This window comes from Enterobacter sp. SST3 (assembly GCF_000286655.1).
In the GTDB taxonomy this organism is placed as follows: Bacteria; Pseudomonadota; Gammaproteobacteria; order Enterobacterales; family Enterobacteriaceae; genus Enterobacter; species Enterobacter roggenkampii.
In genome coordinates this window covers 1-113,442 of the sequence record NZ_ALNS01000012.1, presented here as the reverse complement: position 1 = coordinate 113,442, position 113,442 = coordinate 1, and the positions used below count along the sequence as shown (strand labels likewise).

Sequence of the window (113,442 nt, the reverse complement as noted above, 5' to 3'; positions counted from 1 at the left end):
TACCGGGGGCTGGAGGCGCTCGACCGCTTCGACTTCCAGGATTTAATGGAAGAGAAAATCAAGCTGCTGAAAATGCCGGAAGATTTGCTCACCCGCTCGGTGAACGTCGGTTTTTCCGGCGGCGAGAAAAAGCGTAACGACATTTTGCAGATGGCGGTGCTGGAGCCCGAGCTGTGCATTCTGGATGAGACCGACTCCGGTCTGGATATCGACGCCCTGAAGATTGTCGCCGACGGGGTGAACGCCCTGCGCGACGGCAAGCGCTCGTTTATTATCGTCACCCACTACCAGCGCATTCTGGACTACATCAAGCCGGATTACGTCCACGTGCTTTACCAGGGGCGCATTGTGAAATCCGGTGATTTTACGCTGGTTAAACAACTGGAGGAGCAGGGTTATGGCTGGCTTACCGAACAGCAGTAATGCGCTCCAGCAGTGGCACCGGCTGTTTGAGGCGCAGGGTAATACGCGCTCCGAGCAGGCGCAGCAGCATCTGCAGCAGATGCTGCGTCTTGGCCTGCCGACGCGCAAGCATGAGAACTGGAAATACACCCCGCTCGATGGCTTGCTGAACGCTGAGTTTGTTACCCGTCTGGCGGATCTCACGCCTGCGCAGCGCGACGCGCTGGCAGTGGGCGTGGATGCCGTGCGCCTGGTGTTTGTCGACGGTCAGTTCCGCCCTGAGCTGAGCGACACGCTCCAGGAGAGCGGATTTGAGATTGAGATAAACGACGATCGCCAGCGCCTGAACGCCCCGGTTCAGCCTGAGGTCTTTCTGCACCTGACCGAAAGCCTGGCCCGCAGCGTGACGCATATCGGCGTGAAGCGTAACCAGCGTCCGGCCAAACCGCTGCTGCTGATGCACATCACTCAGGGTCTGGACGGCGCCGAAATCAATACCGCGCACTATCGCCACCATCTTGAGCTGGCGGAGGGCGCGGAGGCCACGGTCATCGAACACTACGTCAGCCTCAATGAGACACGTCACTTTACCGGGTCGCGACTGACGATGAATGTGGCGGCGAATGCCCAGCTACACCACATCAAGCTGGCGTTTGAGAATGCGCAGAGCCACCACTTTGCCCATAACGACATTGTCCTGGGACAGGATGCCGCCGCGTACAGCCACAGCTTCCTGCTCGGCGGGGCGGTGCTGCGCCACAACACCAGCACGCAGCTTAACGGTGAAAACACCACGCTGCGCATCAACAGCCTGGCGATGCCGGTTAAATCAGAAGTGTGTGACACGCGCACGTGGCTGGAGCACAACAAAGGCTACTGCAACAGCCGCCAGCTGCATAAAACCATCGTCAGTGATAAAGGGCGTGCGGTGTTTAACGGCCTGATTAACGTGGCGCAGCACGCCATTAAAACCGACGGGCAGATGACCAACAACAATCTGCTGTTAGGTCGCCTGGCGGAGGTGGACACCAAGCCGCAGCTGGAGATCTACGCCGACGACGTGAAATGCAGCCACGGTGCGACGGTCGGGCGAATCGACGACGAGCAGATGTTCTACCTGCGCTCGCGCGGCATCGACCAGCAGGCGGCGCAGAAAATGATTATCTACGCGTTTGCCGCCGAACTGACGGAAGCGCTGCACGATGGTCAGTTAAAACTGCAGGTGCTGGATCGGATCGGTCAGCGCCTGCCTGGAGGCGAAGCATGAGTTTTCCCGTCGAAAAAGTACGGGCAGATTTCCCGGTTCTGACCCGTGAAGTAAACGGTCTGCCGCTGGCCTACCTGGACAGCGCGGCCAGCGCGCAGAAGCCGAATCAGGTGGTGGATGCCGAAGCCGAGTTTTATCGCCACGGCTATGCCGCCGTGCATCGCGGTATCCATACCCTGAGCGCCGAGGCGACCCAGCGGATGGAAAACGTGCGTACGCAGCTTGCTGCCTTCCTTAACGCCCGCTCGCCGGAAGAACTGGTTTTTGTTCGCGGGACCACCGAAGGGATCAACCTTGTTGCTAACAGCTGGGGCAACGCGCAGGTCCACGCGGGGGATAACATCATCATCACCCAGATGGAGCACCACGCCAATATCGTGCCGTGGCAGATGCTCTGCGAGCGCGTGGGCGCCCAGCTGCGAGTGATCTCGCTAAACGCTGACGGGACGCTTCAGCTTGAGCAGCTTGACCTCTTGCTGGACGACCGCACGCGGCTGGTGGCGGTTACCCAGGTCTCCAACGTGCTGGGGACCGAAAACCCGGTGGCAGAGATCGTCGAGAAGGCCCATCAGGCGGGCGCAAAGGTCCTGATTGACGGCGCGCAGGCGGTGATGCACCACGCGGTTGACGTCCAGGCGCTGGAGTGTGATTTCTACGTCTTTTCAGGCCACAAGCTCTACGGGCCGACCGGGATTGGCGTGCTGTATGTGAAAGAAGAGATCCTGCAGGCGATGCCGCCGTGGGAAGGGGGCGGGTCGATGATCGCCACCGTCAGCCTGACGGAAGGCACAACCTACGCGCGCGCCCCGTGGCGTTTTGAGGCGGGCACGCCCAACACCGGGGGCATTATCGGGCTGGGGGCGGCGGTCTCTTACGTCTCTGCCATCGGTCTTGATGCCATTCAGGAGTATGAACAGCTGCTGATGCACTACGCGCTTGCAGAGCTTGCCAGCGTGCCGGATTTGGCCCTCTACGGGCCTGCCGATCGGCAAGGGGTAATCGCGTTTAATCTTGGGAAACACCATGCCTATGACGTGGGCAGTTTCCTCGATAACTACGGCGTGGCGGTCCGCACCGGGCACCACTGCGCCATGCCGCTGATGGCGTTTTACCAGGTACCGGCAATGTGCCGCGCATCGCTGGTGATGTACAACACGACGGAAGAGGTCGACAGGCTGGTGGCGGGGCTCAAGCGCATTCACCAGCTGCTGGGCTAACGGAGAGGCAAAAGATGGCAGAGCTGCCGGACAAAGATAAATTACTGCGCAACTTCTCGCGTTGCGCAAACTGGGAAGAGAAGTATCTCTATATCATCGAGCTGGGACAGCGTTTGCCGCCGCTCGGTGAAGAGGCGCACAGCCCGGAGAACAGTATTCAGGGCTGCCAGAGCCAGGTGTGGATTGTGATGGCGCAGTCGGATGACGGCACGATCGAATTGCGCGGCGACAGCGATGCCGCCATTGTAAAAGGGCTTATTGCGGTCGTCTTTAGCCTTTACCAGCAGATGTCGGCGCAGGATATCGTCGCGTTCGATGTTCGTCCGTGGTTTGAAAAAATGGCCTTAACCCAACACCTCACCCCGTCCCGTTCACAGGGACTGGAAGCGATGATTCGCGCCATTCGCGCCAAAGCTGCAATCCTTAGCTAGACTTACAGAACAGCATTCATTCTGTTTCGCGAGGTGGTTCCCGCCTCGCTGGTTTTTCAGCTTTCTGGCGTTCTGTCAGTGAATAAGGAATCTCAGCATGAAGCGCGCGTCTCTCATTACTCTATTACTCCTCAGTTCGCTCGGCGCCCTTCATTCGGCCCGCGCGATGGACTATCCGTTGCCGCCCGCAGGCAGTCGTCTGATTGGGCAAAATCAAACCTACACGATACAGGAAGGGGATAATAAGCTGCAGACCATCGCCCGCCGGTTTAATACGGCGGCGCAGGTGCTCCTGGAAACCAACAATACCATTGCGCCGGTAAACCCTGCGCCGGGCACCGTGATAACCATTCCGTCGCAAATGCTGTTGCCGGATACGCCCCGCGAGGGGATTGTGGTGAATCTTGCTGAGCTTCGGCTCTACTACTTCCCGCCGGGGCAAAATATTGTTCAGGTTTATCCTCTGGGCATTGGTCAGCTGGGGCTGGAAACGCCGGTGACGACCACGCGGGTGAGCCAGAAGATCCCGAATCCCACCTGGACGCCCACGCCGGGCATACGAGCACGTTCTCTGGAGCAGGGCATTAAACTGCCTCCGGTGGTCCCTGCCGGGCCAAATAACCCGCTAGGACGCTTCGCGCTGCGTTTAGGCGTGGGGAATGGGGAATATCTCATTCATGGCACCAGCGCGCCGGACAGCGTTGGCCTGCGGGTCAGCTCTGGCTGTATGCGGATGAACGCCCCGGATATTAAGGCGCTGTTCGAACAGGTGCGGGTGGGCACCCGGGTGCAGATTATCAATGAACCCGTGAAGTTCTCCGTTGAGCCGGATGGTAAACGCTATATTGAAGTCCACCGTCCGCTGGCGCAGGTAGAAGGGGAAAATCCGCAGGTCTCGCCAATTACCCATTCCGCCGACTTTGCGACCTTCGTATCTCAGGCAGGAAGCGATAAGGCGCTGATTGATAAAGCCCTGTCCCGTCGTGCCGGGATACCGGTTATCGTGTCGTCCGGTAGCGGCCCGTCAGCCAGCAATAGCGTGCTGTCGGTGCAGAACAACCGGGTATCTGCTGCGGTAGCGGAAGATGAAGGGGAGAGGGTGACGCAATAGGCGTTTGACGCAGGCAAAAAAAATGGCGCACAATGTGCGCCATTTTATTAACAGGTACTATTACTTACGGTATTTAGTAGCCTGGTTGTCCAGACGCTGGTTAGCGCGAGCTGCGTCGTCTTTAGCAGCCTGAACGTCGGAACGCATTGCGTTCACGTCGTTGCTCAGCTGGTCAACTTTAGCGTTCAGAGTCTGAACGTCAGAAGACAGCTGATCGATTTTAGCGTTGCTGGAGCAACCAGCCAGCAGAGTAGAACCCAGGATTACCGCGCCCAGTACCAGTTTAGTACGATTCATTATTAATACCCTCTAGATTGAGTTAATCTCCATGTAGCGTTACAAGTATTACACAAAGTTTTTTGGGTTGAGAATATTTTTTTGATGGGAATACACCTATTTTTGATCGTTCGCTCAAAGAAGCACCGAATCAGCCCTTTTCGGGCAAAAATCTAAGGAAAAAAAGGCATTTATCATCGGATTCATCTTAGATAATTCGCAATTAAATAGAAAAACCCGATTTGCATTTTGAATGCGTTTGGCTAATGCCGGGAATAAAAAAAGCGCCCAATGGGCGCTTTTTATCCAAATTAATTCGTTCGGGAATTATTACAGCACGTGAACAGATGCGGTATTGGTGGTGCCGCTTGGTACCAGGGCGCCAGAAACCATTACCACAACGTCGCCTTTCTGTGCCAGACCGCTTTCCAGAGCCAGTGCTTTACCCTGAATGTAGAAATCGTCAGTAGAGGCGATCTCTTTAACCAGGTGCGCAACGACGCCTTTGCTCAGCACCAGCTGACGAGCGGTGGTTTCGTTGGTGGTCAGGGCCAGGATGGTCGCATCCGGGAAGTATTTACGCACGGCGCGCGCAGATTTACCGCCCTGAGTAGCAACCACAATCAGTGGTGCTTCCAGTTTCTCAGCAGTTTCTACCGCACCGCGGCATACTGCTTCGGTGATACGCAGCTTGCGGCTGTCGTTGTTGAAGTCCAGACGGCTGGTCATCACGCGGTCAGTACGTTCACAGATGGTCGCCATGATGCCGACCGCTTCCAGCGGGTATTTACCTTTCGCGGATTCACCGGACAGCATAACCGCATCAGTACCGTCGAGGATGGCGTTTGCCACGTCGCCTGCTTCAGCGCGGGTTGGGCGTGGGTTTTTGATCATGGAGTCCAGCATCTGCGTGGCGGTGATAACCACTTTACGCGCGCGCACACACTTCTCGATCATCATCTTCTGCGCGAAGATCACTTCTTCAACCGGGATTTCAACGCCCAGGTCGCCACGTGCAACCATGATGCCGTCAGACGCTTCGAGGATTTCGTCGAAGTTGTTCAGGCCTTCCTGGTTTTCGATTTTGGAGATGATCTGGATCTTCTCGCCGCCGTGTGCTTTCAGGTGCTCACGGATTTCAACCACGTCGGAACGCTTACGGATGAAGGAGGCCGCGACGAAGTCAACGCCTTGCTCGCAGCCGAAGATCAGGTCCTGTTTGTCTTTTTCAGCCAGGGCTGGCAGCGCGATGGAGACGCCCGGCAGGTTAACGCCTTTGTTTTCGCCCAGGTCGCCGTTGTTCAGCACTTTACAGATAACTTTGTTGCCTTCGATAGCGGTGACTTCCATACCGATCAGGCCATCGTCGACCAGCACGGTGTTACCAACGGACAGATCGCTGGTGAAGCCTTCGTAGGTCACTGCAACGATTTCGCTGTTGCCGATAACGGATTTGTCGGTGGTGAAGGTGAAGGTCTGGCCCGCTTTCAGAGAGACGTCGTTACCGCCTTCCAGCTTGATGGTACGGATTTCTGGACCTTTGGTATCCAGCAGGATGGCCGCTTTTTTACCGGTCTTGCTCATCACGTTGCGCAAGTTCTGGATGCGCTGGCCGTGTTCTGCGTAGTCGCCGTGGGAGAAGTTCAGACGCATCACGTTCATGCCGGCATCCAGCATTTTGCTCAGCATCTCTTCAGATTCGGTTTTCGGGCCGATAGTACAAACAATTTTCGTCTTTTTCATGACAGTCTTAGTCTTTAAGTTGGGAAGGATATGGAAATCTCGCTCCGGGGGCGCACCGCCGCGGAGTCAAACCTGTGTTGCAAAAGAGTATATGACACGCACTAAGGATAGGAGACATCAAATGAGCGTGCAGAAGAAAGTGTGCCTGAGTGACAGCCCAACGAAGGAGAGGAGAAGTTGTACGTTGTTTTTTGTATTCCAAGCGCTGAAACCATTCACCAGGGATTAGGCGCGCATTATACGCTGATTTTAAGATAAAAGGAAAATGGAAACGGTGTTTCAGAAATAATCTGTGCCGTTTCACATAATATTGTTATCAAGGCGTTAAGCCATGATGACAACTTATCGCGGCAGGTGAGGGACCTGCCGCACTTTGCTTATTTTTGCAGCGCCTGGCTGAGGTCGGCAATCAGGTCTTTAGGATCTTCAATCCCCACCGACAGGCGGATCAGCTGCGGCACAATGCCGTTTGCGAGGCGTTGCTCCAGCGGAATCGAGGCGTGGGTCATGCTGTAAGGCTGGCTCACCAGACTTTCCACGCCGCCCAGGCTTTCCGCAAGGGTGAACAACTTCAGGTTACGAATCACCTCGGTGGCGCGTTGCGCATCGCCTTTTACCACGACGGAAATCATGCCACCGGGCAGCGCCATCTGCGTGCGGGCAAGCTGATACTGCGGATGCGATTCCACTCCTGGATAGTACACGTTTTCGACCAGCGGATGCTGCTCCAGCCATTGCGCAATCGCCAGCGCGTTGGTGCTGTGCTTTTCGACCCTCAGCGCGAGCGTGCGAATACCGCGCAGCGTCAGGAAGCTGCTGAACGGATCCAGAACGCCGCCCACCGCGTTCTGCAGATAGCCGAGCTTGTCCGCCAGCGCCTTGTTATCGCCCACCACCGCCAGCCCGGCGACGACGTCAGAGTGGCCGTTAAGGTATTTAGTGGCCGAGTGAACTACGATATCGAACCCGGACTCCAGCGGACGGTGGATCACCGGCGACGCGAAGGTGTTATCCGCCACGCTGATGACGTTATGACGACGGGCGATCGCCGCAATCGCCGCCAGATCCGCCAGCTTCAGCAGCGGGTTGGTTGGCGTTTCGACCCAGACCATACGCGTTTCCGGGCGAATGGCGGCCTCGAGCCCGGCCAGGTCGTCCGGTTTGACCCAGCTGACCTGCAGCCCGGTGCTGCGCTTGCGCACGTTTTCAATCAGGCGGTACGTCCCGCCGTATACGTCATCAATGGCGACAATATGGCTGTCTTTATCCAGCAGTTCGAGCACCGTGGAGATGGCCGCCAGACCGGAAGCGAAGGCGTAGCCGCGCGTGCCGCCTTCCAGTTCGGCGATGGCGGTTTCCAGCGCATGGCGGGTGGGGTTGCCGCTGCGGGAGTACTCGTAGCCGGTATGCTCCCCGGGCGCGGGTTGCGCAAACGTCGAGGTGGCGTAAATTGGCGGCATAACGGCGCCGTGCTGGTCGTTAAATTCGCCGCTGTGAACGCTGAGGGTGGCCAGATTTTTCATCATTGATTCCTTTATTGCTGTAGACGGTTGCGCCAGGCGGTCAGAACGTCGCTGCGCGTAATCAGACCGAGAAAACGGTCGTTGTCATTAATGACGGCCACCAGGCCGCGGTCGAAGATGGCGTGCAGGGCGCTTTCCGGCGCGTGCTTGTCAAGGAACTCGACCTGACGCGTCATGGCTGCCGTCACCGGCAGCGCGAAGCGATCGCCGTCGCCGCCGATATGCCGCAGGAGATCCCACTCGTCGATAATGCCCACCACCTTGCCGTTCTCCAGCACCGGCAGCTGGGAGATGTCATACAGACGCATGCGCGCCAGGACGGTGGAAAGCGTGTCGTCCGGGGCGGCGGTGACGGTGGCACCTTCGTCGTGGCGCAGGGCGATGTAGTCAGAGAGATCGCCGGCCTGAGGACGTGTGATCAGCCCCTGCTGTCGCATCCAGTCGTCGTTAAACATCTTCGAGAGATATTTATTGCCGCTGTCGCAGGCGAAGGTCACCACGCGCTTCGGCGTGGCCTGCGCCTGGCAATACTTCAGCGCGGCGGCCAGCAGCGTGCCGCTGGAGGAGCCCGCCAGAATGCCTTCCGTTTTCAGCAGCTCGCGCGCGGTGGTGAACGCTTCGCGGTCGGTGATGCGCCAGGCGCGATTCACCCCTTCAATGTGGGCCAGCGGAGGAATAAAGTCTTCGCCAATTCCCTCAACCAGCCAGGAGCCCGCGTCGTGGTAGCGTCCGGTTTCCACCTGGTCGGCGAGAACGGATCCGGCCGGGTCAGCCAGGACAAATTCCGTGTGCGGAGAGTGCTCGGCGAACCACGCCTGCAGGCCGCCCAGCGTGCCGCCTGAGCCGACGCCCACGACGATGGCGTCGATCCTGCCGTCAAGCTGTTCATACAGTTCCGGCGCCGTGGTGGTGCGGTGCGCCAGCGGGTTGGCTTCGTTGTTGAACTGGTCGATGTAAAACGCGCCCGGCAGTTCGTTAGCCAGACGCTGGGCATAATCCTGGTAATAGGCAGGATGGCCTTTGTTAACGTCGGAGCGGGTCAGCACCACCTGGGCACCCAGCGCGCGCAGGTGGAAAATCTTCTCGCGGCTCATTTTGTCCGGCACTACCAGGATCAGCGAGTAGCCTTTCTGGGCGGCGATCAGGGCCAGGCCGAGACCGGTATTGCCCGCCGTGGCCTCAATTATCGTGCCGCCAGGCTGCAGCTGGCCGGTACGTTCCGCTTCGTTAATCATCGACAGCGCAACGCGATCCTTAATCGACCCGCCCGGATTCTGGTTTTCCAGCTTCAGAAAGAGCGAGCAGGGACCGGTATCAAGCTTATGCAGCTGGATCAGCGGGGTACGACCAATCAGTTCGGTGACGGAGTGATAAATCGTCATGATGTTTTCCTTTCTGGATGTCATGACGGGATGATAGGGCGGTGAAATTTTCTCAAGAAAGAACCATTCACTGCTTTTTAGAACAGAAAGGAATATAAATGATGTTTTTGGATGTCAGGACAGCAAGACGTAAAGTTGTCTGGATGTGAGGATGGCTATATCCGCATAAAATGCTGCAAAAATGAGCGTTTTTGCAGGGTGTCAGCCAGCAGATATGCATCCGGCAGATAATCATTGCTGAAATTGGTCTAAATGCTTCCCACCCGGTAAATCCGCTGTTTATTTCGGAAAGTTATAACACATTCTTTTTTGTTCATTTAAAAGCTGATAACGCCTGTTTACTATCGTTTGGACATCCATACTGCTAAACCGCCGCGGGCGGCACGGATAACGAATAAGAATGATAGTTCTCAGCAATATTTCGAAGGTTTTTGACAACGGAAAGGTGGCGCTCACGGCCGTTGATAATGTCAATTTGACGATAGCACAGGGACAGATATACGGGATCATCGGTTACAGCGGCGCAGGTAAAAGTACGCTTATTCGCCTGCTGAATGGTCTGGAAAAACCGAGCAGCGGCAGCGTAACCATCAACGGGCAGAACATTTCTGCCGCAAAAGGTGAAGCCCTGCGCCAGGCGCGTCTGAAGATCAGCATGGTGTTTCAGCACTTCAACCTGCTGTGGTCGCGCACGGTCAGCGAGAATATTGCGTTCTCGATGCAAATTGCCGGCGTACCGAAAGCCGACATTAAGGCCCGCGTGGCCGAGCTTATTGAACTCGTTGGCCTGAAAGGTCGCGAGCATGCTTATCCGTCACAGCTGAGCGGTGGGCAAAAGCAGCGCGTGGGCATTGCGCGTGCGCTGGCTAATCGCCCGGATGTGCTGCTCTGCGATGAAGCTACCTCCGCGCTTGACCCGCAGACCACCGATCAGATCCTCGATCTGCTGCTGGATATTAACCGTCGTTTCAGGCTGACCATCGTGCTGATCACGCACGAGATGCACGTGGTGCGCAAAATCTGCGACCGCGTGGCGGTGATGGAGAACGGTAAAGTGGTGGAAGAGGGAGACGTGCTGAGCGTCTTTACCCATCCGCAGCAGCCGATTACGCAGCAGTTTGTCCGTCAGGTGAGCCAGTACGCTGAAGAAGAAACCTTCAATCCCGAACTGGCAAACGAACTGGAAGGGACGGTCATCAGGCTGACCTTTACCGGGCACAGCACGCACAAACCGATTGTGGGCGAACTGACGCTGCGCTACGGCCTGCCGTTTAACATTCTGCACGGAAAAATGACCCAAACCGCTCACGGCGTGTTTGGTCAGCTCTGGGTGCACGTCGTGGCATCTGATGAACAACTGAACAATATCCTCGCCGACCTGCAGCACAGCGATATTGAAGGCGAGGTGATTAAACATGGCTGAGAATCTCTTTCCGCATCTTAAGTGGGATCAGCTCTGGGCGGCGACGCTGGAGACGCTGTACATGACTGCGCTGTCCGGCGTGGCGACCTTTGTATTAGGCATCGTGCTGGGTCTGGCGCTGTTTTTAACCGCGCGCGGCGGATTGTTCCACAACCGCACGGTGTATAGCGTCATTTCGATTGTGGTGAACGTGTTCCGCTCGATTCCGTTCATCATTTTGATTGTGCTGCTGATCCCGTTCACCAAGACCGTTGTCGGCACCATTCTTGGTGCCAACGCGGCGCTGCCGGCCCTGATTGTGGGTGCCGCACCGTTCTACGCACGCCTGGTGGAGATCGCCCTGCGTGAAGTGGATAAAGGCGTGATTGAAGCGACGCGCTCGATGGGCGCACGACTGAGCACGCTCGTGTTTCGGGTTTTATTGCCGGAATCATCACCTGCACTGGTATCGGGTATTACGGTAACGCTGATTGCGCTGGTGAGCTACAGCGCAATGGCGGGGGTGATTGGCGCCGGTGGTTTGGGAAATCTGGCTTATCTGGAAGGATTCCAGCGCAACCATGGTGACGTCACGCTGGTGGCAACGGTGACCATTCTGATCATCGTTTTCATTATCCAGTTCTGCGGCGATGTCATTACTTCACTGTTAGATAAACGCTAATACCCGTCATATTTCGAGCCTCAGGCGCGTTGGCTGCATTCGTTCACCCCAGTCACTTACTGTATGTAAGCTCCTGGGGATTCACTCACTTGCCGCCTTCCTGTGACTCGAACTATTTAGGGTAACAACAACACACAGGAACCACATCATGAAAAAGACACTGACACTGATCGCCGCTGCAACCCTGAGCGCCCTGAGCTTTGCCTCCTGGGCCGACACCCTGACCGTGGGCGCGTCCAACACGCCGCATGCGGAAATTCTGGAGCAGGCAAAGCCGATTCTGGCGAAGCAGGGGATCGACCTGGAGATTAAACCGTTCCAGGACTACATTCTGCCGAACACCGCGCTGGCGGGTCATGACATCGACGCGAACTATTTCCAGCACATTCCTTACCTGAACAGCGTGCTGAAAGATCATGCGGGCGATAAAGACTACGATTTTGTCAGTGCGGGCGCGATCCACATTGAGCCAATCGGCATCTACTCCAAAAAATACAAGTCGCTGAAAGACCTGCCGGAAGGTGGCAAGATCATCATGCGTGACGCGGTTTCTGAAGAGGGGCGTATTCTTTCCATCTTCGAGAAAGAGGGCGTGATCAAGCTGAAGCCGGGCATCGATAAAGTCACCGCGCGCATCAGCGATATCGTCGAGAACCCGAAAAAACTGAAGTTTACGCCTAACGTGGAAGCGTCTCTGCTGCCGCAGATGTACAACAATAACGAAGGCGACGCGGTGGTGATTAACGCCAACTACGCGATTGACGCGGGTCTGGATCCGGTTCACGACCCGATTGCGGTTGAGAGCGGTGAAAACAACCCGTACGCTAACATCATTACCGTGCATCGCGGTGACGAGAAGAAGAAAGACATCGTCGCGCTGGTGAACGTGCTGCACTCGAAAGAGATTCAGGACTGGATCCGCACCAAGTACAAAGGCGCGGTCATTCCAGTAAACAACTAATTGACTGATTTTACAGATGAAGCCCGGCGAGAGACTCGCCGGGCTTCTTTTTTGTATCCGGCAGGAGAATCATTTAAGCTCAACGTTTAACAGGCAATGGAGTGATGACGATGGGTAACGTGACCAAAGATGAAGCGCTGTACCAGGAGATGTGCCGGGTGGTCGGAAAAGTGGTGCTCGAGATGCGTGATTTAGGGCAGGAGCCAAAGCATATTGTCATTGCCGGTGTTCTGCGTACCGCGCTGGCGAACCAGCGCGTGAAACGCAGTGAATTGACAACCGAAGCGATGGAAACGGTGGTTAAAGCGCTGGCCGGGTAAGGCGCCAGCGCTTCGCAAGCTGCTCAAGCGAGCAGCAGAGCAGGTAATAGACCACGCCCGTAAAGATAAATATGGCCGCCGGGTAGATTTGCACCCGGTTGTTGACCTGTCCCGCCACCGTGGTCAGCTCCGGGACGTTCACGATAAACGCCAGCGACGTATCCTTCAGCAGGCTGATAAAAATCCCCACCAGCGACGGCAGAATATTCCTCAGCGCCTGCGGCAGCAGCACGCGCCACAGGGTTTGCTGCGTGCTGAATCCCTGTGACAGCGCGGCTTCGAACTGCCCGGTCGGCAGCGCGCTCAGCCCGGCCAGCACCGAGTGCATCACGGTGGCCGCCGTAAACCAGGCCAGCGCCAGCGTGACGGTCAGCGCTCCCGGCAGATCGCCCCCGGTGATGAGCGGCAGGAGATACCACATCCAGAAAATCACGAAGATGAGCGGGATCCCGCGAATCAGCTCTGCCCATAAAAAGAGGGCTTTGCGCACGAGCCCGGTAAAGCGCCAGGCCAGGCACGCGAGCGCAATCCCCGCGGGCAGGGCGATAACGGCTGCTCCAGTCGCCATCATCAGCGAGAGCAACACGCCCCCCGGTTCACCGGCTGCCGCGCGTCCCCACAGCAGATAATCGAGGTTATCGGTGATGACATTAAGTCCGGCAATCATGTTTTTCACTCCCTGCGGTAGCGACGATCGGACGTTTACGTTTCGCCTGCGGCCCAAGGCGAACCAGCACCATTCCCATGACCAGACCGGTCAGGAGATAGAGTGCGGTACCGAGGGTAAATGCCTCCAGCGCGTGCGCGTTATAGCTTTCGATCTGCCTGACCTGGTAGGTGAGTTCGGCGAAGCCAATCCCGCTGGCGAGCGAGGAGAGCTTCATCAGGTTGAGATACTGGCCCACAACGGGCTGCCAGGCGTTAGCCAGCCCCTGCGGCAGCAGGATGTAGCGAAACACGCGCCACGTAGAGAAACCCTGGGCGAGCGCCGCCTCCCGTTGCCCGGCTGGCACAGACCGCAAGCCTGATTCCACTTCTTCGATTAAAAACGCCGAGGTAAATACGCCCAGCCCCCAGGCAGAGCATAAAAATTCGGGCGTAAACCACCAGACGTCGCCGGGCAGAATGGACCAGCTGTGATCGGCGTTGACCGCGTCGCGAAACGCCTGCGGCAGGCCGTTCCAGGCGGCAAAATACCAGAACAGCAGCTGCACCAGCAGCGGGGTATTGCGAAACAGCGATACCCAGCCGCTGACGATCGCTTTCCCGACGCGCCCACCGGACAGGCGCAGGAGCATAAAGAGCAGTGCGAGCAGGCTGGCCAGCGCGATCCCCGCCAGCGTCACCCACAGGGTGGTGAGAAATCCGGAAAGTATCCACTGCAGAGGCTGTCCGGTCAGTACCCCCTGCCAGTCGAGCGCGGGCATTACAGATGCTCCTGATGCAGCGGATCCAGCACCTTTTGCAGGAAACGCTGCGCGCGCGGATGCGCTGGCTGGCTGAAAAACTGCGCTGGCGGCGCGGTTTCCAGAATGTGCCCGCCGTCGATAAAGACAATCCGGTCGGCGATTTCCCGGGCAAACTGCATCTCGTGGGTCACCACGATCATCGTGATCCCGCTGTGGGCGAGGGCTTTCATCACAAACAGCACTTCACCAATCATCTCGGGATCGAGTGCCGACGTCGGCTCGTCAAAGAGAATGATTTGCGGTGACGAGGCCAGGGCGCGGGCAATCGCCACCCGCTGCTGCTGTCCACCGGAAAGCTCAGCCGGGTAATGGTGGGCTTTTTCCAGCATCCCGACTTTCTCCAGCAGGGCCAGCGCGCGCGCCTGAGCGGGCAGCGGCTTCCAGCCGTGGACGTGCTCAAGCGCCAGGGTGATGTTCTGGCTGGCGGTGAGGTGGGCATAAAGATTGAACTGCTGAAACACAAACCCCACGCGGCTTCGCAGCTGGCGCAGTCCGCTACCGGTGAGGCTGCCGGTTGGCTTGTTGTCGACCAGGATCTCCCCGCCGCTCAGGGGTTCAAGCTGGTTGATAAGACGAATCAGGGTGGATTTACCGGAACCCGACGGGCCGAGGATGGCAACCACTTCACCGGGCGTGATAGTGAGGTTAATGTCGTTTAAAACCTGATGGTCACCGTAGCGTTTGTCCACGTGGCGAAACTCGACGCTGGCCTGTTCCAGATGTGAAAAATCCGCGGCACCGGCCGCGGAGTGGGAAAATAAACCTGAGAGCATCATTATCTGGCTTCTATTTTAAAGGCGCGGGGCTGTGGAGCAGGGGTGCCAGGACCAAACCAGACGTCGTAGATTTTAGCCGCCTGACCAGTCTTCTCGAGATTGACCAGCTCATCGTTGACGGCTTTCAGCAGCGCCGTTTCACCTTTTTTCACCCCGACGCCAATCTCTTCTTTGCTCAGCAGGTCGGGCAGGATTTTGAAGTTGGCTTTATCCGGCGCCTGCGCCAGCAGACCGGCCAGAATGGTGCTGTCCTGAGTGATGGCCTGTACGTTGCCGTTGCGCAGCGCGGTCAGCGCCAGCGGAATATCGTCATAAGAGAGGACGCGGGACTGCGGGAAGCGCTGGTGCAGCGCCTGCTCGCCCGTCGTGCCTTTGACCGCGCCAATACGCGCCCGGCTGTAGTCATCGAGCTTGTCCGGGGATTTCGCCGGAACCAGGAACTGCTGGCCAGTGACGAAGTAAGGCGTCGAGAAATCAATGACCTGTGCGCGTTCCGGCGTGATGGTGATATCCGCCACAATCAGGTCCGCCTTACCGGACTGCAGCAGCGGAATGCGGTTGGCCGGATTGGTGGCAACCAGCTCAAGCTTCACGCCGAGCGATGTTGCCAGCGCTTTGGCGAAGTCCACGTCGTAACCCACGATCTCATGCGTTTTGGCATCAATCGAGCCAAACGGCGGGTTGGCATCAAACGTGGCGACTTTCACCACCCCTGCTGCCTTGATATCCGCCAGCTGATCGGCCTGCGCCTGCGCTGAAAACAGGCCCCAGGCTGCCACTACGCCCAGAGCCAGCGTCCGTTTTTTAAACCCTTTCATTTTTGCTGCCATAGTCATACGCCATCCCGTTGTTTTTGTTTTACCCCGTTACGCTCCCATAAGGGAAAGCTATCGCCAAATAAGAAATCGTTCTTTGCTATGAGCAAAAAAGCATTAGTGAACAAGGTGTTAATGAAGCGTGAAAATGACGGGGCGCTATTTGCAGATCCTGCACATCGACAGTGGATTTTGGTATTTCCCCTGCACGGGAGTGGGGTGCTTAACTGAAGGCAGATACGGCGAGAGAGGGTAAGACGATGAAAAAATGGATCAGCACGTTACGGCGGTTTTTTGCGACCCGACCAGCGAATGCGGAGAACAGCGCGCAACGTGTTCTTGAGTCGATACTGCCTGTCGCCAGCCTGTATGGCGTAGACGTTGCCAACATTGACCCGGAGTGGTTCCATGATAAAACGCCACGCTGAACTGCGCCGCACGCGCGAAACGTACTGGAATGAGGTGTGCGTGACGTCTGTAAAGCCTCAAAAGACGGAAAAGTACGCTCTGAATCATTCGGTTAATTAGCCCGCTTTTGTTACCAATGTGTCCTTTCAGTCATGGAGAAAATGATGAAACGGACCACGTTAACACGCGCGCTTTCTGTCCCTGCGCTACTTTTCACAATTCATGCGGCACACGCCGCACCGCAGGCGCATGTTGTTTGCGGCTATTCCCATACCCTTGGCGATGACGCCATTATGATGTACGGCATGCCCAACGAGGCCATGCTGCACGACTTCTTCGGCAACGTGCAAACGGATGCTGACTCCAGCCGTGAATCCCTGCGCCGGGATGAAAAGACCACCTGCGATAACAAAGCCGACAGCTCTGCCTACTGGGCACCTTCGCTTCGCCTGCCTGACGGCACGGTCGTCAAACCGGCGTATCAAAAAACCTATTATCAGGCATCGAACGTGGACGCCTGGCCGCTACACCCTTTCCCGGCGGGGCTGTCGCTGCTGGCGGGCGACCATCACGGTAGTGCGCCGAATCCACATATCACCTTTTTATGTGCCAACGGCAAGGGTTACACCACCAAAACCGGTGAGGTCTGCGGCTTGCACAAGGCGAACGATGCCGTGCAGTTTAATATCGGCATTCAGTTTCCTAACTGCTGGGATGGAGTGAACCTGAAGCCTGCCCATGGTCTGATTAACGCCACCTACGACGTCAAGGGGCAGTGCCCGTCCACCTTCCCGGTGAAAATTCCCACCGTGAACATGAACATTGCTTACGTACTCCCGACGATTAGCTCGCTTGATACCAGCAAAGTGCAGCTCTCCATGGACCCCATCATGCACGGCGATGAGCGAGAAGAGCGGTGGGGTAGCCTGTATACGGCGCATGCAGATTTCATGAACGGCTGGACGGAAGACGCCGCGCGCTTTATGACGGACCTGTGCATGAACCGCGGGTTAGATTGTGGCACCACCGTCCCGTATGGTTATTCCAGAGCGAAGGCCAACGTCTGGCTCAGCAGCCTGGAGCCAGACCTCTCCCAGCCCGAACCGCAGGTTTTACTGGTGCAGGATAACTGGCAGAACGGGGGGCGCACGAAAAACAGCGAAACGCTGTCGCTGGTGAAGTTCCACATTCCCCCTCTGCCTGCCGGGCAGGATCCTTCGCAGTTTACATACCGCGTGCGGATTTATGGCGGAAAAGTGGAAACTAACGGTGCCGATCAGATCTTCTTCTATCCGGCCAGCAATGACTGGGATCCTGCTACTGTAAGATGGGCCTCGCGTCCGGCCTGTAACTATCGCTCCGACGCAGTGCTCTATCTGAACCATTCTCGTGAATACCGGATGGTGAACGTGGACAAAGCCGTGCGCAAGGCGCTGGCGGAAGGAAAAACCGAAATCTCGTGGTATATCGGCGGTGACCGCCAGGGGAATCATTACCAGTTCGAACCGGCGTCTTCATCAGAAAGCCTGGTTCTGATGCTAACGGGGTTTAAAAAGACGCCTGAGCTGTAATCTTCCCCGCAATGAAAAAAGCACCGGTTTTCCGGTGCTTTTTTATCAGATCTTGCAGGCGTCGCCGCAGTCGTCGTCGGCAATAATCGCCTGCGCTTTTTTATCCGCATCGTCCAGACGTTCTGCGTTACGCTCTTCCGCTTCATCCAGACCGTTAAAAACTAAGTTATCGAGATCAATTTCCATCTTGCACCTGCTCTGTTCGGTTTTTGATACTGGCACAGTATAGGGTAAAAAACGCCAGCAATGTACCTCGCAGCACATAAGGATAATCCCTGCCATACTCTGTGCTTTATCACTGAGGAGCGTTCATGATTACACTCTGTAGAACCTGCGGTACTTCTTATGAGGGAACGCCGGAGAGATGTGCCATTTGCGAGGATGAACGTCAGTATGTTCCGGCCAGCGGCCAGGCGTGGATCGATTACGCGACGGTAACGGCGACACACGCCAACAAATGGCAGCAGCTGGAGCCGCAGTTATTCAGTATCAAGACGGTACCCGCTTTTGCCATTAACCAGCGGGCACTGCTCCTGCGTACTCCCCACGGTAACATTCTCTGGGACTGCATCGCCAACCTTGATCCTGCAACCCAAACGCTCATCGCCGCACTCGGCGGCCTTCGCGCGATTGCGATTTCGCATCCGCACTATTACACCACGATGCAGGAGTGGGCCGCGGCTTTCGACGCGCCGGTCTATCTGCACGTAAGCGATAGCGAGTGGGTGATGCGCGACAGCCCGGCGATTCATTTCTGGGATGGCGATGCGCTGGAGATAGTACCGTCGGTTACGCTGCTGCGTCTCGGCGGGCATTTTGCGGGCGGAACGGTTCTGCACTGGCAGGAGGGCGAGGGCGTTTTACTGGCGGGAGACATTTTGCAGGTGACCCCAGGGAAAGAGGCCGTGTCGTTCATGTGGAGCTACCCGAATATGCTTCCGCTGCCTGCCCGTACGGTTGAGGACGTTACCCGGCGCCTGGCGGGAAAATCGTTCGCCCGTCTTTACGGCGCGTTCGAAGGGCAGAACATTCCGGCAAACGCCGATGACATCGTGCAGCGGTCGGGCCAGAAATATATTGCTTGTCTCAAGTGAAGCACGGTGGGTAAACTTTGCGAGTGTGATCTCGATCATGCCTAAACGAAAACAGATAAAAGAGAAATTGCTATGCAACATATCATTGAAGGTTTTCTCAGCTTTCAAAAAGAGATTTTCCCGCAACGTAAAGAGCTCTTTCGCAGTTTAGCGTCCAGCCAGAATCCCAAAGCGCTGTTTATCTCCTGCTCCGACAGCCGTCTGGTCCCTGAACTGGTCACCCAGCAAGAGCCGGGACAACTCTTTGTTATTCGTAATGCTGGCAACATTGTTCCACCGTTCGGGCCGGAGCCAGGCGGCGTATCTGCAACTATCGAGTACGCGGTAGTGGCGCTGGGCGTGACCGACATCGTGATCTGCGGTCACTCCAACTGCGGCGCGATGAAGGCGATTGCCGATAACGCGAACCTGGAGCCGATGCCTGCTGTATCCCACTGGCTGCGCTATTCCGACGCGGCAAAAGCCGTGGTAGAGAAGAAAAGCTGGGATAAGCCGATCGATAAAGTGAATGCGATGGTGCAGGAAAACGTCTTTGCGCAGCTCAGCAACATCAAGACCCACCCGTCCGTCGCGGTGGGCCTGCGTAATAACTCGCTTCGCCTGCACGGATGGGTATACGACATTGAAAGCGGCAAAATTCTCGCCCTGGATAAAGCGACGAAAAGCTTCGTCTCGCTGTCTGAAAACCCGGAAGTGTTCTTCGAATAATCTCGCGTTGCAGGGCATGGAAGCCCTGTCAGTTCTCCACGTACGGTAACCGACGCCGTATACCTGAGGCCGGTTTTTCAGCCGCCTTCGCCATCGCTTCTGCAATCTCCGCACACTCTGCCAGCCCCTGAACGAAGGGACGATCGTGCATCAGCCACGGTATTGCGCCGAAGGCGATGCGCCCACGAACCGTTTCTGGCGCTTGTAACGTGTAATCCTCGCCGATGTCGGGGATCTCATCGCCCGTCTCCTCAAGCTGTCTGCGCAGCGATGGGAAAGGCAGATCGTTTGTTTTAAGCGGCTTTTGCCCGCGCGCATCAATAAAGACGTCGAAACGATAAACGATCTCTTGTGTGGTGATGACTGTCCGATTGCTGCCGGCATCAAGCGTGTAATCATCGCCGAGCGCCGCCACGCTAATGATGCCGGCCTCGCGAAGCGCAAGCAGACTGCGGATAGACTGCGGCGGGATGGCAGCATAATTATCGATAAACACGCGAGCCAGGCCCTGCTTAAAGCGTTTTCTGTCCTGCTCGCTAAGATGGGGAACGATCTCCTGAACGACCTCATGCAGCCGAAGCACGGTGTAGCGCCATGCCACGGTACGGCGCTCGCGTTTATTGCGTTCAACCTCGTTGAGATTCTCTTCCGCCCAGGTAAAGGGCCCGTGGCGCTTACGATCCTCAAACCAGGCCTCACGAATGGTGTCCGTATTCAGCGTATACAGAGACATTTTCTCGCACCACGCCGGGTCGGCGAGTTCAAGCTCTTTCACCATCAGGGCAAAGACTCGGTCAAGCAGACCATCCGGTCCTTTGGCTATCTCGCTTTCCACTACGAATTCGGTCAATACCGACAGCGGTTCATAAGGGATGGGGCAGTAAAAATCGGCTTCCGGCAGAATGCCCGTCCGGGACATCAGCGTAATGTTTAACCCTTCGCTGCCGCTGTCGAGGATGAATTTACCGTCACGAAACTCGCCGTGCTGCATCACCACCGCCATAGCCGCGTCCAGGCCGCTCAACGAGGTGCCCATAATGCCCACGCGACAAGGGGGAATGCGGGCGTCCATCAGGCCGGACCACGGGCTTGGGAAGAACGTGCGCGTGGCTTCATCCTCCTCTGGCCAGACGTGGCCGGTGGCAATAACCGCCAGGTCGAATTGATCCGGTAAGGTACGGTCGTTGACCGAAATCGTCACGCCGGTTGTCGAAGGGATGATGTCGGTGACCTTCGCGGATTCATGGACCTCAACCTGGAACCCCAGCTTTTTCGCCTCTTTTACGATTGAACGAAAGCTGTCGCGAAAATACTCTCCCAACAGGATCCTGGGCAGGAACTGCCGATCGTGCAGGCTCGCTTTATCAACTTTAAAGTGCGCCAGATGGTCGTCGCTTTGCTCCTTAAGCCAGTCGAGGTAGGTCATAAAAATGGGCGGGATTTCAATGCTCGCAATGTTCGCCAGCATCAGCCGGGAATTATCGTCATCGTTATAGGGCATGCCCACGCCAGCTTCATCGGCCTGTTCAAAGACGGAAACGGAGAGTGGGGTATTGTTATTAAGCAGATGATAAAAGGTGTAAATTCCCGTGGGGCCGGAGCCGATAATCGCGATCTTCTTCATCAACACGTTTCCTGTGTTTCTTTCCATAGGAAAAGCGTAGCAGGAGAATAATGATGAAAATAAGGGATTAAGAAAATTCAGGATAACTGAGGAAAATTTGCACCATTTCAGGACTGAAATGGTGCGTCCGAGTGGACTCGAACCACCGACCCCCACCATGTCAAGGTGGTGCTCTAACCAACTGAGCTACGGACGCAGAATGGTGCGTTCAATTGGACTCGAACCAACGACCCCCACCATGTCAAGGTGGTGCTCTAACCAACTGAGCTATGAACGCAACGTGTTGTCGGTGACAACGGGGACGAATATTAGCGGCACAGCACCGAGGTGGCAAGAGGGAAAATGCAATTTTCTCTCTGAATTCACGCGATTGCTGTATTACCGCGCAAAGTGAAGAGAAAGTAGCCGCCGGGTGGCGGCTACTGCGTATTTAACGTGCAGCGCGTTGCAAAATGATCGTGGATGGCTGGCGCTGCAGGAAGCGCATGCGCATCATCATCATAATCGCCGCCGACGTCAGGCCGATGATAAAGCCCATCCAGAACCCCGCCGGTCCCATGCGGTCCACCACCAGGTCGGTCAGGGCCAGAATATACCCACACGGCAGACCCAGCACCCAGTAGGCGATGAAGGTGATAAAGAAAATGGAGCGCGTGTCTTTATAGCCGCGCAGCACGCCGCTGCCAATCACCTGAATGGAGTCCGAAATCTGGTAAATCGCGGCCAGCAGCATCAGGTGCGATGCCAGTGCGACGACTTCCGGATTGTCGTTATAGAGCAGGGCAATCTGCTCGCGCAGCGCCACGGTAAAAAGCGCCGTGCAAATGGCCATGCAAACGCCGACGCCCAGTCCGGTCCGCGCGGCGGTTTGCGCGTCGAGCGTCGAGCCTTGCCCCAGGCGGAAGCCCACGCGGATCGTCACTGCCGCCGCCAGCGACATCGGCAGGACAAACATCAGGGAGCTGAAGTTCAGCGCAATCTGGTGCCCGGCGACGTTCACTATGCCCAGCGGGGAGACCAGCAGGGCGACCACGGCAAACAGGGTCACCTCAAAGAACAGCGCAAGGGCAATCGGCAACCCTAGCTGCACCAGACGCGTCATGATGCTCCAGTCCGGCGTGCTGAATCTGTTCTCGTTACGAATATCGCGCATGGAGCGGGCGCGCTTCACGAAGGTAAGCATCGAGAAGAACATGACCCAGTAAACGGCAGCCGTTGCCACGCCGCAGCCGACGCCACCCAGCTCCGGCATCCCGAAATGACCGTAAATAAAGACATAGTTAACGGGAATGTTGACCAGCAACCCGATAAAGCCCATCACCATGCCGGGCTTGGTTTTCGCCAGACCTTCACACTGGTTACGCGCCACCTGGAAGAAGAGATATCCAGGCGCCCCCCAGAGCAGGGCGCGCAGATAGCCCACGGCTTTGTCCGCCAGGGCCGGGTCAATGTTATGCATAGCGCGAATGATATGGCCCGCGTTCCAGAGCACGACCATGATCAGCACAGAGACAAACCCGGCCAGCCAGAAACCCTGGCGGACCTGATGGGCAATGCGCTCGCGGCGCCCCGAGCCATTGAGCTGAGCGATAACAGGCGTGAGCGCGAGCAGCAGACCGTGACCGAACAGGATGGCCGGAAGCCAGATTGACGTGCCGATAGCAACGGCCGCCATGTCGGTGGCGCTGTAGCCACCTGCCATTACCGTATCCACAAATCCCATTGCGGTCTGGGCCACCTGCGCGACGATCACGGGTATAGCCAGTGCCAATAACTGGCGCGCTTCATTCATGTACTTCTGCACGTGAACACCTTTATTTTGTAATTATATGAGAGACTAAAAAAGCCGCCGAAACGGGCAGCAAGAAGAAAATGCAGGGGGGTGCCAGCTATTGTAGCGGGCTTTAGCTATTTATCTAGTGAAAAAATCGCCAGAAAATGCGCTCCGCTGGCAACCTGTTTTTCCAACTGTTATTGTGGAGGGATTAAACGGTGTCATCACCGTTCGGAAAAAACAGGAGTTGTAAGCATGTTTACTGGTATTGTGCAGGGCACTGCCAAAGTGGTGTCCATTGATGAAAAACCTAATTTCCGTACTCATGTTGTTGAGCTGCCGGAATATATGCTTGAGGGCATCGAAACCGGCGCCTCGATTGCCCATAACGGCTGCTGCCTGACCGTGACCGAAATTAACGGCAACCAGATTAGCTTTGATTTAATGAAAGAGACGCTGCGGATCACTAACCTGGGCGAGCTGGTGGTAGGCGATACCGTCAACGTTGAGCGCGCGGCGAAGTTCAGCGATGAGATTGGCGGCCATTTGATGTCCGGGCACATCATGACCACTGCCGAAGTGGCGAAAATCGTGACCTCGGAAAATAACCGTCAAATCTGGTTTAAAATGCAGGACCCGTCATTAATGAAATACATCCTCTATAAAGGATTTATTGGCATTGACGGGATTAGCCTGACGGTGGGAGAAGTGACGCCAACGCGTTTTTGCGTGCATTTAATTCCTGAAACGCTGCAGCGCACCACGCTGGGCGCGAAAAAATTGGGGCATCGCGTGAATATCGAAATCGATCCGCAAACCCAGGCGGTGGTGGATACGGTTGAACGCGTGCTGGCAGCTAAAGAAGCCGCAATAATAAAGACCGCAGAAGAAGAATAAAAAATAACCCCGGCTATCCGGGGTTATTTTTTTAGCGTGCGACACGCAGTCCGTGTTCAATCCCCCGGCTGAATACCACCTGCCAGAGCTGAATATCCCGTGCGCGAAACGCCCCCGCGCAGGCATTCAGATAATAGCTAAACATCCGTTTGAATCGTTCTGAATAGTTGTCCGCAATCTCGGGCCAGGCTTTCTGGAAACGTTCATGCCACGCCATTAAGGTGGTGTCGTAGTCCGCGCCAAAGTTATGCCAGTCTTCCATCACGAAATGGGATTCACTGGCGTTGGCGATCTGGCGAACGGAAGGTAAACAGCCATTCGGAAAGATGTATTTATTGATCCACGGGTCAACGTTATTGTCGGTCCGTTTAGAGCCGATGGTGTGCAGCAGGAAGAGCCCGTCCGGTTTCAGATTACGATCCACCACCTCAAAGTAGGTATCGTAGTTTTTTGGCCCCACGTGCTCGAACATGCCGACGGAAACGATCCGGTCGAACTGCTCGTTCAGGTCACGGTAGTCCTGCAGCCGGATATCCACATCGAGACCCTGACAGCGCTCTCGCGCCATTTTTTGCTGTTCCGCTGAGATCGTCACGCCGACCACGCTGACGCCATAGTGCTTCGCCATAAAATACGCCAGCCCGCCCCAGCCGCAGCCGATATCCAGCACGCGCATGCCGGGCTGTAGCTGCAGCTTTTCACTGATCAGACGCAGCTTGGCCTGCTGTGCTTCCTCAAGCGTCGACGCGTCTTTCCAGTAGGCGCAGGAGTATTGCATGAAAGGGTCCAGCATGCGGCTGAACAGGTCATTGCCGAGATCGTAATGCTCTTTGCCGACGATCCAGGCGCGTTTTTTACTTTGCAAGTTAAACAGTCGGGCAGAGGCGACACGCAGAGTGTCTTTCAGATTGCGGGGGAGTTGATTTTCCAGACCGGCACGCAACACGCTGGCAAAAAAGATATCCAGCCGTTCACATTCCCACCAGCCATCCATATAACTTTCTCCCAGGCCTAGCGACCCTTCCCGCAACACGCGTTTAAAAAAGTCGGGATGTTTAACCTGGGGATCGGATGGCGAAGATCCGTTGATAGTGATGCCTGCTCGACCTAACAGTTCACTGACGATCCGGGACCAGTTGTCGTCCGGAACGCTGACTTCTTCTATACACGATGAACTCATAGCTTCTCCATCACCCTGATGTGATCAGAACCTTCAAACAGCGTAGACGCTTTTTTTGGTTTGTGAGAAATCTCACGGTAAATACCGCGAGGCTAGTATCCGACGTAGAACAGAGGAAGGGAGATAACCCTTGCCGAAATGCCTTCCATGGTAAAACGGGAGCACTCCGGCTCCCGTTAACACTTAATATTTATCGTATTTAATCGAACCAAATTTAGTATAGGCCTCAAAATTTGGTGATTCAATAGAAAATTGTTAGCAACCTAATCACTGAAATGTAACATGATTTCTGGCGCAATCAGGCATGCGAAGTTTCCACCTGCGCGCCGTTATCCTGCTCGCGCTGCGCGGACGCCTGCATGCGAAAACCCAATACCGCCAGCGCTACGGTGAACAGCATCACGCTGGTGGTGGTCAACAGCGGCGTGGCAATCAGCGCCGAGACCACCAGACTTGCGAGGAAGCAGAGACCCAGCTGCAGGGTATTTTGCAGCGCGGCGGCGCGGCCTGTCGCCTGCGGGAACGGACGTAACGCCTGTGCCACCACGATCGGGTAGATCGCTCCGTTTGCCACGGCCATCACGCAGAAGGGGATCAAAATTTCTGCCAGGCCCGCGCCCGGAATAAACCCGACGGCCCAGGTGCCGATGACGCTCAGCGCATAGAGCACCAGCAGCCAAGGCAGCATCTGCTGACCTTCCCATTTTTGCAGCGCCGCGCGGCAGCCGTACCCGCCCACCAGGAACGCGATGGTCTGCGGAACATAGCTCAGACCGATGGCCGCCGGGCTGTAGCCCATATCGTGCAGAATAAACGGCGAGCCGGTGAGCCACGCGAAGAAGCTGGCCGAACAGGCGGCATAAATCAGGACATTCCCTCGATACGCTTTGGCGCTCAGCAGGGAGGTGAAGGTAATCGGCGTCGCGTCGGCATGCGCCTCTTTTTTATGCGCGGGCTTAAGGGCAAACGCCGGCAGCATCAGTACCAGCGTGATGGCAAACAGCGTGGCAAAAATGGCCTGCCAGTCAAAGTGCGCGAGGATCCAGCTGCCCAGCAGCGGAGCCAGGGCAGGGGAGAGGCCCACCAGCGGCATAATGGTGGCGAAAATACGGTTTGTGCGATTAGCCGGGTAGTAGTCGGTGACCAGCGCCTGCCAGGTCACCGCCGCGGCACAGACGCCCACGGCCTGAACGAAGCGCAGCACCAGCAGCCAGGTAGCATCGCGTACCCACAGCATCCCCAGGCAGCCCACGGCAAAAATGGCCAGACCAAGCAGCAGCACCGGTTTACGGCCGAAGCGATCCGAGAGCGGTCCCCAGAGCAGCTGGGCGAAAGCAAAACCGGCAAGGAACAGGCTCAGGCTGGCGCTGATGGCCGCGGCAGGGGTTTGCAGGTCTTCCTGCATCGCGGCAAACGCGGGCAGGTACATGTCGGTGGCCAAAAAGCCCAGCACGCTTAAGCCGCCGAGCCAGACTAAAAATCCTTTCCTGGGTTGCATTCTTTTATTCTCCTGAGGAGGCAGGTGTACGTTGGCGCAGAGTGTAGGGAGTGCAAAGCGGCTTGTGAAACGCTAATATTTGGCGGGTGCATTCAAATTTTTTGCAGGCAGAAAATGTGGTCAGATTATTCTCTTGAAGTGGTCGATGCTGTTGCGCGTAACGGCAGCTTTAGCGGTGCAGCGCAGGAGTTGCACCGCGTCCCTTCGGCCATCAGCTACACGGTGCGTCAGCTTGAGGAGTGGCTGGCGGTTCCGCTGTTTGAACGGCGGCATCGCGACGTGGAATTAACGCCCGCCGGAGCATGGTTTTTGAAAGAAGGGCGTTCTGTTATCAAAAAAATGCAGATCACCCGCGAACAGTGTCAGCAGATCGCCAACGGCTGGCGGGGGCATCTCGCCATCGCGGTAGATAACATCGTGAAGCCGGAACGCACCCGACAAATGATCGTGGATTTCTATCGTCATTTCTCTGACGTCGAGCTACGGGTCTCGCAGGAGGTGTTCAACGGCGTCTGGGATGCGCTGGCGGACGGCAGGGCGGAGATGGCGATTGGCGCGACGCAGGCGATCCCGGTCGGGGGACGTTACGCCTTTCGCGACATGGGTATGCTGAGCTGGAAATGCGTGGTGGCCAGCGATCATCCTCTGGCAGCGATGGAAGGTCCGCTGAGCGACGATACGCTGCGCAACTGGCCGTCGCTGGTGCTGGAGGATACGTCCCGTTCATTGCCCAAGCGTATCACCTGGCTTCTGGACAACCAGCGGCGGGTGGTGGCTCCTGACTGGGAATCATCGGCGACGTGCCTCAGCGCCGGGCTGTGCGTCGCGATGGTGCCCGCTCATTTTGCGCGTCCGCGCATCGATACCGGAGAATGGGTTGAACTGACGCTGGAGAATCCGTTCCCGGACGCGGCCTGCTGCCTGACCTGGCAACAAAATGATGTCTCGCCCGCCATGGCCTGGCTGCTGGATTATCTGGGGGACAGCGAAACCCTAAACCGGGAATGGTTACGGGAGCCAGCGTAGCTGGCCCCGTCAAGGGATTAACGACGGTAGTCGCGGAACGGACCGTCCGCAACGGAACGGCGTTCAATCAGGCGCGGGTGAACTTCAATGGACTGCGACTCTTCGCGCTTGTTGACGATCCTGTCCAGCAGCATATTGAAGGCCGTTTCGCCCAGCGAATCTTTTGGCTGGTGAATGGTTGTCAGCGCCGGGGTGAAGAAGCGCGCGTTACGCACGTTGTCATACCCGATCACGGAAATATCCTGCGGTACGCGCAGACCCAGCTCATCGGCGGCGCAGAGCGCGCCCATGGCCATGATGTCACCGCCGCAGAAAACGGCGGTCGGGCGGTGCGGCTGGGAAACGATCTGCTGCATCGCGCGGTAGCCTGATTCCGGCTCAAAGTCGCCCTGCACGATCCAGTTTTCCGGCACGGTGATGAGCGCTTCTTCCATCGCTTTCATAAAACCGGCCAGACGGCCCGCGCCGGTGTTACGCTCCAGCGGACCGGGGATCACGCCAATCTCGCGGTGACCGCGTTCGATCAGGTAACGACCCGCCATGTAACCGCCTTCGAAGGCGTTGTCGATGACGGAGTCGGTGAAGTCCGCGCGCGCTTCACCCCAGTCCATGACCACCATGGGGATATGGCGATACTCTTCCAGCATCGACAGCACGGATTCCGGGTACTCGGAACACATGACCAGCAGGCCATCGACGCGCTTTTGCGCCATCATCGACAGGTAGGCACGCTGTTTTTCTATGCTGTTCCACGCGTTGCCCAGAATCAGGGTATAGCCTTTCTGGAAGCAGTTCTTCTCTACCGCTTCTATGATCTCGGCAAAATAGGCCGCTTCACTGCTGGTTGCCAGCAATCCAATGGATTTGGTGTGATTAACCTTGAGGCTGCGCGCAACCGCACTTGGCGAATAGTGCAGCTCTTTGATTGCTGCCCAGACGGCGTTGCGCGTCTCTTCCGCCACAAAGCGGGTTTTGTTAATTACATGTGATACGGTTGTAGTGGAAACGTTTGCGCGTTTTGCTACGTCTTTAATTGTTGCCATTAAATGTCACTCCAGACCATATCCTAAACTCCTGAAAAACTTGAAGGTAAACGTTTGCCTTCTCTCACCCTTATCACGCAATCTTGAATTGCGGCACGCCGGGAAAACGACACGGGACGTCAGGAGGGGGTCAATGGCCGGTACGCTAATAAATTTAGCGTGGAATTTTGTCCTATCTTGATGAAAAGGGGAAGAGGTAAAGTGTTTATCAGCCTAAATCCAGGAAGATTTTTGACGTAAATTATGCAAAAATGAGCAGGCTCACTTTTCGTGGGGGGATTAAAAGGAGAAAAATTGATGAGTTCCGATCTGAAGTTTTCGCTGTTCACCACCGTGGTTGTGCTGGCTCTGATTGTCGCGGCGGGTCTGACGGCCGCGCTGCACTGATTTACGCGGAGGGAGAGCCTTCTCCCTCCCGCTCCCCCCGATTGTTACTCCTAAGGCAAAAATCTTTTGCCATTTTGTTAACTTCTCATTTTTTGTGATTGATGTCATGCTTTCCGCTTCTTTGTTCTGTGTCACCACATGACACGGCATCCGGAGTTGACGCATGAAAATCAATTTTCCCCTGCTGGCCCTGGCGATTGGCGCTTTTGGGATTGGCACCACTGAATTTTCCCCGATGGGGTTACTGCCCGTTATCGCCCGCGGCGTGGACGTCTCGATCCCTGCGGCCGGCATGTTAATCAGCGCCTACGCCATTGGTGTGATGGTGGGGGCGCCGCTGATGACGCTTCTTCTTTCACACCGCGCGCGCCGCAATGCGCTGATTTTCCTGATGGCGATTTTCACCCTCGGCAACGTGCTTTCGGCCATTTCGCCGGACTACACCACGTTGATGCTGTCGCGTATTCTGACCAGCCTTAACCATGGCGCGTTCTTTGGGCTGGGGTCGGTTGTGGCGGCAAGCGTGGTGCCGAAACACAAGCAGGCCAGCGCCGTAGCCACCATGTTTATGGGCCTGACCATCGCTAACATCGGCGGCGTTCCTGCGGCAACCTGGCTGGGCGAGGTCATTGGCTGGCGGATGTCCTTCCTGGCGACGGCCGGACTGGGCGTGGTCGCGATGGTGGCCTTGTTCTTCTCCCTGCCAAAGGGCAATGCCGGAGAACGTCCGGAAGTGCGTAAGGAGCTGGCGGTGCTGATGCGCCCGCAGGTGCTCTCTGCGCTGCTGACCACCGTGCTGGGGGCAGGGGCGATGTTTACCCTCTACACCTATATTTCACCTGTGCTGCATGACATCACCCACGCAACGCCTCTCTTTGTGACCGCGATGCTGGTGCTGATTGGCGTGGGCTTCTCGATTGGCAACTATCTCGGCGGGAAATTTGCCGACCGTTCCGTGAGCGGAACGCTGAAGGGCTTCTTAACCCTGCTGATTGTTATCATGATCGCCATTCCGTGGCTGGCGCGCAACGAGTTTGGTGCCGCGATCGCAATGGTCGTCTGGGGGGCTGCAACGTTCGCGGTGGTGCCACCGCTGCAGATGCGCGTGATGCGCGTCGCGCATGAAGCGCCGGGCCTCTCATCCTCGGTCAATATTGGTGCTTTCAACCTGGGCAATGCGCTCGGTGCGGCGGCCGGTGGGGCCGTGATTTCCGGTGGGCTGGGGTACAGTTTTGTGCCGGTGATGGGGGCGATTGTTGCCGCGCTCGGTCTGCTGCTGGTGATGATGTCGGGTCGTAAACAGCCAGAAGCAGCCTGCGCTGCGGAATAAACCAAAAACGCAGAAGGGCGAACCCTTCTGCGTGTCTCTTACGCGGTGAAGTTCTTCGCCACAAAGTCCCAGTTAACCAGTGCCCAGAAGTGCTCCAGGTAGTTAGGGCGCGCGTTACGGTAATCGATGTAGTAAGCGTGTTCCCATACGTCCACGGTCATCAGCGGCTTCGCGCTGGTGGTCAGCGGGGTGCCTGCGTTAGAGGTAGACACGATAGCCAGTTTGCCATCCGCCTCTTTGACCAGCCACGTCCAGCCTGAACCGAAGTTCTTGATGGCGGCATCGGTGAATTTCGCTTTGAATTCCGCGAAGCTGCCAAAGGCGGCGTTGATGGCGGTAGCCAGTTCACCGACAGGTTCGCCACCGGCGTTTGGCGCCAGGCAGTGCCAGTAGAAGGTGTGGTTCCATACCTGAGCGGCGTTGTTGAATACGCCCCCCTCAGCGCTGCGGACGATCTCTTCCAGCGTTTTGCCTTCAAAATCGGTGCCCTTGATCAGGTTGTTCAGGTTGGTGACGTACGTCTGGTGATGCTTGCCGTAGTGATATTCCAGGGTTTCCGCAGAAATGTGCGGGGCCAGGGCGTCTTTTGCATACGGTAGTGCAGGTAATTCGAACGACATTGCTTCTCTCCTTATTGTATTTTGTGTTGCCAATAACCACACAGACAACAAGGACAGGATAGCAAATTGAAAGGGTATGCAAAAGAGGAACTTACCCTGCCACGGGTGTGGCAGGGCCGGGGTTAGCGAATGGTTTTCGGCGTCATCACGCGGCGTGCGCCGACGTAATGGCGCACCCAGTAGTCTTCACTGAGCGAGGTGATCTGAATATCCTGGCCGCTACGCGGTGACTGGATGAATTTTCCGTTGCCGACATAGACGCCAACGTGGTCAGCCGTCCCGCGGCCCTGCGTGCGGAAGAAGACCAGATCGCCGTTCTCCAGCTCTCCACGGTTGACCGGGGAAGCATCGCGCAGGTGGTACATCTCGTTGGCGGTGCGCGGAATGCGGAACTTGACCAGATCTTTATAGGCGTAATAGACGAGGCCGCTGCAGTCAAAACCGGTACGTGGCGAAGTCCCGCCCCAGTGATACGGTTTGCCAATCTGCCCCATCAGCTTGTTCATTGCGGTTTTTTGCGCTTTCTGGACGCGCACTTTATGCACTTCCGCTATTTTGGTGACCTTGGTGCATTTCGCCTTATGGCCTTTACGTGCGATGCATTTTTCAGTCACGAGGTTAGCGGCGGTTTGCGAAGCTTTACTTTTGGCGGTGTGGACAGTGCGGGAAGAGGTGGTTTTCGTCTTGCTGGAAGCGGTTTTTTTAGTCTGTGTGGTTGTCTTTTTCTTGTCGTTCTTAGCGGTGGTTTTTTTCTTACGTTCTGTGGCTTTCACCAGATGGTTTTTTTGTACAGCAGAATGCCGCGCCTGCTGAGAGGCGTTTGCCACTGGCGTGAAGGTGAGTGAAGTAAACAGTAAAGCACAGAGCGTGATCGAGATTTTAGTTATCCGCGCCACTGGGCAGTCCCCTGATAAATGCAGGTCATCAATAATACCCGCGTGTGATTTACAAAGCCCGTCGATTCTAATCCATAAAAAGCCAGAAAGTTAATAGCATTTTTCAATCTACGATCCTGTTTCGTTAGCAAGTGCAAAAAAATTCATCGTTCTGTCGTACATTTGCCCATTCCCTAAGCAAAACCCTGACTGACGCAGGGGTAAACACCATTTGCAATGCAACTTTTCATCACTCGGAGTAGAATGTCTATACGTGACAAAAATGTTATTTTCCGATGCCAGTCTGAACCGCTACAATGTCAGACGAATGCCGTAACAGAAGTTAAAGGAAGCAAGACATGAGCACCACTATTGAAAAAATCCAGCGCCAGATCGCTGAAAACCCGATTCTGCTGTATATGAAAGGTTCTCCAAAGCTGCCAAGCTGCGGCTTCTCCGCGCAAGCGGTTCAGGCGCTGTCTGCCTGTGGTGAGCGTTTTGCTTACGTTGATATCCTGCAGAACCCGGACATCCGCGCTGAGCTGCCTAAGTACGCGAACTGGCCGACCTTCCCACAGCTGTGGGTAGACGGTGAACTGGTTGGCGGCTGCGATATCCTGATTGAAATGTATCAGCGCGGCGAACTGCAGCAGCTGATCAAAGAAACCGCGGCGAAGTACAAAACGGAAGAGCCGGACGCAGAGTAACTTTCTGCGGAAATAAAAAAGCGACCTGCTATGTGGTCGCTTTTTTTTTGTCGGGTGGCGCTGCGCTTACCCGACCTACGATTGGCGCTCGGCCTCATCATCCATCGGCAGTGGCCAGCCGCCCAGACGCTTCCAGCGGTTGACGATCTCACAGAACAGCTCTGCGGTACGCTCCGTGTCATACAGCGCGGAGTGCGCCTGCGTGCCGTCGAACGGAATGCCAGCCGTAATACAGGCCTTTGATAACACCGTTTGTCCCAGCGCCAGGCCGCTCAGCGCGGCGGTATCGAAGGTCACAAACGGGTGGAAGGGGTTGCGCTTGAGCGCGGCCCGCTCGGCGGCGGCCATGGTAAAGCTGTGATCGAAGGTGGCGTTATGAGCCACCATAATGGCGCGGCTGCAGTTGCTCTCCTTCATGCCTTTGCGCACCATTTTAAAAATGGCGTGCAGCGCATCATATTCACTGACGGCACCGCGCAACGGGTTATGCGGATCGATACCGTTAAACGCCAGCGCTTCCGGCTGTAAGTTTGCCCCTTCGAAAGGTTCAACGTGGAAATGCAGCGTGGTGTCCGGTGTAAGCCAGCCCTGTTCATCCATCTTCAGCGTGATGGCGGCAATTTCGAGCAGCGCATCGGTTTTAGCGTTAAATCCGGCTGTTTCTACATCAATGACAACGGGATAAAAACCACGAAAACGGTCGCACAGACCGCTAAATTGAGCGTTATCGGACATCAGGGTCTCTTACATGGGGAAAAAGCAGAGCGCATTATGGCAAATTTTGCGGGGTGATGCAGTAAAACTACGGGCGCACGTTGCGCCCTGAGGGATCAGTTGCCCAGACCGCGACCGGCGTCTTTGGCTTCAATCAGCTCGATTTTGTAACCGTCCGGATCTTCCACAAACGCAATCACGGTGGTGCCGCCTTTTACCGGGCCCGCTTCGCGCGTAACGTTACCGCCATTTTTGCGAATGCGTTCGCACGCGTCGGCCGCGTTGTCCACTTCCAGCGCGATATGGCCGTAGGCCGTGCCCAGCTCATAGCTGTCAACGCCCCAGTTGTAGGTCAGCTCGATCACCGCTTCATCCGTTTCCGGGCCGTAACCCACGAACGCCAGCGAGTATTTGTATTCCGGGTTTTCGCTGGTGCGCAGCAGCTTCATGCCCAGGACGTTAGTGTAGAAATCGATTGAACGTTGCAGGTCGCCAACGCGCAGCATGGTGTGAAGTAGGCGCATAATTTCCTCATTAACCAATGGAATAAAAAAGCTTTTTGAACAGAAACGATGTTTTAGTATAGCGGCGAAGTGTCGCCGCTATCAATGAACAATGGCGAGATTACAGAGAAGGGTAGTCGGTGTAGCCTTCCGCGCCGCCGCCGTAGAAGCTTTCCGGACGCTGCGGGTTCAGCGCCGCTTTTTTCTGCAGACGGGCAACCAGATCCGGGTTGGCGATGTAGTCGCGGCCAAACGCGACGGCATCAATCAGCCCTTTGCCGATCAGGTCTTCGGCTTTCTCTGGGGTATAGGCGCCTGCACCGATGATCACGCCGTGGAAGCGCTCGCGCACTTTCTGGCGGAAGGCTTCAGTGTAAGGCTTACCGCCAGCCCAGTCAGGCTCGGACATGTGCAGATAGGCAATACCGCGCTTGGCCAGCTCTTCAATCAGATAAAGCGCGTCCGCTTCCTCGTTCGGGCCGTTGTCGACGTTCTGGAAAGACCCAATTGGGGAGACGCGGATCCCGATACGGTCCGGGCTCCACTCCTTGCATACCGCATCCACCACTTCCAGCACCAGACGGGCGCGGTTTTCGACGCTGCCGCCGTACTGATCGGTGCGATGGTTTGACGACGGTGACAGGAACTGGTGCAGCAGGTAGCCATGCGCGGAGTGCAGCTCAATCAGGTCAAAGCCGGCTTCACGGGCGTTGGCCACGGCCTGACGGAAGTCGTTAACAATCCCCGGGATTTCGTCCAGCTCCAGCGCGCGCGGCATAGAGGTATCCACGCGGATCGCATTGCCGTTTTCATCGCGCAGGGACGTACGGGTATTGGCGCTCAGGGCCGACGCGGAGACCGGTGCCTGACCGCCAGGCTGGATGCTGCTGTGTGAGATACGACCGGTATGCCACAACTGGACCGCAATGCGGCCCTCTTCAGCGTGAACGCCCGCGGTGATTTTCTGCCATGCCGCGATCTGTTCCGGGCTATGGAGGCCCGGCGCACCGGCGTAACCCTTCGCTTGAGCAGAGATCTGCGTGGCTTCCGTAATGATCAGGCCAGAGCTTGCGCGTTGACGGTAGTATTCGCCCATCAGCGGGGTTGGGATGTCACCCGGCTCAATGCTGCGCAGACGGGTCAGCGGAGCCATGAACACGCGGTTTGGCGCCGTGACGGCACCCACTTTCAAGGGGGTAAACAGTTTTTCAGCTGACATAAAGACTCCTGAGTAGACCAGTCGACTAGTAATAAGATAAATAAAAAGCGCCCGTTATACGCCAGGCGCAGTAATGCTGTTTTTCACATGTGCCAGCGCGCTTTCCAGCGGCACGGCACTGCGCGAAATTTTTGCCTGCAGATTGGCCCCTAACCACAGGGAATAGAGCACCTGAGACTGCATTAAGGGGTCGCCGGTAAAGGCCAGCGTTTTTTCGTCGCGGCCTTTTTCCAGCGCCTGTGCCAGCAGGGCGATCACGCCGCGGGCACCCTTATCCATCGCCGAGCGCATATCTTCGGAAAGATCGCACACCTCGGCAGACAGCTTGACCGTCAGGCATCCGCTGATAATGCCCTGCTGACAGAACTGGTTCAGCGTTTCCTGATAGTAGTTCAGAACACGATCCCGATAGTTTCCTTCACCCGACGCAAAGTGGGTCGCCAGACGCTGGTGGTAGCCCGCGTAATGACGCTCCAGCATTGCCACGCCAAAGGCTTCTTTGGACCGGAAGTAGTGATAAAACGACCCCTTCGGTACCTCAGCGGTTTTTAATAACTCGCTCAACCCCATACCGGTAAACCCGCGATGCATGCAAAGACGCTCGCCGGTTGCCAGGAGATGTTCGCGGGTATCGTGTTCAGTATTTCTGCTCATGGCCGCACTCTAATAGACCGTTCGGTCTAATGCAAGCGAGTTTATTGCCGACATGTGCTCAGAATATCCAGCTGCTGTTGATAAACGTTTGATTTCACGTCCATCATACCCAGTACGGTCGAGAACAAATTGTCCTGGGAAACCGCATTTTTTGCAGCGTGGTCACGTAAACACTGTTCATTGATGCCAAAGTTTTTCGCGTAGTCCGGTGACAGCCAGAACATAAACGGAATGTGCGTTTGCTGCTCCGGCGCCAGCATGTACGGCGTACCGTGCAGATAAATGCCGCTTTCACCCAGTGACTCGCCGTGATCCGAGAGATAAATCAGGGCGGTGTTCATGCTTGCCTGGCGCGCTTTCAGCGCATCAATGGTTTTGCTGACCATGCTGTCGGTATACAGGATGGTGTTGTCATAGGTATTCATCAGCGCCTGATGGTAGCAATCCTGAATTTCATTGGTGTCACAGGTTGGGGTGAATTTACGGAAATTGTCCGGGTAACGGCGATAGTATGCCGGACCGTGGCTCCCCATCAGGTGGATAACCAGCACCGTGTCCTGCTTCAGACCATCCAGCACGTTGTCCAGACGGTAGAAATTCACATCATCAATACAGGATTTGTCTTTGCAGAACTGATCCAGATTCCACTGCGTCATATCGGTATGCGGCACGCGATCGCAGGCGCCTTTACAGCCGCCGTCGTTGTCGCGCCAGAGCAGGTTGATCCCCGCATGCTTCAGCACATCGAGCAGACCTTCCTGATGGTGAGCCAGGTCGGCATCGTATTTGCTGCGCGTCATGCCCGAGAACATGCACGGAACGGAAACGGCGGTTTCGGTGCCGCAAGAGGAGGCCTGCGGGAAGTTAATCACATCCTGCTTTTTCAGCTCCGGGTTCGTTTCACGATCGTAACCATTCAGGGAGTAGTTCGCCGCGCGAGAGGCTTCCCCAACGACCAGCACCAGAACGGTTTTCTTTTGCTGGCCGGTAATCAACGGTCCTTTATGGGCATCTTCGCCAATCCGCACCAGCGTTTGATCGCCTGCAAACCAGCGCATTTTGCTGTACTTCACCACGGCGCTGACATAGTTGGCCGGGGTCACCATTTTGACGATGCTTTTGTTGTTGCGAAACAGCGACGCGTAATCTTTATAAAACAGCGCCGCAATCAGGATAATCACCAGCAGGGCACCGAGCATCGCGGCGACGCGCGTCAGCAGGGCATACCACCATTTCCCGGTATGAATGCGGGTCAACGCCAGCACCACGGAGGGAACGAGGCCTGCGATAACAATCCACAGAATCATCTGCGGGGTCACCAGGGCTGTCGCTTCCTGAGAGTTGGTTTCGAACACGTTCACAATCATGTTCTGATCGATCACCGCGCCGTAGGTGTACATAAAGTAGGTGGCCGCGGCGCATCCGACCGTTAAGACGATCAGCAGCGGCTTACGGATATAGGGGATATTCAGCAGGCTAAAGACAATCACCCAGCCGCAAAACAGCACCAGCGGTACGGACGCGGCAAAGAGGATGTCGTGCAGGTGCGCAGGGGCAATAATGGCCCAGCTGCGCTGGATAAACAGCCCGTTGATTAGCGTAAAGAAGAGTGCACAGCCCAGAGTAAATTTAATGTCGTTACATTGTAACTTTTTGATTAACCACATCGATCGGTAAACCTGTCATTGTCATGATGGGCCGAGTATAAAGCGGGAAGATTAGTGAAACCTTAATGCCACAAATATGTGGTATAGGCCTTGCACGTGGCGCGTTTAGCGTCTTCACTGTAGGTGAGAGTGGTTATCCGGAGGTGAGTGTGGCAGAGCAGCTGGAGTTTTTCCCCATCCAGAGCCCGTGCCGGGGGATTTGTCAGGTGGATGAACGCGGATATTGCCGCGGGTGCATGCGTACCCGCGACGAGCGTTTTAACTGGCAAAACTTTAGCGACACGCAAAAGCAGGAGGTGTTACGCCTCTGCCGTCAGCGTCTTCTGCGCAAAATACGCGCAAACAAAGCCGGTGAGACCGAAGAACCCCAGCAACCTTCACTTTTTTAACACGGTAATTGCGTATACTCATGACATCACGTCCTTGAGGAAAATGTTATGGTTCAGCGAATTACCCTTGCCCCCCAGGGGCCAGAATTCTCCCGTTTTGTGATGGGCTACTGGCGTCTGATGGACTGGAATATGTCCCCCCTCCAGCTGGCGAGCTTTATTGAAGAGCATATCGATCTGGGCGTTACCACGGTCGACCATGCGGATATTTACGGTGGCTATCAGTGTGAAGCCGCATTCGGCGAGGCGCTCAAGCTGGTTCCGGCACTCCGCGACCGCATGGAGATCGTCACGAAGTGCGGGATTGCCACCACGGCAAAACCGGAACACGCCCTTGGGCATTACATCACCGACAGCGCGCATATCATCAGGAGCGCTGAGCAGTCTCTGGTCAACCTGGCGACCGACCGTATCGACCTGCTGTTAATCCATCGCCCGGACCCGCTCATGGATGCCGACGAGGTAGCTGAAGCCTTCCTGAACCTGCATCAGAGTGGCAAAGTGCGTCACTTTGGCGTTTCAAACTTTACCCCGGCGCAGTTTGCGCTGCTTCAGTCTCGTCTGCCGTTTACCCTCGCTACCAACCAGGTGGAGATCTCCCCGGTACATCAGCCGCTGCTGCTGGACGGGACTCTCGACCAGCTGCAGCAGCTGCGCATTCGCCCGATGGCCTGGTCATGCCTGGGAGGCGGACGCCTGTTCAATGATGATGAATTCCAGCCGCTGCGTAACGAGCTGGACACCATCGCCCGCGAGCTGAACGCGGAGAGCATCGAACAGGTGGTTTACGCCTGGATCCTGCGTCTGCCGTCAAAACCGCTGCCGATTATTGGTTCTGGCAAAATTGAACGCGTGCGTTCTGCACTGGCCGCTGAAGAGCTGCAGATGACCCGCCAGCAGTGGTTCCGCATCCGCAAGGCTGCGCTGGGTTACGACGTGCCATAAACCGCCAGAAGATGACTTTCCGGTGAAATCTTTGCCCCTGGTATACACTTAAGGGGCAAAAAATAACCAGCGGAGGTCATATGAAGCGTTTTGCTCTGGCAATGGTCGCGCTGGTTGTTTGCGCAGGGGCGCAGGCAGCCAGCGACGAAGTGGAAATGAATCTCGTCACCTCTCAGGGGGTAGGTCAGTCCATCGGAACAGTGAAAATCACGGAAACCGATAAAGGACTGGAGTTCGCTCCCAACCTCAAAGCACTCCCTCCCGGTGAGCATGGTTTTCATGTTCACGCTAAAGGAAGCTGTCAGCCCGCGTTAAAAGAGGGGAAACCGTCGGCTGCGGAAGCGGCAGGCGGTCACCTTGACCCGCAGCACTCCGGCAAGCATGAGGGCCCGGAAGGCATGGGACATCTGGGCGATCTGCCCGTGCTGGTGGTCAATAACGACGGTAAAGCCACCGATCCCGTTGTCGCGCCGCGGCTGAAAAAGCTGGATGAGGTGAAAGGCAAAGCGCTGATGATCCATGTCGGTGGCGACAATATGTCCGATCAGCCTAAACCGCTTGGCGGCGGCGGGGCGCGTTATGCCTGCGGCGTGATCTGATCTCCAATCGTACCCGGCGGTGGTGCCTGTTCCAGCTGCGACAGCGAGCAGTGCAGCCGCCAGATTATCGAGGCCAAATCGCGGGCGGCGGGGAGATGATGTCGTGCAAGCGTATCGCAGATCCGCTGCAGTTCATTCAGCGTGGCTTCCAGCGGCCGCTGCTGGACCCCGCGTTCGCTCATGACATCACGCAGCAGGGAGATGCAAACGTCACGCACCTGCGACAGCGGGTCGGAACGCGTTTCCCACCCGCGAAGCTGCCAGACCACGTGCGAGCAGTTCAGCAGCACCACGCCCCAGCGCAGCAGCCAGCGCCGGGAAAGCGCGTCCTGGCTGTTATTGAGCTGGCTGACGTGATGATAAACCAGCGATTCATACTCACTCTCACGAAGATGCGGCTTGCGGCTGAGCTGGTCGACAAACCCCCGGCGTAACTCCCGGATATGCCTGCGGCTTTTGCGGGCATCGGAGCCGGGACGCAGCACCGCGAAGACCAGCCACGCCAGCCCCACGCCGAGGATCTTTGCCAGGTTGTCATTGAGAAAATCGGCGTAATCGTACACCGGTGGATTCGTCACGGAGATAAACGAGCCCATAAAGACAATCAGCTGTCCCCACAGTCCCGCCAGCTTCGGCATCTGCAGCTTGAGTAGCTGCATGGTGGTCAACAGCGGAAAGAGGAACAGCAGGAACTGCCAGAGATCGCTTATCTGCACCATCAGGCCAAACTTCACCACGAAACTGAACAGCGACAGCAGCACCAGGGTGCGCAGCAGGAGCGTCAGCGAGTTAAACGGCGAGGCCGCGACGGAGTAAAGCACGCAGCTGATGGCGGCGAGCGTCAGGGCCGCCGTACCGGACTCCCACTGCGTGGTGATACTCCACGCGCCCACCAGCATCAGCGCGCAAAAGGTGCGAAAACCGCTCCACAGCGCCTCCAGGTAGTCAGTATGGCGGGCGAGAGCCGGGCTCCCGGGAACGTTGAACTCCGTAACCGGCGTGGCGTTCTCAACCGCGTTAATCCAGCGGCTGCTGCGCAGGTAGAGGCGGCAAAAGTAATTCAACCGCTGCCAGAAGGCGCGATGGCGATAATCATATTCATCCACGGGGGCGAGCGGGGCGATTATTCGCGCGACCGTGTAGATGTCTGCATCCGGGCGCGCAAGGGCCACGAGCAGCGTTTCTATCACCGCGCGCGTGTTTTCCGGCGGCGTCGGCCAGTTGAGCAGCATCCGGCGCAGGCTGGAGATGGCGCTGGTCATGCGCAGCTGCTGGTGCAGTAAATAATTAAGCAGGGTGTTCTGACGGCGAAAGCGGTAGTGGCTCCAGAACGCCTGAATACGCAGCAGATTCATCGTCAGGATCTGTCCTATCACCTTTTCATGCGCGAGGCGGATCTCATCGCTGGTATCCGGTTGCCAGAGCAGGCTCGCGTGCTCAAGCAGCCGGGTGTGCATGGTCTTGAGGGCGGTGATAAGCGCGGTGCCGTCGGAGGTGCTGGGGAGGATCATCATCATAAATCCGCCGCAGAGGATCCCGACAATCACTTCGCAGACGCGCGCCTGTGCAATATCCCACAGCTCGGTGGTATCGAGCACATTCACCACCGGGAAGGCAATAATGGCGGCGGTATAGCCCGCCAGCTGGAAAGCGTAGGCGACGTTGTTGGTGAAATGGGCGCAGGCCCAGGTACAGCATCCCAGCCATGCCGCCATGCTCAGCAGGAACAGCCATGGGTCGTTCAGAGTGTGGCCGGCGATAATTAACGCCGCCGTGGCACCCAGCAGGCTGCCGGCGATACGCCCAAGGCTTTTACTGATCACCCCACCAACGGTGGGAAAACTCACCACTGCGGCAGAGGTCATCGCCCAGTACGGCTCATCCAGGTTCAGGTAATAGGCGACGGTCAGCGCCAGACACATGGCAATGCCGTTACGCAGCGCGTAGCGCCACTGAGAACGCGTCGCTTTCATCCACGGCGAGTTTTGCCAGGAGAGCGCCTGCAGCTTCATTAAGGGGTTCCGATGGAGACAGTGCAGGTGGTGCCGGATACCAGCGTGATGCCCTGCGGTAAATGGTCAAACTCCACGCGAACAGGCACGCGTTGAGCGAGACGCACCCAGGGGACGTTCGGCTTGATATCCGGCACCAGGCCGGAATCTGTTTCAACGCTTTGATCGTAAATGGCGCGACCAATGCTGGAGACGTGACCCTGTAACCTTTGCGAACCGCTGTACAGCGTAATCGCTGCTGGCGATCCCTCGCGAATATGCCGAAGCTTGGTCTCTTCGAAGTAGCCCACTACGTAGAAGGAGTGGCTGTCGACCAGGGCGAAAACGGGCTGTCCCGTGGTGGCATAGTTACCCACGCGGGCGGAAAGGTTGGTCACCCATCCATCGACAGGGGCGGTAATCACGGTTTGGGTCAGCTCCCACTGCGCCTGCTTCAGCGTCGCCTCAGCCACGTTGACGCTCGCCTGCATCGCCTTAACGTTGAGGTTGGCGGTGTCTAAATCTTCCGCGGAGATGTAGTTTTGCGACAGGTGACGGCGGCGGTTGGCCTCGTTGTTGGCCTTTGCCAGATCAGACTGGGTTTTTGCCAGCTGCGCCTGGGCATTCAGAATCGCGATATGGTACGGGGTGTCGTCGATTCGAAATAAAACCTCTCCCTTTTTAACGTACTGGTTATCCTTAACCAGCAGCGACGTAATGCTTCCCGATACCTGCGGGGTAATGCTGACCTGCTCAGCGCGAATCTTGCCGTCACGCGTCCAGGGTGACTGCATGTAATAATTCCAGAGCCACCATCCGGCGACCAGCGCAAGGACCAGAACAAACAGGGTGGAAAAGTACTTCAGCGTTTTCAGGGGCATAGTCACCACACGATCAGAACAGCAAGGCCCAGGCATACACAGAGGGCAAACAGGGAAAGATCCATCAGCATGGGATGCCAGATTTCGCCGGAATACATCCAGTCGCGAAGCAGGCGATGCGCGATGAGCCAGAGAATAAAGCCCACCAGCACGGCCTTAAACAGAGGGGGAAAGTAGACTGACGCACCGAAGATCAGGTCCTGGAGGGGTAAACCCTCTGAGCGATGAAAAAAGGTCACGAGCAGAGATCCTTTGCAGTGAACAGAATGCCGTGTTGGCTTGTCTGAGTATGAAGAAGCATCACAATTCAGTGTAAGTCATACTTTTGAGTTAGATGAATGCAGTATTGCATTTGTTTTGCCATTACAAATGCTGCACACTATTCTAAAATCAGTATAATAACTTAGCAAGCTAATTATAAGGAGATGAAATTGGAATCGCCATTAGGTTCTGATCTGGCAAGGTTGGTACGCGTCTGGCGTGCTCTGATTGACCATCGCCTGAAACCTCTGGAATTGACGCAGACGCATTGGGTCACGCTGCACAACATTCATCAGCTGCCGCCCGACCAGTCGCAAATTCAACTGGCAAAAGCGATAGGCATTGAGCAACCGTCACTGGTGCGCACGCTTGACCAGCTGGAAGAGAAGGGGCTGATCTCCCGACAAACCTGCGCCAGCGATCGTCGCGCCAAGCGGATAAAACTCACTGAGAAAGCGGCGCCTATCATTACTGAAATGGAAGCTGTGATTACCAAAACGCGCGGTGAAATCCTTTCAGGCGTTTCACCGGCGGAGCTGGAAATGCTCATTAGCCTGATTGCTCGCCTTGAGCAAAACATCCATGAGCTACAGTCTCGCGACTGATCAACACTAAGGCCTTGCAACAGCAAGGCCTTTTTTTACTTAAAGACCACCACTCGATTACGGCCTGTCTCCTTCGCCTCATACATCGCCTTGTCGGCACTCTCCACGCACGCTTCTGCGGTCACGGACGATGACGTCGCCGTAAATACTCCCATGCTGATGGTAATCGGCTCAGGTAGCTGCCCTCCGCTGCTGGTTTTATCAAAGCTGCTTAGCTTCAACCGAATGCGTTCCGCCACCTGGTGGGCTGCATCTGAAGAGGTGTTGGCCAGCATCAGCACAAACTCCTCACCGCCGATTCGAGCCGCGATGTCCTGCGGGCGTACGGAATCCATCAGCAGATTGGCGACAAACTGTAAGACTTTGTCTCCCTGTAGGTGGCCATAGTTATCGTTGATACGCTTGAAGCGGTCGAGATCGCTGACGATAACCGAAACTGGGCGGCTGGGTTTCGCCATGTCCAGCGCCTGGTTTAACGATTCATAAAAATAGCTGCGGTTATACAGGCGCGTAAGCGGATCGCGAATCGAATTTTGATATGACTGCTGATATTTTAAATGGGAATCACGGTACAGCATGAAGACGTCGTAGAGCAGTACAAAAATAATCATCAGCGTAGCGACGGTTTCAAATAGCCGGGCGCGATACCACGATATATCTTCAGCATGTCCGCCTACTAACAGCATAGCGAGCGTGACGATATAGCAAATGCACAGGAAATTTCCGCCTACCCAGAATAAATTGCGCACGCGCGTGACAAACATCAGCGTTACTAATGAAACCACCCAGAAGACAATTAAAGAAATATTTATGCATTGGCTCCAGAGCACCATAAACTGACGGGTTTCGTTATCAACCAGGTCAATGGATAACAAGGGCGAGTGACTGGAATATATCCAGGCCAGTCCCACAACGCAGGCGGTAAAGAGAAACGCCCCGCTCACAATTGAGATATGCGCCAACCGTGAAAAGGGGTAATCGCGCGTAGGATAGAGTATTGCCGCAACGATGAACAACACCGCCATTAAAAAGTGGCGGAACATAAAGTAGATCATCGCATCGTTGTAGTTCACGACGTTGAACTGATAGAGGTTCAGCCACGCTGGAAAGCTGGACAGCGTTCCGACCATCAACAGTGCCGAACCGGCAAAGGCAAAGGCGATCGCAATCAGATAGAGCCGCCGCTTATCACACCAGTATTTCATTGCCATAAAGCAGGCAATAAACAGGTGAAACACGAGTAAAAAAATGGTGAGCGTAGGGAACAAAAGAGGCGAGAAGGAGGGAACCCATTCAACCACTTTTGAAAAGAGAGCTTGTAATATTCCGATGACGACAAGGCAACCGAAACAGAACGAGATATAACGACCTTTTAGACAACGACTATTCGCAAGCATATAAGTTTTTACAAAATGAGAAATAAATTATGAAGAGGTAATTGCGAAGAGTCTAAGCAAGTAATGCAATAAATACTTTGCGCGGAGACAATATACGATGAGATTAAATATTTGTGTGGTGAATATATTTTGTAAAAATATTCGTATAAGTGATGTATTTTGTAAATGGATGTGGCCCAATGGCCACATCCATTTTTAATTAACGTGGAGAAACGGTCACCTGGCTTCCGTTGCTTGCCAGCACAACGCGCTGACCTGCGGAGAAGCGGGTGCTGCCTTGTTTCTGAACAACCATAATGGTGCTGCCGTCGTCTTTACGAATTTCCAGCTCGACGCCCTGGGTTTTGTTCATCGCACCCTGAACACCCTGGCCTGCTACACCACCGGCCACTGCGCCTGCGGCTGTTGCCAGAGAACGGCCCGTACCGCCGCCGACGGTATTACCCAGGAAACCACCCAGAACGGCACCGCCGATGGCGCCCATCACGTTGTTTTCATCACCACCCTGAATCTGTACAGGGCGTGCGTTAACAACGGTACCGTAAGTCACGTTCTGAACCTGTTTCGCTTCAGAAGCGCTATACACGTCGCCAGAAAGTGAACTGTCATTCACACAGCCAGCCAGAGTTAAACCAATCAGCGAAACGCCCAGTACACGTAAAATCATTTGAATCTCCTGTTCACCAAAAACGCCCGATGGGGGGCATCCGTTATGGCTAAATTATATGGCATAAGGGGCCATCGTTCATATCTTTGCACTAACAATAGGAAAATTGTACTTGAATTTGACTTAACGAGACATAAACAGGATCCGCCCACGCTACCCGTCTGACATTGTTAAAAAATATTATTGCCGGATGGCAAAGCGACGCCGTTTATGGTTGAGTGGATATCCTTAGCCCACGCAACGTAAGGAAAGCGCATGAAATCGGGTCGCTACATTGGTGTGATGTCAGGCACCAGTCTGGATGGGGTAGATGTCGTTCTGGCTGCCATTGATGAGAACATGGTGGCGCAGCAGGCGAGCCTGACCTGGCCAATCCCCATTTCACTGAAAGAGGATATTCTCAGTATCTGTCAGGGGCAGCAGCTGACCCTTTCGCAGCTTGGACAGCTGGATGTCCGCCTGGGGGCGCTGTTTGCGGATGCGGTGCAGGCTTTGATGCAAAAAGAACATCTTCGTCCGCAGGATGTGGTGGCCATCGGGTGTCACGGACAAACGGTCTGGCATGAACCCATCGGCGATGCCCCGCACACCCTGCAAATCGGCGATAACAACCAGATTGTGGCGAAGACGGGCGTCACGGTGGTCGGCGATTTCCGTCGTCGCGATATTGCTCTTGGCGGACAGGGCGCACCGCTGGTGCCCGCGTTTCATCAGGCGCTGCTGGCGCACCCTTCAGAACGGCGTATGGTGCTCAACATTGGTGGGATCGCCAATCTGTCGATGCTTATTCCGGGGCAGCAGGTCCGCGGCTACGATACCGGCCCGGGCAATATGTTAATGGATGCCTGGATCTGGCGTCAGTGCGGTCAACCGTATGATAAAAACGCGGAGTGGGCGAGTGAGGGTAAGGTGATTCTCCCGCTGCTGCAGTCCATGCTGAGCGATCCTTATTTTGCCTTACCGGCACCGAAAAGCACGGGGCGTGAATACTTCAACTTTGGCTGGCTTGAGCGCCAGCTGGCGTCATTCCCGGCGCTCGCGCCGCAGGATGTTCAGGCGACGCTTGCCGAGCTTACGGCCGTGTCGATTTCTGAACAGGTGCTGCTTAGCGGCGGATGTGAACGCCTGCTGGTGTGCGGCGGGGGAAGCCGTAACCCGCTGGTGATGGCGCGTCTTGCCGGGCTGCTGCCGGGTACCGAAGTGTCGACGACCGATGAGGCCGGCATCAGCGGGGATGATATGGAGGCGCTGGCCTTTGCCTGGCTTGCCTGGCGCACTGTTGCCGGGCTGCCGGGCAATTTACCGTCGGTAACCGGCGCGCGCGAGGCGAGCGTTCTTGGGGCGATTTTCCCGGCAAATCCGCGTCATAATCAGAGTTAACTGAAATTCAGCGCGGCGCGTCGTCGTTAGAATGGAACGAAACAGGGGGGCAGCCATGCCCTCCAGGACCAGGATAGTCTTCGGAATATGCCCATGAAAAAACTTCTTCTTATTGCCGCCCCTTTGCTGCTGTCAGGATGCAGCGTCTACAACCAGCTCGTTGAGCGCATGCAGACCGATACCCTGGAGTATCGCTGCGACGAAAAACCGCTGACCGTGAAGCTGAACAATCCGCGCCAGGAAGCCAGTTTTGTTTACGACAATAAATTGCTGACGCTGAAGCAGGGCATTTCGGCCTCGGGCGCACGCTACACCGACGGTATCTATGTCTTCTGGTCGAAAGGCGACAGCGCCACGGTCTACAAACGCGACCGTATTGTGCTGAACAATTGCCAGCTCGAAAATCCGAAGCGTTGAGATTTTTACAGGGGCGGCGCACAATAGCGCCACCCACTCTCAATGTCAGCTAACGCCATGTCAGATAACGACGAACTGCAGCAAATTGCGCATCTGCGCCGTGAATACACCAAAGGCGGCCTGCGTCGCCAGGATCTTCCCGCTGAACCCCTCGTGCTTTTTGAACGCTGGCTGAAACAGGCCTGCGAAGCGAAACTTGCCGACCCAACGGCGATGGTTGTCGCAACGGTAGATGAAAACGGTCAACCGTATCAGCGTATCGTATTGCTCAAACATTATGACGAGAAAGGGCTGGTGTTCTATACCAACCTTGGCAGCCGCAAAGCGCACCATCTGGAAAACAATCCGCGTATCAGCCTGCTGTTCCCGTGGCACATGCTGGAACGTCAGGTCATGGTGACCGGCAAAGCGGAACGTCTCTCGACGCTGGAAGTGGTGAAGTATTTCCACAGTCGTCCGCGTGACAGCCAGATTGGCGCCTGGGTATCAAAACAGTCCAGCCGCATTTCCGCCCGCGGCGTGCTGGAAAGTAAATTCCTCGAGCTGAAGCAGAAGTTCCAGCAGGGTGAAATCCCGCTGCCGAGCTTCTGGGGTGGTTTCCGCATCCCGATTGAGCAAATCGAATTCTGGCAGGGGGGCGAACATCGCCTGCACGACCGCTTTTTATACCAGCGCGAGAATGGCGGCTGGAAAATCGACAGACTGGCGCCGTAATCCCCGAAATATGTTGATTTAAGCGCTAGCGCACACCGCGCTTGCGCTTTATTCTATGGTCCTTTCGCATCAGGCGAAAAGTCGTGTACCGGCAAAGGTGCAGTCGTTTATACATGGAGAATTTGATGGCAAGCAGTAACTTGATTAAACAATTGCAAGAGCGGGGCCTCGTGGCCCAGGTGACGGACGAGGAAGCGTTAGCAGAGCGACTGGCGCAAGGCCCGATCGCGCTCTATTGCGGCTTCGATCCCACCGCTGACAGCTTGCATTTGGGGCATCTTGTTCCATTGTTATGCCTGAAACGCTTCCAGATGGCGGGCCATAAGCCTGTTGCCCTGGTGGGCGGCGCGACCGGTCTGATTGGTGACCCAAGCTTCAAAGCCGCTGAGCGTAAACTGAACACCGAAGATACCGTGCAGGAGTGGGTCGATAAGATCCGCAAACAGGTTGCACCGTTCCTCGACTTCAACTGTGGCGATAACGCCGCGATTGCCGCGAACAACTACGACTGGTTTGGCAGCATGAACGTGCTGACCTTCCTGCGCGACATCGGCAAGCACTTCTCTGTTAACCAGATGATTAACAAAGAGGCCGTGAAGCAGCGTCTGAACCGTGACGACCAGGGTATCTCCTTTACCGAGTTCTCCTACAACCTGCTGCAGGGGTATGACTTTGCCTGCCTGAACAAGCTGCACGGTGTTTCCCTGCAGATTGGCGGTTCTGACCAGTGGGGTAATATCACCTCCGGTATCGACCTGACCCGTCGCCTGCACCAGAATCAGGTCTTTGGTCTGACCGTTCCGCTGATTACCAAAGCTGACGGTACCAAATTTGGTAAAACCGAAGGCGGCGCGGTATGGCTCGATCCGAAGAAAACCAGCCCGTACAAATTCTACCAGTTCTGGATCAACACGGCGGATGCCGATGTTTATCGCTTCCTGAAGTTCTTCACCTTTATGGATATTGAAGACATCAATGCGCTGGAAGAAGAAGACAAGAACAGCGGTAAAGCGCCACGCGCGCAGTACGTGCTGGCAGATGAAGTGACCAAACTGGTTCACGGTGAAGAAGGTCTGGCCGCGGCAAAACGCATTACTGCAAGCCTGTTCAACGGTACCCTGAGCGATCTGAGCGAAGCGGACTTCGAACAGCTGGCGCAGGACGGCGTGCCAATGGTTGAGATGGAGAAAGGGGCTGACCTGATGCAGGCGCTGGTGGATTCTGAGCTGCAGCCTTCCCGCGGTCAGGCGCGTAAAACCATCGCCTCAAACGCGATCACCATCAACGGTGAAAAGCAGGCTGACCCGGAATACACCTTTGTTGATGGCGACCGTCTGTATGGCCGCTACACCCTGCTGCGTCGCGGTAAGAAAAACTACTGCCTTGTCTGCTGGAAATAATTAACAGTCTCGAGGGGCGTGGGAAACCACGCCCCTTTTGTTTTTTCAGGGTTTGGTAAGCACGAAATGAAGAACATCCTCGCCATTCAGTCCCACGTTGTTTTTGGACATGCTGGCAACAGCGCTGCGGAATTCCCGATGCGCCGCCTCGGCGTCAACGTCTGGCCCCTCAATACCGTTCAGTTCTCTAACCACACGCAGTATGGAAAATGGACCGGCTGCGTGATGCCGCCTTCGCACCTCACCGAGGTGGTGCAGGGCATTGCCGATATCGGCCAGCTCAAGCGCTGTGACGCCGTATTGAGCGGTTATCTTGGTTCAGCGGAGCAGGGGGAACATATCCTCGGCATCGTGCGTCAGGTAAAGGCTGTCAACCCGTCGGCAAAATACTTCTGCGACCCCGTTATGGGCCATCCGGAGAAAGGCTGTATCGTGGCGCCAGGCGTGGCAGAATTCCACGTTCGCCATGCGCTGCCCGCCAGCGATATCATTGCGCCAAACCTGGTCGAACTGGAAATTCTCTGCGAGCATCCGGTTAACAGCGTAGAAGAGGCCGTAAGCGCGTCACGCGAGCTGATCGCGCAGGGGCCTGAGGTTGTGCTGGTAAAACACCTCGCGCGCGCAGGGCTAAGCCAGGATCGCTTTGAGATGCTGCTGGTGACGAAAGAGGATGCCTGGCATATCAGCCGTCCGCTGGTGGATTTTGGCCCGCGTCAGCCGGTGGGCGTGGGCGATGTGACCAGCGGGCTGCTGCTGGTGAAACTGCTTCAGGGTGCAACGGTGAGGGACGCGCTGGAGCACGTTACGGCAGCGGTGTACGAAATTATGATTGCGACGAAAGAGATGCAGGAATATGAACTGCAGGTGGTCGCGGCACAGGATCGTATCGCGAAGCCGGAGCACTATTTCAGCGCAACCCAGCTTTAAACGATGCCGGGTGGCGCTGCGCTGGCACGGGTCTACGGAATTCGTAGGCCGGGTAAGCGTCAGCGCCACCCGGGAACACAGTCTGCTCGGTTAATTCAACCCTTCCGCTTTCAGCGCCGCAGCCACCGCAGGACGTTCAGCCACGCGTTTCATATACGATGCAATGTGGTCTAACCCTTCCAGATTCAGCTTAACCGCACGTGCCCAGCGCAGCACGGTGAACAGATACGCATCAGCGATCGTGAAGCGTGAGCCGCCAATCCACTGTTCGTCTTTCAGCGATTCGTTAACGTACTGCAGCTTTTTCTCCAGCAGGGCGCGCAGGGTCGGCTTAAACTCTTCCGGCGTATCCGGGCGGAACAGCGGCGTAAAGCCTTTGTGCAGCTCGGTGGCAATGTAGTTCAGCCATTCCAGCGTTTTATAGCGAGAAATCGTACTGACCGGGGCCAGCAGCTGGCGATCGGGCACGCTATCGGCCAGGAACTGCATAATCGCCACGCCTTCGGTCAGCAGGGTACCGTCATCCAGCAGGAGCGCCGGAACCTGTCCTTTCGGGTTAATGGCAAGAAAGTCATCGCCGTTTTCCAGACGTTTTTTCATCAGATCAACGCCATCCAGCGTGAAATCTTTGCCGCTCTCGCGCAGGGTGATATGGGAAGCAAGAGAGCACGCGCCCGGTTTGTAGAACAGTTTCATCGGTAACTCCTTTTCGCTGAGGTTTCAGCTATGTTAGTGCGCAAACGGATAAAAAAAAAGCCGCTAATCAATTAGCGGCTTCTGGTCAGTCGTTTCTCACGGATTTCACGCAGTAGCGGTTTTGGTCGCCTTAGCGGTCTTGTCGTCGTCCTGAGTCATGCGATTCAGTTTCGGTGCGGTCAGCAGCATCAGAGCGGCAATAACGGCAGTCGCGATACCAATCTGCATGAACACGGTACCGTAGACGTTCAGGGAAACCAGTGGGTCAGTGACGTTTTCCGGCACGGCCATCAGGTTCGCAATCTTACCGGCGATAATTGCTGCACCGGCAGTGGTCAGGAACCAGCTACCCATAATGAAGCCCATCAGACGCTGCGGAACCAGCTGTGCAACCATTGCCAGACCCAGACCAGAGATCATCAGTTCGCCGATAGACTGCAGCGCGTAGCTCAGGATCAGCCAGTTAACGGATACGATACCCGCGTCGGTAGCAAATTTGGTACCCAGCGGCAGCACCAGGAACGCGCCGGAGCACAGCACCATACCGATAGCAAACTTGTGCGGCATAGGCAGACGGTCGCCCATCTTGTTATAGATCGCGGCCAGAATCGGGCTACCAATCATGATCCAGAACGGGTTCAGTGCCTGATACTGCTCCGGTTCGAACGCGATGCCCAGAATAGAGTGCTCGACGTTACGAATGGCGAAGAAGTTCAGAGAGGTTGGCATCTGGCTGTAAAGCACGAAGAAGATAATCGCTTCCAGCATTAGAATGAAGGCCACGATCATCTTACGACGGGCAGCACCCTGCATAGCGAATGCTTCTTTCGCGAAGATAACCACGATACCCAGCGCCACAACGCCCAGAACGGCACGTGCGATACCCTGGTTGTGCAGCAGCCAGGTAGCGATGGCCGCCAGCACCACAACGCCTACGATGGTCGCCAGCAGTTTGCCCATATGCACAGGCTCGAAGTCTGGTTTTGAACCGTAGTTTTTAACCCAGCTGCGGCAGAACAGGAAGTTCACCACGGTGATCAGCATACCGACGAAGCTCAGTGCAAACGCCACGCTCCAGCCGAATTTCGCTGCGAGCCATGGAGTTGCCAGCATCGAGAAGAACGAACCGATGTTGATGGACATGTAGTACATGGTAAATGCACCGTCCAGACGCGGGTCATCTTTGCTGTAGCAGGTAGAGAGCAGGGAAGACGGGTTCGCTTTGAACAGACCGTTACCCACGGCGATCGTGGCCATGCCCATATACACGACAGCGGCATCATGCCCTGACCATGCTACCAGTCCATAGCCAATCGCCAGAACAATGGCGCCCAGCATGATGACACGTTTAGTTCCGAGGACTTTATCGCCCAGCCAGCCGCCGATAGCGACCAGACCGTACACCAGAGCACTGAAGGAGGAGAACAGCGTGATGGAATCGGCTTCGGACATACCCAGCTGTTTCACCAGGTAAACCGCCATGATCCCTTGCAGGCCGTAGTAACCAAAACGCTCCCATAACTCAATAGAGAAGATGAGATAGAACGCTTTAGGTTGTTTAAAAGCGTTCAGACTCACGCTTTCATCTGTTGGTTTATTGTTTGCAGTCGACACATATACCTCTTTTTTTACATCCCATATTAACGGGGGTGTTCATAGCGTGATGGCCGTAGTCCATACGCCTTATAGTTATATTGGGAGGAGAAACGGCGGGTAATGTTCACTATCCTGCCCCATCTGGCAATACGTTTGTAATAATCTGTTACATATATCCTGAGTGGTATAATCGTCGGTTCATGCAAATGTTATTCAGCGTTAAATTTCATACGCTGAGTAAAGGTAGTTTTTTCGACTGGTAATCACCGGTCAGTACGGGCTGTTGGCGATATGTTCTGCTATTTGCCGCTTGTGGTAGTGATATAGCCCATATTCTGAAAAATAGCTGGTCTTATCGTCGGCAAAGAAAGAGGAGTGTCTTGTCAGATAAAGGGTTTAGGTCGATTTTAACAACAAAAATACAACATGAAGTTATCAGGGTGATCGCGATCACAGATGTATAGAAATTTTCGGCTATGAAAAAACTATTAACCTGTTTCAGCGTTAAAGAGCCGAATAAGTGACAGGTGAGGCGAAACGAAAGGCGGACAAATAACGGTCAAAAGAAGAGCGTTTGAAAGCCCTTCTTTAATCAGGGGATTGAGATGCCTCAGGGATATACTTTTTCTTTGTATTCGCAGAGATCTTCAATAATGCAGGAGCCGCAGCGAGGCTTACGGGCAATACACGTGTAACGACCATGCAGAATCAGCCAGTGATGGCAATCAACCTTAAATTCTGCCGGAACCACTTTCAGCAGCTTCTCTTCGACCTGCTCGACATTTTTCCCCGGCGCGAAGTTGGTCCGGTTAGAGACGCGAAATATATGCGTATCGACGGCGATAGTGGGCCAGCCAAACGCGGTATTGAGCACCACGTTCGCCGTTTTACGCCCCACGCCCGGTAAGGCTTCCAGCGCGGCACGGTCTTCCGGCACTTCGCCTCCGTGCTGCTCCAGCAGGATCCGGCAGGTCTTGATGACGTTCTCGGCTTTGCTGTTAAACAGGCCGATGGTTTTGATATAGGACTTCACGCCTTCCACGCCCAGCTCCAGCATGGCCTTCGGCGTATTGGCGACCGGATAGAGCAGGGCGGTGGCTTTATTGACGCTCACGTCGGTAGCCTGTGCAGAGAGCAACACGGCGATCAGCAGCTCAAACGGGGAGGTAAAATTCAGCTCCGTCGTCGGGTGCGGGTTCTCGTCCCGCAGACGGGTAAGGATCGCAATGCGCTTTTCTTTATTCATGAGGCCTTCTCGGGTGTCCCTTCCAGAACGCTGCGCTCAGCCGCGCGGCGCTTACGTTTCTCGTCAATCAGGTATTTTATCGCCAGCATCATGCCAAGACCAATAAACGCGCCAGGCGGCAGCATCGCCAGCAGGAATGGCGTATCGGTGTGGAACACTTCAATACGCAGCGCTTTGGCCCAGCCGCCCAGCAGCGCATCAGCGCCGTCGAACAGCGTACCGTTGCCGAGGATCTCGCGCAGCGAGCCCAGCACGAACATGGCGCAGGTGGCACCCATGCCAATAGAAAAACCGTCCAGCGCCGACATGGCCGGACTGTTTTTCACCGCAAAGGCTTCCGCACGCCCGACCACGATACAGTTGGTGACGATAAGGGGAATGAAGATCCCGAGCGACTGGTACAGACCGAACGCGTAGGCGTTAATCAGCATCTGAACAATACTGACCACCGACGCAATGATCATGACGTAAATAGGAATACGAATTTCCGACGGCGTCCAGCGGCGCAGGGCAGAGATGGAGAGGTTGGTCAGGGTCAATACCAGCGTGGTTGCCAGACCCAGACCGAGCGCGTTGGTGGCGGTGGATGTCACCGCCAGCAGTGGGCACATGCCCAGAAGCTGAACCAGCGCGGAGTTGTTTTTCCACAACCCCTGGACAATAACCTCTTTAACCTGGCTCATGATTACTCCTCACAGGCCGGAAGATTGTTGATTTGCGCGGGCAGCGTTTCAGCGTATAGCCCGGCTCGTTTTACGGCATTCACCACCGCACGTGGCGTGATGGTCGCCCCGGTGAACTGGTCGAACTCGCCGCCATCTTTCTTCACCGCAAACGCGGTGTCATCTTCACCATGGATCACTTTACCGGCAAAGTGCAAAATCCAGTCGCTCAGACGGGTTTCAATTTTATCGCCAAGACCCGGCGTTTCATGGTGTTCCGTCACGCGGGTGCCCAGTATGGTGCCGGAGAAATCGCTGCCCACAAGCAGCTGAATGGCACCGGAATAGCCGTCAGGCGCCGTCGCTTCCATCACCGCGCCGACCGGTTTATCCCCTTTGCGGGCAATGAAGAGGCGGTGCGGGCCTTTCCCAAGCTGCGGCGCGTCTACCACGAAGCAGCTTTTTTGCAGGTCGTTATCGTAGAATTCCGCCGGGATCACCTGATCGAACAGCGCCTTTTGCTGCTTCGAGGCCTGCTCTTCGATGGTCGTTTTGGTCAGCGCATTTACCAGAGCCGTCAGCCCTGTCAGGACCGCGGCGAAGACAGCCAGCGTGACGCCGTGTTTTTGCATCGTTTTGAACATGGCGAGACCCTTAGCGATGACCGTACACGCGCGGACGCGTGTAATAGTCGATGAGCGGAACGGTAATGTTGGCAAGCAGGACGGCAAAAGCCACGCCGTCCGGGTACCCGCCAAAGCTGCGGATGAGCCAGACCAGCAGGCCTGCCAGCGCGCCGAAAATCAGGCGCCCGCGGTTAGTCGTTGAGGCCGTCACCGGATCCGTCAGGATAAAGAAGGCACCCAGCATGGTCGCCCCGGAGAGCAGGTGCAGCTGCGGGCTGGCCAGTGATTCAGGAGAGAATACCCAGCCCAGCGTGGCGCAGACCGCCAGCGTCACGAGGAAGCTGACCGGAATATGCCAGCGGATGGCTTTCTGCTGCAGCAGGAACAGGCCGCCCAGCAGATACGCCAGGTTGACCCACTGCCAGCCGGCACCCGCCAGTACGCCGCTGTAGATGGCGGATTTCATGATCTGCTCAACGCTGTGCCCGGCATGCAGGGACGTTTTAAAAGTATCAAGCGGCGTCGCCTGGCTGATCCCGTCCACGCCCATGCGCAGCGCGTTCATATCGGCACCGAGTGCCGTATGGCCGGTAAAGATCACATGCAGAGCATCCATGAAGCCCGGAACCGTGGCCGCAATCTCGTGCGGTGGCAGCCAGCTGGTCATCTGTACCGGGAAGGAGATCAGCAGCACCACGTAGCCAATCATCGCCGGGTTAAACGGGTTATGGCCGAGTCCGCCATACAGCTGTTTGGCAATGATCACGGCAAACACGGTGCCAAGGACCACCATCCACCATGGAGCAAACGGCGGGATACTGATCGCCAGCAGCAGGCCGGTCAGCAGCGCGGAGTTATCGGCCAGAATGCGGGAGACCGCCGCCTTGCGCAGCTTAAGGACAAGGGCTTCCGCCGCTAAGGCGCTGGCACAGCCCAGGATTATCTGGAACAGGGTTCCCCAGCCGAAAAACCAGCACTGAACGGCAATGCCCGGCAGCGCCGCCAGGCAGACCAGCATCATAATGCGCGATGTCTGGCGCTGATTGTGGGTGTAAGGGGAGCTTGCGATTCTGAAAACCATTTAATCCTCGTTAACTGCTTGCTGTGCGGCTTTCTTTGCCTGAACGCGCGCAATGGCGGCGGCGACGGCGGCTTTGCGCGGGTCATCGTTGGCGGCCTGCGGTTGCTCATCCTGCTGCGCCGCTTTGCGGGCTTTAGCGCGGGCAATCGCCGCTTCGACGGCGGCTTTACGCGGATCGACCGGCGCGTCGGGTTCTGCGGTTGGCGTCTGCTGCGCCGCTTTGCGGGCTTTGGCACGGGCAATCGCTGCCTCTACGGCCGCTTTGCGAGGGTCGACCGCTTCCTGCTCAACCACCACGTTCTGCTCGCCGGCTTTGCGGGCTTTGGCGCGGGCTATTGCCGCTTCAACGGCCGCTTTACGCGGGTCGATCTCAGCATCCGTCTGGACCGCTTGCGCTTTTTCAGCCTGACGGGCGCGAGCCTGAGCTTTACGCGCTTCACGCGCCGCAATGGCTTCGCTGTTGTCCGGCTTCTCGCCAGCCGGGATCACCACAGGCTGCGCCGCGGTCGCTTTTTTCTCGCGAACGCGGGCCAGTGCGGCGTTAATCGCATCCTGATCTTTCTCGCCGGGCTGAACGGCGGCCTGCTTATGGCGCTCCTGACGGGCGATTTTCTCGCGTTCCAGTCGCGCCTGGCGCGCTTCAAAGCGCGCTTTGGCTTCCGCCGCGCGTTTTTCTTCCATGGAGATGGCATAAATTTCCGCCTTCTCCTGGCGGAAATACTGCACCAGAGGAATGTTGCTAGGGCAGACCCAGGCGCAGGCGCCGCATTCGATGCAGTCGGCCAGGTTATGGGCTGTCGCCTTGTCGTGCAGCTGGCCTTTGCTGTACCAGTACAGCTGCTGCGGAAGTAGATCCGCCGGGCAGGCGTCGGCACAGGCGCTGCAGCGAATACAGCCTTTTTCTTCCTGCTCTTCACCCATCTCGGTCGGGGAAGGGGCGAGCAGGCAGTTGGTGATTTTGACTACCGGCACATCGAGCCACGGCAGAGTAAAGCCCATCAGCGGGCCGCCCATGATCACCATCTGGTCGCTTGACGGGCAAAACTCAGCCTGCTCCAGCAGGTGACGCACCGGCGTACCCAGACGCGCCCAGACGTTGCCCGGACGAGAGACCGCGTCCCCGGTCAGCGTTACCACGCGCTCGGTCAGCGGCTCGCCGTCGATCACCGCGCGCTTCACGGCGTACGCGGTCCCGACGTTCTGCATCAGCACGCCGATATCTGAAGAGCGTCCGCCGTGCGGAACCTGCTTACCGGTGAGAATTTGCGTCAGCTGTTTAGCACCGCCAGAGGGGTATTTGGTCGGGATAACGCGCAGGCTAATATCGTGACTGCCCGCCAGCACGGCGCGCAGCATTGAGATAGCCTGCGGTTTATTGTCTTCGATACCAATCAGCACTTCTCGCGGCTGCAGAATGTGCGCGAGGATGCGGATGCCTTCCACCACCTGGGCGGCGCAGTCCTGCATCAGACGATCGTCGGCGGTGATGTACGGTTCGCATTCGGCGGCGTTGATAATCAGCGTCTGAATGTTATCGCCACCGCCGCGCAGCTTGACGCCGGTCGGGAAGCCTGCGCCACCCAGTCCAGCAACGCCGAACTGATGAATGCGCTCAATAAGCACCTCGCGGCTGCGGGAGCGGTAGTCGCTCCAGCCATCGCGGTCGATCCAGCGGTCTTCGCCGTCGGCTTCAATCATCACGCTCAGCTCTGAGAGCGCTGACGGATGCGCCACCGTATGAGGCGCGATGGCGACCACCTTACCGGAGGTGGGGGCGTGCACCGGCAGCATACGTCCGCGACCAAAGGTCAGCGGCTGACCGCGAAGAACCGTATCGCCTTCTTTCACGCACAGCTCACCCTCAGCGCCAATGTGCTGCTTGAGCGGCATGACGAAACGGGTCGCCAGCGGTATTTGACGCAGCGGCGTGCCGTTAGACTGGGTTTTCATCTCCGGTGGGTGAATACCGCCGTCAAAGTCCCAAATCTTCTCTTTTCTGAAAGCAGAAAATAACTTAAGCATGTTGTTCCACAGGAATATTGCGAACCGGAATGGTTTGAAGATCCCATTTCCAGCTTTCGGTAGTCGTTTCAACCGGGCGTAGCTCGATACATTGCGTCGGGCAGGGGGCTACGCAGAGGTTACAGCCGGTGCACAGGTCCGCCACCACGGTGTGCATGGCGCGCGTGGCGCCAACAATGGCGTCGACCGGGCAGGCCTGAATACATTTGGTACAGCCGATGCAGTTCGCTTCGTCGATCACGGCCAGCGCGCGGACCGGCTCCTGCACGTCCGCGTCGCCATCAACCGGCTGCGGATCAACGTTAAGCAGGGCGGCAATTTTCAGCATGACTGCTTCGCCGCCGGGGGCGCAGCGGTTAATTTTTTCGCCCTGGATGCCTACCGCTTCAGCGTAAGGGCGGCAGCCCGGGTAGCCACACTGCCCGCACTGGCTTTGCGGCAGAAGCTCATCAATTTTCTCAACAACGGGATCGTCCTCTACCGCGAAACGGCGGGAGGCGTAACCCAGGATAAGGCCAAACACCAACCCCAGGACGCTGATAGAGGCGATGGCAATCCAGATAGCATTCATTACAACTTCACCAGACCACTAAAGCCCATAAAGGCCAGAGACATTAAACCGGCGGTGACCAGCGCAATCGCGTTACCGCGGAAGGGCGCAGGAATATCCGCTGCTGCCAGGCGCTCGCGAATAGAGGCAAACAGCACCATGACCAGAGAGAAACCGACAGCCGCAGAAAAACCATACAGCGCCGATTGCATAAAGTTATGGCCCAGGTTGATGTTCAGTAGCGCCACGCCGAGAACGGCGCAGTTAGTGGTGATCAGCGGCAGGAAGATGCCCAGCAGGCGATAGAGCGCCGGGCTGGTTTTGCGCACCACCATTTCGGTAAACTGCACCACCACCGCGATAACCAGAATAAAGGCCAGCGTACGGAGATAGGTTAATCCCAGCGGAATGAGGATCCAGGTATCAATCCACCACGCGCAGATGGACGCCAGCGTCATGACGAAGGTCGTCGCCAGCCCCATGCCCATTGCCGTTTCCAGTTTTTTGGAAACGCCCATAAACGGACACAGGCCAAGGAACTTCACCAGAACGAAGTTGTTAACCAGCACGGTGCCGACAAAGAGCAGTAAGTAATCGGTCATTATTTAGCCTGAAATAAAAAAGCCGCCTATTATCGGACAAACACACGCAGGCGACAACAGGTTATCTGTAGGGTTATTACGGGTTCACGAAAGTGTTTTTCACCCGTGTCGAACGCTTGAAGTAGGGCACCAGCAGCGCCGCGGCCAGCAACGGGAAAAGCAGCTGACGAACGGCCAGCGCGTCTGAAACGGGCGAAAAAGCAAACGCCTTCACCGCCAGCAGGACCGAAACCAGCAGCCAGATAATGTAGTGCTTAGGCACATTCTTACGGCGCTTAAAGAAGGCGATGGTCAGCCACAGTGTGTAGTACCACATCCCGATCGCGAAAACGAACGACACAAACCACAAAGCAATATTAGGCACGCTTTGCGACAACAGGGTCTGAATGGCGTGAGGGGTAATCAGTGCGGTGGTATAAAGCAGTAGCGCAAGTGATGCGCTTAATAAGGCAACCAGCAGCCATGCCAGTGGGGCGATTAACCAGCCTCCAATGCGTTCTCCAGGCGTTGCGGTCATGAACTCTCCCATAATCTGCGCGAAATGTTGTACAGCCAGTTGGCAGGGCGGAGAGTATATAACATTTCGCGCGGATGGCTACTTTCTTATAAAACGTAACGCCACACGGACTTTGGCACTTCGCCGACGTTGAACAAACGGCCACCGGAGACCAGCTCCGCACGGCGATGGTCAGCGGCGCGATACATATTAATGATTTCCTGATTATCCGACAGGGTGTAGTTCAGATGGTCAAACAGTTTTTCCAGGCTCTCAAGCGAATTGATCTTGCGAAATTTTAATAAATAGTCCTGAACTGTCATGTTAATAAGTTTCCATATAAAAGTGAGTAATACCAGTTAAGGTAATTCGTTCGAATAATAAACGGATTAATAAAGACGTAAACAGCCCACTCAGGTAACGCGACGAAATTAGGAGTTTTCTTTGCTGAAATTCAGGCATCAGACGATGCCTGGAAGAGAAGGTTAACCGTGTTCACCAGGGCTGGCAATAAGTAACTGACATATTATGTCACTCTTTATTGCAGTAACCGGTTACTTAGGTTGAGCGACGGTGACAGGCTCCGGCGGCTGGTAGTTATCGATATGGCTGGCAACGCCCAGCAAAATGACCGACACTCCAAGGACAATCCATCCCGCTAATTCAATGATTCGATTAATAATTGACGTCATGATGTGTAATTGTACTTTATCCATAAAGACAGGGCGCAAATGTTACAGCGACGTTTCTCTGACGGCAAGGGCTTTGGGAACGGTTCCCTTAAACAAAATCAGTAGGTTAATACTATGTAACAAAAACAATCCGTATAACCTGCTATTTTACGTCATACGGCACATTATTAATCCGTGGTAATGCCAGACTAGCCAGTGTGAAATAAGAACGACTTAAAAGAGGATGACACTATGAGTGATAATATCCGCGTTGGGCTTATTGGTTACGGGTACGCGAGCAAAACGTTTCATGCGCCTCTGATAGCCGGGACGCCGGGGATGACGCTGGCGGCGGTATCCAGCAGCGACGCTGCTAAAGTCCATGCAGACTGGCCTTCTGTGCCGGTTGTCTCCGAGCCAAAACATCTTTTCAACGATCCAAACATTGATTTAATCGTCATTCCCACGCCGAACGATACCCACTTTCCGCTGGCAAAGGCCGCGCTGGAAGCCGGGAAGCATGTGGTTGTCGATAAGCCCTTTACCGTGACACTGTCACAGGCTCGCGAGCTGGATGCGCTGGCAAAGAGTCTGGGCAGGCTGCTGTCGGTGTTCCATAACCGACGCTGGGACAGCGATTTTCTGACGGTAAAACGGCTTCTCAGTGAAGGTACGTTAGGGGAGATCCTCTTTTTTGAGTCGCACTTTGACCGCTTTCGCCCGCAGGTACGAAACCGCTGGCGCGAGCAGGCCGGTCCTGGCAGCGGTATCTGGTATGATTTAGCCCCGCATCTGCTGGATCAGGCCGTCAATCTCTTTGGCCTGCCGGTGAGCATGACGGTCGATCTGGCCCAGCTCAGGCCCGGTGCGCAGACGACCGATTACTTTCACGCGGTGCTCAGTTACCCGCAGCGGCGAATTGTGCTGCACGGGACGATGGTCGCGGCGGCAGAATCTGCCCGCTATATTATTCACGGCACGCGCGGCAGCTACGTGAAGTTTGGTCTCGATCCGCAGGAAGACAGGCTGAAAAACGGTGAGCGTCTGCCGCAGGAAGACTGGGGCTATGATATGCGCGACGGCGTCGTCACGCGGGTGGAAGGCGAGGAGCTGGTCGAAGAGACCTTGCTGACGATACCGGGTAACTATCCGGCGTATTATGCCGCTATTCGCGATGCGCTGAACGGCACGGGAGAGAATCCGGTTCCGGCAAGCCAGGCGATACAGATTATGGAGCTGATTGAGCTGGGGATCGAATCTGCCAAACATCGCGCGACGCTCTGTCTGGCATAAGTTTTTGACGTTGCTGTAGGCCGGGTAAGGCGTAGCCGCCACCCGGCAAAGGGGGTTACGCGGTTGCCACCTTATCCCGCAGCGCCTGCTTCTCTGCAGGCGTCAGGAAGGCGATCTCCAGCCCGTTGATCTGCGCCTGACGGATCTGCTCGCGGCTCAGACCCGCCTGCGGTGCGGCGATGTTGTACTCGTGAATGATATCCACGCCCTGAACCGCCGGATCGTCCGTATTCAGCGAGGCCAGCACGCCGTGCTCGAGGAAGGTTTTCAGCGGGTGCTGCGACAGCGATGCTACGGTGCTGGTCTGAATGTTAGACGTCAGGCACGACTCAATCCCGATACGCTGCTCCGCCAGGAAATCCATCAGGGCGCGGTCTTCTACCGCCTTCACGCCGTGACCGATACGTTCGGCGCCCAGCTCGCGGATGGCCTGCCAGATGCTTTCCGGGCCAGCCGCTTCACCCGCGTGCACGGTAATGTGCCAGCCGGCATCGCGCGCGCGGTTGAAGTGGGAGAGGAACAGGCTGCCCGGGAAGCCCAGCTCGTCACCGGCGAGATCGACGGCGGTGATGGCATCACGATGGGCCAGCAGCGCTTCCAGCTCCCGCAGGCAGGCGGCTTCACCGAAGGTACGGCTCATGATGCCGATCAGGCGAGCCTGGACGTCGAAGGTTTTACACCCTTCTCGGACGCCTTCAATGACGGCTTCCACGACGCCTGCAACGGGCAGGTTGTGGGTCATCGCCATGTAGCCCGGCGAGAAGCGCAGCTCGACGTAGTGCAGGCCGTTGCGGGCGGCATCTTCGATGTTCTCAAACGCCACGCGGCGGCAGGCATCCAGCGACGCCAGCATTTTCACGCCCCAGTCGAGTTTGCTCAGGAAGCTGACCAGGTCCGGTTCATTAGAGGTCACCTGCACGTGAGGGATCAGGGACTCAAGGGTCTGAGCAGGAAGCGTTAAATTGAACTGGCGGCCAAGATCGAGGATGGTTTGGGCACGAATGTTACCGTCAAGGTGACGATGAATATCAGTTAAAGGCAGGCGTGTATCAATCATGGTCGCACTCTTTTCTGGTTAAAGTGCGCCATATTATAAAAACAAAACGGGGTAAAAAGCTATTTGCGCAAGGGAATATTCCGTTGCGCAAATTGATTACAGAAGCGTATTAATGCCGGCAATCAGGCGTTGAACCCCTTGCTCCAGCTTGCTGCGCGGGCAGCCCGCATTCAGGCGTACGAAGCCATTTCCCTCTTTTCCATAGGTATATCCCGGCATGATGGCGACCTTTTGCTGCTCAATCAGCACTTTTTGCAGCGCCCGATCGTCAATATTCAGCGGACGCAGATCGATCCAGGCGAGATAGGTCGCTTCCGGCGGCTGCCAGTTGAGTTTCGGAAAAGCGCGGTTTACTTCCTGAGCGATATACAACAGATTCTCTTCCAGATAACCCCGCAGGGCATCCAGCCACGGCCCCCCTTGCTGATAGGCGGCGATATGCGCCGTTAGCGCCAGCACGGAAGGGGAAGAGAGCCCGTCCCGACCTTTTAACGCGCTGAGATAGCCGTTACGGCTCTCTTCATCGCCGATCAGGCCATAAGCCCCCGTCAGCGCCGGAATGTTAAAGCTTTTCGAGCCGGAGGTCAGAAGCGCCCATTTGCTCCGCGCCACTGCGGTCCACGGCGTGTGACGATGTTCTCCCCACACCATGTCCATATGGATTTCATCGCTGATAACCGCCACGTCATAGCGCTCGCAGAGTTCCGCCATCTGCGTCAATTCATCCCGCGTCCAGACCTTGCCGGTCGGATTCTGCGGGCTGCACAGCAGCAAAATTTTGTTTTCCGGTTTCGCCAGCGCCGCTTCCAGGGCTGCCATATTGCCCTGCCAGCCAGCGGCCTGTTTTTCCATTTCAACCGCCACAACACGACGCCCGTTTCCCTCTATGGCTTTGTAAAAGGCATCGTATGCCGGGGTGTGAACCACCACGCCGTCGCCGGGTTTTGACCAGAGGCGAATCAGTTCCGAGACCATGTAGATGACGGAGGGGCCATAAACCACGCTTTCGGTATCAATTCGGGTGTTAAAGCGCTGCTGGAACCAGTGTGCGACGGCGGCGAGAAACTCGTCGTTTTTCCAGCGGCTATAGCCAAACACGCCGTGATGAATGCGCTGTTGCAGCGCGTCGGTTATGCAGGGGGCGGTGGCGAAATCCATATCCGAGATGGTGAAGGGCAGCAGATCCGCCGCGCCAAAGCGGTCGGCGACATAGTCCCACTGCGTACACCAGGTGCCGTGTCGATCCACGACGGTTGAGAAATCAAACATGCTTTAATCCTTAACGTAAAACCCCCTCATGGTGAGGGGGCTGAGGCATCAGGCTTCTACTGTTCGCATCAGGGTCGCCAGCTCATCTTTCACTGACTGTACCTGCGGGCCGATAACCACCTGCAAATTGTGCTGGTTTAACTGTACCACGCCGATGGCCCGGTTGGCCTTTAGGGCGTTGGTATCCACTTTTGACATATCCGCCACCGACAAACGCAGGCGGGTAATGCAGTTATCCAGCGAGGTGATGTTATCCGCACCGCCCAGCGCCGCCAGAATGGCAGGGGTGTTATAGCCGGATTTGCCCACGGAACCGGCAACCGCCTGTTCAACGCTGGTGGCCGTATCAATATCGCGTCCTGGCGTTTTCAGGTTAAAGCGGGTGATGGCGAAGCGGAAGATCCCGTAGTACACCGCAAACCAGATTGCCGCCACGACAGGGACCAGATACCACTTAGTCGACAGGCCGTGCAGGATCCCGAACACCACGAAGTCGATCACGTTGCCGTCAGTGTTGCCGATGGTGACGCCCAGCACCGCCATCACGGTGAAGCCCAGACCGGTCAGCACCGCGTGAATCAGATACAGCACCGGTGCGACGAACAGGAACAGGAACTCGATAGGCTCGGTGGTACCGCCCACGACGCAGGCGATCACGCCGGAAATCAGCAGACCTTTAATTTTATGGCGGTTTTCCGGGCGCGCGCAGTGGTACATTGCCAGCGCAGCACCCGGCAGGCCGCCGAGGAAGGCAGGCATTTTACCCTGAGACAGGAAGCGGGTTGCGCTTTCGGAGAAGCCGTGTGTCGTTGGACAGCTCAGCTGCGCCTGGAAGATAGTCAGCGCGCCGCTCACGTCGTGACCGCACACCTCCATGGTGCCGCCCGCTTCGGTGAAGCGAATCAGGGCCACCAGGATATGCTGCAGGCCAAACGGCAGCAGCAGACGCTCGCCGGTGCCGAAGATCATCGGACCAAAATCTCCCGCGCCGTTAATGATGCGGCCAATGCCGTTGATGCCCATAGCGAAAACTGGCCAAATCAGCGGAATAATCAGACCAAACAGACCCATAACGACCAGGGTCACGATCGGGACAAAGCGGGTGCCGCCGAAGAAAGCCAGGGCATCCGGCAGGCGGATATTGTGGAAGCGCTCGTGCAGCATCCAGATAATGACCCCGGCGATCACCGCCCCGAGGATCCCGGTGTCGATGGACTGAATACCAATCACGCTCTGAATGTTGTTGGCCTTCAGAACGGCGGCGTCGGTGGTCGGCAGTATGCCTTTCGCGGTCAGCCAGAAGTTAACCGCCAGGTTCATCACCGCGTAGCCCACAAAACCGGCAAACGCCGCGACGCCTTTGTTCTCGCGGGCCAGGCCCAGCGGGATTGCAATACAGAACATCACGGGCAGGAAACTGAAGGCAAAGGAGCCGACTTTACTCATCCAGATAAAGATCGCCTGCAGCACGGGCGCGCCGAGGAAGGGGATCAGCGTGATGACGTCTTTACTGCTGAGCGAACTGCCGATCCCGAGCATGATCCCGCAGAACGAGAGAAGCGCCACGGGCAGCATAAAGGTTTTACCCAGTTGCTGGAAAAATTCCCACAGCGATATTTTTTGTGCTGCTTTCGCCGTCATAAAACGACTCCTTTATTGTTAAAATCAGTTTGTCTGCTTCAATGCTGCGAGAAGATAAAACGTTTTATCAAAGTTTAGTGCGCGCTAAATCACATTCTCAGGCTTTTACTGGTAGTATAAAGATAACGTATTGATAAAACGTTTTACCGATCTCATTTTTCAGGGAGTCACGCCAACACATGGCTGTAGCAAAAAAAGTCACCATCAACGACGTCGCGCTGGCGGCGGGGGTTTCCGTCAGCACCGTTTCTCTGGTACTGAGCGGAAAAGGACGCATCTCTCCCGCGACCGGTCAGCGGGTGAACGAGGCGGTTGAGCAGTTGGGCTTTGTGCGAAACCGTCAGGCGTCGGCGCTGCGCGGCGGGCAAAGCGGGGTGATTGGCCTGATTGTCCGTGACCTGACGTCACCGTTCTATGCGGAGCTGACCGCCGGCTTAACCGAAGCGCTTGAAGCGCAGGGGCGGATGGTCTTTCTGCTTCACGGCGGTCGCAAGGCCGATCAGCTGCTTTCCCGGCTCGATATGCTGCTGAATCAGGGTGTGGACGGGGTGATCGTCGCCGGGGCGTCGGGCGTGGGCAGCGAGCTGTGCGAGCGTGCCGCTGAAAAAGGCGTGCCGCTGGTGTTTGCTTCACGCGCCAGCTACCTCGATGAAGCCGATACGCTGCGCCCGGATAACATGCAGGCTGCGCAAATGCTGACCGAGCATCTTATTCGTCGCGGCCATCAGCGCATTGCCTGGCTGGGCGGCAAAAGCTCGTCCCTGACCCGCGCCGAACGGGTCGGCGGCTACTGCGCGACGCTGATTAAATACGGCCTGCCGTTCCACAGCGAGTGGGTTGTTGAGTGTGAGTCCAGCCAGAAGATGGCGGCGGAAGCGATAGGCGCGCTGCTGCGCAGCAGTCCGACCATCAGCGCCGTCATTTGCTATAACGATGTGATCGCCATGGGCGCCTGGTTTGGCCTGATCCGCGCCGGGCGTCAGAGCGGTGAAGGGGGCGTTGAAACCTTCTTCGGCCACCAGGTGGCGCTGGGGGCGTTCGCCGACGTCGGTGAAAACGCGCTCGACGATCTGCCGATCGTCTGGGCCACGACCCCAGCGCGGGAGATGGGCTACACCCTGGCGGACAGGATTATGCAGCGCATCGACAATACGGACGTTCAGGCCGGGCACCAGATTGTGGCGGCGCGGCTGGTGACGGTGAAATAATCTCCGCTGCACATCGCCCGGCGGCGCTGCGCTTGCACGGGCCTGCAACGGCCCGGGATCGTAGGCCGGGTAAGCGTCAGCGCCACCCGGCAATAAAAAACCCCTCATGCGAGGGGTTTTGACGTTTACTGCTGCGGTGCCGCCGGTTCGGCTGGCGCTGCCGGTTCAGCCGGTTCCGGCATCCCCAGAGCAGGCATGCCAAACATGCCGACAAAATCCTCCAGGGGCATTTTGTCGCCGTTGAGCGTGACCTGGCCGTTGGCGTACTGCAGGCTGGTGGAAATCGTGTTGTTGTCCACCTTCGTGATGCGGAACATCTGGCCCATGGCCGCCAGACCTTTCACCTGCTGGTTCGCCAGCTTGCCGGCATCTTCATCGCCGTAGCCTTCCAGCTTCGCAATCTGGGTCATAAACTCGGTCGCCATATCCATCGGGATGGTCAGCTTGCTGTCGAGCGACTTCACGCTGCGATCCACTTCCTGCGCCAGCGTCTGCGGTTCACCCGTGGCGGTGGCCGGATCCTTCAGGAACAGCGACAGGTTAAAGCTGGTTTCGCCTTTGCTGTTTTTCCAGCTCAGCGGCGCAACGGTGATCACCGGCTCGCCTTTCAGCAGGATCGGCAGGTTGTTGAACAGCACTGCCATCGCCTGCTGCTGGTACACTTCCGGGTTCTGCTGCAGCGCGGCATCGGTCAGCAGCGCCTGGCTCTCTTTACTGTATTTCTGGCTAAATTCGTGCCACGCCTGGCCGTCAATATTGCCGATCTTCAGCGACAGTTTGCCGGTGCCCAGATCCTGATTCTGCACTTTCAGGCTCTTCAGCGTGTAATCCAGCTGGGTATTGATGCTCTTACCGTCTTTGGACACGTCGGATTTGCCGTTAACGTCCATGCCTTCCAGCACGGCCATCTCTTTGCCTTCAACCGCAATGGCGACTTTATCGAGAGACAGTTTCTGATCGCCGATACGCTCTTTAAAATCGGTCATGCGGCTGTTGCCGTCGGCCTTCAGGTTGTTGAAGGTGAGCTGAACTTTTTGATTGTATTCGTTCACGGCGTTGACCAGGCCACTTTCCGCTTCACCCGTCAGGGAGAACACGTTCCCGTCGCGGTCAGCGTCAAGTTTGAAGTGACCACCGCTAAAGGCGACTTTCTCATTCTCTTTCTCGTAGTTCAGCGCTTTCAGCGCGATATCGGAACTGGTGTCACCGGCATAGCTGATGCGGGTGTCGATTTCGAAAGGTGAGGTATTTTTTGCCAGGTCGAACAGCGGTTTGGTGACGTCGTTATTCACCAGGACCGTGTGAACGGACGCCATTGACGGGATCAGGTTAAACGACTTTAGCTGCGCCAGCGGGAATGGACCGTGGCTGACCACTTCATCCAGCACCACGCTCTGCCCCGGTTTCAGCCAGCCGTTTTCCGTACCGGCAACCGGCTTCACCACTACCTGCATACGGCTGGTAAACACGCCGCGCTCATAATTCTGGTAGCTCAGCTCAAGGCCCGCTTCCGGCGCGCTGCGCTTAATCTCTCCGTTAGCCTGCGCCACCATCTCAGCCAGGCGTCCTTCCAGCTGTTTCCCGGTAAACCAGGAGGCACCCGTCCAGACCACGCCTAACGCTACAATCACTCCTACCGCTACGACCGATTTTTTCATTGCGACTATCCCTAAAATGAAACCAGGCGGTAAAAACCGCCTGGAGATATTAAGCCTGCAACTAGCTTAGCAAGAGTTGTTAAAAAATTCAGTAAGTGCTTAAAGCTTATTGAAAACGCGCGCCAGTCGACCGGTGCCGCTTACGCTAACCGGAGACTCATTGGCTGCAACGAATGCTGATTCACCGGGCTTAAGCACCAGATGCTGTTCGCCTTTGTGCAGCGTCGCTTCGCCTTCCACGCAGAACAGGATCGCCGCACTTTCCTGTGCGATGGTCGTTTCTGTCTGGCTCAGGTCGTGCAGGGAGAAAGCAAAATCCTCAACCGGAATCGGGAAGTCCAGCTCTGCGCCGTTTTTCACCGGCTGAGTCAGCAGCTCCGCGGCAGGTTTCGCCACGAACTTGACGTTGGCAACCAGCTCGGGGATGTCGATGTATTTCGGCGTCAGGCCCGCGCGCAGCACATTGTCAGAGTTGGCCATCACCTCCAGCGCCACGCCCTGCAGATAGGCATGCGGGGTTTCCGCGAACAGGAACATTGCTTCACCCGGATTCAGCTTCACCACGTTCAGCAGCAGAGGGGAGAACAGGCCGCTGTCGTCCGGATAGAACTGCGCAATAAGACGGATGGTCTCCCACGGTTCACCTTGCTGGCTCTCCAGGGCGGCTTTCAGTACCGCCAGGGCGTGGGATTTCTCTTCACCCTGCATGTTCAGCAGGCTGGCAAACAGCTGGCTTAGCGCCTCGGCATTCGGGTTTTCAAGGAAATGCGCGATAGCGTTATGGGCACCCGCGACCGGCTGCAGCAGGGAGATAATCTCTGAAAATTCGCGGAACGCGTTCATCGCCAGGAACGGCGTCAGCGCGAACACCAGCTCCGGCTTGTGGTTAGGATCTTTGTAGTTACGCTCGGCGGCGTCTAACGGAATACCCGCCGCGTTCTCTTTCGCAAAGCCGATTTCAGACGCTTGCTTGTTCGGATGAACCTGGATGGAGAGCGGCTGGTCAGCGCACAGCACTTTAAACAGGAACGGCAGTTCGCCAAAGCGCTGAGCCACCTTGTCGCCCAGCAGCGCGGCTTTATCGGCGTCAATTACGTCACGCAGGCTGCGTGCCTGGCCGCTGGCGTCTTCAATTTTTGAGCTGCTCTTCGGGTGCGCCCCCATCCACAGTTCTGCCATCGGCAGGTTGTTTGGGTTCGCGATACCGTAGAGATCCGTTAACGCAGTTTTACTTCCCCAGGCGTAGTTTTGCACTGAGTTAATGAGTTTTTGCATTATCAAGCCCTGATTCAAATGTGGAATAAACTCCGGGTATTAAAGCAATAAACCACATGGAAGTAACCTGTGGATGTAAAAAGTCGTACTAGTCTCAGTTTTTGTTAAAAAATTGTGTAGGATAAGCTGACTCGCTTTTAAGCCGGGCAGCGGAACATCTGCCCTGAATAAACAGACCGAAGCAGTAAGTGAGAGACCAATGTCGAATAAACCCTTCCATTATCAGGATCCTTTCCCCCTCAGTAAGGATCAGACCGAGTATTACCTGTTAACCCGCGATCACGTCTCCGTCTCTGAGTTTGAAGGACAAGAGATCCTCAAGGTGGATCCGCAGGCGTTGACGCTGCTGGCGCAGCACGCTTTCCACGACGCCTCGTTTATGCTCCGCCCAGCGCACCAGCAGCAGGTTGCAGATATCCTGAGCGACCCTGAGGCCAGCGAAAACGACAAGTACGTAGCCCTGCAGTTCCTGCGTAACTCCGATATCGCGGCGAAAGGCATTCTGCCTACCTGCCAGGATACCGGCACGGCGATCATCGTCGGTAAAAAAGGCCAGCGCGTCTGGACCGGCGGCGGCGATGAAGCGGCGCTGGCGCACGGCGTTTATAACACCTACACCGAAGACAACCTGCGCTATTCGCAAAACGCGGCGCTGGACATGTACAAAGAGGTCAACACCGGTACCAACCTGCCTGCACAGATTGACATCTACAGCGTCGACGGGGATGAGTACAAATTCCTCTGCATCGCCAAAGGCGGCGGTTCGGCCAACAAAACCTATCTCTATCAGGAGACCAAAGCGCTGCTCACCCCGGGCAAGCTGAAGAACTACCTGGTTGAGAAGATGCGCACCCTCGGCACCGCGGCGTGCCCGCCGTACCATATCGCGTTTGTGATTGGCGGTACCTCGGCGGAAAGCACGCTGAAGACCGTGAAGCTGGCCTCAACCAAATACTACGACGGCCTGCCAACCGAAGGTAACGAGCACGGCCAGGCGTTCCGCGACGTGCAGCTTGAGCAGGAGCTGCTGGAAGAAGCGCGCAATCTGGGCCTCGGCGCGCAGTTTGGCGGTAAATACTTCGCCCACGACGTGCGCGTGATCCGTCTGCCGCGTCACGGTGCATCCTGTCCGGTCGGGATGGGCGTCTCCTGCTCTGCGGATCGCAACATCAAGGCGAAGATCAACCGCGACGGCATCTGGATCGAGAAGCTGGAGAACAACCCGGGCAAATACATCCCGGAAGAACTGCGTAAAGCGGGCGAGGGGGAAGCGGTTCGCGTGGATCTGAACCGTCCGATGAAAGAGATCCTGGCGCAGCTGTCTCAGTATCCGGTTTCGACCCGTCTCTCCCTCAACGGCACGATTATCGTGGGCCGCGACATCGCGCACGCGAAGCTGAAAGAGCGTCTGGACAACGGCGAAGGGCTGCCGCAGTACATTAAAGATCACCCGATCTACTACGCGGGCCCGGCGAAAACGCCTGAAGGCTATGCCTCTGGCTCATTAGGCCCAACCACGGCGGGCCGTATGGACTCGTACGTCGACCAGCTGCAGGCTAACGGCGGCAGCATGATCATGCTGGCGAAAGGCAACCGCAGCCAGCAGGTAACGGACGCCTGCCACAAGCACGGCGGCTTCTACCTCGGCAGCATCGGCGGCCCGGCTGCGGTGCTGGCGCAGGGCAGCATCAAGAGCCTGGAGTGCGTGGAATACCCGGAACTGGGCATGGAAGCGATCTGGAAAATTGAGGTGGAAGACTTCCCGGCGTTTATCCTCGTGGATGACAAAGGCAACGACTTCTTCAAACAGATCCAGTCTTCTCAGTGTTCGGCGTGTGTGAAGTAGTCTGAAGAAAATGCCGGGTGGCGCTGACGCTTACCCGGCCTACATTCTCGTAGGTCGGGTAAGGCGAAGCCGCCACCCGACACCAAAAAGAGCGCACAAAGCGCCATACCGTTTCTCAGAAGTCATCAATACTTATCCCTTAAGCATGTGAGCAATCCCGACAGTGTTATCAAGGAGAAAGTAATGACCACGGTACGCCATGAGAAAGACTCGATGGGCGCCATCGACGTCCCGGCCGACAAGCTATGGGGCGCGCAAACCCAGCGTTCGCTGGAGCATTTCCGTATCTCGACTGAAAAAATGCCCGCTTCGCTGATTCAGGCGCTGGCGCTCACCAAACGCGCAGCCGCGAAAGTGAACCAGGATTTAGGCCTGCTGGCGGCAGACAGGGCCACCGCCATCATAAATGCCGCCGACGAAGTGCTGGCGGGCAAGCATCCCGACGAATTTCCGCTCGCCATCTGGCAGACCGGTTCCGGCACCCAGAGCAACATGAACATGAACGAAGTGCTGGCGAACCGGGCCAGCGAACTGCTGGGCGGCGTGCGCGGCATGGAGCGCAAGGTCCACCCGAACGATGACGTCAACAAGAGCCAGAGTTCTAACGACGTCTTCCCCACGGCCATGCACGTGGCGGCGGTGATTGCTATCCGCGAGCAGCTTATCCCCCAGCTCAACGTCCTCAAATCCACGCTCAACGAGAAAGCGCAGGCCTTCCGCGACATCGTCAAAATTGGCCGTACGCACCTGCAGGACGCCACGCCGCTGACGCTCGGCCAGGAGATTTCCGGCTGGGTGGCGATGCTGGAACACAACCTGAAGCATATTGAAAACAGCCTGCCGCACCTGGCGGAGCTGGCGCTCGGCGGCACGGCGGTCGGCACCGGGTTAAACACTCATCCGGAGTATGCGGTGCGCGTGGCGGAGGAGCTTGCGGCCATAACCGGACAGCCGTTCATCACGGCGCCCAACAAGTTCGAAGCGCTGGCGACCTGCGATGCGCTGGTCCACACCCACGGCGCGCTGAAAGGGCTGGCGGCGTCGCTAATGAAAATCGCCAACGACGTGCGCTGGCTGGCCTCGGGCCCGCGCTGCGGCATCGGTGAAATCAGCATTCCGGAAAACGAGCCGGGCAGCTCCATCATGCCGGGTAAAGTCAACCCGACCCAGTGCGAAGCCATGACCATGCTCTGCTGTCAGGTACTGGGCAACGACGTGGCCGTCAACCTGGGCGGTGCATCCGGCAACTTCGAGCTGAACGTCTATCGCCCGATGGTGATCCACAACGTTCTGCAATCGATTCGTCTGCTGGCGGACGGCATGGAGAGCTTTAACGAACACTGCGCGGTGGGGATCGAGCCAAACCGCGAGCGCATCAGCCAGCTGTTAAATGAGTCGCTGATGTTGGTGACCGCGCTCAATACCCATATCGGCTACGATAAAGCCGCCGAGATCGCCAAAAAAGCGCATAAGGAGGGGCTGACGCTGAAAGCCTCCGCCCTGGCGCTGGGCTATCTGACGGAGGCGGAGTTTGATGCCTGGGTGCGCCCTGAGGCGATGGTTGGCAGTCTGAAATAATCAACTCGCCACGTACAGGTGCAGCCGCGAAATAATGAGCTGAAGCGGCTGCGCCTGAGGTCGGTAACGGTGCTGGACATTTTCAGCATCGTAATTCAGCAACTCACCAATATCCGGCACGATAGCCCCCTGATCGGCATCATAAAGCGCAATCAGCGGCGTTGGACAGGCATACTGCACCTGTTTTTGCTGGCCGGAATACCAGACGCGGGCGATAGGCTGCACCTTCACCGGGCGCTTAATTTTGAGGCGCGTATCCGCTGGCAGCGAGGCGATGCTGTGGTACTCCTGCTCCAGGCGCTCGATCCACTGCTCACGCGACCACGGCGCGACGGTGCGCGGCGTCTTCAGGCTCTTTTCCAGCTGCGCCAGAATTTCATCCCGGGTGAAGTTTTTAATGATGTGCTTATTCGCCCAGCCGAAGCGCAGCGTGGCGGGATGGCGCAGAACCGTCAGCGTGCGATAGGCATTCAGGGTAATTAACCCCGGAAGCTGACGGTGCACCCACTCAAACCGGGCGGCGGGGGCCAGGCCCGACTCTTCGGTAACGATCTTCTCAAATGCCGCTTTCAGACTGTTGATATGGGCAATCTGGCTTTCCAGCGCCTCGCGCGCTACTGCATCGGTTTGCAGACAGATCACGCCCGGCAGCCGTACGGCCGCCTTGCTGCTGCGCTGTTCAGACTGCTGCTGGATAAAAAGATGGCGATAGTGTTTCATCGCCAGCTCCAGTGCGGCCCTGCCGATGTGCTGCTTCACGTCGATGGTGTCCAGCGGATCGTGCTCGGCCCCTTTGGCCACCTCGGGCAGGGTAAAGACGCGCGCGGCCAGCAGCCGGCAGGTCTGCAAACGTTCTGTCAGGGTCAGCAGCTCGTGTTCTATTTCCCGAAACGTGCTGTTCAGCCGTTCGATAAGATCGTAGGTCGCCATAAGCACTCTCATTAGTTACAACATACTTATCATATAGCACAGCACGCCGGGTCAGGCCAGCGTGCGGTTGAAGTCAGGCAGGGACGGGAAGGGCGATGTTATGGTACACCGGCCAGCTAAAGCAGAAGCGCGCGCCGCCGAGCTCGCTCTCCTCGCAATGCACCGTGCCGCCCATCGCCTGCGCGATAGAGTGGACGATTGCCAGCCCCAGACCGCATCCGCCGGTGGCGCGATCGCGGCTGGGATCGAGGCGGACAAACGGTTCAAACACGGTTTCGCGTGCCTCCGGGGCAATCCCCGGTCCGTCATCCTCTACCGTCAGGCGGGCCTGATTGCCCTGCAGATCCAGCCCAATCTGCAGCGTACTTTCGCTGTAGCGCATGGCGTTGTTCATCAGGTTGTCCAGCACGCGCTCCATCAGGCGCATATCGAGCGCGCCGTAATCACCCGGCGTGACGCGCGTCAATAGCGTACGCTGCGGGTTCACGCTCTGAACGTCGTCAATGTGGGTTTGCAGCCAGGCGGGCAGATCCGGCGTGCTGAGGTTTAGCTCGTTTTGCGGGCGATCGAGGCGCGCGTAGGTCAGCAGCTCCTCAATCAGCGCTTCAAGCTGGCCAATGTCGCGGTTAAGCGCCTGAGACTCTGCTTCCGTCAGGTTCTCGCTCATTTCCAGACGATAGCGCAGGCGCACCAGCGGCGTGCGCAGCTCGTGCGCAATTCCGTCGATCAGCTGTTTCTTGCTGGCGATAAGGGCATTGATGTTATCGGCCATCTGGTTAAAGGCCACGCCCAGACGTTCAAAGCTGGAACCGCTGTCGAAGTGAATACGCTCTGTAAAATGCCCCTCGCCAAAACGCTGTGCGGCGGATTCGAGTTTCAGCATGTCCTGCCAGTGCGGGCGCATCCAGATAAAAACCGGAAACGCGAGTGAAATGGCGATAAAGGCCATCAGCGCCATGTCCAGCAGGCGCATCTGATGCAGATAATAGAGATAGGGCACCGGCCCGACGGCCAGCACGTAATGGCTGCGCGGAATTCGCTGGATAAAGGTGTATTTCTCATCCAGCGCGACGATATCCCCGTCGCGCAGACGCTGCATGGCGGGCGGGTCCAGATCGAAATCTTTCAACGGCTCGATGCGTAAATCGAATGACAGATTGAGATCCAGCTCTTTCAGGGTTTTCGCCCAGTCGTGTGGCGGGATCTCTCTCAGCTCGCTGCGCATCAGATAGAGCGAGCTTTTCATCAGGTCGTCCAGAGACTGCCTGCCCGCGCGTTCGGCGGTAAATTTATAGACCAGGCCGACCAGCATGGTCATCACCAGGAAGCAGACAAACAGTAAAAGATAAAACTGCACAAACAGCTTTTTCATTGGATCTCACCGCAAAAACGCTATGTGCAGAATATACATGAAAACCCTTCGAGTTTTTCACGTCTGTCGAGCGTGTTAGACGGCTTTCGCGCTGTTTTTTACCTTGGCGATGAATTTTTCCGTCACGGCCAGGCCTTCTGCAATGTGCGTATCAATCACATCCGTTCCGTATTCGCTGATGAGATCCAGCAGTATTTCGTAAGACTGGATGAGTTCCAGCAGGTCAAAGAGCGCTTTTTGATCGGTGCGTGAGGGGGAGGCGTGGTTCAGGGTTGCCTGATTAACAATCCACTCAAGATTGGTTTTTATCGCTTCTACCTGACCGTAGCTATACATAATTCATGAGCTTAAATCCTCATTTCAAGATTTATTGGAGAGATGTCGTGAAAGCTTCACGGCGAAAATGAGTAAAACAATCGCAAGAGCGGGGCGAGCTGAAGAAAGGAGAGTCGAGAAGGTAATTATGGAATAGTTTGCGTGCTTAGCAAGTTAATTGTTGCGCAAACGTAAAAATAAACGCGCGAAAGAAGGGCATTGTCGCGTAATGCCTTTATTTCGCGCAGGTTATCCTGTCCGGCGATCAGGTTTCCCACGCATGTGGGGCAAACAGATAGCCCTTATTACGCACGGTTTTAATACGGTAGGGCTCGGTGGCGTTATCCTGCAGTTTTTTGCGCAGACGCGAAATCGCCACGTCCACGCTGCGGTCCATTCCGTCATAGCTTACGCCACGCAGGTTTTTCAGCAGCGCGTCACGGTCCATGATCTGCCCGGCATGCGTTGCCAGCTCCCACAGCAGGTCAAAATCTGCGGTGGAAAGGGCGATAAGCTCGCCAGAGAGCAGCACCTGACGGTTAATCGGATCAATAGACAGCGTACCGAAGCGCATCGCTTTGTGCGGCGTCAGAGACGGCGCCGGTGCTTCGCGTTCGATGCTGGCGTGCTGGCGTAAATGGAGGCGCAGGCGAGCGAGCAGGACGGCAGGCGGTGTGGTTTTCAGAATGTAATCATTGGCACCCATCTCCAGCGACAAAATATGGTTCATATCGCTGTCCAGTGAGGTGAGCAGGACGATAGGGCCCTCCCACCGGGCGCGCAGGTCGCGGCAGAGCGTCATGCCGTCTTTGCCCGGCAACATGATATCCAGCAGCACCAGATCCGGGTTTTCACGGACGACCACCTCTTCGGCACGATCGCCACGAGGTTCAACAATGACGTCCATATCATGTTTACCCAGATAGGCGGCGATCAGCTGCCCGACTTCGGGTTCGTCTTCAACATAAACAATCTTATTCATACAGCGTCTGTTTTCGTGAAAAAAGCCAACATACACCGCGAAACCTTAACCTTCCATTAATCTTTCAAAATTAACGCCGGTTCCGTTATTCTGGCCCATAGGGTGAGTTGATTATTATAAGGAAAACGATGGCTCTGGTGATCAAAGCCGCGCTGGGTGCGCTGGTGGTGTTGCTGATTGGCATTCTGGCAAAAACGAAAAACTACTATATTGCCGGGCTGATCCCTCTCTTCCCGACTTTTGCACTCATTGCCCACTATATTGTGGCGTCTGAACGCGGCACGGAAGCGTTACGCACGACCATCGTGTTTGGCATGTGGTCAATCATCCCGTATTTTCTCTACCTGCTTTCGCTGTGGTATTTCACCGCTTTTCTGCGTCTTCCCCTGGCGCTGAGCGGGGCGGTGGTCTGCTGGGGGCTCAGCGCCTGGGTGTTAATTTTCTTCTGGAGCCGCTTTCACTAGCGCAGCGGTCGGCCGCCGTCCACGGCAAAGGTTCTGCCGGTGACGTAGCAACTGGTGAGCAGGTAATCCACGAGGTCGATGACCTCTTTCTCGCCCGGGGCAATTTTCATCAGCGATTTATTCAGCGCCTGCTGGCGATACTCCGCATCATCGTTTTCGTTGAATAAGATCATTGCCGGGGCGATGGCGTTCACCTTCACCTCGGGGGCGAGCTTGCGGGCAAACGAGCGGGTCATGTTATCCAGCGCGGCTTTACTGGCCGCATAGGCAATGTGCTTGTCGCTGCCGCGCTCCACCACATAATCCGTGAAGTGAATGATGTCGCCCGCAGCATGCCCGTGGCCGCGGAGTAGATCCTGCAGAGCGTGGTTAAGCAGATAAGGGGCATTGACGTGGATCTGCAGCATGGCGGAGAGCGTTTCGCTGAGTGACGTACCCGGCTTTTCGGCCTGCCATGCGCTGGCGTTATGGAGCACGGCGCGCAGACCCGTTGTGGTGGATTTCACCTTTTCCGCAAAGGCCAGAATGCCTTCATCGGTTGAAAAATCAGCCTGAATGCAAACCGCCCCGGCTTTGCGCAGCCCTTCAATCGACGGGTATTCCGTGCGGTAGCTGACAATGACCGGATGGCGAAGGTTGAGAAAATGATGGGCGAGGGCGAGGCCGATACGGCGGCCTCCGCCGGTGATCAGTATGGGGCGAAGCGGTGCATTTCCCATCGTATTCTCCTTTACAGTTCAACAATGGGAAAGGCGATGCTATCCCACTAACATCCAGGTTGCCGGCACGGCAGCAACCAGTAACAGTCCAATTAAGGCCATCTCACGGCGTTTCAGCGCGTTCTCCAGCTGATGCGTGCGGCGGGCGTAGATGAACACCAGCAGACCCGGTGCGTACAGCACCACCGACAGCAGCAGATGCATAGGTCCGGAAGCATACAACAACCACAGGCCGTAAATACAGGCTCCGACACCCACGACATAATGCGCCGGGCGTGTGGCAATTTTTAACAGATACGCACCCACTAAGAAATAGGGTACCAGAATCATCTCCGAGGCGATGGTCAGCAGCGTGTTATAGTCTGAACCTGTGAGCCAGATCAGCACCAGACAGATCTGAACGCTGATGTTGGTCAGCCAGAGTGAGGCAGACGGCGCGCTGTTTTGGTTTTGACGCGCAAACAGGCGTGGAAACGCCTTGTGCGTCGCGGCCAGGAAAGGCACTTCAGCCGCCATGATGGTCCAGCTCAGGTAGGCTCCGCAGACGGAGATGATAAGGCCAGCGGCAATCACCACGTCGCCCCAGGAGCCGAGCATTTTCACCATCAGGCCCGCCATTGACGGATTACGCATTTCAGCCAGTTCAGGACGCGCCACCACGCCCAGCGACAGCAGCGTCACCAGCAGATAGACCCCGAGCGCGGCCAGTACCGCCAGCAGCGTGGCGCGGCCCACATCGCGTTTATTTCGGGCCCGGGCAGAAACCACAACCGCGCCTTCAACACCGATGAACACCCACAGGGTAATCAGCATTGTGTTTTTCACCTGCTCCCAGACGGGGACGCCCAGCGCAACGCCGCTGAAATCGAGCGTGAACACGTCCATACGGAACGCAATGAAGGCCAGAACGATAAACAGGCCGAGCGGAACCAGTTTCGCGAGCGTCGCCACCAGGTTAATGCTGGCGGCCGTTTGTACGCCACGCAGCACCAGCCAGTGGACGAACCACAGTAACACCGAGGCGCCCACAATAGACTGCCAGGTATTCCCGTCGCCAAACAGGCGCAGCTCAGGCGTATCGGTAAAGAAACTGAGGGCCGAGAAAACGATCACCAGATAGGAGACGTTGGCGATCACCGCACACAGCCAGTATCCCCAGGCGGAGCAGAAGCCAATCAACTCGCCGAAGCCTTCACGGGCATAGGTGAAAATGCCGCCGTCCAGATCCGGGCGAATGCGCGTCAGCAGCAGCATGGCGAAGGCCAGCAGCAATATTCCGACACCCGTAATGCCCCAGCCAATGATGAGGGCAGACGGGCTGGCGACGGCCGCCATATTTTGCGGCAAACTGAATACGCCTGCACCCAGCATTGAGCTTAAAACGAGTGCAGTCAGAGCACTCAGGCCAAGTTTCTTTTCCATTGGCTTCCTGTTATGAAAGGTCAAAATCCAGAATAATTATTTCGCTCAGGCGCATAAAAATGGTGGATCACACTAAGGCGCGGGATTTTACGGAGTGTAACGAAAGCATGCAATGACGTGTGGCAGAAATTCAAAAAAAGTAACAAAAAAGGCGGCATTGCGCCGCCTTTCTTAAACGATTTTGTTACTTGTACAGATCGGCGCTGATGGTCACGTTGTTACCACGTTCCTGCCACTGGCGGGTGATGTGGTAGAACTTCGCCCCTTTCTTCGCCGCACGCTTCGCGACCTGGTAAGAGACTTCCGTCATGTTGCCGTAGTTGCCGGTAAATTTGATGCTGTCGAACGGCACCATCTGCGCGGCAGTGGCGTTGTTCAGCTCTTCAACTTTGGTACCGTCTGGCAGCGTAACCGAATAACGGCCACCTTTCGTGGACTGCGTTTCAAAGAAACGGCCCACTTCAGCGCTTGGCGTAGCCGTCGTTGCGACGCCTGGGATTTCCACTTTCTTCGCTTCTTCGCCGCCTTTCGCTATCGCCGCGCGACCGGCTTCTGAGTTTGCCGGAATCGCATCCGGGCTCTGCAGAACGCGTTTCTTCGCATCTTCTTTATAGATGAACGCGGTAATACGCTGGTTGCCGCCCTGGTTAGCATCGACCTGACGCACGATGTAGAAAGAGTAGGCCCCTTTCTCTTTCGCGGCTTTGGTGATGGCATCGTTCACTTCAGGCTGGCTGCGGTAAAAGCCCTGAACGGTGACGGTGTCGTACGGTTCCAGCGCAATTGCCTGATCTTTCGGCAGTTCAACAACACCGTTAATCACGCGGTTTTTCGGTGCGTCAGCTTTTGGCGCGTTGTCCTTATACAGCGCAATGGTCACGCGCTGGTTACCGCTGTTGCCGTTATCAGACTGGTCAACAACATAAAACGAGGCTGCCCCGTTTTTATCAGCGGCCTTTGATGCAGCGGCGACGGCGTCGCCAATAGAATTATAACGACCCACAATGACCTTATGGTCAAAAGGTTTTAACGCTGCCGCTTGCTCCGGCGTTAACTCTGTTGCGGCATTCGCAGACAGGGCGGTCGCGGAGAGAAGTGCGGACGCCAGGAGTGTGTTCTTAAGCTTCATAAAAATGATCCTTCGCCTTGCGCAAACCATGTACTGGTATTGTTGTTAATTTGAGACGGTCCCGATTATGGCATTTAAAACCCGTCGCTGTCTGCGCCATTTTTCACTGCCTGTGCTCACTGAATCACCTTATTCGATAACATTTAGTGATATGTTGAAAAAACACGCGTTTGACAAGTAAAACTGATAAAGCTTATGACTTTTACAAGTTAATTTAATGTTAATAAGTTGTTCTCTTATGGCGCTATATCATGTTTTTACCGCTTCGCTTGCGCGAATTATCGGTTCTGGCGATGAATTTAAGGTAAATATCACTGTCAGTGACGCCGATCGCTTATTTTTCACAGATAAAGTAAGAAATAGTGTTTTCTGGCGGTAGATCACGGCCGCTATTTTCAGTAGGTTATAGACAGTTTGTTACTGTTTTATTTTCCGGGGTGAATTGTGTCTCATTGCTTGCGTGATGGCGAAAAATGATACAAACCGCGGGCACTTATCGTTAAACCATCATCAAAAACCGATGGAAGGGAAAACTATGCGTATTGGGGTACCAAAAGAACGGTTAGCCAATGAAACCCGCGTAGCGGCAACACCGAAAACGGTGGAGCAACTGCTTAAGCTGGGTTTTACCGTCGCAGTTGAAAGCGGCGCGGGCAAACTGGCGAGTTTCGATGACGAGGCCTTTATTCAGGCTGGCGCGGAAGTGGTGGACGGTGCCGACGTGTGGCAGTCGCCGGTTATTCTGAAGGTCAACGCACCGGAAGAGAGTGAGATTGCGCTGCTGAATCCGGGCACCACGCTGGTGAGCTTTATCTGGCCTGCGCAAAATCCTGAGCTGATGGAAAAACTGGCCGCGCGCGGCGTCACCGTGATGGCGATGGACTCCGTGCCGCGTATTTCGCGCGCCCAGTCGCTGGACGCCTTAAGTTCGATGGCAAACATTGCGGGCTACCGCGCCATTGTTGAAGCGGCCCACGAATTTGGTCGCTTCTTTACCGGTCAGATCACCGCGGCGGGTAAAGTCCCTCCGGCGAAGGTGATGGTGATTGGCGCGGGCGTGGCGGGACTTGCTGCCATCGGTGCGGCAAACAGTCTGGGCGCTATCGTTCGCGCGTTTGATACCCGTCCTGAGGTGAAAGAACAGGTCCAGAGTATGGGGGCCGAATTCCTTGAGCTGGACTTCAAGGAAGAAGCGGGTAGCGGTGATGGTTATGCGAAGGTGATGTCCGAAGCCTTTATCAAAGCCGAAATGGAACTCTTCGCCGCGCAGGCGAAAGATGTCGACATCATTGTGACCACCGCGCTTATCCCGGGTAAACCGGCGCCGAAGCTGATTACCCGTGAGATGGTGGACTCCATGAAGCCGGGCAGCGTGATTGTCGACCTGGCCGCGCAAAACGGCGGCAACTGCGAATATACCGTAGCGAATCAGGTGACCACGACCGCAAACGGCGTGAAGGTGATCGGCTATACCGATCTGCCGGGTCGCCTGCCGACGCAATCGTCTCAGCTGTACGGCACCAACCTCGTCAACCTGCTGAAGCTGCTTTGCAAAGAGAAAGACGGCAACATCACCGTCGATTTTGACGACGTGGTGGTGCGCGGTGTGACCGTGGTGCGTGAAGGTGAAATTACCTGGCCTGCGCCACCGATTCAGGTTTCGGCCCAGCCTCAGGCAGCGCCTAAAGCGGCGCCTGAACCAAAAGAACCTGCCAAACCGGCTTCCCCGTGGCGCAAATACGCGATCATGGCGCTGGTGATTATTCTGTTCGGCTGGCTGGCTGACGTCGCGCCGAAAGAGTTCCTCGGCCACTTTACCGTCTTCGCGCTCTCCTGCGTCGTGGGCTACTACGTGGTGTGGAACGTCTCCCATGCGCTGCATACGCCGCTGATGTCGGTGACCAACGCCATCTCCGGGATCATCGTGGTGGGGGCGTTACTGCAGATTGGCCACGGCGGCTGGATCAGCTTCCTGAGCTTTATCGCGGTGCTGATCGCCAGTATCAATATTTTCGGTGGTTTCACCGTGACTCAGCGCATGCTGAAAATGTTTCGTAAAGGCTAAGGGGTAGCATATGTCTGGAGGATTAGTGACAGCCGCATACATTGTTGCTGCAATCCTGTTTATTTTCAGTCTGGCGGGGCTTTCCAAACACGAAACGTCTCAGCAGGGGAATAACTTTGGTATCGCCGGGATGGCGATTGCGCTGATTGCCACCATCTTCGGGCCGGACACCGGCAACGTGGCGTGGATCCTGGTGGCGATGATCATCGGCGGTGCGATTGGTATTCGCCTGGCGAAACGCGTTGAAATGACCGAGATGCCGGAGCTGGTGGCGATTCTGCACAGCTTTGTGGGTCTGGCCGCGGTGCTGGTGGGCTTCAACAGCTACCTGTACCACACGCCAGGTCTGGAACCGATTCTGGTGAATATTCACCTGACGGAAGTGTTCCTCGGTATCTTCATCGGTGCGGTCACCTTCACCGGTTCCATTGTCGCGTTCGGCAAGCTGCGCGGGAAGATCTCCTCTAAGCCGCTGATGCTGCCAAACCGCCATAAGCTGAACCTGGCGGCGCTGGTGGTGTCGTTTGTGCTGCTGGTGGTCTTCGTGCGTACCGAAAGCGTCGGTCTGCAGGTGCTGGCGTTGCTGGTGATGACTATCATCGCGCTGGCCTTCGGCTGGCATCTGGTGGCGTCCATCGGTGGTGCGGATATGCCAGTGGTGGTCTCCATGCTGAACTCCTACTCCGGTTGGGCGGCGGCGGCGGCGGGCTTTATGCTGAGCAACGACCTGCTGATCGTCACCGGTGCGCTGGTGGGTTCTTCCGGTGCGATCCTGTCTTACATCATGTGTAAGGCGATGAACCGCTCGTTCATCAGCGTCATCGCCGGTGGCTTTGGTTCTGACGGCTCGTCTACCGGCTCCGATGAGGAAGTGGGGGAGCACCGTGAGATCAGCGCGGAAGATACCGCCGAGATGCTGAAAAACTCGCACTCGGTCATTATCACCCCGGGCTACGGCATGGCGGTGGCACAGGCGCAGTATCCGGTGGCGGAAATCACCGAGAAGCTGCGCGCGCGCGGCATCAAGGTGCGCTTTGGTATTCACCCGGTGGCGGGGCGTCTGCCAGGCCACATGAACGTGCTGCTGGCGGAGGCGAAAGTGCCTTACGACATCGTGCTGGAGATGGACGAGATCAACGATGATTTCGCCGACACCGACACCGTGCTGGTCATTGGGGCTAACGACACCGTTAACCCGGCGGCGCAGGACGATCCGCGTAGCCCAATCGCCGGGATGCCGGTTCTGGAAGTGTGGAAGGCGCAGAACGTGATCGTGTTTAAACGTTCAATGAATACCGGCTATGCCGGGGTGCAGAACCCGCTGTTCTTCAAAGAGAACACCCACATGCTGTTTGGCGATGCCAAAGCCAGCGTGGATGCGATTCTGAAAGCGCTCTGACAGGGTAAAGCCCGGTGGCGCAAGCTTACCGGGCCTACCAAACCCGTAGGCCGGGTAAGGCGTAGCCGCCACCCGGCAAAAAAAACCGCCGGTTCGCCGACGGTTTTTTTTTATCTTGCGGGTCAATCGTCTTCCGGATCGTCAAGCTCAACCGGCGTCTGGTACTCATCCGGCTTGATAACCAGCAGGTCGCAGCGCAGATGGTCGATCACCTGCTCGGCGGTGTTGCCGAGGAAGGCGGCAGAAATACCGGTACGTCCAATGGTACCCAGCACGACAATCCCCGCCTGCAGGTGTTCAGCCAGGTCCGGGATCACCTCTTCAGGCAGCCCTTTTTCCACGTGGGTCATCTTCTCATCGATGCTGAATTTCTGGCGCAGCGCTTTCATGGCCAGCAGGTGCTGACCGCGGATGGCGTCGTTATACACGCTCGGGTCAAATTCCGGCAGCTCAATGGCGATGTTAATCGGGGTAACCGGATAGGCACCTACCAGATGCACTTCGGTGTGGTTGACCTGGTCGGCAAGCTGGAGGGTCTCCTTCACCAGCTTCTCGTTCAGCGAATTGTGGTAATCCTCTTCGCTGGCGAGGTTTACCGCCACAACGGCTTTCCCGCCTTCAGGCCACGGCTGGTCTTTCACCATCCAGACCGGACAAGGGCATTTACGCAGCAGGTGCCAGTCGGTCGGGGTGAAGATCACGGATTCCAGCTTGTCATGCTGGTGCGCCATCTTCAGCAGCAGATCGTGCCCACCGGCAACGACTTCCTGAATGATGGCTTCGAAAGGTCGGTTGTGCCAGACCACTTTGATATCAATGGGCACGCCCGCTTCCAGGTAATACTTCGCCTGTTCGCGGATCCATGCGGTACGCTGGCTGATGACGCCCTGACGCATAGCGGTGCGCTCGTCAGGCGACAGAAGGGTGGTCATCTCATACGAGAAGTCATAGATCGGCAAAAACGCTTTGATTTTGCCACCAATCCGTTGATGTAAATACACAGCACGTCGTAATGCCGGCTGATCGTCCTGATTCGGATCGATTGCTACCAGCATGTTTTGATACTTGGCCATACAGGTCTCCTTACTACTGTCACCACAGTCTGTAATTAAAAGAGTAACCTATATATCCTGAATGAAACAGAGGAGAGCTTTTGCCAGATCAATAATTCATGAAAATTTATCAGAGGAAAAGCACCGTGGTCGTTACCGCGATAAACGCAATAAACAGCAGCACCATCACCGCTATCGCAAAGGTCGTGGAATCCTGAACGTAGGTTTTTTCCTCCCCCTTCATTGGGCCGACAAGCATGATCCAGATGAAGATAAAGGTCACTGAGGCAATCACGACTGAAACGAAAAACAAACTTTCTCTCAATTCATAACCTCAACGAGACCCTTTTGGGTGCTGTGTGGGGACGTGCTGCGGTGAAAAGGGCAGATAAAAGACGGGGTGACAGGCCAGACCCATAAATCAGGAAAATTTATCGGTCTGGCAGTATACGTATGGCGTTTACGCCACGTTGCGGGCGTGCCCGGCAAGAACGGCCAGCGCTTCACCGTTTTCGATAGTGATGTATTTACCCTTAACGGCGAGCATCCCGCTTTTCTGGAAACGGCCCAGCAGACGGCTGATGGTTTCCACGGTCAGACCCAGGTAGTTACCGATATCGCCACGCGTCATGGTCAGACGGAATTCACGCGGCGAGAAGCCACGCTCGGCGAAGCGGCGGGAGAGGTTGTAGATAAACGCGGCCAGGCGCTCTTCTGCGTTCTTTTTAGAAAGCAGCAGAATCATGTCCTGATCGCCTTTGATCTCACCGCTCATCAGACGCATCATCTGCTGACGCAGGTTAGGCATCTTGCCGGACAGATCGTCCAGGGTTTCAAACGGAATTTCGCAAACCATCGAGGTTTCGAGTGCCTGAGCAAAGCTCGGGTGGTGGCCCGTACCGATGGCATCAAAGCCTACCAGGTCACCCGCCAGATGGAAGCCGGTGATCTGCTCATCGCCCTGTTCGGTGATGGTGTAGCTCTTGATGGTGCCAGAACGGATAGCATAGAGCGATTTCAGTTCGTCTCCCGCTTTAAACAGCGTCTGCCCTTTCTGAATAGGCTTTTTACGCTCGATAATATTATCAAGCTGATCGAGTTCATGCTCATTCAGGGTAAACGGGATACAGAGCTGGCTGATGCTGCAATCCTGGCAATGGATAGCACAACCGCCAGACTGAATGCGTCGTATAATTCGCTTTTCCGGGATCATAGGTTTGCTCAAGCCTTAATTGATATTGGTCAATTTTAACATCTTTTTGGTAAGTACGTAAGCCTGACAAACCCTCAATAAGGACAAGAGACGGCAATGTGTCGCCATCTTCTTGAAATTCCACAGCTTGATTATGGATTTTTAGCCTAACCGGAAGAAAATTAAGCACAAAAAGCCTGGGAACTAGAGTAAGAGATACCCTTCGTGACGCAGCAACCACTCTTTTCGCTGCACGCCACCGGCATAGCCGGTCAGGGTGCCGTTGCGGCCAATAACGCGATGGCAGGGCACCACGATGCTGACCGGATTAGAGCCGTTCGCGGCACCTACGGCACGTGCGGCCCCAGCGCGACCTAACTGCGCCGCGAGCTGGCCGTAATGCATCACCTGCCCGCAGGGAATGGCCCGCAGCGCCTGCCACACTTCGCGCTGAAAAGGCGTGCCCGCCGTGGCGGTGGGCAGCGTGTCGATGATGCTGAGATCGCCTTCGAAGTACGCCGCAAGCTTGTCGCTCAGTCCACCCGGATTGGTGGCGCGGATACGTTCATACCCCTGGGCGCGGTAGTGAATCGCAAGCAGTTCTTCCATGCGGCCGCTGTGCTCTTCCCACTCAACGGCGCGCAGGCAAAACTGCTCGTCCGCGATCACCCACAGCGGCCCAAGCGGCGTCGCAATCTTGTCTTCGAGTAATCTCAGCATCCTCATTCCCTTAGTTCAGCCTCGGGTAGATCCCCGGCCCAATCGGCAGGCCGACAAGATACCACGCCACCAGCATCACCAGCCATACCCCTAAAAAGATAAGCGGGTAGGGTAAAACCAGAGAATAGTAGGTACCCAGTTTGGCCTCGGGTTTATAGCGCTGCAGGAAGCCTAAAAACAGCGGAACAAACGGCGAAACCGGCGCCAGCGGGATAACCGAAGAGTCCGCGATGCGGAACAGGATCTGCGCGAAAGCCGGGTGGAACCCCAGCATCATAAACATCGGCACGAAGATCGGGGCCAGAATCGACCAGATGGCGGAGCCGCTGGCGATAAACATGCACAGCAGGGATGACAGCAGCGCCAGACCGACAAACGCCGGTACGCCGCTTAGCCCGGCTGCCTCCAGCGCGTCGGTGAGGCCCACGGCCATAAACTTGCCCATGTTGCTCCAGTTAAACATCGCCACAAATTGGGCCAGCGGGAACACCATCACGATAAAGCCCGCCATCTCCTTCATCGGCTCGATCATCAGCTGCGGCAGGTCACCCTGGCGACGGATTTTACCGGTGGCGATACCGTAGGCGAGCGAAACAACAAAGAAGAAGAGGATAATCAGCGGCACGATGCCCTGAATAAACGGCGAGGGCAGGACAGTATGTTTAACCGGATCGCGCAATATGCCGTTTTCCGGCACCACCATCAGCGCCACCGCGGCGATAAACGCCAGCGAGACAATCCCCGCCACGCGCAGGCCGAAGCGCTGCGCTTCGCTCAGCGTCTCCAGCTTTTCATCGCTACGGCCTTCCCATTTGCCCAGGCGCGGCTCGACGATCTTATCGGTAATCAGCCCGCCGACAATCGTCAGGAGAATGACCGAGCTTGCCATAAAGTACCAGTTGTCGATCACGCTGACGTGCATGGCCGCATCAATGGTTTTCGCCGCCTCCGTACTGATGCCCGAGAGCAGCACGTCGGTGGTCACGATCAGCAGGTTAGCGGTAAAACCGCAGCCCACCCCCGCAATCGCGGACAGCAGGCCCGCCACGGGATGGCGCCCGACGGCGAGGAAGATCAGCGCCCCCATCGGCGGCATGATCACCAGCGCGGCGTCGGAGGAGATATGGCTGAAGAAGGCGATAAACAGCACCATGTAGCTGGCGTAGCGCGCGCTGACGTGAGAAGCCATCTTCACCATCAATGCGGGCAACAGGCCGACGCGTTCAGCCAGCCCGGCGCCCAGCACCAGCGCCAGAATGGCGCCGAGCGGGGCGAATCCGCTGAAGTTTTTAATCACGTTGGGTAAAAACCAGTGCAGCCCTTCAATGCTCAGCAGGTTTTTCACCGCCACCAGGCTGCCGTCGGCCGGGCTGCGCACGCTGACGTCAAAGGCGGAGAGCACGGCGGTGGCGACCATCAAAATCACAATCAGATAGATAAAAAGCAGGAAAGGGTGCGGCACTTTATTGCCGATCCTTTCAACCCAGCCATAGAGCTTACCGGATGGGGAATGCGAAGGTATGGATGACATACTCATGGGCGTTCCTCGGGAGTGTTGTGTTGTTGTGTTTTTTTATTTTAAAGGTGACGGTGTCACGCCCGGTGGGATCGGACACGCGTACGGTTTTTCTTCTAGTTGTTGTTCGAACTCTTCACGGCATTTTTTCAGCAGCGCCGCGTCCTGCAGCAGATTCAGCGCGGTCGCGCCCATCACTTTCCCGGCCAGCAGCATGCCCTTGTGGGCAATAGAGGTTCGCCCCTGAGATACCAGTTGCCAGGTATGCAGCGGCGTGCCGACGGTAAAGCAGGGGCTGAAGCACTGGGCGACCGGCATTTTCCAGCTGACGTCACCCACGTCGGTTGAGCCTGCCAGCACGTTGTCGGTGACGGCATAAGGCGCGACTTCATCCACCAGCAGCGTCGCCTGATGACGACGGGCAAAGGCTTTACCCGCTTCACCACCCGTGGCGGCAATATTTTTCAGGCTATTTTGCAGATCGTTGGGCGTCAGCGTGGCGCGGATCTCGCGGGCAAACTCTCGCTCTTCGTCGGTCCACTCCGGCGTGCCGTAGTGCTGCAGGGCGCGATACATCGCCGCCTCAAGCGTGCGGTTCGGCAGGTAGCTGGAGCAGGCTTTATCAAAGCGGCACTCGACGGTCGTTTCGGTCATCAGCGCCGCGCCCTGGGCGATTTTCTCGATGCGCTCGTAGATCTGCTGCGCATCCGCCATCTCCGGGGCGCGGATCAGGTACAGCACCTCGGCCTGCGCCTGCACCACGTTGGGCGAAATCCCGCCGGTGTCGGTAATGGCGTAATGGACGCGCGCTTTCTCGATGATGTGTTCGTTAAGGAAGTTGGTGCCGGTGGTCATCAGCGTCACGGCGTCCAGGGCGCTGCGTCCCAGGTGAGGAGAGTTGGCCGCGTGCGCCGCCACGCCGTGAAAACGCCAGGCGGCCTGAATATTCGCCAGCGTACTGACGTTAAACATCCCGGCAAAGGCTTCCGGGTGCCAGGTGACGGCGGCATCGACGTCATCAAACAGCCCTTCGTGCACCATAAAGGTTTTCCCGGAGCCGCCTTCTTCACCGGGACAGCCGTAAAAACGCACCGTTCCGCTGCCGCCGTTCTGCTCCAGCCAGCTTTTCACCGCCACCGCGCCCGCAAGCGCCGCGGTGCCTAAGAGATTATGTCCGCAGCCGTGGCCGTTAGCCCCCGGCGTGGCGGTTTGCGCCGTCGCGCAGTGTGCCTGCTGGCTTAACCCGGCCAGCGCGTCGTACTCGCCCAGCAGGGCGATAACCGGTTTTCCGCTGCCGAAGCTGGCGATAAAGGCATTGGGAATACCGCCTGCCTCGCGGGTCAGCGTGAAGCCTTCAGCTTCCAGCTCGCTGGCCAGCCGCTCGGCGGACCAGAACTCTTCAAAGCGGGTTTCGGGACGATCCCAGATCGCGTCGGCAATATCGGTTAACGTCCGACATCGCGTGTCGATCGCATCGGCAATAAAAGCGTAGTTCTCCTGCATCACACACCTCGCGTCCACGGGAAATTGAGCGCTGTTCGCGCCAGCGTTTCGATGGCGATAGTCATGACCTGCTCATCGAAGTCGAATTTTTCGTTGTGATGTCCGGCGCTCAAATCCGTGCCAAACACCATATAGGACGCCATGCCGCCGTTCTGCTGCACGCGGGCCATCATCAGCGTGGCGTCTTCGGAACCCGCTGGCGCTTTCACCTTATCGATGGCATGAACAACCCCGGAAACCTGGCTCGCCTGTTCGCGCAGATAATCCACCCATGCCGGTGTCGGCGCGCTGGAGGTGGCAGCCCCCATCAGGCGTATCTCGGCGCTCACGCCATAGAGCGCCGCCGCGCCGGTAATGGCGGCCTGCGCGCGTTCAAAGACATACTGATTAATCGCTTCGCTTTCGCCGCGGGTTTCAACTTTGATCAGGGCATTCGCGGGCACCACGTTGCGCCCGCTGCCCGCCTGCATCACGCCGACGTTCACCCGGGATGCGCCGTCGCTGTGCGGAGCGATGCTGTGCAGGGCGAGGGCGGCCTGCGCGGCGGCGAGCAGGGCGTTACGCCCGTCCTCCGGCTTACCGCCCGCGTGTGCGGCCACGCCGGTGAAGCTCACGTCGAACTTGGTGGTGGCCATAAAGTTATCGCTGCCGCAGATTACCGTCCCGGCAGGCACGCCAGTACCAATATGAATGGCCGTGAAATAGTCCACGTCATCCAGCGCCCCGGCGGCAACCATGGCGCGCGCGCCGCGCGTGCCTTCTTCGGCAGGCTGGAAGATCAGCTTGATGGTGCCGTTCAGCCGGGCTTCATTCTGCTTAAGCACCTGTGCCAGCCCCAGACCAATGGTGGTGTGGCCGTCGTGTGCGCAGGCGTGCATCATGCCCGGATTGCAGGAGGCAAACCCGTCGCGGAACGGGCGATGGCTGTTGTCGAGCGCTTCGCTTAAATCAAGGGCGTCCATGTCCACGCGAAACGCCACGGTTGGGCCAGGGCGGCCGGTATTCAGGGTGGCAACAATGCCGGTAAAGCCGCCTTCAAACGGCGCCAGCCATTTCTCAGGCGCGCCTTGCTTGCGCGCGCGGGCAAATTCTCGCGCCAGGGTTGCCTCATCGGGAAGCCCCATCCGGCTTTCGGCATCGACCACGTCGCGCCCCATCGCCAGTTCGTAACCCAGCGAGTCCAGGGTCTCCGCAACTTTCGCGGCGGTACGAAACTCTACCCAGCCGGATTCCGCAAAATGGTGAAAATCGCGACGCCACGCGCTCAGCTGCGGGGTTAACGTCTGGATGTACTGCGCCAGTGTGTCCATATCTGTTCCTGTCATCATGAAAATATGTGAACTGCTTCACGCTGTGATAGTTTTTACTTATCACTAACCGATTTTTCACAGTTTTAACCGTTCAGGAATTACCCTCGCACATCCCTTTCCAGTAAAGTAGATGACAGTTTCTTTACTCTGATAAACAACGGTTATCGGTCGGGCTATGTCATTTCAGGTTAAATTCCATCATCTCCGGGCGTTTGTTGAAGTCGCTCGTCAGGGCAGCATTCGCGGTGCCAGCAGGACGCTGAATCTTTCGCAGCCGGCGCTGACCAAATCCATCAAAGAGCTGGAGGAGGGCATGGCGGCGCAGCTTTTCGTGCGCAGGAGTAAGGGCGTGGCGTTGACCGAATGCGGTGAGGGCTTTTACCAGCGCGCCCGGCTAATTCTGGAAGAGCTGCGCGCGGCGCAGGATGACATTCGTCAGCGGCAGGGGGAACAGGCCGGGCAGATCAACATCGGGATGGGGGCCAGCGTTTCGCGCAGCCTGATGCCCGCCGTTATCACCCGCTTTCATGCTCAACATCCGCAGGTCAAAGTGCGGATAATGGAAGGGCAGCTGGTGTCGATGATCAACGAATTACGGCAGGGAGAGCTGGATTTCACTATCAATACTTATTATCAGGGACCTTACGACCAGGAATTTACGTTTGAAAAACTCTTTGAGAAGCCATTTGCGGTATTTTGTCGCGAAGGGCATCCGGCAACGGGGGCAACGTCGATTAACGAACTCCTGCATTATAACTGGACAATGCCGACGCCGCGGGGAAGTTATTATAAGCAGTTAGAAGAGGTATTTAGCCATCGCTCGCAAATACCGCGAATTGGTGTGGTCTGCGAAACCTTTTCTTCCTGCATAAGCCTGGTTGCACAAAGTGATTTTCTAAGCATATTGCCGCAGGAGTTAGGCTGTGACCCGCTGCTGGCGCACCGTCTGGTCATGCTACCGGTTGTCGAATCGCTTCCAAAAGCTGCATATTATTTAATTCAGCGCCGCGATTCACGTCAGACGCCCCTGGCTGAATCATTAATTACGCAGTTCAGACGGGAAGCGAGAAAAATAATCGCGGCGTGAAAGTGAGATAATAAAAAAACAGGATCTGCCCGACATCAGACAGATCCTCCAGTACACACAGCAGTGCGTCCTTTCGCCAATCCTGAATATTATATCCATGAAGCAGGTATATTTAGGTATAACACCTTTTCCGCAAAAAGAAAGGATGTCGAGTGTTTGATTTTACGAAAATTTAACACAAATCACTTATTTCATCTTTGCTGAAATTTTAGTTAAGTCATATTTAAATTTATTTTATAAATACTATATATATTCATCAGGTTAATATTTGCGGCGCATGAGGGCCTGTAACGGTGATTGAGGCCAATCTCAGGCGCAGGTATAGTACCGTCCTCAGTTGTAGCCGGAGGATATCCATGAACCCTGACGACAAATCCTTTTTTCTTGACGCCATGGAAGATGTCCAGCCGCTGAAGCGTGGCCCGGATATTCACTGGCAGCCCAGCCGCAATACGCGGGCGCGCCAGGAGGTGGATTGTGAACAGCTGGATAACTTCCTGACGCTGGATTTTCTTGACCTTCTTCCCCTGGAAGAACCGCTGGCGTTCCGGCGCGAAGGGGTGCAGCAGGGCGTTATCGAGAAGCTGCGCTCGGGTAAATATGCCCGCCAGGCCAGCTTAAACCTCCTGCGTCAGCCCGCCGAACGCTGCCGTCAGATGCTCTATTCTTTTATTCGCCAGGCCGGACGTGACGGGTTACGCAATCTGATTATCATTCACGGAAAAGGGCGCGAGCAGAACTCGCATCCTAATGTGGTGCGCAGCTATCTGGCGCGCTGGTTAACGGAGTTCGAGGAAGTGCAGGCCTTCTGCGTGGCGCTGCCGCATCACGGCGGCAGCGGGGCATGCTACGTTTCACTGCGTAAATCCGATGAAGCAAAACAGGAGAACTGGGAGCGGCACGCCAAGCGCAGCCGCTAGCGGGCGATCTCCTCGCCCGCCGGTGATTCAGAAGGTTTCCCAGTTGCTGTCGGTGGCGGCGTTTGCGGTTGCCGGGCGCAACAGCTGAGGCGTTTTCACGCTGGCCGGACGTGGAGCTACCGCTTTTTCTTTGCCGTTCAGACGAAACGCGGCCACCGCCTGGCGCAGCTGTTCGGACTGATCTTCCAGCGCCGCTGCCGCCGTGGCGGACTCCTGCACCAGCGCGGCGTTTTGCTGCGTCACGCTGTCCATCTGCGAAACGGCCAGGCTCACCTGTTCAATGCCGCGGCTCTGCTCGTCAGAGGCAGAGGAAATCTCGCCCATGATATCGGTCACGCGGGTCACGGCGGCGACGATTTCCTTCATGGTGGTGCCTGCTTCGCTAACCTGCTCAGAACCGGTATTCACGCGGCTGACGGAGTTCTCGATAAGCCCTTTGATCTCTTTCGCCGCCTGCGCGCTGCGGCTCGCCAGGGTCCGGACTTCACCTGCAACAACCGCAAAACCACGCCCCTGTTCCCCGGCGCGTGCCGCTTCCACCGCGGCGTTAAGCGCCAGAATGTTCGTCTGGAACGCGATGCTGTCAATCACGCCGGTAATATGCGCAATTTGCTGCGAACTGTCGGCGATCTCGTTCATGGTGCGAACCACGTTATCCACGACGTGACCGCCGCGCGCGGCCGTTTCAGAGGCGTTTTTCGCCAGCAGCGTGGCCTGACGGGCGTTATCGGAGTTCTGTTTAACCGTCGCGGTCAGCTCTTCCATGCTGGCGGCGGTCTCTTCGAGCGAGGCGGCCTGCTGCTCGGTGCGGGCGGAAAGATCGTTGCTTCCTGCGGCAATTTCGCCTGCGCCGGTGTAGATGGAATCGGTACTTCCGCGTACGGCGCTGACGGTGGTCACCAGCGACTGCTGCATCTCATGCAGGCCCGCGGCCAGCTGACCCATCTCATTGCGGCCCGAGATAGCGATCTCCTGCGTCAGGTCGCCCCCTGCAATGGCGCGAATATGGTCCATAATGGAGTGGAGTGGTTTTAACAGCAGGTGCTGTAAACCCTGCCAGATGACCACCAGAACCGCGATAACGGCCAGCAGAATTGCCGCCAGCGTCCACTGCATCTGCGTGAAGCTGCTCTGATTCTCTTCGGTTGCGGCCTTCAGCAGGGTGTTGTTTTCGGCGCGCCAGCGGTTATAGACCGCTTCCATATCGTCCTGCGCCTGCTGCGCATCCAGATCGCCATAGGCCTGATAGTTGTCGGCGCGCAGATACTCAATCGATAAACGCATGACTTCGTGCATCTGGTTCCAGGATTTCTGCATCTCGTCGGTCAATGCCGCCTCCTGGCCCTTAACCTGCGGCAGTTTCTGCCACTCTTTGTTATAGGCCTCGGCTTTTGCCAGCGAGTCGCCTGCGGTGCCCAGCAGTTTATTGATCGCCGCCAGGGAAGCCGGGTCACGCTGGTTTTTCAGGTAGCGGATCGCCACGCGGGTGACGGTGACGCGCGTTTTCACCAGCGTGTTCACGCTGTCGCTCAGGCTTTCCTGCTGGGCATTGAGCACGCCGGAGTTCTGGAAGTTATGGCGATCGTTACTGACGGCAGAGTAGAACAACCCTCCCGTGACAACTTGCAGCAGGCAGAATATGGTGAGGGCAAAGATAATACCGGTAATCACGTGCAGATTTTTCAGCATAGCGGTCGTCCGTTAGAGAAGATGCAGGGTTACTTCATTACTATCGTCGTAGAGAATGTAAACTTTAATTAACTCGCGCTTAACTAAGGGGCCCTTTTGGGAACCTGTTGTAAATCCGGATCATTTTTATGAGGAAGGTCAACATGAGCAGCATTGATAAAAGCGGGACATACGCGCTCGGGACGCGGACGGTGAAACGGCTGGGCTACGGCGCGATGCAGCTGGCCGGGCCGGGCGTCTTTGGGCCGCCGAAGGATAAGCAGGCCGCGCTGGACGTGTTACGCGAGGCCGTGGCGGCGGGGGGGAACCACATTGATACCAGTGATTTTTATGGCCCTCATGTCACCAACCAGCTGATCCGTGAGGCGCTTCATCCTTACCGGGACGATCTGACGATCGTCACCAAGATTGGCGCCCGTCGCAACGACAAAGGCGCCTGGCTGCCGGCCTTTTCCGCGCAGGAGCTGACGCAGGCGGTGCATGACAACCTGCGCAATCTGCAGCTGGACGTGCTGGACGTGGTGAATCTGCGGATCATGTTTAGCGCGCACGGGCCAGCGGAAGGGTCGATTGCTGAACCGCTCTCCACCCTGGCAGAATTACAGCAGCAGGGGCTGGTGCGGCATATTGGTTTGAGCAACGTCACGGCCACCCAGGTCGCGGAAGCGCAGAAGATGGTGCAGGTGGTGTGCGTGCAGAACATGTACAACATTGTGAACCGGGGTGATGATGCGCTGGTGGATCTGCTCGCGCAGCAGGGGATTGCGTATGTGCCGTTCTTCCCACTGGGCGGCTTTACGCCGCTGCAATCGTCCGGGCTGAAGGCTGTCGCGGATTCACTGGGCGTCACGGCAATGCAGGTTGCGCTGGCATGGCTGCTGCAGCGTTCTCCGAATATCCTGCTGATCCCGGGCACCTCTTCCGTGGCGCATCTGCGGCAAAACCTCGCGGCGGGAGAACTGCAGCTGCCGCCTGACGCGCTGGAAACATTGAATACGCTGATGGACTGATCGTCACAGGCGCAAAGCCCGACATGTGCTTCCGGGCTTTGCGCGTTTTAAATCTTCTGACACTTCAACGCGTTTGGGTTCGCTTCCGGAAATGACCTTGATCCCTGACCATAATCCGTAATACTGTATTTATATACAGTATATGGCGAGAAAGGCATCATGGACACTCTCTTTTCTTATCAACCAAAACAAATCATTGAACTACCTTTGTTTTTAGAACGTGTTGCCTGTGGGTTTCCCAGCCCGGCGCAGGATTATGTGGAGGATCGTCTCGATCTTAACCGGCTGGCAGTGAGGCACCCCAGTGCGACCTATTTTATCAAGGTGAGTGGAGACTCCATGATTGGCGCGGGGATTGGCGACGGCGATCTGCTGGTGGTTGACCGCTCGTTAAATGCCGAACATGGGGATATCGTCGTGGCGTCGGTCGCCGGTGAGTTTACGGTGAAAGAGCTACAGACGCGCCCGGTGCTGAGGCTGTTGCCACATAACGCCCGCTATCAGCCGATTACCTTTCAGTCCGAAGAGGAGCTGCAGATCTTCGGCGTCGTCACCCACACGCTTAAAACGCATAAACATGTTCGCGCTGGTTGATGTGAACAGCTTCTATGCCTCCTGCGAGAAGGTATTCCGCCCCGATCTGGAGGGGAAGCCCATCGTGGTGGTGTCCAACAACGACGGCTGCATAATTTCACTCTCGCGGGAGGCAAAGCAGTTCGGCATAAAAATGGGTGAGCCCTATTTTAAATTCAAAGAGAAGCTTTTTCCGGCGAGGGTTTACGTCTTCAGTTCGAACTATGCGCTGTATGCCGACCTCAGCAGTCGGGTGATGCAGACGCTGACGGATCTGGCTCCGGCCATAGAAATTTACTCGATTGACGAGGCGTTCGTGAACGTTTCAGGGATCGGTAACTGCATGTCGCTGGACGCGTTCGGACACCAGATGCGCACGCAGGTCTTTAAAAACACGGGTTTAACCGTTGGCGTCGGCATTGCCCCGACAAAAACGCTGGCGAAGCTGGCCAACTATGCGGCGAAACGCTGGGCCAGTACCGGCGGCGTGGTCGATCTGTCGGGCCGCGAGCGGCAGCGTAAACTGCTGGCAAAGGTTCCGGTAGAGGAGGTATGGGGCGTAGGGCGGCGCATCACGAAAAAACTGAATGCGATGGGAATTACCACGGCGCTGGAGCTGGCGGAGGCCTCCTCATGGGTCATTCGCAAACATTTTAACGTGGTGCTGGAGCGTACGGCGCGCGAGCTTCGCGGTGAGCCCTGTCTTGACCTTGAAGAGTACACCCCCACGAAGCAGCAAATCATCTGTAGCCGTTCGTTTGGTCATCGCATTACGCAATATGAAGAGATGCACCAGGCGATTTGCGCCTACGCGGAACGCGCCGCGGAGAAACTGCGCGGCGAGCATCAATACTGTCGTTTTATCAGCGTGTTTGTGCGCACCAGCCCGCATGCGGACAACGAAATTTATTACGGTAATCAGGCTTCGGTCACCCTGATGACGCCCACCAATGACTCGCGGGATATCATCCGTGCCGCCACGGAGGCGCTGGGGCGGATATGGCTCGACGGGTATCGCTATATGAAGGCCGGGGTCATGCTGGCGGACTTTTTCAGCAGCGGCGTCGCTCAGCTTAATCTGTTTGACGACAATCGCCTGCGCGCCAACAGCGCGGCGCTGATGGAGATGATCGACAGCGTCAATCACTCCGGCAAAGGGAAGATATGGTTCGCCGGGCAGGGGATTGAGAAACCGTGGGCCATGAAGCGAGAGATGTTGTCACCGGCCTATACGACGCGGTACGCGGATTTACCGGTGGCGAGGTAAAAGGCGGTTATTTTGTGGCGTTGTGGGTCGCGATCTCAGGCAGTAATTGCTCAATCACGCTGACGACCTTTCTGACGCGCTGCGGAATAAAGCGGGCATCAGGATAAACGGCATAGAGGAAGCGATCGGGTAACCGCCAGTCGGGCAGCACCGGTACCAGCGTGCCCGCCTGCAGAGCCCTGGCCACGAGCGGTCGCTGCATGCCGCCGATACCCATGCCGGATTCCAGCGCCTGCAGCAGCGCGTCGCTGGTGTTGGCACGGAAAACAGTATTCACGTTGACCTCGACCGTTTCCTCGTCAGACATCAGGCGCAGGGGGGCATCCAGCGGAATGCCGCTGAACCGCACGTGTGGGAGCGTCGCCAGTTCGCTGACCGCGTGTACCGCCTGAAAACCGGGAGCGGCAAACAGTGCAGCTTCAATACGCCCCAGCACGCGAGCCGCGTGCGCCTGCGGAGGCTCGCTGCTCAGCCGTATCGCGACATCCACGCCCTCCGCCACCAGATCGGCAAGGCGGTCATCCAGGGAAAGCATCAGCTGCAGTTCGGGATGCAGGCGCTGTAGCGCCAGCAGATGCGGCAAAATGATCTGCCCCAGGCCGCTCGGCAACTGGACATGGACGCGTCCCTGAACGCTATGATCGACAGGATGTAAACGCCTCTCCGCTTCCCCCATGGCGTCCAGCACGAGCTGCATATCACGCCGGTAGCGTTCCCCTTGTTCGGTCAGCTTCATCGTACGCGTCGTACGGTGCAGCAGTACCACGCCAAGCTCTTCCTCAAGCGCCGCGATCTGTTGACTGACGGCGGACTGCTTAATACCGGTCTGACGGGCAGCCGCTGAAAACGAGCCCGCTTCAGCGACGCGCAGAAAAGTAGAAATGGCATTGAGCTTATTATTCATTTAATGATTTTGCTTATAAGTGCCATCGGTTTCATGGGATATCTCCAGAAAAAATAATATATCACACTGCGTCTGTCACCCTTTCCGGAGAAATACCATGAATAATAGGCAGCAACACAACGTCGCCCTGGTCGCGGGCGCCAGCGGCATTGTCGGCAGACAGATGGTCAACACGCTCCTGCACCATCAGTGGCAGGTGATCGGCCTTAGCCGCCATGCCGGGTCGCATCCTGACGGCATTCCGATGGTCAAGATCGATTTACTGGATGAAAAGGACAGCGCCCGGGCGCTGCGCTCCCTGGACGGTGCCACCCATCTCTTTTACAGCGCCTGGGCGAACGCGGCGAACTGGGAAGACATGGTTGAGCCGAACGTCACCATGCTGCGTAATCTGGTCAGCATCCTCGGAAAAACGGCACCTTTGCAGACGGTAAGCCTGATGCAGGGGTACAAGGTCTACGGCGCGCATCTGGGGCCGTTTAAAACCCCGGCGCGCGAAAGCGATCCCGTCGTACCGGGTGCCGAATTTAACGCCGCGCAGCTTGCGTGGCTCAGCCAGTTTCAGCGGGCAAAGCGCTGGCACTGGAATGCCATCAGGCCGGGCGTGGTAGGGAGTGCGGTACCGGGCAATGCCATGAACCTTGCGCTGAGCATTGCCCTGTACGCCTCCCTGTGCAAGGCGCTGGGTTTACCGTTGCGTTTTCCCGGTTCGGAACAGACCTGGCACAGTATCGTTGACCATACCGACGCCGGGCTGCTGGCCGAGGCAACGCTGTGGGCCGCCGCGTCACCTGCGGCACAGAATCAGGCGTTCAACGTGAATAATGGCGATATCTGGCGCTGGAGCGAGCTCTGGCCGCACATCGCACGCTGGTTTGACCTGGACTCTGCACCGCCGGTGAGGCTGTCATTTCATCAGCTGTTTACGGACTATCGCGGCGTATGGCGCGAGCTTGCCGGAGAGCGGCTGGTGGAAGCGGATATTCTGCAGCTGAGCGACGGGCGGTTTGCCGATTTTGTCTTTAGCTGGGACTACGACATGTTTGGTGACGGGAGCAAGCTGCGCAGGGCGGGCTTTACGCAAATGCAGGCGACGGATGAGATGTTTTTCCACCTGTTCGCGCAGTTGAGAGCCGCGCGGATTATTCCCTGACCGTAAGGGTTGTTGTCATCAACGATCGGCGCGTTATACTCACGCGTTAAAATGAATGTATTGTGGGGCAGGGATATGCACGAAAGTCTAAAAATGATATCAGTCGCTCTGCCCCTCATTGCGCTTCTCATTCTGTTAAGCTTTTTGGTCAGACGCATTCGCCAGGCAAAACGTATCATTTCAGACCGTAACGGGATGAAAAAGATCTCTGCCAGTCCCTCAATATTTGGCGGAAATGCAGGTAAAACCTGGTTTTATGATGACCAGTTTTTATATGAAGTTAAAAACAACGCCACCCGTAAAATTGCGCTGGCTAACATCATTAAAATCAGACCGGGGAATACCGAGATAAACAGCAGACGGGTCTGGATTGTTATTTACCGCGACGGTGTTAATGAAAAACAGGTGCAGTTTTATAACAATCTTACCCTCTGGAATCATAACTTCACGGCTTTTCTGGTAGCGGTAAAACGTGCCAATCCTGACGCTGTGGTTAAAGAACGCGCAATCCTCAATGTGTGAAAAAGAACCGCAGACGGTTTGCGGACGCTGCTCCTGTGCAGCGTCCATAGCATCAGGGTTAAGGGCTTACTCAACCGTTAACGCATCGACAACCTCGGCCACGCTTTTCACGCTGCGGATATTCCCGATCCCCGTGCCGAGCGCGATATACCCTTCATCGGTATTATTTTCCAGCATGCCCAGGCGCAGGCCCCGTAATCCGCCCATCGCCTTGCCCAGCGCTTCGTTGCTTGCGCCCGCTTTATCCATCGCCGCCAGTTTTTTCGCCAGCTTGCCGGGGAGAGAACGATAGTAGTGGGGGACGGTGCGGAAAAGCAGCAGGTCCAGGCCGTTGGCGGCAACAATTTTCTCTTTGACCCCCTGCGGCACGCGGCTTTCTTCGGTACTGATAAAGACCGAACCGGCAAACACGCCTTCCGCCCCTAACGCATGCGCCGCTCTGGCGGTGCGATTATCGGTTATACCGCCCGCCGCCATCACCGGGACGTGCTTCACGGCATCGGCAATCAGCGGCACGATGGAAAAGGTACCCAGCGCCGTCGCGGGTAACGTCCCACCCTCATCAAAACCGGTGGCGACGATGATGTCTGCCCCCATTTCTTCAGCCAGAAGGGTATTTTCCGGCGTGGGATTGATGTCGCGGTAGATAATGGCAATGCCCGCCTCTTTTAACTCATTGAACAGCGCGGGAATAATGCTGCCTTCCCCATAGCCCGTATACACCACGGCCCTGACGCCTTCCTCTTTTATCACCTTAAGAATTGGCCCGGTCCAGACGTCATTAACGGCGGTGGGGATCAGGTTCACGCCGAAGGGTTTTTCGGTCAGCCGTTTGGTTTTCCGAATTTCTTCCCGCATTTTTTCGGCGGTCTCTTCCGGCGTGGAGACCGCGGTATCGGCGGTTAAACCGGCGTTGGGGCCCAGCACGCCGAGTCCTCCGGCATTGCTGACCGCGGCCACTAAACGGGCATCAGTAAGCCAGGATAACGGTCCCTGAATAACGGGCTTTTCGATACCCAGGATCTGACAGATACGGTTATTTTTCATAGCAGACTCTCCCTTACGTTTGAATGAGGGAGAGTGTAGAGAGGAAGATTGTTAGGAAAAATAGCCAGAAAGATTCATCACTGTTATAAAATTAATAACAATCATTTTCTCCCGCTCGCGGCAAGACATCCCTTATGCAAATAAACCTCTTTGAATCTATTCGGATTTTTATTGAAATTGTCGACTCGGGGAGCCTTACCCAGGCGGCGGAAAATCTGCAGGTCCATCGCCCGGCAGTGACCAAAGCGCTGCAGCTTCTGGAACAACACAGCGGCACGCGGCTACTGCAGCGCACCACGCGTCGGATTAGCCTGACGCCGGATGGGGAAGCCTTTTATCGCCGCAGTAAACCCCTGCTGGCGCAGGCGGACGAATTACTGGAGTCGTTTGGCGCCGATCGACCGATACACGGCCAGCTGCGTGTGGATATGCCCATCTCTTTTGCGGCGCTGCGGGTGATACCCAACCTGCCTGATTTTTATCGTCAGCATCCTGATATCGACATCATCCTGAGCAGCTCTGACCGCCGTCGGGATATGCTGCGGGACGGTCTGGACTGCGTGCTGCGGGTGGGCGAGTTGGACGACGGCGACTATATCGCGCGTAAAATCGGGAACATTAAAATCACGACCTGCGCCAGCCCGGCCTGGCTGGCTGAACACGGTACGCCAGAAACGCTGGAGGATTTACGCAAGCATCAGGCGATTAACTGGATTAACAACAGCAGCAGGCACGTTCAGCCGTGGACGTTTACCACGCCAGAGGGCGTTGCGGAGATCGCGCTACCCGGTAAGCTCGTGGTGGATAACTCCGAGGCCTACATCGCGGCAGGCCTGGCCGGGCTGGGGATAATGCAGGGAATGAATCTCTTTCTCCAGCCTTACATTGACCGCGGCCTGCTGGTTGAGGTCCTGCCTGAATATCGCTCGCCGGACCGCAAACTGTCACTGCTCTACCCACACCGTCATCTCTCCCGCAAGGTGCGGGTATTTACCGAGTGGCTGGAGAGTCTGGTGTGAAAGCGGCCAGCTCATGGCATAGCGCACCAATCTGCTCCACGGCATTGAGCAGGCGGGGCGTCGGTTCGTTTGCACAGTTTAGCCGCAGAAAGTGCGTGAGTTCTGCGCCAGGAGAAAACAGGGGACCGGGGCTGACGCCAATACCCCGCGCCAGCGCGCGACGATGCACCTCCAGCGCGTTGACCTGCGGAGGAAGTTCGACCCACAGCAGGAAACCGGCAGCGGGCACGTTTACGCGGGTACCAGGCGGAAAGCTCGCCCCGACCTGCGCCACGACGGCGGCTATTCCCTCTGCGATCCGCCGCTTTAGCCGCCGCAGGTGACGGTCGTAGTCGCCGCTTGCCAGCATCTCGCTCGTCGCGGCTTCCAGCAGCGGCGCGCCGGCCCACTCTCCGGCCATGCGGGCCTGCAAGACCTGCGTGTAATAGCGTCCGGCGGCAATCCAGCCGATTCGCCACCCCGGCGCAAGCGTTTTTGACAGGGAGCTGCAGTAAATCACATTCCCGCTCTGGTCGAAGGCTTTGCAGGCCGGAGGACGTTGCCCGTCACCGACCAGGTCACCGTAAACGTCGTCTTCAATCAGAGGAATACCGGCCTCTTCAAGCAGAGCAACCAGTTCCTGCTTGCGCGCGACGGGCATGCTGGCACCCAATGGGTTTTGCACGGTGGGCGAGGCCAGAACGGCCGCAGGACGGTGGCAGCGGATGGCGTCAGCCAGCGGTTCCAGTAACAGGCCTTCAGCAGGATCGGTGGGGATTTCTAAGGCCTTCAGGCCTAAATCCTCCAGCAGCAGGAGCGTGCCGAAGTAGGCGGGCTGCTCCACCGCCACCACATCACCTGGCTGACACACGGCCCGCAGGGCCAGGCGCAGCGCCTGCGTCGCGCCCGCGGTAATAATCAGATCGTCCGCGCCGAAACGAGCTCCCCACTGCGCAGCACGCGCCGCAATCTTGCTTCGTAAATCACGCCTTCCCGGCGGCAGGCTGTAGCTCTGCCCATGCGCGTCCAGACGACGGCCCACGGAGTGTAACGCCCGCTGTAGCGCCTCCCCGGGCAGCCACGCGGGATCGGGCAGGGCGGCGCCCAGCGGGATCAGCCGGGCTTCTGCACTGCTGAACAGCGACCGGGCCACGGCGGACATAGTCACGGGCACCGGGCCCGGCGTGGAACGCGCGGGCTCCGCGCGCGGAGGGAGGCTGATCTGGTGGATGTAATAACCTGAACGCGGTCGCGCAACGATCAGCCCTTCAGCCTCAAGGCAGCGAAGGGCCTCCAGCGCCGTCGGAAGGCTCACGTGCTCGCGTTCGGCCAGTTTACGCGCGGAGATCATCCGGTCACCGACTCGCAATGCGCCTGAAGAGAGCGTGAGGCGCAGACGCTCAGCAATCCGGCGATAGTGTGGGGAGGGGGCAGACATGGGTATCTGTTCAGGCTAATTTTCGATAAAACTGACTATACAGCCAATGATGTGCGCCATCTATAGTGTCCGGCATGTTCAGGACAAGGAGGCATTATGCACAGCGATAATTTCGACATTTCCTCGTATTTCAAACGCATAAACTACACCGGACCGGCGGCGGCCGATACGTCCACCCTGCATGCGCTGATGTGTCATCAGCTCTTTTCCGTTCCCTTTGAAAATCTGGACGTGCAGGCGGGGAAAATTGTCTCGCTGGCGCCAGACGACATTGCCGAGAAGGTGTTAAAGAAAGGGCGCGGTGGCTACTGCTATGAGGTGAACGGGCTTTTTGCCATGGCGCTGGAAGCACTCGGCATTCCTTACCGTTTCGTGGCGGCGCGCCCGATGTTCTACCCCGCGCGGCGGCCGAAAACCCATATGGCGCTCATCGTCGAGGTGGAGAGCCGCCAGTGGCTTTGCGATCTCGGGTTCGGCAGCTACGGCATCCGCGCGCCAATGGCGCTGGACACGCTTGATGTGGATATCACCCAGGATTTCGACACGTTTCGCCTGAGCCGCAGCGCGGAGGGCGAGTATCTGCTTGAGGCGAAGGTGGAAGGCGAATGGGCCCGACAATACGGCTTCGATCTTACGCCCCAGGAGTGGATTGATTTCGTTCCGGCAAACTACCTGAACTCGACGCATCCTGATGCTATTTTTGTGCAGAAGCGGGTGGTGGTGCAGCACAGCCCGGAAGGACGCCAGATTTTGCTGGGCGATATGCTGAAAACCATCACGGCGAACGGCACTGAAACGCGGCAGCTGGCGGAGGAGGACATCCGCCATGTCCTGACAGACCGTTTTGCGCTGACCGCCGCGTAATCGGAGAAAGATGGGGACTCAGCCCGGCCCGTCGGCTGCGGCTTTGCGCTGAGCCCCCCACTGTAACAGCAGGCTAAACGACGCGGGTAACACGGTCAGCGTCACCAGCGTCGCAGCCAGCAGCCCGCCAATAATGGCATAGGCCATTGGGCCCCAGAAGACCTGGTGAGAGATGGGAATCATCCCCAGAATGGCGGCACAGGCGGTCAGACAGATGGGTCTGGCCCGGTGCTCCGCGGCCGCCATAATCGCGGCATCATTTGCCATCCCCTGAGCAAGATTGCTGTCAACCTCGCTAATCAATATCACCGCGTTACGCACGATCATCCCCGCCAGGGCGATGACGCCCAGCAGCGCGACAAACCCCATCGGCGTGCCGCCGGGCAGCATAGCCAGCACGATCCCCGGTAAACCAAACGGGGCCATCAGGAGCGCCAGCAGCATCCGGGAATATCGCCGTAGCTGAAGCATCAGCAGCAACAGCATGGTGACCAGCGTGACCGGAAGAACGGTAAAGACGGAGCTGTTCCCCTTATCCGATTCGGCAACCGCGCCGCCCTCTTCAATGCTGTAACCTGCGGGCAGGCTCGCGCGCAGTTTATCCACCGCCGGACGCAGCGCGGCGGATACCGCTTCAGCCCTCAGCCCCGGGGCGAGGTCGGTTTGCACCGTGATAAAGGGCACGCGCTGGCGGCGCCAGATGACCGGATCGTCCACGCCCCAGACCGGCGTTGCGACGGCGCTGAGCGGAATTTTTTTACCGTCATTCCCCTGAATCGTGAGTGAGGAGAAAGTGGCGGTGCTCTGGCGCGCGCTGTCCTCGGCCCTGAGCACCACGTCGACAAGGCGGTCATTATCTCTGATGGACGTGACAACGCTGCCGGACCAGACGGTATTCAGCGTGCGGGCAAGGCTTTCTGACGATATTCCCGCCGCTCTGGCCGCCGTCTGATTCACCTTAAGGGTGATGACTCTCTCCGGCTCTCCGGCCGTCTGGTTAACGTCGCGTGAGAACGGGGAGCGGCCAATCGCGTTCGTGAGACGGTTCGCAAGCGCCCGGACCTGCAGATAATCCGGCCCGCTAACCCGATATTTGATGGGCCAGCCGACGGGAGGCCCCAGCTCAAGGGGCGACACGCGGGTGATGATGTCGCTAAATTGCGTCGCCAGGATCGTGTTGAGCTGTGCGTGCAGACGATCCCGCGCCGCAAGATCCTTCGCGACCACAACCAACTGGGCGATATTTTCATTTTCCAGCAGCACGTCCATCGGCAGGTAAAAACGGATGGCGCCTGAGCCAACGTACGTCGAAAAGCGATCGATATTGCTGTTGTCGGCCAGCGCTTTTTCCAGCTTTTCCACCTCTCTGAGGGTTTCCGGCTGCGACGCGTTGGCCGGAAGCATCAGGCTGACCAGCAACTCGGGCCGGTCCGAGGCGGGGAAAAACTCGCCCTGCATAAACGTCGTGCCGTACGCTGACAGCCCCAGCGCGGCAAGCGCAATCAGTACGGTAGCGAGACGGTGGCGGAGCGCCAGGCGTAAAAGCCGTCCATACCCGCGCGCGATCCGTCCCGGTCCTGCCGCGTGATGTCTGACTTTTTCCGGCAGCAGCCACGTGCCCGTTAGCGGCGAAAACAGGATCGCGACGGCCCAGGAGCAGAGCAGGGCGATGAGCACCACCGCAAACAGGGAGAAGCAGTATTCACCGGCGCTGGAGGCCGCAAAACCAACGGGAATAAAACCGGCAATCATGACCAGAGTACCGGTGAGCATCGGGAAGGCCGTCGTTTTGAATGCATAGGTGGCCGCGAGTCGACGGGAATCCCCCGCTTCCAGTCGGGAGACCATCGTTTCGACGGCGATCATGGCGTCATCCACCAGCAGGCCCAGGGCAATGATCAGCGCCCCGAGCGAGATACGCTGAAGGCCTATGCCGGCGAGCATCATGCCGACAAACGTCATGGCGAGCACCAGCGGAATGGCCGTCGCCACCACCAGTCCGGCCCGCAAACCCAGCGAGACAAATGAAACCGCCAGCACGATAACAACGGCTTCGATAAGTACCCGGATAAACCCGCTTACCGCTTCACTCACCACCGCTGACTGATCGGCGACTTTCACCATCTCGATACCGTGCGGCAGCCCGGCGCTGAGGGTCGCCATTTTTGCGTTCAGCGCAGCACCGAAACGCAGCATGTTGCCTGTCGGCGCCATCGACACCGCCAGCCCGATAGCCGGTTTGCCGTTCACCCGGTAGGCCGGGGCCGGTGGCTCGGTGATTTCCCGGGTGACGGTGGCAATGTCGGTCAGCGGAATATAGCGATTGTTAACGTGCAGCGTGACGGCGCGCAAACTCTCTTCGGTGGTGAGCGCCCCGCTGACCTTTATCGCCATGTTCTCCTGCCCGGTACGCATCGTTCCTGCCGGGACAACGGCGTTTTGCGCCCGGAGGGCGTCGGCAACGTCCTGAATATCCAGCCCCATACCGGCCAGGCGCGCCGGAGAAAAGGCGAGAACCCACTGCTCCTGCTGTTCGCCCAGCAGGGTGGTTTTGCCCATATCCGGCAGGGACATGAGCTCGCGCCGTATTGTCTCTGCGCGATCCCGCACCTCCCGCAACGTGAAGCCTTCGGGAATAAAGGCGTAAATTGTGCCGAACGTGTCGTCAAACTCGTCATCCACGGCAGGACCCTGCACCCCTTCGGGCAGGGACGGCGCGATGTCCTGCATTTTTTTGCGAACCTGATACCAGATATCGGGCACGCGTTGCGGGGGCGTATCGTCACGGAGGTTGACGTGGATAACGGTGCGTCCGGCACGGGTTTCACTTTCGAGATAGTCCAGCCAGGGCGTTTCCTGCAGCTTTTTTTCAAGCGTATCGGTCAGCAGGCGGGTGGTATCCGTCACGGAGGCTCCCGGCCACTGTGCGGAGACGACGGCCGTTTTAATGGTGAATGCCGGATCTTCGTTACGCGGCAGCTTCTCATAGCAGAACACGCCCATCGCAATTACCAGCAGCATGAAAAAGCTGACCATCTGCTGGTTCTTCAGCGCCCAGGCGGAGAGGTTAAATTTGGCTTCCGATCCTGTGTTCATGGCTGAACCTCTCCGGCCATCACCGGCTCGCCGGATCGTAATGTGCTCACGCCCGCCGTAATCACCCTGTCGCCGGGCTCAAGGCCGGAGGCAATCATGACGGAGGTGGCTGTATAGCCGACGGGCACCACCACGCGCAGCTGTGCCCGCGACTGCGGGGTAATCACAAAAACCGCCGGTTTGTCGCTGGCTCGGGTCAGCGCCGACGCGGGAAGCGCGTACCCGTGCGGGGCGGCGGAGGGCAACGTCACGGTGACGCTGGCGCCCAGCGCCATGGCCTCCGGCGGGTTTTGCAGGGTGGCTCTGACGCGCCACGTGCGGGTCTGAGGATCGGCCTGCGGGGTGATATCCCGCAGCAGGGCAGACGCCTGCACCGACGGGGCGCCGAGCAGGGAAACCTGCAAAACCGCCTTATCCAGAGGCAGGATCGCATCGGGCGCGGCAATATCAAACGCCACGTCGCGGGCTTCCCCGGTCGCCAGCGTCAGCACGGACTGGCCGTCGCTGACAACCTGTCCCGCAGAGGCGCTCACGGCCGTGATGACGCCTGCTTGCGGCGCGATCAGGCGCGTCCAGCCGAGGCTTTCGCGGGCATTTCGCCATGCGGCCTCGCTGCTTTTTAAGCGCGCGCGGGCGACAAGCCAGTCAGCCCGGGCGCTGTCGAGCTGCGTGCGGGCTATCGCGCCCGTTGGCATAAGCTTTTGCATGCGACTGACGTTAAGCGCGGCGACCTGGGCTGAGGCTTTGGCGCCTTCATAGTCGGCCGTGGCGCTGTCGAGCTGGTTTTGCCCGGTCGTATTATCAAGCGTGGCCAGCAGCTGCCCGGCAGTGACCCGGTCGCCAATATCAACGCTACGCGTCAGTATCCGGCCTCCGGTGCGAAAGCTCAGGGTCGTTTCATCGTGGGCATGGATCTCACCGGTTCTTTCCAGCGCGGGAAGGGATTGGGCGGAGCCAACGACGACGTAGCGTACCTTACGCACTGGGTCAGGTTTGTTTTCGTGTTTATCACCGCAGCCGGCCAGCGGAAAAATCGCCAGCGCAAGCAGGGCCAGGGGAAGAAAATGCAGCCAGGAAAGGGTGCGCGCCACGCCGTACAAATGATGCAGGCAGTGGCGGAGGGAGAGAAAAAATTCGTCTGACATAACGCCGCTCCATAAAGGGAATGGCGTTATTAAATACGCGCTACGTCGAGAAAGATTCGATGTTCTGTCAAGGCTTTATCAAGAGGGGAGATTTTCATTATCGGACGGCTGCCAGGGCAACAAAATGCGCACCGCAAGGCCGCCGGTTTCCGGTAATGACGCGCTAATCTCACCCCCATGCGCCTCGCAAATCGCCCGGGCGATGGACAAACCGAGGCCGCTGCCGCCGGAATGCCGCGCGCGGGACTGCTCCTCGCGGCTAAAGCGTTTAAACATTTCCGGCAAGAACTGGGGCGACACGCCCGGCCCGTCATCGGTGAATTCGAGGATGTAATGCCCGCTGGCGTAATGCAGCGCCACCTCAAGGTGGCCGCCTTCGCGTCCGTAACGTAGCGCATTTTCCATGAGGATGGTAACGACCTGCCCCATACGGAACGCATCGCCCCGGAAGGGGCTGGTGTGCGGGTTACGCAGCGTTATCCTGAAATGATGCGCATCCGCCTGGGGCATGATCCAGGCAGCCCGCTCGTGAATCAGCTCATCCAGACAGAACGGCTGGTCCTCCAGCACAAGGTTACCCGCGTCTGCCAAAGAGAGAAGGTGGAGCTCATCGGTGAGGCGGTTGAGGTGCTGGAGCTGTTTCATCACCATGCCCAGCTGCGCCGGGCTGGCATCAAACACGCCGTCTAACATGCCCTGCAGACGCCCGATGGCGGCCGTCAGGGGCGAGCGCAGCTCGTGCGCCATCGCGACGTGCGAGGCGCGGAGCTCTTTCTCATAGCGGGCCAGTTGCCCCGTCATGGAGTTAAAGTCCGCCGCAAAGCTGACCATTTCTGCCGGTGCATCCTTGATGAGCTCTGCCTGACGGCCAAACTGCCCTTCGGCGACATCCTTTGCCGCATCGCGAAGGCGGCTGAACTGCAGCGCCAGCGGGCGGGCGTGTTTGAGCCCCATCACCACAATAAACGGGATCATCACCAGCACCAGCAGGGCCACCGTGACCCAGTCCGCTGAGGCGATGGACGGCGTGGAATAGCTCAGGCCCCACCAGGTATCCACAATCGTGTGGAAGCGGGCCGGATTGGCCTGCGGGTTCTGGCTGAGCGTAAGAAACTCCTGCCGGACTGCCGGCGGCATCCTGCCCATGATCCAGTAGTTCTGTACCGCATAGCGCAGCCACATGCAGGTGGCAATGACGATCACGCTGCCGATAGCCAGCGCCAGGATGCGCGCGCAAATCCAGCGCCACAGAGAGGCGTGCCGGTTTTTTATCATGGCTGTCTGAACCTGTAACCCACGCCGCGCACGTTGATCAGCACGCCGGAAATACCCACGGCCTCAAGTTTTTTACGCAGGTTATAAATATGGGTGTCGACAACGCGCTCCAGCGCCTCGCTTTCCGGCAAACAGTGTTCCAGTAAATACTGGCGGGAAAACGGGTGCGCAGGCGAGCGCAGCAGCGTTGCCAGAAGTGAGAATTCCGTTGGCGTAAGATCGAGCATCACAGGCGCGTCGTCGCCGTTGTCCACGCACGCCACAATGGCGGCGACATCCACCGCCAGCGTTTGCCAGCGAAGGATCTTTTCCTCTGTCTCTTTTTTACTGCTGCGCCGCAGCACCGCCTGCACCCGCGCCACCACTTCGCCCGGATGATAAGGCTTCACCACGTAATCATCGGCACCGTAGCGCAGGGCGCCAATGCGATCGGGAGTATCCCCCATGGCCGTGACCATGATCACCGGCACATCGCTTTTACGACGCAGGCCCGCCAGCACCTCGGTGCCGTTAAGTCCCGGCAGCATCACGTCCAGCAGGATGAGGTCGGGCTTCCACCGCTGCGCCATATCCAGCCCGGAAAGACCGTCTCCGGTAATGGTCACGTCGTAATTTTCACGCCGTAAATAGGCTTCGAGCACGCCAGCCGCGTCGGCGTCATCTTCAATAATCAGCACTCTTCTGGATAACATCCGTTCACCTTGACCATTTCTTAACACTATCCCGACGATTCATTGATTCAGCCAAATCATACTGCGCCAACATTGTGTGGCTGTTCCTGTCTCAGGAGACGCCAGCGTCTGTAAGGAGAGCAGTATGATAGCGATAAAAAAAGTCCTGTATATGTCCGTCCCGCTTCTGATGGTCGTGGCATCCGCCGCGCAGGCGGATGATGACACCGCGTCTGATTCCTTAACCGTCGGGCTGGGAGGGCAATATGCCCCGCGTTACTCAGGCTCAGACAAGCAGGTATGGCAGGTGGTTCCTGTGCTGCAGGGACGCAAAGGTGCTTTCTTTGGTGATGCACAAAAAGGGGTGGGATATGACCTGCAAAACGACAGCGGCTGGTATTTCGAACACACGCTGGGCTACGACCCCGGAAGGGCTGATAAAAATTCTGGCTGGCGCGAGGGGGCAAACAACCTGAAAGGGATGGGGGATATTGATGCCACCCTGAATACCGGCCTTGCCGTGGGCTGGCAGGCTGCGCCATGGCTGAGCATGGAAGGCAAAGCGACGCTGCCGTTAACCGACAGTCAGGGGGCAAGCTATCAGGCCTCCGTTACGCTGATCCCGGTACAAAATAACCAGGACACGATAGCCTTTCAGTCTGCGGCCCTGTTTGGCGACAGCCGTTACCTGAATACCTGGTATGGGGTCAGTGAGCAGCAGAGCCGCCGCACCGGCTATCGCCGCTATGCTGCGCCGGGTGGATTTTATGGCGTCGACACCAGCCTGACCTGGAGCCATCAGTTCGATGCTCACTGGGGAACTGTCCTCAGCGCGGACTATACCTGGCTTGGCGACCATGCCAATGATAGCCCGATCGTGATGCGGCGTAATGAGGGGTCTGCAACCGCCGCTATCACCTGGACATTTTAAATTCGCAGAGCACGATGTGAGCGAGGGGGCGAGAGGATTACTTCTTCTTATCCATCATCGCCTTTAAATCGGCAAACGGGTTAAACGTGGCGACGCCCACGTCTTTTTGCGCGTCTTCCCCGGCCACCACGGTGGTGCCGTACTGATCTGCTTCGGTGTATTTCGAATGCTCATGATCGTGGCAAAACAGGCACAACAGCTCCCAGTTGCTGCCATCTTCCGGGTTGTTGGTATGGTCGTGATCGATATGGTGAACCGTGAGTTCACGCAGATTGGAATAGACAAACTCGCGCGAGCAGCGTCCACACACCCAGGGATAAATTTTTAATGCTTTTTCGCGATAGCCGCTTTCCAGCCGCGCGTAGTTTTTGGGGATCAAAGCCATTGCCGGTTTTACCTGCCATGAAAAGAGTGGGGAAGAGTATATCCCATAACGTTGCGTCGTGACGAACCCGTCAGTTATGTCAATTTATTTGAACCATTCCGTTAAATAAACGGCATTTATTCTTACCGGGTAATGCGTAAAGTGGACAGAACGCAACGCATTATCAGGACACAGGGTTATGAAAAAGATCGGATTTTTATCCTTTGGTCACTGGACGCCTTCACCGCAGTCCGGCACGCGCTCGGCGGCCGATACGCTGCTGCAGTCCATCGATTTAGCCGTGGCGGCTGAAGAGCTGGGGGCAGACGGCGCCTATTTCCGCGTGCACCACTTCGCCCGACAGCTTAGCTCGCCGTTCCCTCTGCTGGCCGCTATAGGGGCAAAAACAAAAACCATCGAAATTGGCACCGGCGTAATCGACATGCGCTATGAAAATCCGATGTACATGGCCGAAGATGCGGGCGCGGCGGATCTGATTTCCGGCGGTCGCCTGCAACTGGGCATCAGCCGGGGCTCACCGGAGCAGGTTATTGATGGCTGGCGGCATTTCGGCTATGTCCCGCAGGAAGGGGAAAACGAGTCGGATATGGCGCGTCGTCATACCGAGGTGCTGCTTGAGGTGCTGCGTGGGGAAGGGTTTGCCAAACCGAACCCACAGCCAATGTTCCCCAATCCACCAGGGTTGCTGCGTCTGGAGCCTTATTCAGAAGGGCTGCGCGAGCGTATCTGGTGGGGCGCGGGTTCTAATGCGACGGCGGTATGGGCGGCAAAACTGGGCATGAACCTGCAAAGCTCAACGCTGAAGGACGATGAAACCGGCGAGCCGTTCCATATTCAGCAGGCAAAACAGATCCGCGCGTACCGTCAGGCCTGGAAAGACGCAGGGCATACGCGCGAGCCGCGCGTGTCGGTTAGCCGCAGTATTTTTGCGCTGATGGACGACCGTGACCGGATGTATTTCGGTGCCAGCCGCAACGACAGCGATAGCGTGGGTTATCTTGATGAGAAAACGCGCGCCATCTTCGGGCGCAGCTATGCCGCGGAGCCGGACAAGCTGGTTGAACAGCTGAAAAAAGACGAGGCGATTGCCGAGGCGGATACGCTCTTACTGACCGTACCGAACCAGCTGGGGGTGGATTATAATGCGCACGTGATTGAGTCTATTCTCAAACATGTCGCACCGGCAATGGGCTGGCGCGAGTAGTTCCGCTATCAGCCTTGAGATCGTAATGGAAAACCTGGCCCTCTGGTATCGCCGGTTTGGCGAGCCAGACTCTGTTCTGCAACCTGAAAACGCGCCGCTGGGCGCGCTTGCGCCCGGACAGCTCCGCGTGCGGATGCTGTTTTCTCCGGTCAACGCGTCCGATCTTATCCCCATCACCGGCGCCTATCGCCACAGAACACCCTTACCGGCGGTCGCGGGGTATGAAGGTGTCGGGGTTGTCACCGGGGCGC

At 56.9% G+C, this 113,442-nt stretch carries 111 protein-coding genes, 2 tRNA genes and 1 pseudogene (1 of these 114 only partly in view); 46 read left to right on the top strand and 68 right to left on the bottom strand.

Features of this window, described 5'->3' with window-relative positions; all coding sequences use genetic code 11:
- From sufC to ldtE, 5 genes are all read left to right on the top strand, one after another.
- On the top strand, positions 1-423 hold the 3' portion of the coding sequence (sufC, locus tag B498_RS14675; RefSeq protein WP_008500629.1) for a Fe-S cluster assembly ATPase SufC. 324 nt of this gene lie to the left of the window's left edge; the window shows 423 of its 747 coding nt (coding positions 325-747); its start codon lies beyond the left edge, outside the window; its stop codon occupies positions 421-423.
- The gene (gene sufD, locus B498_RS14680) at positions 398-1,669 is read left to right on the top strand and encodes a Fe-S cluster assembly protein SufD (protein ID WP_008500628.1); all 1,272 of its coding nucleotides are present in this window, start codon (positions 398-400) and stop codon (positions 1,667-1,669) included. Before sufC ends, sufD begins: the two co-directional genes overlap by 26 nt.
- Positions 1,666-2,886 (top strand): cysteine desulfurase SufS, encoded by a 1,221-nt coding sequence (gene sufS, locus B498_RS14685; RefSeq protein WP_008500627.1) that lies wholly within the window; start codon positions 1,666-1,668, stop codon positions 2,884-2,886. The genes sufD and sufS overlap by 4 nt, the downstream gene beginning before the upstream one ends.
- A gap of 14 nt (positions 2,887-2,900) precedes the next feature.
- The gene (sufE, locus tag B498_RS14690) at positions 2,901-3,317 is read left to right on the top strand and encodes a cysteine desulfuration protein SufE (RefSeq protein WP_008500626.1); all 417 of its coding nucleotides are present in this window, start codon (positions 2,901-2,903) and stop codon (positions 3,315-3,317) included.
- Between the two features lie 97 nt (positions 3,318-3,414).
- Positions 3,415-4,428 carry a L,D-transpeptidase LdtE gene (ldtE, locus tag B498_RS14695; protein WP_008500625.1) on the top strand — a complete coding sequence of 338 codons (1,014 nt, stop codon included), beginning with the start codon at positions 3,415-3,417 and terminating at the stop codon, positions 4,426-4,428.
- 60 nt (positions 4,429-4,488) lie between these two features.
- Here ldtE and lpp read toward each other — a convergent pair whose 3' ends face one another.
- From lpp to B498_RS14715, 4 genes are all read right to left on the bottom strand, one after another.
- Complete coding sequence (lpp, locus tag B498_RS14700) at positions 4,489-4,725, bottom strand: murein lipoprotein Lpp (RefSeq protein ID WP_001082307.1); 237 nt, start codon at positions 4,723-4,725, stop codon at positions 4,489-4,491.
- A 309-nt stretch (positions 4,726-5,034) separates the two neighbouring features.
- On the bottom strand, positions 5,035-6,447 hold the full coding sequence (gene pykF, locus B498_RS14705; protein WP_008500621.1) for a pyruvate kinase PykF: 1,413 nt from the start codon (positions 6,445-6,447) through the stop codon (positions 5,035-5,037).
- Between the two features lie 377 nt (positions 6,448-6,824).
- Positions 6,825-7,970: a trans-sulfuration enzyme family protein gene (locus tag B498_RS14710; RefSeq protein WP_008500620.1), complete on the bottom strand. Its 1,146-nt coding sequence runs from the start codon at positions 7,968-7,970 to the stop codon at positions 6,825-6,827.
- Between the two features lie 11 nt (positions 7,971-7,981).
- On the bottom strand, positions 7,982-9,352 hold the full coding sequence (locus B498_RS14715) for a pyridoxal-phosphate dependent enzyme (protein ID WP_008500619.1): 1,371 nt from the start codon (positions 9,350-9,352) through the stop codon (positions 7,982-7,984).
- A 400-nt stretch (positions 9,353-9,752) separates the two neighbouring features.
- Here B498_RS14715 and B498_RS14720 point away from each other — a divergent pair, with 400 nt between their 5' ends.
- From B498_RS14720 to fumD, 4 genes are all read left to right on the top strand, one after another.
- Positions 9,753-10,775: a methionine ABC transporter ATP-binding protein gene (locus tag B498_RS14720; protein WP_008500618.1), complete on the top strand. Its 1,023-nt coding sequence runs from the start codon at positions 9,753-9,755 to the stop codon at positions 10,773-10,775.
- The gene (locus B498_RS14725; protein WP_008500617.1) at positions 10,768-11,436 is read left to right on the top strand and encodes a methionine ABC transporter permease; all 669 of its coding nucleotides are present in this window, start codon (positions 10,768-10,770) and stop codon (positions 11,434-11,436) included. Before B498_RS14720 ends, B498_RS14725 begins: the two co-directional genes overlap by 8 nt.
- 148 nt (positions 11,437-11,584) lie before the next feature.
- The gene (locus B498_RS14730) at positions 11,585-12,397 is read left to right on the top strand and encodes a MetQ/NlpA family ABC transporter substrate-binding protein (RefSeq protein ID WP_008500616.1); all 813 of its coding nucleotides are present in this window, start codon (positions 11,585-11,587) and stop codon (positions 12,395-12,397) included.
- A gap of 110 nt (positions 12,398-12,507) precedes the next feature.
- Positions 12,508-12,717 (top strand): fumarate hydratase FumD, encoded by a 210-nt coding sequence (gene fumD, locus B498_RS14735; RefSeq protein WP_008500615.1) that lies wholly within the window; start codon positions 12,508-12,510, stop codon positions 12,715-12,717.
- Here fumD and B498_RS14740 read toward each other — a convergent pair.
- The 4 genes from B498_RS14740 to B498_RS14755 are packed head-to-tail and all read right to left on the bottom strand — an operon-like array spanning position 12,698 to position 15,792.
- Complete coding sequence (locus B498_RS14740; protein WP_008500614.1) at positions 12,698-13,384, bottom strand: amino acid ABC transporter permease; 687 nt, start codon at positions 13,382-13,384, stop codon at positions 12,698-12,700. The two genes, fumD and B498_RS14740, sit on opposite strands and share 20 nt — an antisense overlap.
- Positions 13,368-14,144, bottom strand: a complete 777-nt coding sequence (locus tag B498_RS14745; protein WP_008500613.1) for an amino acid ABC transporter permease — start codon at positions 14,142-14,144, stop codon at positions 13,368-13,370. Before B498_RS14745 ends, B498_RS14740 begins: the two co-directional genes overlap by 17 nt.
- The gene (locus tag B498_RS14750; protein WP_032622813.1) at positions 14,144-14,959 is read right to left on the bottom strand and encodes an amino acid ABC transporter ATP-binding protein; all 816 of its coding nucleotides are present in this window, start codon (positions 14,957-14,959) and stop codon (positions 14,144-14,146) included. Before B498_RS14750 ends, B498_RS14745 begins: the two co-directional genes overlap by 1 nt.
- A 2-nt stretch (positions 14,960-14,961) precedes the next feature.
- On the bottom strand, positions 14,962-15,792 hold the full coding sequence (locus B498_RS14755) for an ABC transporter substrate-binding protein (protein ID WP_025911606.1): 831 nt from the start codon (positions 15,790-15,792) through the stop codon (positions 14,962-14,964).
- 245 nt (positions 15,793-16,037) lie between these two features.
- On the opposite strand from B498_RS14755, the gene B498_RS23265 reads away from it, so the two are divergent.
- Positions 16,038-16,205 (top strand): hypothetical protein, encoded by a 168-nt coding sequence (locus B498_RS23265; RefSeq protein ID WP_008500610.1) that lies wholly within the window; start codon positions 16,038-16,040, stop codon positions 16,203-16,205.
- 144 nt (positions 16,206-16,349) lie between these two features.
- Positions 16,350-17,756 (top strand): DUF1996 domain-containing protein, encoded by a 1,407-nt coding sequence (locus B498_RS14765; RefSeq protein WP_008500608.1) that lies wholly within the window; start codon positions 16,350-16,352, stop codon positions 17,754-17,756.
- 45 nt (positions 17,757-17,801) lie between these two features.
- On the opposite strand, the gene B498_RS22865 is transcribed toward B498_RS14765, so the two are convergent.
- Positions 17,802-17,942, bottom strand: coding sequence for a hypothetical protein (locus B498_RS22865; RefSeq protein WP_008500607.1), 141 nt, complete (start codon positions 17,940-17,942; stop codon positions 17,802-17,804).
- A gap of 125 nt (positions 17,943-18,067) precedes the next feature.
- Here B498_RS22865 and B498_RS14775 point away from each other — a divergent pair, with 125 nt between their 5' ends.
- Together B498_RS14775 and B498_RS14780 are read left to right on the top strand one after the other, a co-directional pair.
- Positions 18,068-18,850, top strand: coding sequence for an MBL fold metallo-hydrolase (locus B498_RS14775; protein ID WP_008500606.1), 783 nt, complete (start codon positions 18,068-18,070; stop codon positions 18,848-18,850).
- Positions 18,851-18,922: 72 nt separating this feature from the next.
- On the top strand, positions 18,923-19,558 hold the full coding sequence (locus B498_RS14780) for a carbonic anhydrase (RefSeq protein ID WP_008500605.1): 636 nt from the start codon (positions 18,923-18,925) through the stop codon (positions 19,556-19,558).
- 28 nt (positions 19,559-19,586) lie between these two features.
- Here the strand turns inward: B498_RS14780 and B498_RS14785 are convergent, their stop codons facing one another.
- The 4 genes from B498_RS14785 to mdtK all read right to left on the bottom strand — a co-directional run bounded on the left by B498_RS14785 (position 19,587) and on the right by mdtK (position 22,986).
- On the bottom strand, positions 19,587-21,182 hold the full coding sequence (locus B498_RS14785; protein WP_008500604.1) for an FAD-NAD(P)-binding protein: 1,596 nt from the start codon (positions 21,180-21,182) through the stop codon (positions 19,587-19,589).
- 119 nt (positions 21,183-21,301) lie between these two features.
- A tRNA-Val gene (locus B498_RS14790) sits at positions 21,302-21,378 on the bottom strand.
- A gap of 4 nt (positions 21,379-21,382) precedes the next feature.
- A tRNA-Val gene (locus tag B498_RS14795) sits at positions 21,383-21,459 on the bottom strand.
- Between the two features lie 153 nt (positions 21,460-21,612).
- Positions 21,613-22,986, bottom strand: a complete 1,374-nt coding sequence (mdtK, locus tag B498_RS14800; protein WP_032622812.1) for an MdtK family multidrug efflux MATE transporter — start codon at positions 22,984-22,986, stop codon at positions 21,613-21,615.
- A 225-nt stretch (positions 22,987-23,211) separates the two neighbouring features.
- On the opposite strand from mdtK, the gene B498_RS14805 reads away from it, so the two are divergent.
- Positions 23,212-23,853: a riboflavin synthase gene (locus tag B498_RS14805; RefSeq protein WP_008500602.1), complete on the top strand. Its 642-nt coding sequence runs from the start codon at positions 23,212-23,214 to the stop codon at positions 23,851-23,853.
- 31 nt (positions 23,854-23,884) lie between these two features.
- Here the strand turns inward: B498_RS14805 and cfa are convergent, their stop codons facing one another.
- Together cfa and punC are read right to left on the bottom strand one after the other, a co-directional pair.
- Positions 23,885-25,033 (bottom strand): cyclopropane fatty acyl phospholipid synthase, encoded by a 1,149-nt coding sequence (cfa, locus tag B498_RS14810; RefSeq protein WP_008500601.1) that lies wholly within the window; start codon positions 25,031-25,033, stop codon positions 23,885-23,887.
- A 298-nt stretch (positions 25,034-25,331) separates the two neighbouring features.
- Positions 25,332-26,531 (bottom strand): purine nucleoside transporter PunC, encoded by a 1,200-nt coding sequence (gene punC, locus B498_RS14815; protein ID WP_008500599.1) that lies wholly within the window; start codon positions 26,529-26,531, stop codon positions 25,332-25,334.
- A 114-nt stretch (positions 26,532-26,645) separates the two neighbouring features.
- Between punC and punR the strand changes: the two genes are divergently transcribed.
- On the top strand, positions 26,646-27,557 hold the full coding sequence (gene punR, locus B498_RS14820) for a DNA-binding transcriptional activator PunR (RefSeq protein ID WP_008500598.1): 912 nt from the start codon (positions 26,646-26,648) through the stop codon (positions 27,555-27,557).
- Positions 27,558-27,574: 17 nt separating this feature from the next.
- Here the strand turns inward: punR and purR are convergent, their stop codons facing one another.
- The gene (purR, locus tag B498_RS14825) at positions 27,575-28,600 is read right to left on the bottom strand and encodes an HTH-type transcriptional repressor PurR (RefSeq protein ID WP_008500597.1); all 1,026 of its coding nucleotides are present in this window, start codon (positions 28,598-28,600) and stop codon (positions 27,575-27,577) included.
- A 297-nt stretch (positions 28,601-28,897) separates the two neighbouring features.
- Here purR and B498_RS22855 point away from each other — a divergent pair, with 297 nt between their 5' ends.
- Positions 28,898-28,987: a YnhF family membrane protein gene (locus tag B498_RS22855; RefSeq protein WP_008500596.1), complete on the top strand. Its 90-nt coding sequence runs from the start codon at positions 28,898-28,900 to the stop codon at positions 28,985-28,987.
- A gap of 163 nt (positions 28,988-29,150) precedes the next feature.
- Positions 29,151-30,317 carry an MFS transporter gene (locus B498_RS14835; protein ID WP_008500595.1) on the top strand — a complete coding sequence of 389 codons (1,167 nt, stop codon included), beginning with the start codon at positions 29,151-29,153 and terminating at the stop codon, positions 30,315-30,317.
- A gap of 38 nt (positions 30,318-30,355) precedes the next feature.
- On the opposite strand, the gene sodB is transcribed toward B498_RS14835, so the two are convergent.
- Together sodB and B498_RS14845 are read right to left on the bottom strand one after the other, a co-directional pair.
- Positions 30,356-30,937: a superoxide dismutase [Fe] gene (gene sodB, locus B498_RS14840; protein WP_008500594.1), complete on the bottom strand. Its 582-nt coding sequence runs from the start codon at positions 30,935-30,937 to the stop codon at positions 30,356-30,358.
- Positions 30,938-31,059: 122 nt separating this feature from the next.
- Positions 31,060-31,833: a C40 family peptidase gene (locus B498_RS14845; RefSeq protein WP_008500593.1), complete on the bottom strand. Its 774-nt coding sequence runs from the start codon at positions 31,831-31,833 to the stop codon at positions 31,060-31,062.
- Between the two features lie 338 nt (positions 31,834-32,171).
- Here B498_RS14845 and grxD point away from each other — a divergent pair, with 338 nt between their 5' ends.
- The gene (gene grxD / locus B498_RS14850) at positions 32,172-32,519 is read left to right on the top strand and encodes a monothiol glutaredoxin 4 (RefSeq protein ID WP_003832760.1); all 348 of its coding nucleotides are present in this window, start codon (positions 32,172-32,174) and stop codon (positions 32,517-32,519) included.
- A 75-nt stretch (positions 32,520-32,594) separates the two neighbouring features.
- Here grxD and rnt read toward each other — a convergent pair whose 3' ends face one another.
- The 5 genes from rnt to eptA all read right to left on the bottom strand — a co-directional run bounded on the left by rnt (position 32,595) and on the right by eptA (position 37,276).
- Positions 32,595-33,254 (bottom strand): ribonuclease T, encoded by a 660-nt coding sequence (rnt, locus tag B498_RS14855; protein ID WP_008500592.1) that lies wholly within the window; start codon positions 33,252-33,254, stop codon positions 32,595-32,597.
- Positions 33,255-33,349: 95 nt separating this feature from the next.
- Positions 33,350-33,757 carry a lactoylglutathione lyase gene (gene gloA, locus B498_RS14860; protein ID WP_008500591.1) on the bottom strand — a complete coding sequence of 136 codons (408 nt, stop codon included), beginning with the start codon at positions 33,755-33,757 and terminating at the stop codon, positions 33,350-33,352.
- Positions 33,758-33,857: 100 nt separating this feature from the next.
- Positions 33,858-34,955: an alkene reductase gene (locus B498_RS14865; protein ID WP_008500590.1), complete on the bottom strand. Its 1,098-nt coding sequence runs from the start codon at positions 34,953-34,955 to the stop codon at positions 33,858-33,860.
- 54 nt (positions 34,956-35,009) lie between these two features.
- Complete coding sequence (locus B498_RS14870) at positions 35,010-35,609, bottom strand: TetR/AcrR family transcriptional regulator (protein WP_008500589.1); 600 nt, start codon at positions 35,607-35,609, stop codon at positions 35,010-35,012.
- A gap of 41 nt (positions 35,610-35,650) precedes the next feature.
- A complete protein-coding gene (gene eptA / locus B498_RS14875; RefSeq protein WP_008500588.1) occupies positions 35,651-37,276 on the bottom strand; it encodes a phosphoethanolamine transferase EptA in 1,626 nt (541 codons plus the stop codon).
- A gap of 149 nt (positions 37,277-37,425) precedes the next feature.
- Between eptA and B498_RS14880 the strand changes: the two genes are divergently transcribed.
- The 3 genes from B498_RS14880 to sodC all read left to right on the top strand — a co-directional run bounded on the left by B498_RS14880 (position 37,426) and on the right by sodC (position 39,209).
- Positions 37,426-37,665, top strand: coding sequence for a DUF1289 domain-containing protein (locus B498_RS14880; protein WP_008500587.1), 240 nt, complete (start codon positions 37,426-37,428; stop codon positions 37,663-37,665).
- Positions 37,666-37,713: 48 nt separating this feature from the next.
- A complete protein-coding gene (locus B498_RS14885) occupies positions 37,714-38,610 on the top strand; it encodes an aldo/keto reductase (RefSeq protein ID WP_008500585.1) in 897 nt (298 codons plus the stop codon).
- Between the two features lie 80 nt (positions 38,611-38,690).
- On the top strand, positions 38,691-39,209 hold the full coding sequence (gene sodC, locus B498_RS14890; protein ID WP_008500584.1) for a superoxide dismutase [Cu-Zn] SodC: 519 nt from the start codon (positions 38,691-38,693) through the stop codon (positions 39,207-39,209).
- Here the strand turns inward: sodC and B498_RS14895 are convergent.
- Genes B498_RS14895 through B498_RS14905 form a run of 3 tightly spaced genes read right to left on the bottom strand, consistent with a single transcriptional unit; the run spans position 39,188 to position 42,320 of the window.
- Entirely contained in the window at positions 39,188-41,221 is a 2,034-nt protein-coding gene (locus B498_RS14895; RefSeq protein ID WP_008500583.1) for an FUSC family protein, read from the bottom strand. The two genes, sodC and B498_RS14895, sit on opposite strands and share 22 nt — an antisense overlap.
- Positions 41,221-42,081, bottom strand: coding sequence for an HlyD family secretion protein (locus tag B498_RS14900; RefSeq protein ID WP_008500582.1), 861 nt, complete (start codon positions 42,079-42,081; stop codon positions 41,221-41,223). Before B498_RS14900 ends, B498_RS14895 begins: the two co-directional genes overlap by 1 nt.
- A 2-nt stretch (positions 42,082-42,083) precedes the next feature.
- A complete protein-coding gene (locus tag B498_RS14905) occupies positions 42,084-42,320 on the bottom strand; it encodes a DUF1656 domain-containing protein (protein ID WP_008500581.1) in 237 nt (78 codons plus the stop codon).
- Positions 42,321-42,506: 186 nt separating this feature from the next.
- On the opposite strand from B498_RS14905, the gene slyA reads away from it, so the two are divergent.
- A complete protein-coding gene (gene slyA / locus B498_RS14910; protein ID WP_021241135.1) occupies positions 42,507-42,947 on the top strand; it encodes a transcriptional regulator SlyA in 441 nt (146 codons plus the stop codon).
- A 35-nt stretch (positions 42,948-42,982) separates the two neighbouring features.
- On the opposite strand, the gene B498_RS14915 is transcribed toward slyA, so the two are convergent.
- On the bottom strand, positions 42,983-44,344 hold the full coding sequence (locus B498_RS14915; RefSeq protein ID WP_008500579.1) for a GGDEF domain-containing protein: 1,362 nt from the start codon (positions 44,342-44,344) through the stop codon (positions 42,983-42,985).
- A 199-nt stretch (positions 44,345-44,543) separates the two neighbouring features.
- Positions 44,544-45,011, bottom strand: coding sequence for an outer membrane lipoprotein SlyB (slyB, locus tag B498_RS14920; RefSeq protein WP_008500578.1), 468 nt, complete (start codon positions 45,009-45,011; stop codon positions 44,544-44,546).
- A 255-nt stretch (positions 45,012-45,266) separates the two neighbouring features.
- On the opposite strand from slyB, the gene anmK reads away from it, so the two are divergent.
- From anmK to pdxY, 5 genes are all read left to right on the top strand, one after another.
- Complete coding sequence (gene anmK, locus B498_RS14925; protein WP_008500577.1) at positions 45,267-46,391, top strand: anhydro-N-acetylmuramic acid kinase; 1,125 nt, start codon at positions 45,267-45,269, stop codon at positions 46,389-46,391.
- 87 nt (positions 46,392-46,478) lie between these two features.
- Positions 46,479-46,808, top strand: a complete 330-nt coding sequence (mliC, locus tag B498_RS14930; protein WP_085930290.1) for a C-type lysozyme inhibitor — start codon at positions 46,479-46,481, stop codon at positions 46,806-46,808.
- Between the two features lie 57 nt (positions 46,809-46,865).
- A complete protein-coding gene (gene pdxH / locus B498_RS14935; protein WP_008500575.1) occupies positions 46,866-47,522 on the top strand; it encodes a pyridoxamine 5'-phosphate oxidase in 657 nt (218 codons plus the stop codon).
- Positions 47,523-47,647: 125 nt separating this feature from the next.
- Positions 47,648-48,922: a tyrosine--tRNA ligase gene (gene tyrS, locus B498_RS14940; RefSeq protein ID WP_008500574.1), complete on the top strand. Its 1,275-nt coding sequence runs from the start codon at positions 47,648-47,650 to the stop codon at positions 48,920-48,922.
- Positions 48,923-48,988: 66 nt separating this feature from the next.
- Positions 48,989-49,849: a pyridoxal kinase PdxY gene (gene pdxY, locus B498_RS14945; protein ID WP_032622810.1), complete on the top strand. Its 861-nt coding sequence runs from the start codon at positions 48,989-48,991 to the stop codon at positions 49,847-49,849.
- A 90-nt stretch (positions 49,850-49,939) separates the two neighbouring features.
- Here the strand turns inward: pdxY and gstA are convergent, their stop codons facing one another.
- The 12 genes from gstA to blr form a co-directional block, all read right to left on the bottom strand.
- Entirely contained in the window at positions 49,940-50,545 is a 606-nt protein-coding gene (gstA, locus tag B498_RS14950; protein ID WP_008500572.1) for a glutathione transferase GstA, read from the bottom strand.
- Positions 50,546-50,650: 105 nt separating this feature from the next.
- On the bottom strand, positions 50,651-52,159 hold the full coding sequence (gene dtpA, locus B498_RS14955) for a dipeptide/tripeptide permease DtpA (RefSeq protein WP_008500571.1): 1,509 nt from the start codon (positions 52,157-52,159) through the stop codon (positions 50,651-50,653).
- A gap of 592 nt (positions 52,160-52,751) precedes the next feature.
- On the bottom strand, positions 52,752-53,387 hold the full coding sequence (nth, locus tag B498_RS14960; protein ID WP_008500570.1) for an endonuclease III: 636 nt from the start codon (positions 53,385-53,387) through the stop codon (positions 52,752-52,754).
- Positions 53,384-54,070: an electron transport complex subunit E gene (locus B498_RS14965; RefSeq protein WP_008500569.1), complete on the bottom strand. Its 687-nt coding sequence runs from the start codon at positions 54,068-54,070 to the stop codon at positions 53,384-53,386. Before B498_RS14965 ends, nth begins: the two co-directional genes overlap by 4 nt.
- Positions 54,071-54,072: 2 nt before the next feature.
- Positions 54,073-54,693 carry an electron transport complex subunit RsxG gene (gene rsxG / locus B498_RS14970; protein WP_008500568.1) on the bottom strand — a complete coding sequence of 207 codons (621 nt, stop codon included), beginning with the start codon at positions 54,691-54,693 and terminating at the stop codon, positions 54,073-54,075.
- Positions 54,694-54,703: 10 nt separating this feature from the next.
- Positions 54,704-55,756: an electron transport complex subunit RsxD gene (rsxD, locus tag B498_RS14975; RefSeq protein ID WP_008500567.1), complete on the bottom strand. Its 1,053-nt coding sequence runs from the start codon at positions 55,754-55,756 to the stop codon at positions 54,704-54,706.
- Positions 55,757-57,778, bottom strand: coding sequence for an electron transport complex subunit RsxC (gene rsxC, locus B498_RS14980; protein WP_008500566.1), 2,022 nt, complete (start codon positions 57,776-57,778; stop codon positions 55,757-55,759).
- The gene (rsxB, locus tag B498_RS14985; protein WP_008500565.1) at positions 57,771-58,349 is read right to left on the bottom strand and encodes an electron transport complex subunit RsxB; all 579 of its coding nucleotides are present in this window, start codon (positions 58,347-58,349) and stop codon (positions 57,771-57,773) included. The genes rsxC and rsxB overlap by 8 nt, the downstream gene beginning before the upstream one ends.
- Complete coding sequence (gene rsxA, locus B498_RS14990) at positions 58,349-58,930, bottom strand: electron transport complex subunit RsxA (RefSeq protein WP_008500564.1); 582 nt, start codon at positions 58,928-58,930, stop codon at positions 58,349-58,351. Before rsxA ends, rsxB begins: the two co-directional genes overlap by 1 nt.
- A 76-nt stretch (positions 58,931-59,006) precedes the next feature.
- Positions 59,007-59,447: a DUF2569 domain-containing protein gene (locus B498_RS14995; protein ID WP_008500563.1), complete on the bottom strand. Its 441-nt coding sequence runs from the start codon at positions 59,445-59,447 to the stop codon at positions 59,007-59,009.
- A gap of 86 nt (positions 59,448-59,533) precedes the next feature.
- Entirely contained in the window at positions 59,534-59,749 is a 216-nt protein-coding gene (ydgT, locus tag B498_RS15000) for a transcription modulator YdgT (protein WP_006174966.1), read from the bottom strand.
- A gap of 231 nt (positions 59,750-59,980) precedes the next feature.
- Positions 59,981-60,106, bottom strand: coding sequence for a division septum protein Blr (gene blr, locus B498_RS0121300; RefSeq protein ID WP_168112406.1), 126 nt, complete (start codon positions 60,104-60,106; stop codon positions 59,981-59,983).
- Positions 60,107-60,349: 243 nt separating this feature from the next.
- On the opposite strand from blr, the gene B498_RS15005 reads away from it, so the two are divergent.
- Positions 60,350-61,390, top strand: a complete 1,041-nt coding sequence (locus tag B498_RS15005; RefSeq protein WP_008500562.1) for an oxidoreductase — start codon at positions 60,350-60,352, stop codon at positions 61,388-61,390.
- Between the two features lie 55 nt (positions 61,391-61,445).
- Here the strand turns inward: B498_RS15005 and add are convergent, their stop codons facing one another.
- From add to malX, 3 genes are all read right to left on the bottom strand, one after another.
- Positions 61,446-62,447 (bottom strand): adenosine deaminase, encoded by a 1,002-nt coding sequence (gene add / locus B498_RS15010; RefSeq protein ID WP_008500561.1) that lies wholly within the window; start codon positions 62,445-62,447, stop codon positions 61,446-61,448.
- A 96-nt stretch (positions 62,448-62,543) separates the two neighbouring features.
- Entirely contained in the window at positions 62,544-63,716 is a 1,173-nt protein-coding gene (locus B498_RS15015) for a MalY/PatB family protein (protein WP_008500560.1), read from the bottom strand.
- Between the two features lie 48 nt (positions 63,717-63,764).
- Complete coding sequence (gene malX / locus B498_RS15020; protein WP_008500559.1) at positions 63,765-65,357, bottom strand: maltose/glucose-specific PTS transporter subunit IIBC; 1,593 nt, start codon at positions 65,355-65,357, stop codon at positions 63,765-63,767.
- Between the two features lie 179 nt (positions 65,358-65,536).
- On the opposite strand from malX, the gene B498_RS15025 reads away from it, so the two are divergent.
- Positions 65,537-66,565 carry a Mal regulon transcriptional regulator MalI gene (locus B498_RS15025; protein WP_008500558.1) on the top strand — a complete coding sequence of 343 codons (1,029 nt, stop codon included), beginning with the start codon at positions 65,537-65,539 and terminating at the stop codon, positions 66,563-66,565.
- Between the two features lie 125 nt (positions 66,566-66,690).
- Here B498_RS15025 and B498_RS15030 read toward each other — a convergent pair whose 3' ends face one another.
- Together B498_RS15030 and manA are read right to left on the bottom strand one after the other, a co-directional pair.
- The gene (locus tag B498_RS15030) at positions 66,691-68,223 is read right to left on the bottom strand and encodes a YdgA family protein (protein ID WP_008500557.1); all 1,533 of its coding nucleotides are present in this window, start codon (positions 68,221-68,223) and stop codon (positions 66,691-66,693) included.
- Between the two features lie 99 nt (positions 68,224-68,322).
- On the bottom strand, positions 68,323-69,498 hold the full coding sequence (gene manA, locus B498_RS15035) for a mannose-6-phosphate isomerase (RefSeq protein WP_008500556.1): 1,176 nt from the start codon (positions 69,496-69,498) through the stop codon (positions 68,323-68,325).
- A gap of 199 nt (positions 69,499-69,697) precedes the next feature.
- On the opposite strand from manA, the gene fumA reads away from it, so the two are divergent.
- Both fumA and fumC read left to right on the top strand, forming a co-directional pair.
- Positions 69,698-71,344, top strand: a complete 1,647-nt coding sequence (fumA, locus tag B498_RS15040) for a class I fumarate hydratase FumA (RefSeq protein ID WP_008500555.1) — start codon at positions 69,698-69,700, stop codon at positions 71,342-71,344.
- Between the two features lie 183 nt (positions 71,345-71,527).
- Positions 71,528-72,922 (top strand): class II fumarate hydratase, encoded by a 1,395-nt coding sequence (gene fumC, locus B498_RS15045; RefSeq protein ID WP_008500554.1) that lies wholly within the window; start codon positions 71,528-71,530, stop codon positions 72,920-72,922.
- On the opposite strand, the gene tus is transcribed toward fumC, so the two are convergent.
- The 4 genes from tus to rstA all read right to left on the bottom strand — a co-directional run bounded on the left by tus (position 72,923) and on the right by rstA (position 76,521).
- Complete coding sequence (gene tus / locus B498_RS15050) at positions 72,923-73,852, bottom strand: DNA replication terminus site-binding protein (RefSeq protein ID WP_008500553.1); 930 nt, start codon at positions 73,850-73,852, stop codon at positions 72,923-72,925.
- 73 nt (positions 73,853-73,925) lie between these two features.
- Positions 73,926-75,224, bottom strand: coding sequence for a two-component system sensor histidine kinase RstB (gene rstB, locus B498_RS15055; protein ID WP_008500552.1), 1,299 nt, complete (start codon positions 75,222-75,224; stop codon positions 73,926-73,928).
- 75 nt (positions 75,225-75,299) lie between these two features.
- On the bottom strand, positions 75,300-75,560 hold the full coding sequence (locus B498_RS15060) for a hypothetical protein (RefSeq protein WP_008500551.1): 261 nt from the start codon (positions 75,558-75,560) through the stop codon (positions 75,300-75,302).
- Between the two features lie 244 nt (positions 75,561-75,804).
- Positions 75,805-76,521 carry a two-component system response regulator RstA gene (gene rstA / locus B498_RS15065; RefSeq protein ID WP_021241154.1) on the bottom strand — a complete coding sequence of 239 codons (717 nt, stop codon included), beginning with the start codon at positions 76,519-76,521 and terminating at the stop codon, positions 75,805-75,807.
- Between the two features lie 128 nt (positions 76,522-76,649).
- On the opposite strand from rstA, the gene B498_RS15070 reads away from it, so the two are divergent.
- Positions 76,650-76,985, top strand: coding sequence for a GlpM family protein (locus B498_RS15070; RefSeq protein WP_008500549.1), 336 nt, complete (start codon positions 76,650-76,652; stop codon positions 76,983-76,985).
- Here B498_RS15070 and folM read toward each other — a convergent pair.
- The 3 genes from folM to ydgH all read right to left on the bottom strand — a co-directional run bounded on the left by folM (position 76,982) and on the right by ydgH (position 80,255).
- Entirely contained in the window at positions 76,982-77,704 is a 723-nt protein-coding gene (gene folM / locus B498_RS15075) for a dihydromonapterin reductase (RefSeq protein WP_008500548.1), read from the bottom strand. The genes B498_RS15070 and folM overlap by 4 nt on opposite strands.
- Before the next feature lie 39 nt (positions 77,705-77,743).
- On the bottom strand, positions 77,744-79,126 hold the full coding sequence (locus B498_RS15080) for an amino acid permease (protein WP_008500547.1): 1,383 nt from the start codon (positions 79,124-79,126) through the stop codon (positions 77,744-77,746).
- Between the two features lie 184 nt (positions 79,127-79,310).
- Positions 79,311-80,255, bottom strand: coding sequence for a DUF1471 family protein YdgH (gene ydgH / locus B498_RS15085; RefSeq protein WP_008500545.1), 945 nt, complete (start codon positions 80,253-80,255; stop codon positions 79,311-79,313).
- A gap of 535 nt (positions 80,256-80,790) precedes the next feature.
- Between ydgH and pntA the strand changes: the two genes are divergently transcribed.
- The gene (gene pntA, locus B498_RS15090) at positions 80,791-82,320 is read left to right on the top strand and encodes a Re/Si-specific NAD(P)(+) transhydrogenase subunit alpha (RefSeq protein ID WP_008500544.1); all 1,530 of its coding nucleotides are present in this window, start codon (positions 80,791-80,793) and stop codon (positions 82,318-82,320) included.
- Positions 82,321-82,330: 10 nt separating this feature from the next.
- Positions 82,331-83,719 carry a Re/Si-specific NAD(P)(+) transhydrogenase subunit beta gene (pntB, locus tag B498_RS15095; RefSeq protein ID WP_021241158.1) on the top strand — a complete coding sequence of 463 codons (1,389 nt, stop codon included), beginning with the start codon at positions 82,331-82,333 and terminating at the stop codon, positions 83,717-83,719.
- 122 nt (positions 83,720-83,841) lie between these two features.
- On the opposite strand, the gene uspE is transcribed toward pntB, so the two are convergent.
- From uspE to B498_RS15130, 7 genes are all read right to left on the bottom strand, one after another.
- Positions 83,842-84,792: a universal stress protein UspE gene (gene uspE, locus B498_RS15100; RefSeq protein WP_008500542.1), complete on the bottom strand. Its 951-nt coding sequence runs from the start codon at positions 84,790-84,792 to the stop codon at positions 83,842-83,844.
- 109 nt (positions 84,793-84,901) lie between these two features.
- Positions 84,902-85,084: a hypothetical protein gene (locus tag B498_RS15105; protein WP_014883604.1), complete on the bottom strand. Its 183-nt coding sequence runs from the start codon at positions 85,082-85,084 to the stop codon at positions 84,902-84,904.
- 147 nt (positions 85,085-85,231) lie between these two features.
- Entirely contained in the window at positions 85,232-85,984 is a 753-nt protein-coding gene (gene fnr, locus B498_RS15110) for a fumarate/nitrate reduction transcriptional regulator Fnr (protein ID WP_006174991.1), read from the bottom strand.
- Positions 85,985-86,167: 183 nt separating this feature from the next.
- Entirely contained in the window at positions 86,168-86,683 is a 516-nt protein-coding gene (ogt, locus tag B498_RS15115; RefSeq protein WP_008500540.1) for a methylated-DNA--[protein]-cysteine S-methyltransferase, read from the bottom strand.
- Positions 86,684-86,693: 10 nt separating this feature from the next.
- Positions 86,694-88,220, bottom strand: coding sequence for a p-aminobenzoyl-glutamate transporter (gene abgT / locus B498_RS15120; RefSeq protein ID WP_008500539.1), 1,527 nt, complete (start codon positions 88,218-88,220; stop codon positions 86,694-86,696).
- Positions 88,221-88,256: 36 nt separating this feature from the next.
- Positions 88,257-89,702 carry a M20 family metallopeptidase gene (locus B498_RS15125; RefSeq protein WP_008500538.1) on the bottom strand — a complete coding sequence of 482 codons (1,446 nt, stop codon included), beginning with the start codon at positions 89,700-89,702 and terminating at the stop codon, positions 88,257-88,259.
- Positions 89,702-91,012, bottom strand: coding sequence for a M20 family metallo-hydrolase (locus B498_RS15130; protein ID WP_008500537.1), 1,311 nt, complete (start codon positions 91,010-91,012; stop codon positions 89,702-89,704). The genes B498_RS15125 and B498_RS15130 overlap by 1 nt, the downstream gene beginning before the upstream one ends.
- A 175-nt stretch (positions 91,013-91,187) precedes the next feature.
- Here B498_RS15130 and B498_RS15135 point away from each other — a divergent pair, with 175 nt between their 5' ends.
- Together B498_RS15135 and smrA are read left to right on the top strand one after the other, a co-directional pair.
- The gene (locus B498_RS15135) at positions 91,188-92,099 is read left to right on the top strand and encodes a LysR family transcriptional regulator (RefSeq protein ID WP_008500536.1); all 912 of its coding nucleotides are present in this window, start codon (positions 91,188-91,190) and stop codon (positions 92,097-92,099) included.
- A 356-nt stretch (positions 92,100-92,455) separates the two neighbouring features.
- Positions 92,456-93,019 (top strand): DNA endonuclease SmrA, encoded by a 564-nt coding sequence (smrA, locus tag B498_RS15140; RefSeq protein WP_008500535.1) that lies wholly within the window; start codon positions 92,456-92,458, stop codon positions 93,017-93,019.
- 27 nt (positions 93,020-93,046) lie between these two features.
- On the opposite strand, the gene tcp is transcribed toward smrA, so the two are convergent.
- On the bottom strand, positions 93,047-94,708 hold the full coding sequence (gene tcp, locus B498_RS15145) for a methyl-accepting chemotaxis citrate transducer (protein WP_008500534.1): 1,662 nt from the start codon (positions 94,706-94,708) through the stop codon (positions 93,047-93,049).
- A gap of 143 nt (positions 94,709-94,851) precedes the next feature.
- Here tcp and B498_RS15150 point away from each other — a divergent pair, with 143 nt between their 5' ends.
- The 3 genes from B498_RS15150 to umuC all read left to right on the top strand — a co-directional run bounded on the left by B498_RS15150 (position 94,852) and on the right by umuC (position 97,558).
- The gene (locus B498_RS15150; RefSeq protein WP_008500533.1) at positions 94,852-95,718 is read left to right on the top strand and encodes an aldo/keto reductase family oxidoreductase; all 867 of its coding nucleotides are present in this window, start codon (positions 94,852-94,854) and stop codon (positions 95,716-95,718) included.
- 159 nt (positions 95,719-95,877) lie between these two features.
- Positions 95,878-96,312 carry a translesion error-prone DNA polymerase V autoproteolytic subunit gene (gene umuD, locus B498_RS15155; protein WP_008500532.1) on the top strand — a complete coding sequence of 145 codons (435 nt, stop codon included), beginning with the start codon at positions 95,878-95,880 and terminating at the stop codon, positions 96,310-96,312.
- Positions 96,296-97,558 carry a translesion error-prone DNA polymerase V subunit UmuC gene (gene umuC / locus B498_RS15160; protein ID WP_008500531.1) on the top strand — a complete coding sequence of 421 codons (1,263 nt, stop codon included), beginning with the start codon at positions 96,296-96,298 and terminating at the stop codon, positions 97,556-97,558. The genes umuD and umuC overlap by 17 nt, the downstream gene beginning before the upstream one ends.
- A gap of 7 nt (positions 97,559-97,565) precedes the next feature.
- On the opposite strand, the gene B498_RS15165 is transcribed toward umuC, so the two are convergent.
- On the bottom strand, positions 97,566-98,462 hold the full coding sequence (locus tag B498_RS15165) for a LysR family transcriptional regulator (protein ID WP_008500530.1): 897 nt from the start codon (positions 98,460-98,462) through the stop codon (positions 97,566-97,568).
- A 97-nt stretch (positions 98,463-98,559) separates the two neighbouring features.
- Here B498_RS15165 and B498_RS15170 point away from each other — a divergent pair, with 97 nt between their 5' ends.
- Positions 98,560-99,615, top strand: a complete 1,056-nt coding sequence (locus B498_RS15170; RefSeq protein WP_008500529.1) for an SDR family oxidoreductase — start codon at positions 98,560-98,562, stop codon at positions 99,613-99,615.
- A gap of 75 nt (positions 99,616-99,690) precedes the next feature.
- A complete protein-coding gene (locus tag B498_RS15175) occupies positions 99,691-100,137 on the top strand; it encodes a hypothetical protein (protein WP_008500528.1) in 447 nt (148 codons plus the stop codon).
- Positions 100,138-100,203: 66 nt separating this feature from the next.
- Here B498_RS15175 and B498_RS15180 read toward each other — a convergent pair whose 3' ends face one another.
- A complete protein-coding gene (locus tag B498_RS15180) occupies positions 100,204-101,184 on the bottom strand; it encodes an NAD(P)H-dependent flavin oxidoreductase (protein ID WP_008500527.1) in 981 nt (326 codons plus the stop codon).
- 134 nt (positions 101,185-101,318) lie between these two features.
- Here B498_RS15180 and B498_RS15185 point away from each other — a divergent pair, with 134 nt between their 5' ends.
- Entirely contained in the window at positions 101,319-102,203 is an 885-nt protein-coding gene (locus tag B498_RS15185; protein WP_008500526.1) for a LysR family transcriptional regulator, read from the top strand.
- Here B498_RS15185 and B498_RS15190 read toward each other — a convergent pair.
- Positions 102,175-103,620 carry a PLP-dependent aminotransferase family protein gene (locus B498_RS15190; protein WP_008500525.1) on the bottom strand — a complete coding sequence of 482 codons (1,446 nt, stop codon included), beginning with the start codon at positions 103,618-103,620 and terminating at the stop codon, positions 102,175-102,177. The genes B498_RS15185 and B498_RS15190 overlap by 29 nt on opposite strands.
- A 96-nt stretch (positions 103,621-103,716) precedes the next feature.
- Here B498_RS15190 and B498_RS15195 point away from each other — a divergent pair, with 96 nt between their 5' ends.
- Positions 103,717-104,484, top strand: a complete 768-nt coding sequence (locus B498_RS15195) for an arylamine N-acetyltransferase family protein (RefSeq protein ID WP_008500524.1) — start codon at positions 103,717-103,719, stop codon at positions 104,482-104,484.
- Between the two features lie 18 nt (positions 104,485-104,502).
- On the opposite strand, the gene B498_RS15200 is transcribed toward B498_RS15195, so the two are convergent.
- From B498_RS15200 to B498_RS15215, 4 genes are all read right to left on the bottom strand, one after another.
- A complete protein-coding gene (locus tag B498_RS15200; RefSeq protein ID WP_008500523.1) occupies positions 104,503-107,580 on the bottom strand; it encodes an efflux RND transporter permease subunit in 3,078 nt (1,025 codons plus the stop codon).
- Positions 107,577-108,725 carry an efflux RND transporter periplasmic adaptor subunit gene (locus B498_RS15205; RefSeq protein ID WP_008500522.1) on the bottom strand — a complete coding sequence of 383 codons (1,149 nt, stop codon included), beginning with the start codon at positions 108,723-108,725 and terminating at the stop codon, positions 107,577-107,579. Before B498_RS15205 ends, B498_RS15200 begins: the two co-directional genes overlap by 4 nt.
- A 78-nt stretch (positions 108,726-108,803) precedes the next feature.
- On the bottom strand, positions 108,804-110,000 hold the full coding sequence (locus B498_RS15210; RefSeq protein WP_008500521.1) for a sensor histidine kinase: 1,197 nt from the start codon (positions 109,998-110,000) through the stop codon (positions 108,804-108,806).
- Positions 109,997-110,692, bottom strand: a complete 696-nt coding sequence (locus B498_RS15215; RefSeq protein ID WP_008500520.1) for a response regulator — start codon at positions 110,690-110,692, stop codon at positions 109,997-109,999. Before B498_RS15215 ends, B498_RS15210 begins: the two co-directional genes overlap by 4 nt.
- A gap of 124 nt (positions 110,693-110,816) precedes the next feature.
- On the opposite strand from B498_RS15215, the gene B498_RS15220 reads away from it, so the two are divergent.
- Complete coding sequence (locus B498_RS15220; protein ID WP_008500519.1) at positions 110,817-111,602, top strand: MipA/OmpV family protein; 786 nt, start codon at positions 110,817-110,819, stop codon at positions 111,600-111,602.
- Positions 111,603-111,639: 37 nt separating this feature from the next.
- On the opposite strand, the gene yajD is transcribed toward B498_RS15220, so the two are convergent.
- Positions 111,640-111,987, bottom strand: a complete 348-nt coding sequence (gene yajD / locus B498_RS15225; RefSeq protein WP_003857471.1) for an HNH nuclease YajD — start codon at positions 111,985-111,987, stop codon at positions 111,640-111,642.
- Positions 111,988-112,165: 178 nt separating this feature from the next.
- Between yajD and B498_RS15230 the strand changes: the two genes are divergently transcribed.
- Positions 112,166-113,191, top strand: a complete 1,026-nt coding sequence (locus tag B498_RS15230; protein ID WP_008500518.1) for an LLM class flavin-dependent oxidoreductase — start codon at positions 112,166-112,168, stop codon at positions 113,189-113,191.
- 25 nt (positions 113,192-113,216) lie between these two features.
- A pseudogene (locus tag B498_RS15235) lies at positions 113,217-113,442 on the top strand (alcohol dehydrogenase); the annotation flags it as partial.

Coding starts and splice junctions, on each gene's coding strand:
- sufD (WP_008500628.1), top strand. CDS start 398: ATGGCTGGCTTACCGAACAGCAGTAATGCGCTCCAGCAGTGGCACCGG.
- sufS (WP_008500627.1), top strand. CDS start 1,666: ATGAGTTTTCCCGTCGAAAAAGTACGGGCAGATTTCCCGGTTCTGACC.
- sufE (WP_008500626.1), top strand. CDS start 2,901: ATGGCAGAGCTGCCGGACAAAGATAAATTACTGCGCAACTTCTCGCGT.
- ldtE (WP_008500625.1), top strand. CDS start 3,415: ATGAAGCGCGCGTCTCTCATTACTCTATTACTCCTCAGTTCGCTCGGC.
- lpp (WP_001082307.1), bottom strand. CDS start 4,725: ATGAATCGTACTAAACTGGTACTGGGCGCGGTAATCCTGGGTTCTACT.
- pykF (WP_008500621.1), bottom strand. CDS start 6,447: ATGAAAAAGACGAAAATTGTTTGTACTATCGGCCCGAAAACCGAATCT.
- B498_RS14710 (WP_008500620.1), bottom strand. CDS start 7,970: ATGAAAAATCTGGCCACCCTCAGCGTTCACAGCGGCGAATTTAACGAC.
- B498_RS14715 (WP_008500619.1), bottom strand. CDS start 9,352: ATGACGATTTATCACTCCGTCACCGAACTGATTGGTCGTACCCCGCTG.
- B498_RS14720 (WP_008500618.1), top strand. CDS start 9,753: ATGATAGTTCTCAGCAATATTTCGAAGGTTTTTGACAACGGAAAGGTG.
- B498_RS14725 (WP_008500617.1), top strand. CDS start 10,768: ATGGCTGAGAATCTCTTTCCGCATCTTAAGTGGGATCAGCTCTGGGCG.
- B498_RS14730 (WP_008500616.1), top strand. CDS start 11,585: ATGAAAAAGACACTGACACTGATCGCCGCTGCAACCCTGAGCGCCCTG.
- fumD (WP_008500615.1), top strand. CDS start 12,508: ATGGGTAACGTGACCAAAGATGAAGCGCTGTACCAGGAGATGTGCCGG.
- B498_RS14740 (WP_008500614.1), bottom strand. CDS start 13,384: ATGATTGCCGGACTTAATGTCATCACCGATAACCTCGATTATCTGCTG.
- B498_RS14745 (WP_008500613.1), bottom strand. CDS start 14,144: ATGCCCGCGCTCGACTGGCAGGGGGTACTGACCGGACAGCCTCTGCAG.
- B498_RS14750 (WP_032622813.1), bottom strand. CDS start 14,959: ATGCTCTCAGGTTTATTTTCCCACTCCGCGGCCGGTGCCGCGGATTTT.
- B498_RS14755 (WP_025911606.1), bottom strand. CDS start 15,792: ATGGCAGCAAAAATGAAAGGGTTTAAAAAACGGACGCTGGCTCTGGGC.
- B498_RS23265 (WP_008500610.1), top strand. CDS start 16,038: ATGAAAAAATGGATCAGCACGTTACGGCGGTTTTTTGCGACCCGACCA.
- B498_RS14765 (WP_008500608.1), top strand. CDS start 16,350: ATGAAACGGACCACGTTAACACGCGCGCTTTCTGTCCCTGCGCTACTT.
- B498_RS22865 (WP_008500607.1), bottom strand. CDS start 17,942: ATGGAAATTGATCTCGATAACTTAGTTTTTAACGGTCTGGATGAAGCG.
- B498_RS14775 (WP_008500606.1), top strand. CDS start 18,068: ATGATTACACTCTGTAGAACCTGCGGTACTTCTTATGAGGGAACGCCG.
- B498_RS14780 (WP_008500605.1), top strand. CDS start 18,923: ATGCAACATATCATTGAAGGTTTTCTCAGCTTTCAAAAAGAGATTTTC.
- B498_RS14785 (WP_008500604.1), bottom strand. CDS start 21,182: ATGAAGAAGATCGCGATTATCGGCTCCGGCCCCACGGGAATTTACACC.
- B498_RS14805 (WP_008500602.1), top strand. CDS start 23,212: ATGTTTACTGGTATTGTGCAGGGCACTGCCAAAGTGGTGTCCATTGAT.
- cfa (WP_008500601.1), bottom strand. CDS start 25,033: ATGAGTTCATCGTGTATAGAAGAAGTCAGCGTTCCGGACGACAACTGG.
- punC (WP_008500599.1), bottom strand. CDS start 26,531: ATGCAACCCAGGAAAGGATTTTTAGTCTGGCTCGGCGGCTTAAGCGTG.
- punR (WP_008500598.1), top strand. CDS start 26,646: ATGTGGTCAGATTATTCTCTTGAAGTGGTCGATGCTGTTGCGCGTAAC.
- purR (WP_008500597.1), bottom strand. CDS start 28,600: ATGGCAACAATTAAAGACGTAGCAAAACGCGCAAACGTTTCCACTACA.
- B498_RS22855 (WP_008500596.1), top strand. CDS start 28,898: ATGAGTTCCGATCTGAAGTTTTCGCTGTTCACCACCGTGGTTGTGCTG.
- B498_RS14835 (WP_008500595.1), top strand. CDS start 29,151: ATGAAAATCAATTTTCCCCTGCTGGCCCTGGCGATTGGCGCTTTTGGG.
- sodB (WP_008500594.1), bottom strand. CDS start 30,937: ATGTCGTTCGAATTACCTGCACTACCGTATGCAAAAGACGCCCTGGCC.
- grxD (WP_003832760.1), top strand. CDS start 32,172: ATGAGCACCACTATTGAAAAAATCCAGCGCCAGATCGCTGAAAACCCG.
- rnt (WP_008500592.1), bottom strand. CDS start 33,254: ATGTCCGATAACGCTCAATTTAGCGGTCTGTGCGACCGTTTTCGTGGT.
- gloA (WP_008500591.1), bottom strand. CDS start 33,757: ATGCGCCTACTTCACACCATGCTGCGCGTTGGCGACCTGCAACGTTCA.
- B498_RS14865 (WP_008500590.1), bottom strand. CDS start 34,955: ATGTCAGCTGAAAAACTGTTTACCCCCTTGAAAGTGGGTGCCGTCACG.
- B498_RS14870 (WP_008500589.1), bottom strand. CDS start 35,609: ATGAGCAGAAATACTGAACACGATACCCGCGAACATCTCCTGGCAACC.
- eptA (WP_008500588.1), bottom strand. CDS start 37,276: ATGTGGTTAATCAAAAAGTTACAATGTAACGACATTAAATTTACTCTG.
- B498_RS14885 (WP_008500585.1), top strand. CDS start 37,714: ATGGTTCAGCGAATTACCCTTGCCCCCCAGGGGCCAGAATTCTCCCGT.
- sodC (WP_008500584.1), top strand. CDS start 38,691: ATGAAGCGTTTTGCTCTGGCAATGGTCGCGCTGGTTGTTTGCGCAGGG.
- B498_RS14895 (WP_008500583.1), bottom strand. CDS start 41,221: ATGAAGCTGCAGGCGCTCTCCTGGCAAAACTCGCCGTGGATGAAAGCG.
- B498_RS14900 (WP_008500582.1), bottom strand. CDS start 42,081: ATGCCCCTGAAAACGCTGAAGTACTTTTCCACCCTGTTTGTTCTGGTC.
- slyA (WP_021241135.1), top strand. CDS start 42,507: ATGAAATTGGAATCGCCATTAGGTTCTGATCTGGCAAGGTTGGTACGC.
- B498_RS14915 (WP_008500579.1), bottom strand. CDS start 44,344: ATGCTTGCGAATAGTCGTTGTCTAAAAGGTCGTTATATCTCGTTCTGT.
- slyB (WP_008500578.1), bottom strand. CDS start 45,011: ATGATTTTACGTGTACTGGGCGTTTCGCTGATTGGTTTAACTCTGGCT.
- anmK (WP_008500577.1), top strand. CDS start 45,267: ATGAAATCGGGTCGCTACATTGGTGTGATGTCAGGCACCAGTCTGGAT.
- mliC (WP_085930290.1), top strand. CDS start 46,479: ATGCCCATGAAAAAACTTCTTCTTATTGCCGCCCCTTTGCTGCTGTCA.
- pdxH (WP_008500575.1), top strand. CDS start 46,866: ATGTCAGATAACGACGAACTGCAGCAAATTGCGCATCTGCGCCGTGAA.
- tyrS (WP_008500574.1), top strand. CDS start 47,648: ATGGCAAGCAGTAACTTGATTAAACAATTGCAAGAGCGGGGCCTCGTG.
- pdxY (WP_032622810.1), top strand. CDS start 48,989: ATGAAGAACATCCTCGCCATTCAGTCCCACGTTGTTTTTGGACATGCT.
- gstA (WP_008500572.1), bottom strand. CDS start 50,545: ATGAAACTGTTCTACAAACCGGGCGCGTGCTCTCTTGCTTCCCATATC.
- nth (WP_008500570.1), bottom strand. CDS start 53,387: ATGAATAAAGAAAAGCGCATTGCGATCCTTACCCGTCTGCGGGACGAG.
- B498_RS14965 (WP_008500569.1), bottom strand. CDS start 54,070: ATGAGCCAGGTTAAAGAGGTTATTGTCCAGGGGTTGTGGAAAAACAAC.
- rsxG (WP_008500568.1), bottom strand. CDS start 54,693: ATGTTCAAAACGATGCAAAAACACGGCGTCACGCTGGCTGTCTTCGCC.
- rsxD (WP_008500567.1), bottom strand. CDS start 55,756: ATGGTTTTCAGAATCGCAAGCTCCCCTTACACCCACAATCAGCGCCAG.
- rsxC (WP_008500566.1), bottom strand. CDS start 57,778: ATGCTTAAGTTATTTTCTGCTTTCAGAAAAGAGAAGATTTGGGACTTT.
- rsxB (WP_008500565.1), bottom strand. CDS start 58,349: ATGAATGCTATCTGGATTGCCATCGCCTCTATCAGCGTCCTGGGGTTG.
- rsxA (WP_008500564.1), bottom strand. CDS start 58,930: ATGACCGATTACTTACTGCTCTTTGTCGGCACCGTGCTGGTTAACAAC.
- B498_RS14995 (WP_008500563.1), bottom strand. CDS start 59,447: ATGACCGCAACGCCTGGAGAACGCATTGGAGGCTGGTTAATCGCCCCA.
- ydgT (WP_006174966.1), bottom strand. CDS start 59,749: ATGACAGTTCAGGACTATTTATTAAAATTTCGCAAGATCAATTCGCTT.
- B498_RS15005 (WP_008500562.1), top strand. CDS start 60,350: ATGAGTGATAATATCCGCGTTGGGCTTATTGGTTACGGGTACGCGAGC.
- add (WP_008500561.1), bottom strand. CDS start 62,447: ATGATTGATACACGCCTGCCTTTAACTGATATTCATCGTCACCTTGAC.
- B498_RS15015 (WP_008500560.1), bottom strand. CDS start 63,716: ATGTTTGATTTCTCAACCGTCGTGGATCGACACGGCACCTGGTGTACG.
- malX (WP_008500559.1), bottom strand. CDS start 65,357: ATGACGGCGAAAGCAGCACAAAAAATATCGCTGTGGGAATTTTTCCAG.
- B498_RS15025 (WP_008500558.1), top strand. CDS start 65,537: ATGGCTGTAGCAAAAAAAGTCACCATCAACGACGTCGCGCTGGCGGCG.
- B498_RS15030 (WP_008500557.1), bottom strand. CDS start 68,223: ATGAAAAAATCGGTCGTAGCGGTAGGAGTGATTGTAGCGTTAGGCGTG.
- manA (WP_008500556.1), bottom strand. CDS start 69,498: ATGCAAAAACTCATTAACTCAGTGCAAAACTACGCCTGGGGAAGTAAA.
- fumA (WP_008500555.1), top strand. CDS start 69,698: ATGTCGAATAAACCCTTCCATTATCAGGATCCTTTCCCCCTCAGTAAG.
- fumC (WP_008500554.1), top strand. CDS start 71,528: ATGACCACGGTACGCCATGAGAAAGACTCGATGGGCGCCATCGACGTC.
- tus (WP_008500553.1), bottom strand. CDS start 73,852: ATGGCGACCTACGATCTTATCGAACGGCTGAACAGCACGTTTCGGGAA.
- rstB (WP_008500552.1), bottom strand. CDS start 75,224: ATGAAAAAGCTGTTTGTGCAGTTTTATCTTTTACTGTTTGTCTGCTTC.
- B498_RS15060 (WP_008500551.1), bottom strand. CDS start 75,560: ATGTATAGCTACGGTCAGGTAGAAGCGATAAAAACCAATCTTGAGTGG.
- rstA (WP_021241154.1), bottom strand. CDS start 76,521: ATGAATAAGATTGTTTATGTTGAAGACGAACCCGAAGTCGGGCAGCTG.
- B498_RS15070 (WP_008500549.1), top strand. CDS start 76,650: ATGGCTCTGGTGATCAAAGCCGCGCTGGGTGCGCTGGTGGTGTTGCTG.
- folM (WP_008500548.1), bottom strand. CDS start 77,704: ATGGGAAATGCACCGCTTCGCCCCATACTGATCACCGGCGGAGGCCGC.
- B498_RS15080 (WP_008500547.1), bottom strand. CDS start 79,126: ATGGAAAAGAAACTTGGCCTGAGTGCTCTGACTGCACTCGTTTTAAGC.
- ydgH (WP_008500545.1), bottom strand. CDS start 80,255: ATGAAGCTTAAGAACACACTCCTGGCGTCCGCACTTCTCTCCGCGACC.
- pntA (WP_008500544.1), top strand. CDS start 80,791: ATGCGTATTGGGGTACCAAAAGAACGGTTAGCCAATGAAACCCGCGTA.
- pntB (WP_021241158.1), top strand. CDS start 82,331: ATGTCTGGAGGATTAGTGACAGCCGCATACATTGTTGCTGCAATCCTG.
- uspE (WP_008500542.1), bottom strand. CDS start 84,792: ATGGCCAAGTATCAAAACATGCTGGTAGCAATCGATCCGAATCAGGAC.
- fnr (WP_006174991.1), bottom strand. CDS start 85,984: ATGATCCCGGAAAAGCGAATTATACGACGCATTCAGTCTGGCGGTTGT.
- ogt (WP_008500540.1), bottom strand. CDS start 86,683: ATGCTGAGATTACTCGAAGACAAGATTGCGACGCCGCTTGGGCCGCTG.
- abgT (WP_008500539.1), bottom strand. CDS start 88,220: ATGAGTATGTCATCCATACCTTCGCATTCCCCATCCGGTAAGCTCTAT.
- B498_RS15125 (WP_008500538.1), bottom strand. CDS start 89,702: ATGCAGGAGAACTACGCTTTTATTGCCGATGCGATCGACACGCGATGT.
- B498_RS15130 (WP_008500537.1), bottom strand. CDS start 91,012: ATGGACACACTGGCGCAGTACATCCAGACGTTAACCCCGCAGCTGAGC.
- B498_RS15135 (WP_008500536.1), top strand. CDS start 91,188: ATGTCATTTCAGGTTAAATTCCATCATCTCCGGGCGTTTGTTGAAGTC.
- smrA (WP_008500535.1), top strand. CDS start 92,456: ATGAACCCTGACGACAAATCCTTTTTTCTTGACGCCATGGAAGATGTC.
- tcp (WP_008500534.1), bottom strand. CDS start 94,708: ATGCTGAAAAATCTGCACGTGATTACCGGTATTATCTTTGCCCTCACC.
- B498_RS15150 (WP_008500533.1), top strand. CDS start 94,852: ATGAGCAGCATTGATAAAAGCGGGACATACGCGCTCGGGACGCGGACG.
- umuD (WP_008500532.1), top strand. CDS start 95,878: ATGGACACTCTCTTTTCTTATCAACCAAAACAAATCATTGAACTACCT.
- umuC (WP_008500531.1), top strand. CDS start 96,296: ATGTTCGCGCTGGTTGATGTGAACAGCTTCTATGCCTCCTGCGAGAAG.
- B498_RS15165 (WP_008500530.1), bottom strand. CDS start 98,462: ATGAATAATAAGCTCAATGCCATTTCTACTTTTCTGCGCGTCGCTGAA.
- B498_RS15170 (WP_008500529.1), top strand. CDS start 98,560: ATGAATAATAGGCAGCAACACAACGTCGCCCTGGTCGCGGGCGCCAGC.
- B498_RS15175 (WP_008500528.1), top strand. CDS start 99,691: ATGCACGAAAGTCTAAAAATGATATCAGTCGCTCTGCCCCTCATTGCG.
- B498_RS15180 (WP_008500527.1), bottom strand. CDS start 101,184: ATGAAAAATAACCGTATCTGTCAGATCCTGGGTATCGAAAAGCCCGTT.
- B498_RS15185 (WP_008500526.1), top strand. CDS start 101,319: ATGCAAATAAACCTCTTTGAATCTATTCGGATTTTTATTGAAATTGTC.
- B498_RS15190 (WP_008500525.1), bottom strand. CDS start 103,620: ATGTCTGCCCCCTCCCCACACTATCGCCGGATTGCTGAGCGTCTGCGC.
- B498_RS15195 (WP_008500524.1), top strand. CDS start 103,717: ATGCACAGCGATAATTTCGACATTTCCTCGTATTTCAAACGCATAAAC.
- B498_RS15200 (WP_008500523.1), bottom strand. CDS start 107,580: ATGAACACAGGATCGGAAGCCAAATTTAACCTCTCCGCCTGGGCGCTG.
- B498_RS15205 (WP_008500522.1), bottom strand. CDS start 108,725: ATGTCAGACGAATTTTTTCTCTCCCTCCGCCACTGCCTGCATCATTTG.
- B498_RS15210 (WP_008500521.1), bottom strand. CDS start 110,000: ATGATAAAAAACCGGCACGCCTCTCTGTGGCGCTGGATTTGCGCGCGC.
- B498_RS15215 (WP_008500520.1), bottom strand. CDS start 110,692: ATGTTATCCAGAAGAGTGCTGATTATTGAAGATGACGCCGACGCGGCT.
- B498_RS15220 (WP_008500519.1), top strand. CDS start 110,817: ATGATAGCGATAAAAAAAGTCCTGTATATGTCCGTCCCGCTTCTGATG.
- yajD (WP_003857471.1), bottom strand. CDS start 111,987: ATGGCTTTGATCCCCAAAAACTACGCGCGGCTGGAAAGCGGCTATCGC.
- B498_RS15230 (WP_008500518.1), top strand. CDS start 112,166: ATGAAAAAGATCGGATTTTTATCCTTTGGTCACTGGACGCCTTCACCG.